This window comes from Actinoplanes sp. NPDC051411 (assembly GCF_040682075.1).
Taxonomy (GTDB): Bacteria; Actinomycetota; Actinomycetes; order Mycobacteriales; family Micromonosporaceae; genus Actinoplanes.
In genome coordinates this window covers 1-97,169 of sequence record NZ_JBFBAD010000025.1, presented here as the reverse complement: position 1 = coordinate 97,169, position 97,169 = coordinate 1, and the positions used below count along the sequence as shown (strand labels likewise).

Annotated in this window: 93 protein-coding genes and 3 pseudogenes; 49 read left to right on the top strand and 47 right to left on the bottom strand. The window is 70.4% G+C overall.

The window, feature by feature from the left end; translation table 11 throughout:
• The first annotated feature begins 176 nt into the window (after positions 1-176).
• The 5 genes from AB0M88_RS16420 (at position 177) to AB0M88_RS16400 (ending at position 4,904) form a co-directional block, all read left to right on the top strand.
• The gene (locus tag AB0M88_RS16420; RefSeq protein WP_364101880.1) at positions 177-1,205 is read left to right on the top strand and encodes a sugar ABC transporter substrate-binding protein; all 1,029 of its coding nucleotides are present in this window, start codon (positions 177-179) and stop codon (positions 1,203-1,205) included.
• 6 nt (positions 1,206-1,211) lie between these two features.
• Positions 1,212-2,225 (top strand): ABC transporter permease, encoded by a 1,014-nt coding sequence (locus AB0M88_RS16415; RefSeq protein WP_364101877.1) that lies wholly within the window; start codon positions 1,212-1,214, stop codon positions 2,223-2,225.
• Positions 2,222-2,998, top strand: a complete 777-nt coding sequence (locus AB0M88_RS16410) for an ATP-binding cassette domain-containing protein (RefSeq protein WP_364101874.1) — start codon at positions 2,222-2,224, stop codon at positions 2,996-2,998. The genes AB0M88_RS16415 and AB0M88_RS16410 overlap by 4 nt, the downstream gene beginning before the upstream one ends.
• A gap of 152 nt (positions 2,999-3,150) precedes the next feature.
• Positions 3,151-3,690 carry a helix-turn-helix domain-containing protein gene (locus tag AB0M88_RS16405; RefSeq protein ID WP_364101871.1) on the top strand — a complete coding sequence of 180 codons (540 nt, stop codon included), beginning with the start codon at positions 3,151-3,153 and terminating at the stop codon, positions 3,688-3,690.
• Complete coding sequence (locus tag AB0M88_RS16400) at positions 3,687-4,904, top strand: MFS transporter (RefSeq protein WP_364101868.1); 1,218 nt, start codon at positions 3,687-3,689, stop codon at positions 4,902-4,904. Before AB0M88_RS16405 ends, AB0M88_RS16400 begins: the two co-directional genes overlap by 4 nt.
• On the opposite strand, the gene AB0M88_RS16395 is transcribed toward AB0M88_RS16400, so the two are convergent.
• The 7 genes from AB0M88_RS16395 to AB0M88_RS16365 all read right to left on the bottom strand — a co-directional run bounded on the left by AB0M88_RS16395 (position 4,905) and on the right by AB0M88_RS16365 (position 11,423).
• Complete coding sequence (locus AB0M88_RS16395) at positions 4,905-5,132, bottom strand: hypothetical protein (RefSeq protein ID WP_364101865.1); 228 nt, start codon at positions 5,130-5,132, stop codon at positions 4,905-4,907.
• A 198-nt stretch (positions 5,133-5,330) separates the two neighbouring features.
• Positions 5,331-6,497: an L-rhamnose isomerase gene (rhaI, locus tag AB0M88_RS16390; protein ID WP_364101862.1), complete on the bottom strand. Its 1,167-nt coding sequence runs from the start codon at positions 6,495-6,497 to the stop codon at positions 5,331-5,333.
• Between the two features lie 26 nt (positions 6,498-6,523).
• Positions 6,524-6,832, bottom strand: coding sequence for an L-rhamnose mutarotase (locus AB0M88_RS16385; protein ID WP_364101859.1), 309 nt, complete (start codon positions 6,830-6,832; stop codon positions 6,524-6,526).
• 8 nt (positions 6,833-6,840) lie between these two features.
• Positions 6,841-7,917 carry a rhamnose ABC transporter substrate-binding protein gene (rhaS, locus tag AB0M88_RS16380; RefSeq protein ID WP_364101856.1) on the bottom strand — a complete coding sequence of 359 codons (1,077 nt, stop codon included), beginning with the start codon at positions 7,915-7,917 and terminating at the stop codon, positions 6,841-6,843.
• Between the two features lie 14 nt (positions 7,918-7,931).
• Entirely contained in the window at positions 7,932-8,924 is a 993-nt protein-coding gene (locus tag AB0M88_RS16375; protein ID WP_364101853.1) for an ABC transporter permease, read from the bottom strand.
• Positions 8,917-9,921, bottom strand: a complete 1,005-nt coding sequence (locus AB0M88_RS16370) for an ABC transporter permease (protein ID WP_364101850.1) — start codon at positions 9,919-9,921, stop codon at positions 8,917-8,919. Before AB0M88_RS16370 ends, AB0M88_RS16375 begins: the two co-directional genes overlap by 8 nt.
• Entirely contained in the window at positions 9,918-11,423 is a 1,506-nt protein-coding gene (locus tag AB0M88_RS16365) for a sugar ABC transporter ATP-binding protein (protein WP_364101846.1), read from the bottom strand. The genes AB0M88_RS16370 and AB0M88_RS16365 overlap by 4 nt, the downstream gene beginning before the upstream one ends.
• A gap of 187 nt (positions 11,424-11,610) precedes the next feature.
• Between AB0M88_RS16365 and AB0M88_RS16360 the strand changes: the two genes are divergently transcribed.
• Complete coding sequence (locus AB0M88_RS16360) at positions 11,611-12,606, top strand: LacI family DNA-binding transcriptional regulator (RefSeq protein WP_364101843.1); 996 nt, start codon at positions 11,611-11,613, stop codon at positions 12,604-12,606.
• Positions 12,607-12,698: 92 nt separating this feature from the next.
• On the opposite strand, the gene AB0M88_RS16355 is transcribed toward AB0M88_RS16360, so the two are convergent.
• Entirely contained in the window at positions 12,699-12,833 is a 135-nt protein-coding gene (locus AB0M88_RS16355) for a hypothetical protein (protein WP_364101840.1), read from the bottom strand.
• 615 nt (positions 12,834-13,448) lie between these two features.
• Between AB0M88_RS16355 and AB0M88_RS16350 the strand changes: the two genes are divergently transcribed.
• Positions 13,449-13,820, top strand: coding sequence for a VOC family protein (locus tag AB0M88_RS16350; RefSeq protein ID WP_364101837.1), 372 nt, complete (start codon positions 13,449-13,451; stop codon positions 13,818-13,820).
• 1 nt (position 13,821) lies between these two features.
• On the opposite strand, the gene AB0M88_RS16345 is transcribed toward AB0M88_RS16350, so the two are convergent.
• Both AB0M88_RS16345 and AB0M88_RS16340 read right to left on the bottom strand, forming a co-directional pair.
• Entirely contained in the window at positions 13,822-14,679 is an 858-nt protein-coding gene (locus tag AB0M88_RS16345) for an LLM class flavin-dependent oxidoreductase (RefSeq protein ID WP_364101834.1), read from the bottom strand.
• Positions 14,676-15,680, bottom strand: coding sequence for an aldo/keto reductase (locus tag AB0M88_RS16340; RefSeq protein ID WP_364101889.1), 1,005 nt, complete (start codon positions 15,678-15,680; stop codon positions 14,676-14,678). Before AB0M88_RS16340 ends, AB0M88_RS16345 begins: the two co-directional genes overlap by 4 nt.
• Positions 15,681-15,778: 98 nt before the next feature.
• On the opposite strand from AB0M88_RS16340, the gene AB0M88_RS16335 reads away from it, so the two are divergent.
• Positions 15,779-16,336: a TetR/AcrR family transcriptional regulator gene (locus AB0M88_RS16335; RefSeq protein WP_364101831.1), complete on the top strand. Its 558-nt coding sequence runs from the start codon at positions 15,779-15,781 to the stop codon at positions 16,334-16,336.
• 14 nt (positions 16,337-16,350) lie between these two features.
• Here AB0M88_RS16335 and AB0M88_RS16330 read toward each other — a convergent pair whose 3' ends face one another.
• On the bottom strand, positions 16,351-17,001 hold the full coding sequence (locus tag AB0M88_RS16330) for a histidine phosphatase family protein (RefSeq protein ID WP_364101829.1): 651 nt from the start codon (positions 16,999-17,001) through the stop codon (positions 16,351-16,353).
• Between the two features lie 166 nt (positions 17,002-17,167).
• Between AB0M88_RS16330 and AB0M88_RS16325 the strand changes: the two genes are divergently transcribed.
• From AB0M88_RS16325 to AB0M88_RS16290, 8 genes are all read left to right on the top strand, one after another.
• Positions 17,168-19,192, top strand: a complete 2,025-nt coding sequence (locus AB0M88_RS16325) for a bifunctional aldolase/short-chain dehydrogenase (RefSeq protein WP_364101826.1) — start codon at positions 17,168-17,170, stop codon at positions 19,190-19,192.
• Positions 19,189-20,592, top strand: coding sequence for a rhamnulokinase family protein (locus AB0M88_RS16320; RefSeq protein WP_364101823.1), 1,404 nt, complete (start codon positions 19,189-19,191; stop codon positions 20,590-20,592). The genes AB0M88_RS16325 and AB0M88_RS16320 overlap by 4 nt, the downstream gene beginning before the upstream one ends.
• A gap of 8 nt (positions 20,593-20,600) precedes the next feature.
• Positions 20,601-21,329 carry a (Fe-S)-binding protein gene (locus tag AB0M88_RS16315; protein WP_364101820.1) on the top strand — a complete coding sequence of 243 codons (729 nt, stop codon included), beginning with the start codon at positions 20,601-20,603 and terminating at the stop codon, positions 21,327-21,329.
• Positions 21,326-22,741, top strand: a complete 1,416-nt coding sequence (locus AB0M88_RS16310) for a LutB/LldF family L-lactate oxidation iron-sulfur protein (RefSeq protein ID WP_364101817.1) — start codon at positions 21,326-21,328, stop codon at positions 22,739-22,741. The genes AB0M88_RS16315 and AB0M88_RS16310 overlap by 4 nt, the downstream gene beginning before the upstream one ends.
• Entirely contained in the window at positions 22,738-23,334 is a 597-nt protein-coding gene (locus AB0M88_RS16305; protein WP_364101814.1) for an LUD domain-containing protein, read from the top strand. Before AB0M88_RS16310 ends, AB0M88_RS16305 begins: the two co-directional genes overlap by 4 nt.
• 78 nt (positions 23,335-23,412) lie before the next feature.
• The gene (locus AB0M88_RS16300; RefSeq protein ID WP_364101811.1) at positions 23,413-25,929 is read left to right on the top strand and encodes a hypothetical protein; all 2,517 of its coding nucleotides are present in this window, start codon (positions 23,413-23,415) and stop codon (positions 25,927-25,929) included.
• Positions 25,930-26,031: 102 nt separating this feature from the next.
• On the top strand, positions 26,032-27,159 hold the full coding sequence (locus tag AB0M88_RS16295; RefSeq protein WP_364101808.1) for a hypothetical protein: 1,128 nt from the start codon (positions 26,032-26,034) through the stop codon (positions 27,157-27,159).
• An 83-nt stretch (positions 27,160-27,242) separates the two neighbouring features.
• Positions 27,243-27,821, top strand: a complete 579-nt coding sequence (locus AB0M88_RS16290; RefSeq protein ID WP_364101805.1) for a DUF1707 domain-containing protein — start codon at positions 27,243-27,245, stop codon at positions 27,819-27,821.
• Here the strand turns inward: AB0M88_RS16290 and AB0M88_RS16285 are convergent.
• Entirely contained in the window at positions 27,818-28,552 is a 735-nt protein-coding gene (locus tag AB0M88_RS16285; RefSeq protein ID WP_364101803.1) for a LamG-like jellyroll fold domain-containing protein, read from the bottom strand. The two genes, AB0M88_RS16290 and AB0M88_RS16285, sit on opposite strands and share 4 nt — an antisense overlap.
• 5 nt (positions 28,553-28,557) lie before the next feature.
• Positions 28,558-29,694: a PQQ-binding-like beta-propeller repeat protein gene (locus AB0M88_RS16280; RefSeq protein ID WP_364101800.1), complete on the bottom strand. Its 1,137-nt coding sequence runs from the start codon at positions 29,692-29,694 to the stop codon at positions 28,558-28,560.
• Between the two features lie 293 nt (positions 29,695-29,987).
• Between AB0M88_RS16280 and AB0M88_RS16275 the strand changes: the two genes are divergently transcribed.
• Positions 29,988-31,958, top strand: a complete 1,971-nt coding sequence (locus tag AB0M88_RS16275; RefSeq protein WP_364101798.1) for a bifunctional diguanylate cyclase/phosphodiesterase — start codon at positions 29,988-29,990, stop codon at positions 31,956-31,958.
• Positions 31,955-32,854, top strand: coding sequence for an ABC transporter substrate-binding protein (locus tag AB0M88_RS16270; RefSeq protein ID WP_364101795.1), 900 nt, complete (start codon positions 31,955-31,957; stop codon positions 32,852-32,854). The genes AB0M88_RS16275 and AB0M88_RS16270 overlap by 4 nt, the downstream gene beginning before the upstream one ends.
• A 2-nt stretch (positions 32,855-32,856) precedes the next feature.
• Here AB0M88_RS16270 and AB0M88_RS16265 read toward each other — a convergent pair whose 3' ends face one another.
• From AB0M88_RS16265 to AB0M88_RS16255, 3 genes are read right to left on the bottom strand one after another with little or no spacing between them, the layout of a single operon-like run.
• Positions 32,857-34,785, bottom strand: coding sequence for a DNA recombination protein RecN (locus AB0M88_RS16265; RefSeq protein ID WP_364101792.1), 1,929 nt, complete (start codon positions 34,783-34,785; stop codon positions 32,857-32,859).
• A complete protein-coding gene (locus AB0M88_RS16260; protein WP_364101789.1) occupies positions 34,782-35,276 on the bottom strand; it encodes a hypothetical protein in 495 nt (164 codons plus the stop codon). Before AB0M88_RS16260 ends, AB0M88_RS16265 begins: the two co-directional genes overlap by 4 nt.
• Positions 35,273-36,220: a hypothetical protein gene (locus AB0M88_RS16255; protein ID WP_364101787.1), complete on the bottom strand. Its 948-nt coding sequence runs from the start codon at positions 36,218-36,220 to the stop codon at positions 35,273-35,275. The genes AB0M88_RS16260 and AB0M88_RS16255 overlap by 4 nt, the downstream gene beginning before the upstream one ends.
• Before the next feature lie 157 nt (positions 36,221-36,377).
• On the opposite strand from AB0M88_RS16255, the gene AB0M88_RS16250 reads away from it, so the two are divergent.
• Positions 36,378-37,490: an endonuclease/exonuclease/phosphatase family protein gene (locus AB0M88_RS16250; protein WP_364101784.1), complete on the top strand. Its 1,113-nt coding sequence runs from the start codon at positions 36,378-36,380 to the stop codon at positions 37,488-37,490.
• On the opposite strand, the gene AB0M88_RS16245 is transcribed toward AB0M88_RS16250, so the two are convergent.
• The gene (locus AB0M88_RS16245) at positions 37,487-38,527 is read right to left on the bottom strand and encodes a HAMP domain-containing protein (protein WP_364101781.1); all 1,041 of its coding nucleotides are present in this window, start codon (positions 38,525-38,527) and stop codon (positions 37,487-37,489) included. The two genes, AB0M88_RS16250 and AB0M88_RS16245, sit on opposite strands and share 4 nt — an antisense overlap.
• Positions 38,524-39,192: a response regulator transcription factor gene (locus tag AB0M88_RS16240; RefSeq protein WP_364101778.1), complete on the bottom strand. Its 669-nt coding sequence runs from the start codon at positions 39,190-39,192 to the stop codon at positions 38,524-38,526. Before AB0M88_RS16240 ends, AB0M88_RS16245 begins: the two co-directional genes overlap by 4 nt.
• A gap of 212 nt (positions 39,193-39,404) precedes the next feature.
• Between AB0M88_RS16240 and ahcY the strand changes: the two genes are divergently transcribed.
• From ahcY to AB0M88_RS16220, 4 genes are all read left to right on the top strand, one after another.
• On the top strand, positions 39,405-40,877 hold the full coding sequence (gene ahcY / locus AB0M88_RS16235) for an adenosylhomocysteinase (RefSeq protein WP_364101775.1): 1,473 nt from the start codon (positions 39,405-39,407) through the stop codon (positions 40,875-40,877).
• Between the two features lie 66 nt (positions 40,878-40,943).
• The gene (locus AB0M88_RS16230) at positions 40,944-42,569 is read left to right on the top strand and encodes a Na+/H+ antiporter (protein ID WP_364101772.1); all 1,626 of its coding nucleotides are present in this window, start codon (positions 40,944-40,946) and stop codon (positions 42,567-42,569) included.
• 57 nt (positions 42,570-42,626) lie between these two features.
• Positions 42,627-42,881 carry a hypothetical protein gene (locus tag AB0M88_RS16225; RefSeq protein WP_364101769.1) on the top strand — a complete coding sequence of 85 codons (255 nt, stop codon included), beginning with the start codon at positions 42,627-42,629 and terminating at the stop codon, positions 42,879-42,881.
• Positions 42,882-42,896: 15 nt separating this feature from the next.
• The gene (locus tag AB0M88_RS16220) at positions 42,897-43,508 is read left to right on the top strand and encodes a hypothetical protein (protein WP_364101766.1); all 612 of its coding nucleotides are present in this window, start codon (positions 42,897-42,899) and stop codon (positions 43,506-43,508) included.
• A gap of 70 nt (positions 43,509-43,578) precedes the next feature.
• On the opposite strand, the gene AB0M88_RS16215 is transcribed toward AB0M88_RS16220, so the two are convergent.
• The 3 genes from AB0M88_RS16215 to AB0M88_RS16205 are packed head-to-tail and all read right to left on the bottom strand — an operon-like array spanning position 43,579 to position 46,675.
• The gene (locus AB0M88_RS16215) at positions 43,579-45,156 is read right to left on the bottom strand and encodes an ABC transporter permease (RefSeq protein ID WP_364101763.1); all 1,578 of its coding nucleotides are present in this window, start codon (positions 45,154-45,156) and stop codon (positions 43,579-43,581) included.
• The gene (locus tag AB0M88_RS16210; protein ID WP_364101760.1) at positions 45,153-46,061 is read right to left on the bottom strand and encodes an ABC transporter ATP-binding protein; all 909 of its coding nucleotides are present in this window, start codon (positions 46,059-46,061) and stop codon (positions 45,153-45,155) included. Before AB0M88_RS16210 ends, AB0M88_RS16215 begins: the two co-directional genes overlap by 4 nt.
• The gene (locus AB0M88_RS16205; RefSeq protein ID WP_364101758.1) at positions 46,058-46,675 is read right to left on the bottom strand and encodes a helix-turn-helix domain-containing protein; all 618 of its coding nucleotides are present in this window, start codon (positions 46,673-46,675) and stop codon (positions 46,058-46,060) included. The genes AB0M88_RS16210 and AB0M88_RS16205 overlap by 4 nt, the downstream gene beginning before the upstream one ends.
• A gap of 91 nt (positions 46,676-46,766) precedes the next feature.
• Here AB0M88_RS16205 and AB0M88_RS16200 point away from each other — a divergent pair, with 91 nt between their 5' ends.
• Positions 46,767-47,585, top strand: coding sequence for a GDSL-type esterase/lipase family protein (locus AB0M88_RS16200; protein WP_364101755.1), 819 nt, complete (start codon positions 46,767-46,769; stop codon positions 47,583-47,585).
• Here the strand turns inward: AB0M88_RS16200 and AB0M88_RS16195 are convergent.
• Positions 47,565-48,680 carry a phytanoyl-CoA dioxygenase family protein gene (locus tag AB0M88_RS16195; protein WP_364101753.1) on the bottom strand — a complete coding sequence of 372 codons (1,116 nt, stop codon included), beginning with the start codon at positions 48,678-48,680 and terminating at the stop codon, positions 47,565-47,567. The two genes, AB0M88_RS16200 and AB0M88_RS16195, sit on opposite strands and share 21 nt — an antisense overlap.
• Before the next feature lie 72 nt (positions 48,681-48,752).
• Here AB0M88_RS16195 and AB0M88_RS16190 point away from each other — a divergent pair, with 72 nt between their 5' ends.
• From AB0M88_RS16190 to AB0M88_RS16180, 3 genes are all read left to right on the top strand, one after another.
• Positions 48,753-49,775: a LacI family DNA-binding transcriptional regulator gene (locus AB0M88_RS16190; RefSeq protein ID WP_364101750.1), complete on the top strand. Its 1,023-nt coding sequence runs from the start codon at positions 48,753-48,755 to the stop codon at positions 49,773-49,775.
• A gap of 74 nt (positions 49,776-49,849) precedes the next feature.
• A complete protein-coding gene (locus AB0M88_RS16185) occupies positions 49,850-50,179 on the top strand; it encodes a YciI family protein (RefSeq protein ID WP_364101747.1) in 330 nt (109 codons plus the stop codon).
• On the top strand, positions 50,169-51,332 hold the full coding sequence (locus AB0M88_RS16180) for a sigma-70 family RNA polymerase sigma factor (RefSeq protein WP_364101744.1): 1,164 nt from the start codon (positions 50,169-50,171) through the stop codon (positions 51,330-51,332). Before AB0M88_RS16185 ends, AB0M88_RS16180 begins: the two co-directional genes overlap by 11 nt.
• A 16-nt stretch (positions 51,333-51,348) precedes the next feature.
• Here the strand turns inward: AB0M88_RS16180 and AB0M88_RS16175 are convergent, their stop codons facing one another.
• The 3 genes from AB0M88_RS16175 to AB0M88_RS16165 are packed head-to-tail and all read right to left on the bottom strand — an operon-like array spanning position 51,349 to position 54,559.
• On the bottom strand, positions 51,349-52,185 hold the full coding sequence (locus AB0M88_RS16175) for a TIM barrel protein (RefSeq protein ID WP_364101741.1): 837 nt from the start codon (positions 52,183-52,185) through the stop codon (positions 51,349-51,351).
• A gap of 60 nt (positions 52,186-52,245) precedes the next feature.
• On the bottom strand, positions 52,246-53,466 hold the full coding sequence (locus AB0M88_RS16170) for an HDOD domain-containing protein (RefSeq protein ID WP_364101739.1): 1,221 nt from the start codon (positions 53,464-53,466) through the stop codon (positions 52,246-52,248).
• A gap of 52 nt (positions 53,467-53,518) precedes the next feature.
• Positions 53,519-54,559 (bottom strand): hypothetical protein, encoded by a 1,041-nt coding sequence (locus tag AB0M88_RS16165; protein WP_364101736.1) that lies wholly within the window; start codon positions 54,557-54,559, stop codon positions 53,519-53,521.
• Between the two features lie 108 nt (positions 54,560-54,667).
• Here AB0M88_RS16165 and AB0M88_RS16160 point away from each other — a divergent pair, with 108 nt between their 5' ends.
• The 8 genes from AB0M88_RS16160 to AB0M88_RS16125 all read left to right on the top strand — a co-directional run bounded on the left by AB0M88_RS16160 (position 54,668) and on the right by AB0M88_RS16125 (position 63,488).
• Positions 54,668-56,665, top strand: coding sequence for a glycosyl hydrolase family 28-related protein (locus AB0M88_RS16160; protein ID WP_364101733.1), 1,998 nt, complete (start codon positions 54,668-54,670; stop codon positions 56,663-56,665).
• 97 nt (positions 56,666-56,762) lie between these two features.
• Positions 56,763-57,662, top strand: coding sequence for an NAD-dependent epimerase/dehydratase family protein (locus AB0M88_RS16155; RefSeq protein ID WP_364101730.1), 900 nt, complete (start codon positions 56,763-56,765; stop codon positions 57,660-57,662).
• A 52-nt stretch (positions 57,663-57,714) separates the two neighbouring features.
• On the top strand, positions 57,715-58,902 hold the full coding sequence (locus AB0M88_RS16150) for an MFS transporter (protein WP_364101727.1): 1,188 nt from the start codon (positions 57,715-57,717) through the stop codon (positions 58,900-58,902).
• Positions 58,903-59,254: 352 nt separating this feature from the next.
• Positions 59,255-61,510 (top strand): ATP-binding protein, encoded by a 2,256-nt coding sequence (locus AB0M88_RS16145; RefSeq protein ID WP_364101724.1) that lies wholly within the window; start codon positions 59,255-59,257, stop codon positions 61,508-61,510.
• Between the two features lie 39 nt (positions 61,511-61,549).
• A complete protein-coding gene (locus AB0M88_RS16140; RefSeq protein ID WP_364101722.1) occupies positions 61,550-61,984 on the top strand; it encodes a roadblock/LC7 domain-containing protein in 435 nt (144 codons plus the stop codon).
• A 2-nt stretch (positions 61,985-61,986) separates the two neighbouring features.
• Positions 61,987-62,373: a DUF742 domain-containing protein gene (locus AB0M88_RS16135; protein WP_364101886.1), complete on the top strand. Its 387-nt coding sequence runs from the start codon at positions 61,987-61,989 to the stop codon at positions 62,371-62,373.
• Positions 62,351-62,926, top strand: a complete 576-nt coding sequence (locus AB0M88_RS16130) for an ATP/GTP-binding protein (RefSeq protein WP_364101720.1) — start codon at positions 62,351-62,353, stop codon at positions 62,924-62,926. The genes AB0M88_RS16135 and AB0M88_RS16130 overlap by 23 nt, the downstream gene beginning before the upstream one ends.
• 13 nt (positions 62,927-62,939) lie before the next feature.
• Entirely contained in the window at positions 62,940-63,488 is a 549-nt protein-coding gene (locus tag AB0M88_RS16125; protein WP_364101717.1) for a GAF domain-containing protein, read from the top strand.
• A 10-nt stretch (positions 63,489-63,498) separates the two neighbouring features.
• On the opposite strand, the gene AB0M88_RS16120 is transcribed toward AB0M88_RS16125, so the two are convergent.
• Complete coding sequence (locus AB0M88_RS16120; RefSeq protein ID WP_364101714.1) at positions 63,499-64,698, bottom strand: acyl-CoA dehydrogenase family protein; 1,200 nt, start codon at positions 64,696-64,698, stop codon at positions 63,499-63,501.
• Between the two features lie 248 nt (positions 64,699-64,946).
• Between AB0M88_RS16120 and AB0M88_RS16115 the strand changes: the two genes are divergently transcribed.
• The 3 genes and pseudogenes from AB0M88_RS16115 to AB0M88_RS16105 all read left to right on the top strand — a co-directional run bounded on the left by AB0M88_RS16115 (position 64,947) and on the right by AB0M88_RS16105 (position 67,044).
• Entirely contained in the window at positions 64,947-65,828 is an 882-nt protein-coding gene (locus AB0M88_RS16115; RefSeq protein WP_364101711.1) for a methyltransferase domain-containing protein, read from the top strand.
• Positions 65,829-65,849: 21 nt separating this feature from the next.
• Positions 65,850-66,413, top strand: a pseudogene (locus AB0M88_RS16110) (Gfo/Idh/MocA family oxidoreductase); the annotation flags it as partial.
• A 169-nt stretch (positions 66,414-66,582) separates the two neighbouring features.
• Positions 66,583-67,044 carry a hypothetical protein gene (locus tag AB0M88_RS16105; protein ID WP_364101892.1) on the top strand — a complete coding sequence of 154 codons (462 nt, stop codon included), beginning with the start codon at positions 66,583-66,585 and terminating at the stop codon, positions 67,042-67,044.
• Between the two features lie 33 nt (positions 67,045-67,077).
• Here the strand turns inward: AB0M88_RS16105 and AB0M88_RS16100 are convergent, their stop codons facing one another.
• On the bottom strand, positions 67,078-67,740 hold the full coding sequence (locus AB0M88_RS16100; protein ID WP_364101708.1) for a hypothetical protein: 663 nt from the start codon (positions 67,738-67,740) through the stop codon (positions 67,078-67,080).
• A 37-nt stretch (positions 67,741-67,777) separates the two neighbouring features.
• Complete coding sequence (locus AB0M88_RS16095) at positions 67,778-68,782, bottom strand: alcohol dehydrogenase catalytic domain-containing protein (RefSeq protein ID WP_364101705.1); 1,005 nt, start codon at positions 68,780-68,782, stop codon at positions 67,778-67,780.
• A gap of 44 nt (positions 68,783-68,826) precedes the next feature.
• Here AB0M88_RS16095 and AB0M88_RS16090 point away from each other — a divergent pair, with 44 nt between their 5' ends.
• Positions 68,827-70,104, top strand: coding sequence for a M48 family metallopeptidase (locus AB0M88_RS16090; protein ID WP_364101702.1), 1,278 nt, complete (start codon positions 68,827-68,829; stop codon positions 70,102-70,104).
• Here AB0M88_RS16090 and AB0M88_RS16085 read toward each other — a convergent pair.
• Positions 70,101-70,568 carry an NUDIX domain-containing protein gene (locus AB0M88_RS16085; RefSeq protein ID WP_364101699.1) on the bottom strand — a complete coding sequence of 156 codons (468 nt, stop codon included), beginning with the start codon at positions 70,566-70,568 and terminating at the stop codon, positions 70,101-70,103. The genes AB0M88_RS16090 and AB0M88_RS16085 overlap by 4 nt on opposite strands.
• 16 nt (positions 70,569-70,584) lie before the next feature.
• On the bottom strand, positions 70,585-71,145 hold the full coding sequence (locus AB0M88_RS16080; RefSeq protein WP_364101696.1) for a TetR/AcrR family transcriptional regulator: 561 nt from the start codon (positions 71,143-71,145) through the stop codon (positions 70,585-70,587).
• 95 nt (positions 71,146-71,240) lie between these two features.
• Between AB0M88_RS16080 and AB0M88_RS16075 the strand changes: the two genes are divergently transcribed.
• Complete coding sequence (locus AB0M88_RS16075; RefSeq protein ID WP_364101693.1) at positions 71,241-71,789, top strand: class I SAM-dependent methyltransferase; 549 nt, start codon at positions 71,241-71,243, stop codon at positions 71,787-71,789.
• A gap of 273 nt (positions 71,790-72,062) precedes the next feature.
• Here the strand turns inward: AB0M88_RS16075 and AB0M88_RS16070 are convergent.
• The 3 genes and pseudogenes from AB0M88_RS16070 to AB0M88_RS16060 form a co-directional block, all read right to left on the bottom strand.
• Positions 72,063-72,917, bottom strand: a pseudogene (locus AB0M88_RS16070) (MFS transporter); the annotation flags it as partial.
• Entirely contained in the window at positions 72,914-73,513 is a 600-nt protein-coding gene (locus AB0M88_RS16065; RefSeq protein WP_364101690.1) for a DsbA family protein, read from the bottom strand. The gene AB0M88_RS16065 and the pseudogene AB0M88_RS16070, both read right to left, overlap by 4 nt.
• A gap of 42 nt (positions 73,514-73,555) precedes the next feature.
• Positions 73,556-74,221: a TetR family transcriptional regulator gene (locus tag AB0M88_RS16060; protein WP_364101687.1), complete on the bottom strand. Its 666-nt coding sequence runs from the start codon at positions 74,219-74,221 to the stop codon at positions 73,556-73,558.
• 106 nt (positions 74,222-74,327) lie between these two features.
• Here AB0M88_RS16060 and AB0M88_RS16055 point away from each other — a divergent pair, with 106 nt between their 5' ends.
• From AB0M88_RS16055 to AB0M88_RS16045, 3 genes and pseudogenes are all read left to right on the top strand, one after another.
• On the top strand, positions 74,328-75,755 hold the full coding sequence (locus AB0M88_RS16055) for an MFS transporter (protein ID WP_364101684.1): 1,428 nt from the start codon (positions 74,328-74,330) through the stop codon (positions 75,753-75,755).
• A 131-nt stretch (positions 75,756-75,886) separates the two neighbouring features.
• A pseudogene (locus AB0M88_RS16050) lies at positions 75,887-76,195 on the top strand (SAM-dependent methyltransferase); the annotation flags it as partial.
• A 13-nt stretch (positions 76,196-76,208) separates the two neighbouring features.
• Entirely contained in the window at positions 76,209-76,466 is a 258-nt protein-coding gene (locus tag AB0M88_RS16045; protein ID WP_364101883.1) for an SAM-dependent methyltransferase, read from the top strand.
• Positions 76,467-76,560: 94 nt separating this feature from the next.
• On the opposite strand, the gene AB0M88_RS16040 is transcribed toward AB0M88_RS16045, so the two are convergent.
• Together AB0M88_RS16040 and AB0M88_RS16035 are read right to left on the bottom strand one after the other, a co-directional pair.
• A complete protein-coding gene (locus AB0M88_RS16040; protein WP_364101681.1) occupies positions 76,561-77,559 on the bottom strand; it encodes a nitronate monooxygenase in 999 nt (332 codons plus the stop codon).
• 17 nt (positions 77,560-77,576) lie between these two features.
• Complete coding sequence (locus AB0M88_RS16035; RefSeq protein ID WP_364101678.1) at positions 77,577-79,151, bottom strand: protein kinase; 1,575 nt, start codon at positions 79,149-79,151, stop codon at positions 77,577-77,579.
• A 234-nt stretch (positions 79,152-79,385) separates the two neighbouring features.
• On the opposite strand from AB0M88_RS16035, the gene AB0M88_RS16030 reads away from it, so the two are divergent.
• The 3 genes from AB0M88_RS16030 to AB0M88_RS16020 are packed head-to-tail and all read left to right on the top strand — an operon-like array spanning position 79,386 to position 81,693.
• The gene (locus AB0M88_RS16030; RefSeq protein ID WP_364101675.1) at positions 79,386-79,967 is read left to right on the top strand and encodes a sigma-70 family RNA polymerase sigma factor; all 582 of its coding nucleotides are present in this window, start codon (positions 79,386-79,388) and stop codon (positions 79,965-79,967) included.
• Positions 79,957-80,457, top strand: a complete 501-nt coding sequence (locus AB0M88_RS16025) for a hypothetical protein (protein ID WP_364101673.1) — start codon at positions 79,957-79,959, stop codon at positions 80,455-80,457. The genes AB0M88_RS16030 and AB0M88_RS16025 overlap by 11 nt, the downstream gene beginning before the upstream one ends.
• A 21-nt stretch (positions 80,458-80,478) precedes the next feature.
• Positions 80,479-81,693, top strand: coding sequence for a S8/S53 family peptidase (locus tag AB0M88_RS16020; protein WP_364101670.1), 1,215 nt, complete (start codon positions 80,479-80,481; stop codon positions 81,691-81,693).
• On the opposite strand, the gene AB0M88_RS16015 is transcribed toward AB0M88_RS16020, so the two are convergent.
• A complete protein-coding gene (locus AB0M88_RS16015) occupies positions 81,690-84,239 on the bottom strand; it encodes a CHAT domain-containing tetratricopeptide repeat protein (RefSeq protein ID WP_364101667.1) in 2,550 nt (849 codons plus the stop codon). The genes AB0M88_RS16020 and AB0M88_RS16015 overlap by 4 nt on opposite strands.
• A 65-nt stretch (positions 84,240-84,304) precedes the next feature.
• Positions 84,305-85,909 carry a chitinase gene (locus tag AB0M88_RS16010; RefSeq protein WP_364101664.1) on the bottom strand — a complete coding sequence of 535 codons (1,605 nt, stop codon included), beginning with the start codon at positions 85,907-85,909 and terminating at the stop codon, positions 84,305-84,307.
• A gap of 189 nt (positions 85,910-86,098) precedes the next feature.
• On the opposite strand from AB0M88_RS16010, the gene AB0M88_RS16005 reads away from it, so the two are divergent.
• Positions 86,099-89,116 carry an EAL domain-containing protein gene (locus tag AB0M88_RS16005; protein ID WP_364101661.1) on the top strand — a complete coding sequence of 1,006 codons (3,018 nt, stop codon included), beginning with the start codon at positions 86,099-86,101 and terminating at the stop codon, positions 89,114-89,116.
• 351 nt (positions 89,117-89,467) lie between these two features.
• On the top strand, positions 89,468-89,992 hold the full coding sequence (locus AB0M88_RS16000; RefSeq protein WP_364101658.1) for a hypothetical protein: 525 nt from the start codon (positions 89,468-89,470) through the stop codon (positions 89,990-89,992).
• A gap of 64 nt (positions 89,993-90,056) precedes the next feature.
• On the opposite strand, the gene AB0M88_RS15995 is transcribed toward AB0M88_RS16000, so the two are convergent.
• Together AB0M88_RS15995 and AB0M88_RS15990 are read right to left on the bottom strand one after the other, a co-directional pair.
• Entirely contained in the window at positions 90,057-90,665 is a 609-nt protein-coding gene (locus AB0M88_RS15995; RefSeq protein ID WP_364101656.1) for a response regulator transcription factor, read from the bottom strand.
• 82 nt (positions 90,666-90,747) lie between these two features.
• The gene (locus AB0M88_RS15990) at positions 90,748-91,794 is read right to left on the bottom strand and encodes a hypothetical protein (RefSeq protein WP_364101653.1); all 1,047 of its coding nucleotides are present in this window, start codon (positions 91,792-91,794) and stop codon (positions 90,748-90,750) included.
• A gap of 430 nt (positions 91,795-92,224) precedes the next feature.
• On the opposite strand from AB0M88_RS15990, the gene AB0M88_RS15985 reads away from it, so the two are divergent.
• On the top strand, positions 92,225-92,383 hold the full coding sequence (locus AB0M88_RS15985; RefSeq protein WP_364101650.1) for a hypothetical protein: 159 nt from the start codon (positions 92,225-92,227) through the stop codon (positions 92,381-92,383).
• A gap of 47 nt (positions 92,384-92,430) precedes the next feature.
• Here AB0M88_RS15985 and AB0M88_RS15980 read toward each other — a convergent pair whose 3' ends face one another.
• The 8 genes from AB0M88_RS15980 to AB0M88_RS15945 all read right to left on the bottom strand — a co-directional run.
• Positions 92,431-92,973, bottom strand: coding sequence for a hypothetical protein (locus tag AB0M88_RS15980; RefSeq protein WP_364101647.1), 543 nt, complete (start codon positions 92,971-92,973; stop codon positions 92,431-92,433).
• Positions 92,974-92,985: 12 nt separating this feature from the next.
• On the bottom strand, positions 92,986-93,822 hold the full coding sequence (locus AB0M88_RS15975; protein WP_364101644.1) for a hypothetical protein: 837 nt from the start codon (positions 93,820-93,822) through the stop codon (positions 92,986-92,988).
• Between the two features lie 33 nt (positions 93,823-93,855).
• Positions 93,856-94,263, bottom strand: coding sequence for a hypothetical protein (locus AB0M88_RS15970; protein ID WP_364101641.1), 408 nt, complete (start codon positions 94,261-94,263; stop codon positions 93,856-93,858).
• Complete coding sequence (locus AB0M88_RS15965) at positions 94,260-94,571, bottom strand: calcium-binding protein (protein WP_364101638.1); 312 nt, start codon at positions 94,569-94,571, stop codon at positions 94,260-94,262. Before AB0M88_RS15965 ends, AB0M88_RS15970 begins: the two co-directional genes overlap by 4 nt.
• 237 nt (positions 94,572-94,808) lie before the next feature.
• Positions 94,809-95,321, bottom strand: coding sequence for a hypothetical protein (locus tag AB0M88_RS15960; RefSeq protein WP_364101635.1), 513 nt, complete (start codon positions 95,319-95,321; stop codon positions 94,809-94,811).
• Positions 95,318-95,839 (bottom strand): polymorphic toxin type 24 domain-containing protein, encoded by a 522-nt coding sequence (locus AB0M88_RS15955; RefSeq protein ID WP_364101632.1) that lies wholly within the window; start codon positions 95,837-95,839, stop codon positions 95,318-95,320. The genes AB0M88_RS15960 and AB0M88_RS15955 overlap by 4 nt, the downstream gene beginning before the upstream one ends.
• Positions 95,839-96,546: a WXG100 family type VII secretion target gene (locus AB0M88_RS15950; RefSeq protein WP_364101630.1), complete on the bottom strand. Its 708-nt coding sequence runs from the start codon at positions 96,544-96,546 to the stop codon at positions 95,839-95,841. The genes AB0M88_RS15955 and AB0M88_RS15950 overlap by 1 nt, the downstream gene beginning before the upstream one ends.
• A 358-nt stretch (positions 96,547-96,904) precedes the next feature.
• Positions 96,905-97,169 (bottom strand): integrase core domain-containing protein (locus AB0M88_RS15945; RefSeq protein ID WP_364101627.1); only part of this gene is annotated, 265 nt, incomplete at its 5' end.

The following is a 97,169-nucleotide window of genomic DNA, read 5'->3' as shown; positions in this document are numbered from 1 at the left end:
CGCGGGGGCATAACCCGCGCCCGCCCCCCCCCGCCGCCTAATGGACAAAAATATTTTTTGGTTGCGCGTACTCCCCCCCACCCCCGGCCCCCGCCCCCCCCCGGCGGCCTCTCCTCTTTTAGCGGATCAAGGATTAGATTGACTTCTAAATCGATTTTGATCGATTTGGAGGGAGCATGCGTGCGCTGGGCAAGTTGATCGCGGCCGGTTGCGTCACCACTCTCGCTCTCGCAACCGCCGCCGCGTGCAGTCGCGGCAACGGGGAGGACGTGGTCGGCCTCATCACCAAGACCGACACCAACCCCTACTTCGTGACCATGAAAAAGGGCGCCCAGGCGGAGGCGAGGACCGCGGGCGTCGATCTCCAGACCTTCGCCGGCAAGGTGGACGGCGACAACGAGTCCCAGGTGCAGGCGATCGAGACGCTCATGTCCTACGGCGCGAAAGGCCTGCTGCTCACCCCGAACGACTCGAAGGCGATCGTGCCGAGCATCGACCGCGCCCACAAGCAGCACATGCTCGTCATCGCGCTGGACACGCCGACCGACCCGGCGAACGCGGCCGACGCGACCTTCGCCACCGACAACTTCGCGGCCGGCAAGCTGATCGGCGAATGGGCCAAGGCGAAGTTCGGCGCTCAGCCGGCCAAAATCGCCTTCCTCGACCTCAACGCCAACCAGGTCTCGGTCGACGTGCAGCGCGACCAGGGCTTCATGCAGGGCTTCGGCATCCCGGTCGGCGACCCGAGCAGGATCGGTGACGAGCACGACCCGCGGATCTCCGGCCACGACGTGACCGACGGCAACGAGGACGGCGGCCGCACCGCCATGGAAAACCTCCTGCAGAAGGACCCGTCGATCAACCTCGTCTACACCATCAACGAGCCCGCGGCGGCCGGCGCCTATCAGGCGCTGAAGGTGGCCGGCAAGGACAAGACCGTCACCATCGTCTCGATCGACGGCGGCTGCCCCGGCGTCGACAACGTCGCCAAGGGCGTCATCGGAGCCACCTCGATGCAGTTCCCGCTGAAGATGGCGCAGATGGGCATCGACGCCATCGCCGCGTACGCGAAGGACGGCACCCGCCCGCAGGACACGCCGGGCAAGAACTTCGTCGACACCGGCGCCCAACTGATCACGAACGATCCGCAGACCGGCGTGGCGTCCAAGGATGCCGCGTGGGGCAAGCAGAACTGCTGGGGGTGACAAACCATGACAACCGCTACCGCCGAATTCGAGGTGCGCCAACGGGATTCGCTCGGCCTGCGCGTGCAGCACGTGCTGCACTCCAACCCGGTGCTCGGGCCGCTGGCCGTGCTGATCGTGGCGATCATCGCGTTCTCGATCGTCAACACCCGGTTCTTCTCGGCCGTCAACCTCTCGCTCGTGCTCGAGCAGGTCACCGTGATCGCCACGCTCGCGCTCGGGCAGACCCTGATCATCCTCACGGCCGGCATCGACCTGTCAGCCGGCGCCGTCGCGGTCTTCTCCTCGATCCTGATGGCGAACTTCTGCGTGAAGGCGGGCATCCCGGGGATCCTCGCGCTGGTGCTCGGCTTCGCCTGCGGCACGGCGATGGGCGCGATCAACGGCATGCTGGTGACCCGGATCAAACTGCCACCGTTCATCGTCACCCTCGGCACGCTGACGATCTTCTTCTCGCTCAACTCGGTGATCAGCGGCAGCCAGACCGTCCGCGGGACCGACATGCCGAGCCTGATGAGCTGGACCGGCAACGCGATCCCGATCGGCGGGTTCCGGCTCACTTACGGGTCGATCATCATGCTGCTGCTCTTCGCGTACTTCTTCTACGCGCTGCGCTCCACCGCCTGGGGCAAACACGTGTACGCCACCGGCGACGACATCGAGGCGGCCCGGCTCGCCGGCATCCGCACCCACCGGGTGCTCTTCTCCGTCTACACCACGGCCGGCCTGCTGTACGCCATCGGCGGCTGGATCCTCATCGGACGGCTCGCCTCGGCCAGCCCGAACGTCGGCACCGACTACAACCTCGACTCGATCACGGCGGTCGTGCTCGGCGGCACCAGCCTCTTCGGCGGCCGCGGCAGCGTGCTCGGCACCCTCATCGGTGCGCTGATCGTCGGCGTCTTCCGCAACGGCCTGCAACTGGCCGGCATCGAAGTGGTCTGGCAGGGTTTCGCGATCGGCCTGCTCGTGCTGGTCGCCGTCTCGCTCGACCAGTGGATCAGGAAGGTGAAGACATGACCGACACCCCGGTCCTCGAGGCGCGCGGACTCACCAAGCGTTACGGCCGGGTGGTCGCGATCGACGGCAGCGACATCTCCCTGCTTCCCGGCGAGATCCTGGCCGTCATCGGCGACAACGGCGCCGGCAAGTCCAGCCTGATCAAGGCCCTCTCGGGGGCCCTGATCCCGGACCGCGGCGAGATCTTTCTGGACGGCAAGCCGGTCCACTTCCGTACGCCCATGGACGCCCGCGCCGCGGGTATCGAAACCGTCTATCAGACCCTCGCCGTCGCCCCCGGCCTCGACATCGCCGACAACCTGTTCCTGGGCCGCGAGGAACGGCGATCAGGCCCGCTCGGCACCATCTTCCGGATGCTCGACCGCAGGCACATGCGCTCCGAGGCCGCCCGCCACATGAGCGAGCTCGGGGTGGCCACCCTGCAGAACATCGGCCAGGCCGTCGAATCCCTCTCCGGCGGTCAGCGCCAGGCGGTCGCGGTCGCCCGCTCGGCCGCCTTCGGCAGCAAGGTCGTCATCCTCGACGAGCCGACGGCGGCGCTCGGCGTCAAGGAGGGCAACCGCGTGCTCCAGCTGATCCGCGACGTCCGCGACCGAGGCCTCCCGGTCATCCTGATCAGCCACAACATGCCCCACGTCTTCGAGGTCGCCGACCGCATCCACATCCAGCGCCTGGGCCGCCGGGCCACGGTCATCACCCCGAAGTCCCACTCGATGTCCGACGCGGTGGCCATCATGACCGGCGCCGCCGAACCCCCACCCGCAACGGCCTGACCCCGGGCGGCCCGCCGCCGGCTTTCCGGATGTACGCCCTACCCGGCGTCGATCCCGGCCCGCCCGAGGCTAGGAACGGCCCCCGACCCGGGGGCCGTTCGGTGTCGGCGACCCGCTTGCAGAGAGGCTATGCAGAGAATACTCTGCACGCCGTGGACGAGCTTCGGTTGTCAGACGTCGGCGCCATGCGCGCGATGGCGCATCCCCTCCGCATGAAAATCCTGGGTTCGCTGCGCATCGACGGCCCGGCGACCTCCGCGATCCTGGCCCGGCGGCTCAACACCGACTCCGGTCAGACCAGCCATCACCTGCGCCAACTGGCCAAATACGGCTTCGTCCTCGAAGCGCCCGACCTGCACCGGGGCGGCCGCGAGCGGTGGTGGCGGGCCGCGCACGCGACGACCTCGTGGGACGACCTGGCCGACCCCGAGGCGGTGCACGCCTTGGAGGACGCGGCCCACCAGGTCTGGGCCCAGGCGCTGGCCCAATACCGGGCCGAGGCGAGCCGCCAGGAGTGGAGCCCCGAATGGACCCGGGCGGCGAGCTCGGGCGACTACCCGGTCCGCACCACGCCCGAGGGCCTGAACGCGCTGATGGACGAGCTGCGGGAGGTCATCGCGCGGCATTCTCAGGATGGTCCCGGCGCGGAGACCGTCACGATTCTCCTGCATGCGTTTCCCCGCCGGCCGTGAACCGCGACTTTCGTCTGCTGTGGATCGGGCAGGGCCTGTCCGGCCTCGGCGCGGAAGTGTCCTCGGTCGCCTATCCGCTGCTGGTGCTGGCGACCACGGGCTCACCGTCGAGGGCAGGCCTGGTCGCGCTGGTCGCCAACGCGCCGTTCGTGGTTCTACAGCTGCCCGCCGGTGCGTACGTCGACCGCTGGAACCGCCGGGCGGTGATGCTCGCCGCCGACATCGGCCGGGCGTTGGCCCTGGGGAGCATCGCGGTCGCTCTTGCCCTGGGCCGTCTGACCTTCGCGCATCTCCTGATCGTCGCGGCCGTCGAGGGATCGCTGTTCGTCCTGTTCCGGCTGGCCGAGGGCGCGGCCCTCCGCCAGGTCGTCCCGGCCTCCCGGCTGCCGTCGGCGATCGCCCTCAATCAGGCCCGCGGCTACGGCGCCACCCTGGCCGGGCAACCGGTCGGCGGCTGGCTGTTCGGCGTGGCCCCGCTGTTCCCGTTCGCCGCCGACGCCGTCTCCTATCTGGCCTCCCTGGTGACCGTGGCGGCGATCCGGACCCCGCTGCCCGCCCCGCCGCCGACCGCCGAGCGGCACCTGGCCCGGGAGATCGCCGAGGGTGTGCGCGCGGCCTGGCAGAACCGTTTCCTCCGCACCACCGCGCTGCTCACCACCGGCAGCGACTTCGTCATCAACGGCCTGTTCCTGGTCTTCGTCGTGATCGCCACCCGGCACGGCGCCTCGTCCACCGGGGTCGGGCTGATGCTGGCCCTCGGCGGCGCCGGTGGGATGCTGGGGGCGGTGGCCGCACCCGCGCTCGCCCGGCGGATCCGTTCGGCCCGGTCGGTCCGCCTGGTCGTGGCCGGCTCGGTCTGGTCCGGCGTGCCGCTGATCGCTCTGGCGTCCCTGACGTCCCAGCCGGTCCGGCTCGGCCTGCTCCTGGGCCTGGTGCTGGCGGTCTGGCCGCTCTACAACGCCGTGGTGACCGCCCGCTGGATGACCCGGTTCCCGGACGCGCTGATGGGCCGGGTCCAGTCCGCCGTGGCGCTGCTCGGCTGGGCCCCGGTCCCGCTCGCCCCCTGGGTCGGCGGCCTCCTGACCGAGCATCTCGGGGGCGCCCGGACCGTCCTGGCCTTCGCCGTGCTCATGCTCGCTATCGCCGTGACGGCAACGGTTGTCCGCCACGACGACCCGGTCGATCGCCGGACGGTCGAGCCCGCCAGCAGGTGATCACTTCTTCTTCTTTTTCTTGCCCTTCTTGCCGCCGCCCTCGCCGGTCATCGCGGCGACCATCGCGGCGTCGCGGTCGGCGGCCGTCTTGCGCTCGGGCAGCAGCACCTTCCAGAACAGGATGAGCACGACGAGACCCCAGGCCCACCACGGGATGCCCGAGTCCGGCCCGAACAACTGGGTCGTGACGTCATAGGCGGTGTCGACGATCTGGTCCACCGGGGGCATGACTTCTCCTAGGGGGTTCGAGATGGTCCCAGAATCGGCTCCGCCCCCGGACCGGCTTAGTGTTTTCGGCGACTTCCTGCGCCGGCGGCCTGCGAAGTGGGACGAACACGTGGTTTCGTCCCGGCACTGCCCGGCCAAGCGGTTCGACCACGCCCAGCTGGTGTCCTGGCCGACCGCGTTGCGATCGACCAGGAACGCTCAAGCTCCCCAGCCCGCCTGGGTGCCGCCGACCCGCTCGGCGACGATCTTCTCCTGGTAGCCGGAGCGGCGATAGGCGGCGATCGGGTCGGGATCGAGGCCGGCGTCGGCGCGGACCTCGGCCAGCAGCGGGCGTACGTCGGTGTTGTACGCGTCCATGAGGATCGAGTTGGCCTCGAGCACGTCGCCGTTGTTCTGCGCCGTGGCCAGGGCGTCACGGTCGACCAGCAGCGCCTTGGCCGACGCCTCCTGGACGTTCATGACCGAGCGGATGATCGCCGGGATCTTGGCCTCGATGTTGTGGCACTGGTCGAGCATGAAGTTGATGCCGTACGCCGGGTCGAGGGCGTCCCCGCGGATGATCTCGTTCATGATGCGGAACAGCTGGAACGGGTCGGCGGCGCCCGCCATCAGGTCGTCGTCGGCGTAGAAGCGGCTGTTGAAGTCGAACGCGCCGAGCTTCTTCTGCCGCAGCAGGAACGCCACGATGAACTCGATGTTGGTGCCCGGCGCGTGGTGGCCGGTGTCGATGCAGACGACGGCCCGCTCGCCGAGTTCGACGCAGTGGGCGTACGACGTGCCCCAGTCGGGCACGTCGGTGGCGTAGAAGGCCGGCTCGAACAGCTTGTATTCGAGGAGCATCCGCTGGTGTGCACCGAGCCGGTCGTACGTCTCCCGCAAGGCCGCCGCGAGGCGGTCCTGCCGGTTGCGCAGATCGTCCTGGCCCGGGTAGTTGAGGCCGTCGGCGAACCAGAGCTTGAGGTCGCGCGACCCGGTCTGGTCCATGATGTCGATCGCCTCGAGGAGGTGATCGGTGGCCTTGCGGCGGATGCCCGGGTCGGGGTTGGTGACCGAGCCCAGCTTGTAGTCGTCGTCCTGGAAGACGTTGGTGTTGATCGCCCCGATGCCGACGCCCTGGTCGGCGGCGTAGCGGGTGAGGGCGGCGTAGTCGCCGACCTTGTCCCACGGGATGTGCAGGGCCACCGTGGGCGCGACGCCGGTGAACCGGTGCACCATCCCTGCGTCGGCGATCTTCTCTTCCGGCGTGCGCGGCACGCCGGCCTGGGCGAACACCTTGAACCGGGTGCCCGAGTTCCCGAACGCCCAGGACGGCGTCTCGATGCGCTGAGCGGCCAACGCCCGCTTGACTGCGGCGAGGTCAGTCATGTCGATCACATACCTTCTTGGATCAGTCAGTCGAGGTGGAAGACCTCGGTGAGCAGCGGGAACCCCTCGGTCGGCGTGGTGCCCTCGAAGAATTCCGCCATCGATGCCTGCCAGCGGGTGTTCACCTCAGTCGCCTCCATCGCCGCCTGAGATGCTGCGAGATCGTCCGCCTCGACGTAGCCGATGAGGAGGCCGTCGGGTCGCAGGAAGAGGGAGTAGTTGCGCCAGCCGGTGGCCCGAAGTGCGTCCTGCATCTCGGGCCACACGGCCTGGTGCCGCTCCGCGTACTCCGCCAGCCGGTCGGGCCGGACCTGGAGTTGGAAGCAGTAGCGCATCGGCGTTCCTAGAAGTGGAACTGGTCGATGTTGGCGGGGGTGAACTCCAGCGGCGGGCCGAGCACGACCTCGCCGTCGGCGCCGATCGTGTACTCGCCGAGCTTGCCGGCCTTGAACTTCTCACCCTGCGCGCCGGTGATCTGCCCGGAGGCGAGCGCGGCACCGGCGTACGCGGCGAGGTAGCCGATGTCGGCCGGGTTCCACAGCGCGAACTTCTTGACCGTGCCGTCCTTGACGTATTCGCGCATCTGGTTGGGCAGGCCGAGACCGGTGATCTGCACCTTGCCCTTGTAACTGGACGAGCTGACGTAGCGGGCGGCGGCCGCGATGCCGACGGTGGTCGGCGAGACGATCACCTTCAGCTTCGGGTACGACTGGAGCAGGCCCTGGGCCTCCTGGAACGACTTCTGGTCGTCGTCGTTCCCGTACGCGATCTTGACGAGCTGAAGCTTGCTGTACTCCGGCTTCTTCAGCTCCGTCTTCATCACGTCGATCCACGCGTTCTGGTTGGTCGCGTTGGGTGTCGCCGAGAGGATCGCGATCTGACCCGAGCCGCCCGCCTGCTCGTTCGCCATCTTGGCCAGCGACTGGCCGATGCCCTCGGTGGTGGCCTGGTTGATGAAGATGTCGCGGCAGGCCTTGCTGGCGTCCGAGTCGAACGTCACCACGTGGATCTTGGCCTGGCGGGCCTGGTTGAGCGACGGGCAGACCGCGTTCGGGTCGTTGGCCGCCACCACGATCACGTTCTCCTGCTGCTGGATCAGCGTGTTGATGTAGCTGACCTGCGAGGAGGCGCTGGCGTCGTTCGGCCCGACCTTCTTGTATTCGCCCTGAAGCTCCTTGACCGCGACCTCGCCGCCACTCGTTTCGACGTCGGAGTAGGGGTTGTTCAGCTGCTTCGGCAGGTACGCGATCTTCAGCCCGGTCTTGAGCTGTGCGTTCGGGTCGGCGGTGGCCGCCGCCTGCCCGCCGGCCGAGCCGGTGTCCGAGGAGTTGTTCTTGGTGGTGCCGCCACAGGCGGCGGATCCGAGCACGAGCGCGGAGGCCGCGGCCGCGGCCAGTAACTGACGGCGGGAACGGAGCATGGTGGACTCCTTCATCAGGCTGGGTTTACAGAACGTGGTGCCTGGCGGAGCTTGCGCCGCTGCCAGGACCCGCGGATCGCGGTGACGATGTTGGGAAGCAGGACGGACAGCACGAGCAGGGCGCCCGTGACGATGTTCAGCGCCTGCCCGGAGACGTCCTCCAGGCGCAGCGCGTTCTGCAGCGCGGCGAGCAGCACCACACCGGCCAGGACGCCGGGCAGACTGCCCTTTCCACCGAAGATCGAGACACCGCCGAGGAGGACGGCCGCGACCACGGCGAGTTCGAGACCCGAGCCGTTGTCGGCCCGGGCACTGGAGTAGCGCAGGGTCCAGAGCACGCCGACCAGGCCGCAGACCGCGCCGCTGACCACGTAGAGCCAGAACTTGGTGCGGGCGACCCGGATGCCGGAGAAGTGCGCGGCCTGCGCGTTGGCGCCGATCGCGTAGAGCGAGCGTCCGACCGGCGTGGCGTGCTGCACGATGCCGAAGATCAGGGCGAGCACGGCGATCAGCAGCAGGACGTGCGGTATCGAGCCACCCCCGAACGTGCCGGTGACCCAACTGCTCCAGTTGTAGGGGAAGTCGGCCACCGCGCCGTCGCCGAGCACCACGAACGCCAGGCCGCGGTAGAGCGCCAGCGTGCCGATGGTGACCGCGAGCGAGGGCAGCCCGAGCCCCGTGACCAGGAAGCCGTTGACCGCGCCGGCCACCGCGCCGAGCACGATGCAGAGCGGGACGATCGTCTGGATCGCCATCCCGTGGTTCCACAGGAAGCCCATGATCGAACTGGTCAGGCCCAGGGTGCTGGCCACCGACAGGTCGATCTCGCCGGTCACGATGATCATCGTCATCGGCAGCGCGACCAGGATGATCGGCAGCGTGTCGAGGGTCAGGAAGGTGAAGTTGCGGCCGGTCCCGAAGTTGTCGACCGTGAGCGACGCGACGATCAGCACCACGACCGTCAGCAGGATGATGACGCTGTCCCAGCTCGCCAGCTTCTTAGACATGCGCGTCCCTCTTCCGCAGCGAGCGGGCGATCCGGACCGCGACCAGGCGGTCGGCGCAGATGGCCAGGATGATCAAAAAGCCGACGATCGCCTGCTGCCAGAACTGGTTGATGTCGAGCACCGCCAGGGCGCTGCCGATCACGGTCAGGAGCAGTGCGCCCAGGCCGGCCCCCCAGACGGTGCCGCTGCCGCCGAAGACGGCCACCCCGCCGACCACGACCGCGGCGACGACGTTCAACTCGTAGTTGGTGCCGGCGGCCGCGTCGACCGTGCCGAACCGGGCCGCGAAGAGCACCCCGGCCAGGCCGGCGAGTGCTCCGCTGAGGATGAACGCGCCGAGCAGGTTGCGGGCGACCTTGATGCCGGCCAGCTCGGCGGCCTGCGGGCTCGAGCCCATCGCGTAGAGCTCGCGGCCGGCCCGGTAGTTGCGCATCAGCAGCGAGATGCCGCCGACCACGACCACCGCGATCAGCACCAGCCACGGGACGCCGAGGACGCTCGCGTTGGCGAAGCCCAGGAAGTGCTGCGGCAGCTTGTCGGCGTTCACCTGCCGGCCGCCGGCCCACGAGTAGGTGATGCCGCGGTACATGTAGAGGGTGCCGAGGGTGACGACCAGGGCCGGCACCCGGCCGTAGCGGACCAGCACGCCGTTGACCAGGCCGCAGACCGCGCCGACCAGCAGGCCGACCACGATCGGGACGATCATCGGCAGGCCCCGGTGGCCGCTGACCAGGGTGGCCGCGGCCCAGGCGCTGAGGCCGAGCACCGAGCCGACCGACAGGTCGATGTTGCGGGTGATAACGACGACCGCCTCGCCGGCCGCCATCACGGCGAGGATGGCGGTGTTGAGCAGGTTGTCGCGGATGCTCTGTCCGGAGAGGAAGCGGTGGTTGTTGGCCGTCGTGTAGATGACCAGAAGCACCAGGGCGAGCAGGATGCCCAGCTCGCGGGTCTTCATCAACGATCTCGCGGGTTTCTGGAAGGCGACCGGGGTCATGCCGTCACCTGCTGTCCCATCGCGGCGTACATAACGGACTCCTCGGTCGCTTCCTCGCGACTCAGAACAGCGGCCACCCGGCCCTCGCGCAGCACCACCACGCGGTCGGCCATGCCGAGCACCTCGGGCAGTTCGGACGAGACCATGACGACCGCGATACCGTCCGCGGCCAGCGACGACATCAGCCGGTGCACCTCGGCCTTGGTGCCGACGTCGATGCCCCGGGTCGGCTCGTCGACGATCAGCAGCCTCGGCCCGGTGGACAACCACTTGGCCAGCACGACCTTCTGCTGGTTGCCGCCGGAGAGCGTGCCGACCGCGTCGGACAGGCTGCCCAGCTTGGTCTGCAGCTTCTCGGTCCAGGTCGCGGCGGCCCGGCGCTCCTCGCCGCCGAAGAGCAGGCCGAGCCGGGCCAGCTTGCGGGCCCGGGGCAGGGTCACGTTGCGCTCGATCGAGAGCTCCATGACCAGGCCCTGCTGGCGGCGGTCCTCCGGAACCAGGGCCATGCCGGCGGCCATCGCGGCCCGCGGCGAGCCCGGCTTGAGCCGCTTGCCTTGTATTTTTACGGTGCCTTGGTCATAGGGATCCACACCGAAGACGGCCTGCATCACCTCGGACCGGCCGGCGCCGACCAGGCCGGCCAGCGCGACGATCTCGCCCGCCCGCACGTCGAAGCTGATGTCGCGGAAGACGCCCTCCCGCGACAGCCCCTGGACTTCGAGCACGACCTCGCCCGGGGTGACCTCCTGCTTGGGGAACAGCGCGCTGAGGTCGCGCCCGACCATCCGGCGGATCATGTCGTCGACGGTCAGGTCGGCGACCATCTCGGTCGCCACGTGCTTGCCGTCGCGCATGATCGTGATCCGCTCGCACAGCTCGGTGATCTCCTCGAACCGGTGCGAGATGAACATGATCGCGGCGCCCTCGTCACGCAGCGACCGCACGACCGCGAACAGCCGCTCGACCTCGACGCCGGAGAGGGCCGCGGTCGGCTCATCCATGATCAGAATGCGGGCCTCGCTGGACAGCGCCTTGGCGATCTCGACCAGCTGCTGGTCGGCGATCGACAGGCCGCGGGCCGGACGGGTCGGGTCGATGTGCACGCCGAGCCGGCGGAACAGCGCCTCCGCGTTGGTGTGCATGGCCTTGCGGTCGATCTGCCGCAGCCGGGTCAGCGGCTGGTTGCCCATCGCTATGTTCTCGGCGACGCTCAGGTCGGGAAACAGCGTCGGTTCCTGATAGATGACCGCGATGCCGGCCGTCTTGGCGTCGGCCGGCCCGGCGAACTCGACGTCGGCCCCGCCGACCCGCAGAGTGCCGGTGTCGGGCCGGTGCACCCCGGCCAGCATCTTGACGATCGTCGACTTGCCGGCGCCGTTCTCACCGACGAGGGCGTGCGCCTCGCCGCCGTAGAGCGGGAAGCTGACGCCCTGGACGGCCGCGACCGCGCCGAAGGACTTGGTCACGTCGTGGACCTCGAGCAGGGCCTCTGCCTCTGCCACGGGCCACCTCCAGCCTGGACGAGTTGAAATGTTTCATTAGCGCGTAGGGAGAACGTAGGTGGCCCCGATCACACGTGTCAAGCGCGGAATGGTAACGCCGCGGAAATGTGGCCGGCGGATGCCGTAGGATGCTGCTTCAACGTTTCAAACCAGGGGGTTCAGCGTGCTGCAAGGCAGGACACCTTCGGTGAAGGACGTGGCCGCGGCGGCCGGAGTTTCCCTGGGCACGGTCTCCAACGTCATGAACCGGCCCGAGGTGGTCAGCGCCCGCACCCGCGAGCGGGTCGAACGCGCCATGGCCGACCTGGGCTTCGTCCGCAACGAATCGGCCCGCCAACTCCGCGCCGGCACCAGCCGCACCCTGGCCTACGTGATGCTCGACGGCAGCAACCCGTTCTTCCACGATGTGGCCCAGGGCATCGAATACGCGGCCGAAGACGCCGACCTGTCACTGTTCATCTGCAACAGCAACAGCCGCCCCGAGCGCGAAGAGGTCCACCTCGACCGCCTGCTCCAGCAGCGGGTCCAAGGCATCCTGATCACCCCGGTCAACCCCGAGGCCCCGCACCTCGACGAGCTGTCGCGCCGAGGCGTCCCGCTGGTCATCGTCGACCGGGTGCGGGTCGGCTCCGACTGCTGCTCGGTCTCCGTCGACGACGTCCTGGGCGGCCGCATCGCGATCGAGCACCTGGCCGAGCAGGGCCACGAGCGGGTCGCGGTCATCGGCGGCCCCGAATCGCTCGGCCAGGTCCGGGAGCGCCTCGAGGGCGCCCGGCAGATCTGGGACGAGCTCGGGCGCTCCCCGGAAGACTTCGTCTATCTGCCGACCGAGGCGATGACGGTGGCCGAGGGCCGGTCGGCCGGCGAACGCCTGGCCGGCCTCCCCGCCCGCCGCCGCCCGACCGCCGCCTTCTGCGCCAACGACCTGCTGGCCCTCGGCCTGCTGCAGCAGAGCATCGGCTCGGGCCGGCACATCCCCGACGACCTGGCGATCGTCGGCTTCGACGACATCGAATTCGCGGCGGCGGCGGCGGTTCCGCTCACTTCCGTACGCCAACCGCGTCAAGAGCTCGGCCGGGCCGCAGCGCAGTTGGTCCTCGACGAGGCGACCAACCCCGACCACCAGCACCAGCAGCTGTCATTCACGCCCGAGCTGGTCGCCCGCGCCTCGTCCCGCCGCTGACCTGGAGCCGGTTGCCGACCGCGTCGATGGCCAGCCGTTGAGGCGCCTTGTCCCCGATCACGGCCAGCGGAGCCAGCTCACCGACCAGATCGTCACCTCGCCGAACGGCCCTGCCCGAGAACGGCGCCGCACGTCCGGCTGATGCCGTGCGCACCGGCCGCGAGGGCGGCGATCTCGTGGGGTTCGGAGCTGGTCAGCGTGTCGTGCAACATCAGCAGACCGTCCACGCCGGGACGGCGCAGCAGCGAACCCACCGGTCGGCCGGCAGGTCGGAGACCTCCGTGGTCCAGCTGGGTGGCTCGCCGCGCCCCCGGCGGGGGAGATCTCCCGGCGGTCCCGGCGGCACGGGCCGAACCAGCACCGGCTGGGCCGGCTCGGGTTGGGCCGACGTCGGCTGGGCTGGCTCGGGTTGGGCCGACGTCGGCTGGGCTGGCTCGGGTTGGGCCGACGCCGGTGGGGCTGGCACGGGCTGAGTCGGCGGAAGCTGTGCCGGGTCATGGCGAGGTTGGCGCCCGTGCGGGCCGGGGTCAGGTGGGCCACGTGGCCCGTGCCGTCGCCGGGCCGCCGGATCACGTGGAAGGGTCGTGCGGAGCTGGTGCCGGGCGCGACCGAGGCCGGCCCGGCTCTTGCTCAGCGACAAATAGAGGAACAGCGCGCCGGCCCCGGATCAGGCGTCGCTGAGGCGGTGTCGTCGGCGGCGGCCACGTTCATGTCCATGGTCGCGCGCCACCACCCATGACACCCAGAGCCAGGCGTCGAAAATTCGCCGGTGGGATGGACAACCGCGATCGGTGCGTAATCATCGGAGGTTTCGCAGCGCGGCGCCATCGTAGGGTGGGGCCATGGACTGGAAGATCGAGCTCATCCCGGTGCCGGTCAGCGACGTCGACCGGGCCAAGGCCTTCTACGTGAGCGTCGGCTTCAACGCCGACCACGACCACCAGGTGCAGCCCGGGCTGCGGTTCGTGCAGTTGACGCCGCCCGGATCCGCGTGCTCGATCGTCATCGGCGAGGGAATCACCGACAAGACGCCGGGCACGCAGGAGATCCAGGTCGTCGTGGCCGACGCGTCGGCCGCCCGGGAGCAGCTGCTGGCCGCCGGGGTCGAGGCGGGCGAGGTCGACTCGCAGCCGTGGGGCAACTTCGTCTACTTCCGTGACCCGGACGGCAACAAGTGGTCGCTCCAGGCGATCGCCGCCCGCCCCAACGGCTGAACTAACTGCTGAACGGGCCGATCAGCTCGTCGGCCGCCCATCGGGCGACCCCCGCCGGATAGGGGAGTGGCAGGCCGAGCACGACGTGGCCGAAGCCGGCGTCGATCGCTTCGCCGATGGCTTGGCGGGTGCGGTCCGGGTGGGCGTAGTCGACGGCCAGGTGGATTGAGCGGACGAGTGTGGCCGGGTCGCGGCCGAGTTCGGTGCAGTAGCGGTCGAGCAGGGCGCTGCGGCTCGCGCAGTCGGCCGGGTCGCCGCCCGGGATGTTCCAGATGTCGGCGTGCTCGGCGGCGATGCGGAGTACGGCGGAGGAGCGGCCGGCGATCAGGAACGGCGGGCTCGACGCCGGTTTCGGGTTGCCGAAGGCGCCGGTGAGCTGCACGTACGTGCCGTTGAAGTCGAACGGCTCGGGCTCGGTCCACAGCCGCTTGATCACGGTGCAGGCTTCGGCGAGGCTGCCCACGGCGTACGCGGTCTCCCGGAAGGGAAGGCCGTGGGCGGCATATTCTCTCAGCGCGAGGGGATGCCCGGGCCGTGATCCGACGCCGATGCCGAAGGCGAGGCGGCCCCCGGAGACGACGTCGACCGTGGTCGCGATTTTGGCGAGCATCGCCGGCGGGCGGAAGCGGTTGCTGGTCACCAGCAGGCCGAGTCGCAGGCGGTGGGTCTGGGCGGCGAGGGCGGCGAGCAGGGTCCAGCCTTCGAGGACCGGGCCGTCCGGGTCGCCGCCGATCGGCAGCAGGTGGTCGAAGAGCCAGGCGTGCTCGATTTCCGCGATCGTGTCGGCCTCGTGCCAGACCCGCTGGATGTCCTCGTAGCCGACCTGCATCTGGGCGGTCGCTATGCCGAAGCTGGTCATCGCCGGCGAAGGGCGGGGTCAAGGAGGGCGGGCGGGGTGTCGTGCTTCTCGTCCGGGGCCAGGTCGCGGCCGGGCGGCACGATCGCCTCGATGGCGTCGAGCACGTCGCCGGTGAGCACGGTGTCGGCGGCGGCCAGTTGGGTGCCGAGGTGGTCCAGGGTGCGGGGGCCGATGATCGCGCTGGTTACGGCCGGGTGGGCGGTGACGAAGCCGAGTGCGAGCTGGCTCAGCGTGAGGCCGGCCTGGTCGGCGACCTTCGTCAGCTGTTCGACGGCGTCGAGGCGGGCCTGGTTTTTCGCCGGGTCGAAGCGGTCGGGCATGACCTCGGCCCGGTTGGTGCTGGGCGCCTGGCCGGCGCGGATCGCCCCGGAGAGCCACCCGCCGGCCAGGGGGCTCCAGACCAGCACGCCCAGGCCGTATTCCTGGGTGACCGGCAGGACGTGGGCCTCCACCCCGCGCTGCAGGATGGAATAGCTGGGCTGCTCGGTGACGTAGCGGCTTGCGCGGGCGGCCCATTGGGCCTGCACGATCCGATAGGCCGGGAAGGTCGACGAGCCGAAGTAGCGGATCTTGCCGGCGCGCTGCAGGTCGGTCAGCGCACTCAGTGTCTCGTCGTCGCTGGTTCGCGGGTCCCAGCGGTGCATCTGGTAGAGGTCGACGTGGTCGACCTTGAGGCGGCGCAGGCTGTCGTCGAGGGCGGTGACCAGCCAGCGGCGGGATCCGCCCTGGTGGTTGCGGTTGTCGCCGATCGGCATGGTCGCCTTGGTGGCGAGGACGATGTCGTCGCGGCGGCCGGCGATCGCCTTGCCGACCATCTCTTCCGACTCGCCCTGGCCGTACATGTCGGCGGTGTCGATCAGGTTGATGCCGGCGTCGAGGGCGCTGCCGACCAGGGTGTCGACGTCGTCCTGGCTCGTGCCGCCGAGGCGGCCGAAGTTCATCGCGCCGAGGACGAGGGTGCTGACCTGGACTCCGGTCCGGCCGAGGGTGCGGTATTGCATCGTGGGCTCCTCTGGCATGCTTGGCTCCATGAAGCGGAACGAGGTTCCGCAATCAAACATACGGAACCGGGTTCCGTTTGCCAAGTCGAGGGAGCGGAATGACGCCGCGGAAGAGGGCCGACGCGGAACGCAACAAGCAGACGCTGCTGGACGCGGCGGCCGCCGCGTTCGTCGCCAACGGGGTCGACGCGCCGGTACGCGACATCGCCGCCCGGGCCGGCGTGGGACTCGGCACGATCTACCGGCATTTCCCGACCCGGGCCGACCTGATCGTCGCGGTCTATCAACACCAGGTCGAGGCGTGCGCCGAAGCCGGCCCGACGCTGCTGGCGGCGTCCTCGTCGCCGCATGTCGCCCTGGGTCGCTGGATCAACCTGTTCGTGGATTTCCTGGTCACGAAGCATGGGCTGGCCGAGGCGCTGCAGTCGGACGAGGCGGCGTTCCACAAGCTGCACGCGTATTTTCTCGACCGGCTGGTGCCGGTGTGTGCGTCGTTGCTGGAGGCGGCGGCTTCGGCCGGCGAGATCCGGGCGGATATCGACGGCTTCGAGCTGATGTTCGCGGTCGGCAATCTGTGCATCGGGGCGGGGGCGAGCCCGCGCTACGACGCCCGGCGGATGGTCGAGATTCTGGTCGCCGGGCTGCGGGCTCCCTAGAAGCGGAACAGCGTTCAGTCTATCGGCTGCCAGAGCTTCTCGTTCCAGCCGGGCGGGGCCGACCACGGCTGCGACACCCACACCCGCCAGCGGTAGCGGTCGACCACCTCGCCGTCCGGGGACAGCCGCGAATAGGCCAGCACGTCGCAGTGGCCGGGCCGCCAGGGCGAGTCGGACTCGAGCACGCTCCGCACGGCCAGCAGCACGTCGAGCGGGCACACCGCGACGACGGCGGCCACCGAAGCGCCCGCCACCTCCGGCCCGGCCAGCCAGGCGGCGACCCGTTCCCGCAGGTCGGCCGGCGTCCACCGGGGCAGGTCGGCGGCCGCCGCGGACGACGGGTAGGCCCCGGCCGCGAAGGACGGTCCGCGGGCCGGGGGCCGGGACAGATCGGCACTGGGCTTCCACGGCCCCAGCCCGAGCAGTTCCGCGGTCTCCTGGGCCTGCCGGGCGGGCGAGCTGACCACCGAGAAGCCACCGGCTGTGAATAACGGCACCGCTACCGAGCGCAACCATCGTCCGCACGCCCGGGCCTGCGCGCGGCCGGCCGGGGTGAGTCCGCCCAGAGATGCACCCAGCGGCCCGCCCGGCGGCGTGCCGGAGGCCGGTGGTGCCGAGGTGCCCGGCCGGATCAGGATGAGGCGTATCGGTGCCTCGGGGTGCATCGGACCATGATGAACCTTCGGTTACCGAGTCTCGAAAACAGGGTCCGATGTGGACTGACCGTCACGAGCCGGCAACGTTTCCGGCCGGCCCGGTGTCTTGACCGGGGTGACGGCCAGCCCGTAATCTGGCGGCATTCTGTGAAACGTTTCATAAGGGAAGGCCACGATGACCAATCCCGCGGTGCGCGACCTGATCGAGCGCAGCAACCGGCTCGGCGCCGATCCGCGCAACACCAACTACGCCGGCGGCAACACGAGCGCCAAGGGCAGCGCCACCGATCCGGTCACCGGCGAGCCGGTCGAGCTGCTCTGGGTCAAGGGCTCGGGCGGCGACCTGGGCACCCTTACCGAGAAGGGCCTGGCCGTCCTCCGCCTCGACCGCCTCCGGGCGCTCACCGGTGTCTACCCGGGCGTCGACCGCGAGGACGAGATGGTCGCCGCGTTCGACTTCTGCCTGCACGGGCGAGGTGGCGCCGCGCCGAGCATCGACACCGCCATGCACGGCCTGGTCGAGGTCGCCCACGTCGATCACCTGCACCCCGACTCGGGCATCGCGATCGCGACCGCGGCCGACGGTCCGGCGCTGACCAAGGAGATCTTCGGCGACCGGGTGCTCTGGGTGCCCTGGCGCCGCCCCGGCTTCCAGCTCGGCCTCGACATCGCCGCCGTGCAGAGGGCCAACCCGCAGGCCATCGGCGTGATCCTGGGCGGGCACGGCATCACCGCCTGGGGCGCGACCAGCGCCGAGAGCGAGGCCAACTCGCGCGAGATCATCGAAACCGCCGCGGCCTATCTGGCATCGCACGGCCGTCCGGCGCCCTTCGGCCCGGCGATTCACCAGACCCTTCCCGTACGCCGGGAGCGCGCCGCCGCCCTCTTCCCCGTGCTCCGCGGCCTCGCCTCGACCGACCGTCCCCAGGTCGGCCACTTCACCGACGCCGAGGTCGTGCTCGACTTCGTCAACAGCGAGCGCCTGGCCGAACTGGCCGCGCTCGGCACGTCCTGCCCCGACCACTTCCTGCGCACCAAGGTGAAGCCGCTGGTCGTCGACACCGCGCCGGACGCCCCGCTCGACGAGGTCGTCGCCCGGGTCAAGGAGCTGCACGCCGCCTACCGCGACGACTACCGCGCCTACTACGAGCGGCATGCGACCCCCGACAGCCCGGCCATGCGCGGGGCCGACCCGGCGATCGTGCTGGTGCCCGGCGTGGGCATGTTCTCGTTCGGGGCCAACAAGCAGACCGCCCGGGTGGCCGGCGAGTTCTACGTCAACGCGATCAACGTGATGCGCGGCGCCGAGTCGGTGTCCCGTTACGCGCCGATCGACGAGTCGGAGAAGTTCCGCATCGAATACTGGGCCCTGGAAGAGGCGAAGCTTCAGCGCATGCCGAAGCCGAAGCCGTTGGCGACCCGCATCGCGTACGTCACCGGAGCCGGAAGCGGCATCGGCCGCGCCATCGCCCTGCGGCTGGCCGCCGAAGGCGCCTGCGTGATCGTCGCCGACCGGGACGGCGACGCCGCGCGCGAGGTCGCGGCCGAGATCGGCGGCACCGACGTCGCCATCGCGACGACGGCCGACGTGACCAGCGCCGACGCGATCGCCGAGTCGTTGCGGGACGCGGTGCTGGCGTTCGGCGGGGTCGACCTGGTCGTCAACAACGCCGGCCTGTCGATCTCCAAGCCGCTGATCGAGACCACCGAGGCCGACTGGGACCTGCAGCACGACGTGATGGCCAAGGGCTCGTTCCTGGTCTCGCGGGAGGCCGCCCGCATCCTGATCGCCCAGGGCATGGGCGGCGACATCGTCTACATCTCCAGCAAGAACTCGCTGTTCGCGGGCCCGAACAACGTCGCCTACGGCGCCACCAAGGCCGACCAGGCCCACCAGGTGCGCCTGCTCGCGGCCGAGCTGGGGGCGTACGGCGTCCGGGTCAACGGCATCAACCCGGACGGTGTGGTCCGCGGCTCCGGCATCTTCGCCGGTGGCTGGGGCGCGAAGCGGGCCGCGGTCTACGGCGTGCCCGAGGAGAAGCTCGGCGAGTACTACGCCCAGCGCACCCTGCTCAAGCGCGAGGTGCTGCCCGAGCACGTGGCCAACGCGGTCTTCGTGCTGACCGGCGGCGACCTGACCCACACGACCGGCCTGCACATCCCGGTGGACGCCGGCGTGGCAGCCGCTTTCCTGCGATGAACAAATTCGCCGCGGTCGACCTCGGCGCGTCCAGTGGGCGCGTCATGGTCGGCCGGGTCGGCCCGTCCACTCTGGACCTGACCGCCGCGCACCGGTTCGCCAACGAGCCGGTGCGGGCCGGCGGCACCCTGCACTGGGACATCCTCGCGCTCTACCGCGGCGTGCTGGCCGGCCTGGCCGAGGCCGGCCCGGTCGACTCGATCGGCATCGACTCGTGGGCGGTCGACTACGGCCTGCTCGACGCGTCGGGGGCGTTGCTGGGCAACCCGGTCCACTATCGCGACGGGCGCACCGACGGCGTGCCCGAGCGGGTGGCCGGTCGGATCGGTGACGACAAGCTCTACGAGATCACCGGTCTGCAGAAGCTGCCCTTCAACACCGCCTATCAGCTGGTCGCGGCGATGACCACCCCGCAGTACGAGGCCGCCCGGCAGATGCTGCTCATCCCCGACCTGCTCGCGTACTGGCTGACCGGGGAGGTCGGGGCGGAATACACCAACGCGTCGACTACTGAGCTGTTGGATGTGCGTACCCGAAACTGGTCTTCGCCGTTGGTGACCGAACTCGGCATCCGGCCGTCGCTGCTGCCCGCGATCCGCCAGCCGGGGTCGCCGATCGGCTCCTTCGAGGGCACCCCGGTCGTGGCCGTCGGCTCGCACGACACCGCGTCGGCCGTGGTCGGAGTGCCGGCTTCGTCGGACCGGTTCGCCTACATCTCCTGCGGCACCTGGTCCCTGGTCGGCCTCGAACTGCCCGGCCCGGTCCTGACGCCGGAGTCGAGAGCCGCCAACTTCACCAACGAGGGCGGGGTCGACGGCACGATCCGGTTCCTGCGCAACGTGATGGGGTTGTGGCCGCTGCAGGAGGCGATGCGGGAGTGGGGGTCGCCGCCGATCGACGACCTGCTGCGCTCCGCCGCCCTTTCGCCTCCGCTGGCCCACCTGGTCGACCTCGACGATCCGGTCTTCCTGCCCCCGGGAGACATGACCGGGCGGGTGGTCCGCGCGGCCGGCGCGGCGGGCGGCGCGCCGATGGAAAGCCCGGCCGTGCTGACCCGCTGCATCCTCGACAGCCTGGCGCTCGCCCACCGGCGTGCGGTGCGCCAGGCCCAGGAGCTGGCCGGCCGCGAGGTTGACGCGGTGCACATCGTGGGCGGGGGAGCGCGCAACGAGCTGCTCTGCCAACTGACCGCCGATGCGTGCGGATTACCTGTGCTCGCCGGGCCTGTGGAGGCCACCGCACTGGGTAATGTTCTCGTGCAGGCGCGGACCGCCGGCGTCGTCGAGGGTGACCTCGCGGCGATGCGGTCGCTGCTGCGCGAGACCCAGTCGGTCGTGCGCTATGCGCCGGCCGGCGACGAGGGTCAGTGGAGGGCCGCCGAGAGGCGGCTCGGTTCTTAGGAGGCTTGGTGCGGATCGCCCTGTTCGTGACCTGCCTGGCCGACACGATGTTCCCGGCCGCGGCCAAGGCGACCGTCCAGCTGCTCGAGCGGCTCGGTCACGAGGTCGTCTTCCCCGAGAGCCAGACGTGCTGCGGGCAGATGCACATCAACACCGGCTATCAGAGCGAGGCCTTGCCGCTGGTGCGCAGGCACGTGAAGGCCTTCGAGCCGTACGACGTGATCGTCGCCCCGAGCGGCAGCTGCGTCGGCTCGGTGCGCCACCAGCACGCGATGGTGGCCGCCGGCGACGCCGGTCTCGCCGCGCGCGCCACCGAGGTCGCGTCGCGCACCTACGAATTGTCCGAGCTGCTGGTCGACGTGCTCGGCGTGGACGACGTGGGCGCCTACTACCCGCACCGCGTCACCTACCACCCGACCTGCCACTCGCTGCGGCTGCTCCGGGTCGGCGACAAGCCGCTGCGGCTGCTGCGCAACGTCCGCGGCCTGACCCTGGTCGACCTGCCCGAGGCCGAACAGTGCTGCGGCTTCGGCGGCACGTTCTCGGTCAAGAACGCCGACACCTCGACCGCGATGCTGGCCGACAAGATGCGCCACGTGCTCGACACCGGCGCCGACGTCTGCACGGCCGGCGACGTGTCCTGCCTGATGCACATCGGTGGCGGCCTCTCCCGGCTGCGGACCGGCACCCGCACGGTCCACCTGGCCGAGATCCTCGCGTCGACGGAGGCTTCATGACTTTCCTCGGCATGCCCGTCACCGCCCCGCGCGGGGTCGGCCACCTGCGCGGCGACGAGCCGTTCCCGGCCGCCGCCCGCAAGGCGCTCGCCGACTCCCAGCTGCGGCTCAACCTGCAGCACGCGACGACCACGATCCGCGGTAAGTCGGGCCGGGTGATCGCCGAGCTGCCGGACTGGCAGGAGCTGCGGGATGCCGGGTCGGCGCTGAAGACCGAGACCATGGCGCGCCTTCCCGAGCTGCTCGAACAGCTGGAGGAGCGGGTCACGGCGGCCGGCGGTGTCGTGCACTGGGCGGCGGACGCGGTCGAGGCCAACGAGATCGTCACGTCGCTCGTAAAACAGACCGGCGAGCAGCGGGTCATCAAGGTCAAGTCGATGGCGACCCAGGAGATCGGGCTCAACGAGGCGCTCGAGGCGGCCGGCATCCAGCCGGTCGAGACCGACCTGGCCGAGCTGATCGTGCAGCTGGGCAACGACAAGCCGAGCCACATCCTGGTGCCGGCCATCCACCGCAACCGGGCCGAGATCCGCGAGATCTTCCTTCGTGAGATGCCGGGCGTCGATCCCGCGCTGACCGACGACCCGCCGGTGCTGGCGGCCGCCGCCCGGCGCTATCTGCGCGAGACGTTCCTCTCGGCCCGGGTCGCCGTCTCGGGCGCCAACTTCGCGATCGCCGAGACCGGCACGCTGGCCGTGGTCGAGTCGGAGGGCAACGGCCGCATGTGCCTGACCCTGCCGGACACCCTGATCACCGTGATGGGCATCGAGAAGATCGTGCCGCAGTGGTCCGACCTCGAGGTCTTCCTCCAGTTGCTGCCCCGGGCGTCGACCGGCGAGCGCATGAACCCGTACACCTCGATGTGGCACGGCGTGACCCCGGGCGACGGTCCTCAGGACTTCCACCTGGTGCTGCTCGACAACGGCCGCAGCGCGGTGCTGTCCGACGAGATCGGACGCCAGGCACTGCACTGCATCCGCTGCTCGGCCTGCCTCAACGTCTGCCCGGTCTACGAGCGCACCGGCGGCCACGCCTACGGCTCGGTCTACCCCGGCCCGATCGGCGCGGTGCTGTCGCCCCAGCTCACCGGCGTCGACGACAACGCCTCGCTGCCCTACGCGTCGTCGCTCTGCGGCGCCTGCTTCGACGCCTGCCCGGTGAAGATCGACATCCCGTCGATCCTGGTCCACCTGCGCGACGAGGCACCCCACCCGCGCACCGAGAAGGCGGCGATGCGCGCGGCGGCCTACACAATGGACCACCCGCGCCTCTACGAGCGCGCCCAGCACGCGGCCAAGCTGGCGAAATACGCCGGCAAGCGCCTGCCGCCGCCCTTGAACGGCTGGACGGCGAGCCGAGACCTGCCGACGCCGCCGGACGAGACCTTCCGCGATTGGTGGCGAGGCCGATGAGCTCCAGAGACGTCATCCTCGGCCGGGTCCGGGCGGCACTGCGCGACCAGCCGACGGTGCCCGAGATCCCGCGCGCCTACCGCCGCGAGTTCGACCCGGCCGACCTCGACCTCTTCGTCGAGCGGCTGCTCGACTACAAGGCGGTGGTCCATCAGGGAGCATCGGTCGCCGACACGATCAAAACCATTTCCGGTACGCGCACGCTGATCATTCCGCCCGGCCTGGACCGTTCCTGGCTCCCGCCCGAGGCCGTCACGCTGGTCGACGAGAACCTCCCGGCCGACCGCATCGCCGCCGCCGACGGCGTGGTCACCGCGGCCGCGGTCGGCATCGCCGAGACCGGCACGATCGTCCTCGACGCGTCCCCCGACCAGGGCCGCCGCATCATCTCGCTCCTGCCCGACCTGCACATCTGCGTGATCCGCCCCGACCAGGTGGTGGCCGCGGTCCCCGAGGCGATCGCCCGCCTCGACCCGACCCGCCCGCTCACCTGGATCAGCGGCCCGTCGGCGACCAGCGACATCGAACTCAACCGGGTCGAGGGCGTTCACGGCCCCCGTAACCTGCATGTCGTTTTCGCCGGTGCCCGTTGACTCGTTGATCTCTTCCGGGCGTGTCGGACATCGACGGTGTTAGAGTCCGAAGCCCTGACCTGGGGGCGGGGAGACGAGATGGGGAGTCCGGGGCGCGGCCTGCGGTGCGCCGCCGCCGTCACGCTCGGCCTGGTGGCCGCGTTCGTCGCGGTGCCCGCCCACGCGATGAACTACGGCCCCGGCACCCCCGTCACCTGGACCGTCACCGACTCCGCCGACCCGGGGAAAGCCCAGGTCGATCCGCTCGGTGACACCCCGCTCGGGTCCTTCGTGGTCGACGGCGTCAAGCACACCCGCCGGGCCTACTTCACCTACGACCTGACGTCCTTCCGCGGACAGGTGCTGCACCGGGCGACGCTCTCGGCGACCGAGACCGCGGTCACCGACTGCGGCACGGCCGGGCCGGTCGAGGTCTGGCGCACCGGCCCGGGGTCGCCGATCAGCTGGAACCGCCCACCGGCCGAGGTGGAACTGGTCGGGCACGCCGACTTCGGCAAGGGCGCGCTCTGCCCCGGGGCCTATCTGGGCGTCGACGTGCTGGCCCAGGTCGACGCCGCGATCTCGCGCGGCGACAAGACGATCAGTTTCGAGGCGCGGATCGCCGCCGGGGCCGAATCGCGGGCGCTGGCCGGCCGCATGATGCAGCCGTTCCGGCTGACGATCTGGGGCAACCACGCGCCGACCTTGAGCGGTCTCGGGCTGCGCGGCCCGGAGCGCGACTGTGGAACGCCGCAGGAGATGCCCACCGCGGGCGGCCGCACCACGCTCACGCTGCACGTCACCGATGCCGACCGGGAGCAGCCGCGGTCGGTGCAGTTCGCGATCTGGCCGGTCGACCATCCGGCCCGGCGCACGCAGATCCGGGGCGGCTACGGTGTCGACCCGACCGCGGTGGCCGACCTGAGCGGCTATCCGGACGGGACGGTCCTCGCCTGGGCCGGGCAGGCACGCGACGGCGACGACGCCTCGCCGTGGAGTTCGCCCTGCTTCCTGACCGTCGACAACACCGCGCCCCGCACACCGCCGACCGTCCGGACGACCGACTGCACCGGGGTGTTCGTCGTCGACGGCGCCGGCGATCCCGACACGGTCGCCTTCCACTGGTCGGCGCGGGGGAGCAGCGGGCAGGCGCGCGGTGACCACGCCCAGATCCGGGTGGGCGGGGACGAGGTCACGGTCAACGCCGTCGACGCGGCCGGCAATCGGGGGCCGGACGTCGCGTACGCCTGCACGCCGCCGGCCGTCGACGCACCCGGTGTCTCGGTTCCGGCCCTGGTGGCCGGGGTGGCCGGCACCATCACGCTGAGCTCGCCCGTGACCGGCGTGGTGGCTTACGAATACGACTTCGGCGACGGCCGCCGCCGCGTCGACGCCGGGCCGGAGGGCACCGCGCAGCTGCCCTGGGCGCCCGGGCACAGCGGCACCTACACGCTGACCGTCTCGGCGGTGACCGCGACCGGCGAACTCTCCGGCTCGCGCGAGCGGTCGTTCGACGTCGTCGACCCGCGGCCGGCACTTCGCTCCGGGCGCACCGTGCCCGGCGCCCCGACCCTGGTGACGATCGCCAGTGCCCTTCCCGACGGCAGCGAATACCGCTACAGCGTCGACGGCGGCGCCGAGCACCCGGTGCGGTTCGCCCCAGAGGTCACCGTGCCGGTGGCGAACGGCGCGACCAGCGTCAGCGCCCGGGTGAAGCGGTCCGACGGCACCCTCACCCCGGCCGGCACGCTCACCCTGCCCGTCTCCTCGGCGCCGGTGATCAAACCGGTGCCGGACCTCGGCGTCCCGGCCGTCGCCGGGCGGATCGGCACGGTCACCCTGGCCCCGGCCCGGCCGGGTGTCGTCGCCTACCGCTATTCGTTCGGCGACGGCGTGCCCGAGCAGACGGTCGCGGCCCGGCCCGACGGCACCGCCGACGCCGACTTCACCCCCGGTCGTCCCGGCTGGCGGGTGCTCACCGCGGTCAGCGTCGACTCCGACGGCCGGGCCTCCGACCGGGCCGACTACCCGATCGTCGTCGCCGACCCGGCGGTGCAGGTCACGGCCAGCTGGCCGGCCTCCGGGGAGGCGCTCGGCATGGGCGTGCCGGGCACGTTCGGCTTCCTAGGCGACCTGACCGACGAGACCACCGGCTACCTCTGGCACGTCGACGACACCCCGGTGCGGACGACGCCCCGCGACGCCGACGAGGCGATCACCTCGGTCGCCTTCACCCCCGACCACACCGGACCGAACACGCTCGCGGTGCAGCGGCGCTTCCGCGACGGCTCGCTGTCACCGGTCACCGAATACCACTTCGACGTCGGCACGATGCCCCGGATCGTCGCCGACCCGGGCCGCGGCGTTCCCGGCAAACCGACCGCGGTCACCTTCGCCGCCGGCATGCCGAACGTCGTCTCCTTCGACTACCAGGTCGTCGGCGACAGCGACGGCGCGGTCGACACCGCGGGCACGGTGCTGGCCGACGAGGACGGGGCGGCCCAGATCACGTTCATCCCCCCGAGCGCCGACAACTACCGCGTGATCGTCACCGGCCACACCGCCGACGGCACCGCGACCGACACCGCGACGCTGAAGATCCCGGCCTATCTCTGAAGGCTTGATAGATCGGTTGCCGATATATGTCGGCTGACGTAGAGTCCTCGGCGTGCAGCAGCCCACGTGCGAGATGCGGCTCGCTCCTTTCGGAGGCGCCGCATGACCACCTCCGACTGGCCCGCCGGCGACCCGCGGCTCGAACGGCACTATCGGCGCCTCCTGCTGGCCCACTCCGGCCGCTACCGGCGCGACCACGGAACCGAGATCGTCACCACGCTGATGGAGATGGCCGAGCCCGGTCGCTCCCGCCCCTCCGCCGGCGAGACCTGGCACCTGATCGCCAGCGGCCTGCGCCAGCGGTTCCGCCTGCCCCAGCGGCCCCTGGTGCTGCTCACCGCCGTGCTGGTCGCGGCGGCGACGGCGGTCCTCGGCGCGGCCGGCGGCAGCTGGGCCGGCGAGCGCACCTTCACCTCGCTGCCGTCGCAGGCCACCGTGCAGCGGCTGCTCACCGCCGCCGTGCCGGACGCCGACCCGAGCCGCAACCTGCCACCCTTCCGGATGAGCGTGGCCGGCAACGCCGACCGGTATTCGATTTTCGCTACCCCGGCCACCCGCCACCCCGGGGCCGACCCGGCCCGGATCGCCACCGCGGTGCGCGACCGCATCACTGCCGCCGGGTGGACGGTCACCTCGTTCACCGTGATACCACCGGCCTACGAGGACCTGAAGAACTCGGACGCCGGGACCGAGTTCACCGCGGCCGACTTCCGGGCGGACCACGACGGCCTGATCCTGCGCGGGTCGGTGTTCTACGACTACGACGGCGGCCAGTTCTATCCGAGCGGCCTCTCGGCCTCACTGTTCGCCCAGCGCGCCGCCGCCTACCTGCCGCTGACCATCGCCGGCGGCATCCTCGGACTCGGGGCCGGATGGCTGCTGGTCGCGGCGCTCGCCTACCGCCTGCGATCAATGCCCACGGGCCGCCGCCGGACGGCGTCGGTGCTGACCGGGGCGGCGCTGGTCATGGCCGGGCCGCCGGTGTTCGCCATCGCCCGGCAGGCGGTCGTGCTGGCGATACATTTCCATGACACCCGCTTCGCGGTGTTCACCCTGCACTCGGTGGTGCGGGAAGGCTCCTCCGTGGACGGTCCGCCCCGGTGGCTGATCCCGGCGTGCACGATCGCCGCCGCGGCATTCGGCGCCCTGGCCACTGCCGTCTGCCTGAGCCGGGACGCGCCCGCACCCGCGACCCCACCCCGCCTCGCCGGTGCGGGCGACGATCGCTGAATTGCTGGTCGAGCCCGTCGAAGGCCGCGTGGCGGGAATCGTGGGGCGGAAAAGGTGGGCGGTGAGGGACTAGGGTCGCGGGGGTGACCAGTCCTGTGCCCCGGCCGCCGTCCGATGTCGAGCGGGAGCGGGCGGCCGAGATGTTGCAGCGGGCGTGCGGCGACGGGCGGCTGACGCTCGAGGAGTTCAGTGCCCGGGTCGGCGCCGTCTGGGCGGCCGAGGACGACACGGCCCTCGAACAGGCGACGGCCGGCCTGGTGACCACGCCGATCGTCGGGTCCTCGCACACGGTCGACCGGATCGTCACGGTGTTCAGCGACAACAAGCGGCGCGGCCGGTGGAAACTGCGGACGGGGCGGCTCAAGCTGCGCAACATCTTCGGGTCGACCGAGATCGACCTGCGGGCGGTGCTGACCGATCAGAGTGTCATCGAGATCAGCGGGGTCTGCGCGTTCGGCGAGCTCAAGGTGATCGTGCCGGAGGGCGTGGAGGTCGACTTCATCGGCGCGACCTACTTCACGTCGCGGCACATCCGGCTGGCCGCGGTGCCGCGGGTGCCGGGCACGCCCGAGATCCGAATCGAGGTGACCGGCTGGTTCAGCTCGATCGAGGTCGACTCCAAGCCCTACGCCCTGCCCCCGCCCTATCAGGCCGGGCCCTAGCCGATCGCGACCCAGATGTCGTCCAGTTCGCCCTGGAACTGGTCGTTGTTGGTGAACGATCCCTTGCCGCCGACACTGAGCGGGATCCGGTTATGCACCGACAGGTCGGCCGGCACCGTCGTCGAGCCGCGCTGCTCCCCGTCGACCAGCACGACCAGCCGGGTGCCGGAGCGGCGGCACTCCAGCGTGTGCCACCGGCCGTCGGCGACGCCGGCGCTGCTCATGGCCACGCGGATCTCTGGTCGCTGGTCGTCGACCATCACGCAGCTCGGGTCGCCGGCCAGCCCGTCGACCTGAAGTTTGTACTGGCTGCCGCTGGCCGAATAGCCCTTCTGCACCACATTCTCGCCCTTGGTCGTCTGGTCGGCGGCCAGTTTCACCGCCGCGCCCCAGCGGATCGGCCGGGTGCCCGGGTCGAGGTCGGCCGCGGTCGGGGCCCGCAACGCGATCCGCGGGCACGGCTCGTCGTGGCACGGCGGCGGGAACACCAGGGCGCTCCCGTCGCCGTGCGCGGCCGTGGCGAGCGCGCCGCCGTGCCGGCTGACCGGGCTCAGGTCGTGCCCGTGCCCGCTGACGTCGGCCAGCGGGCTGCGGCCGTCGAAGGTGAACCGGACGGTGTCGCTCGTCGCCCGCGGCAGCGCCGGCCTGCGGGCCAGCGTGGTCGTCGACGCCCGGGCCGACGGGCCCAGCGTGAGCGTCACCAGGACCAGCGCCAGAATGCGAAGCTTCACCGGGGTCAGCCGAAGAAGGCGTAACGCTTCTGGGCCTTGCCGCCGATCGTGGTGAAGTCGCCCCCGACCGCGACCGTCTTCTGCACCGGGTCGACCACGATCGTGCGGACGCCGACGATGCCGTTGGCCTGCGGCGCCCACGAGTTGAGCGACCCGTCGCCGTTGACCGCCGCCAGCTTGATCCGCGACTGCGAACCCCCGGAGCACGTGCCCTGGGCGCCGTTGCGCGCAAAGGTGCAGGCGTGGTCGAAGTGGCCGCCGACGTACGCCGTCCCGTCGAGCACCGCGATGCCCTGCACGTCGCCGTCGAACACCCGGGTCCAGCGCGCCCGGCCGTCGGTGGAGAACGCGGTGGCCCGCCCGCCCTGGCCGCCCATCGCGGCATAGACGCCGCGGGAGTCGACCGCGATGGAGTGCACCACCGCGGGCGGCGACGGCCGGAAACCGGAGATCAGCGCGCCGGTGGAGGCGTCCACGGCCGACAGGCGCAGGGTCGAGCGGACCCCGTCCGTACGGTGGAAGCTGCCGCCCAGGTAGACCCGGTTGCCGGCGAAGGCGAGCGCGTGCACGGTGTCGTCGGTCGAGGGCGTCCACCGGCCGTCGATCGCGCCGTCGTAGAGGGAGAACGCGGCCAGGCGCGACCGCGGGGACGCGTCGATCCGGCTGAGCGAGCCACCGACGTACAGCTTGCCGTTGCCGACCGCGAGGGCCTGCGGGATGCCGGTGACCCGGTGGGAGAACGAGCCGACGGCTCCGGTGGAGCCGTTGATCTGGGCCAGGCGGTTCCGGCGGTGGCCGGCGATCTCGGTGAAGTCGCCCGCGGCGTAGAGCGAGCCGCCGGAGACGGCGAGCGCGCGGACCGTGTTGTTCGCCTCGGGTGCCCAGGAGAGCAGGTCACCGCTGCGGGTGTCGAAGGCGGCCAGCCGGTCCCGGTGCACCAGTCGCCCGTCGATCACCGCGCTGGTGAACGAGCCGCCCACGTAGACCGTGTCGCCGTGGTAGGCGATCGCGTAGACCGAGCCGTTGAATTGCGGCGACGTGTGGGCCGCTGTGCTCACCACCGCAGCACGGGCCACGCCGGTGCCGGCGAGGGCAAGGGCGGCGACCGCGCCGCCGATCAGGACACGCTTGGAGATACGCACGCCGGGTCAACGCGCGTCCCCCTGATCAGGATGCGTCACCCGGATCGAAGCGGTACCGGGCCGCACCATCTCGCCCTGAGATCAACCGCCCGGGATAGGCTGCCTGGCGACTCAGAACAGCTCACGACGCGCCACCAGCACCGTGCGCTGACGTTGAACTGGAGCGGGGGACGCCCGCGGAGCCGGGCCGACCGACGGATACGAGGCGTTCGCGGTTGCGAGGCGGATGTCGACGGGTTCATTACGGTGGCCGGATTCCTTTATGTCGCGCGTCACTCACCGATAAGACCGGCGTGTGGCGACGACACCGACAGCGGCGGCAGGGAGCGCGGTCCAGCGCTTCCCTGTTCGCGACCTATGCCGTCGCGGGCCTGGTTCCGATCGCCGCGCTGGGCGCCGTGCTGATCCGGGGCGTCCAGCAGGACGCGGCCCGGCAGGGCATCGACCAGGGCCGCTCGCAGGCCGCGGTGATCGCCGAGATGGCGGTCGCCCCGGCGCTCGGCAACGCCGGCCGGCTCGACGAGGGCCTGACCGCCGACCAGCGCCGGCACCTGCAGGAGGCGACCGACCTCGCGCTGTTCCACGGCTCGGTGGTCCGGATGCGCGTACGTACGTTCGCCGGCCAGGTCGTGTACGCCGACGACGGCTCGACGGCCGGCGGCATCTCGACGGCCGATCCGGCGTTCCGGGCCGCCTCGACCGGCGACACCGCGGTGGACGTCGTCGACTACCCGGACGCACCGGGTGGGCGGGCGATCCGGGCGCTCCAGCCGGTGGTGGCCAGTGCGACCGGTGAGTCGGTCGGGGTGCTCGAGCTCTATCTGCCGGACCAGGCGATCGCGGCCCGGCTGCACCGCGAGATCGTGCAGACCTACTGGCGGCTCGGCGGGGTGCTCGGCGGCATCTACCTGGTGCTCGGCCTGATCGCCTGGTCGACGACCCGTTCGCTGCGCCGCTACGCCGCGCAGCAGGAGCACGAGGCCCTGCACGACGGGCTGACCGGCCTGCCCAACCGGGAGGAGTTCCGCAACCGGGCCGCGCACGCGCTGGCGGCCGGCCGGCGCGACGGCACCGGCGGCGCGGTGGTGCTGGTCGACCTGAACCGGTTCAAGGAGGTCAACGACACCCTCGGCCACCACGCCGGCGACGAGTTGCTGCAGGTGGTCGCCCACCGGTTGCTGCCCGGCCTGCGCTCGGGCGACACCCTGGCCCGGCTCGGCGGCGACGAGTTCGCGCTGATCATGCCCGGTCTCGAGGCGGCCGACGTGCTGCCCCGGATGAACCGGCTCCGCGAGGAGCTCACCCGGGAGGCGGTCATCGAGGGGGTGCCGCTCAACGTCGAGGCGAGTTTCGGCGTCGCGCTCTATCCCGAGCACGGCTCCGACGTCGAGGAACTGCTCCAGCGGGCGGACGCCGCGATGTACCAGAGCAAGCGGGGCGCCATCGACGTGGTCCTCTACGACGGAGGCGGGGTCGCGACGCCGACCCAGTGGCTGGTCGTGCAGGCCGAGTTGCGGCACGCCCTGCAGCGCGACGAGTTGTTCCTGGTCTATCAGCCGAAGGTGGACCTGGCCGACGGCGCGATCAACGGCGTCGAGGCGCTGGTCCGCTGGCAGCATCCGGAGCGTGGCCTGCTGCCGCCGTCCGAGTTCCTGCCCGCGGCCGAGTTGTCCGGCGTGATCGAGCCGCTGACCGCCTGGGTGCTCCGGAGGGCGGCCGAGGACCAGGTCCGATGGCTCGCGGAGGGGCGGCCCTGGGTGGTGTCGGTCAACATCTCGGCCCGCAACCTGGAGACGCCGGGCTTCGCCGGCTTCGTGGCCGACCTTCTCGCCGAGCACGGCCTGCCGCCCGAGCTGATGCTGCTCGAGGTCACCGAGACGGCGTTGGCGGGCGACGCGGAGACCGCGGCTCAGGCCGTACGCGATCTGGCCGCACGCGGCATCGGCATCTCGGTCGACGACTTCGGCATGGGCTACACCAGTCTCTCCCAGTTGCGGGGCATGCCGATCGCCGAGATCAAGATCGACCGTGCGTTCGTCTCCGACCTGCTCACCGACTCGGAGAGCCGGGCCATCGTGCGCTCGGTGATCGAGTTGGCGCACGGCCTGGGCAGCAAGGTCACCGCCGAGGGCGTCGAGGTGCCGGAGATGGCGGACTGGCTGACCACGGCCGGCTGTGACAAGGCGCAGGGCTACCTCTACTCCCGGCCGGTGGCCTGGAGGGACATCCAACGGACTTACGTCGCGGAAGGGGTCATTCGATGAAGCGTATGTTCGGCGCCGCCGTCGTGGCGCTCGCTCTCGCCGCCGGCGGCTGCGCCGGCGCGACGGCCACGACCAACGACGCCTCGACGTCGTCCGACGGGGTCCGGTACGACTCGGGTCTCCACGCCAAGCTCCCGGCCTCGGTGCGGGACCGGGGCGAGATCCGGCTGGTCACCGACGCCAGTTACGCCCCGATGGAGCAGTTCGCGGCCGACGGTCAGACGATCATCGGCTTCGAGCCCGATCTGGCCAGCTCGCTCGGCTCGGTGCTCGGCATCAAGATCGAGATGGTGCACGGGAACTTCGACACGGCCCTCGACGACGTCAACAAGGGCGTCTACGACGGGGTGCTGTCCTCGATGAACGACACCCCGGAGCGGGAGAAGAAGGCCGACTTCCTCGACTACTTCCAGGCCGGCACGTCGATCGTGGTGCAGCGGGGCAACCCGCAGGGGATCACCGACCTCAAGGATCTCTGCGGCCAGGTCGTCGCGACCGAGGCGGGCACGGTCCAGGACGACCTGCTGCACCGTTCGCAACACGGCTGCGGCACCAAGATGATCATCAAGGAGTTCAAGACCAACGCCGATGCGTTGCTGCAGTTGCGTACGGGCCGGGCGGTCGCGGTTCTCAACGACTACCCGCCGGCCGCCTACCTGGCCGGCGACGTGAAGACCCGGGCGTACTACCAGCTGTCGTCGACCGTGCAGTACGAGCCGGGGCTGTTCGGCATCGCCCTCGCCAAGTCCGACGGCGGGCTGCGGGACGCGCTGCGGCAGGCCCTCGACCGGCTGATCCGCTCGGGCGCCTACAACGAGCTGCTCCAGCGCTGGAACCTCATCGGCGGCGGTCTCGCGGCGTCCTCGGTCAACGCCGGAAGCGGGACTGCCCCCTGAAGCTAGTCGATCAACCCGGCCTGCCGGGAGAAGCGCGTCACGACGTCGGCCGCGGCGGTCTTGGGGGGCGCGTTGTCGGCCACAATGATCTGGGCGCCCTGGCCCGGCCCGGCCAGCCAGCGCTCCAGGTGCCGGTAGACGCGCTCGACCACGGGGCCCTCGGTGCGGCCCAGGTTTTTCTGGGGGCTGTCCAGCAGCAGGAAACCCGGGTGCGAGGAGCGCGTCTCCCACGCCGTCTCGAAGATCGCCAGCTGCCAGGCCAGCGCGATCAGCGTGCGGCCGCCCGGCGACGCCGAGGTGTAGGGCTCACCCCGGGTGCACGGGGTCAGGTCTTCCCGTACGAAGGCGTCGCCCGGCCGCGGATAGCGCCACTCGCCGAGCAGGTCCCGGTAGCGGTCGCCGACCCGCCGCAGCACCTCGGCCCGCCGCCCGGCCGGCGCCAGTCGCCGGGCCGCCCGCAGTTCCTCGCGCAGTCCGGCCAGCTGACCCCGGCCCGCTTCCAGGGCGGCCGCCCGCCGCTGCAGGCTGTCGGTGAGCCGTTGCCCGTCGACCGCCCGCTGCAGGTCCGACGTCGCCGCCTCGCGCCGCCGGGCCACGCTGTCCCGCTCGGCCAGATAGGGGCTGACGACGTGCGCGGTCGCGGTGTCGACCTCGGCCGCCGCCCGGGTCTCCGCCTCCTGGGCCTGCTCGGCCGCCGCCCGCAGCCGGGGCACCTCGGCCTGAAGGTCGTCGAGGTAGCGGGTCAGCTCGGCCAGCCGCGCCCGGGCCGCGCGCAGTTCGCCGGTCACGTCGACTCCGGCGGTCGGGTCGGCGCCCGGCAGATGGTGTTCGAGGACGGCCTGGCAGGTCGCGCAGCGCCGGTCGCCGGGCAGCACCGGGGTCAGGCAGGACGGACAGATCTCGAGCCGCATCGGCGGGAACAGCCGGCCGGCCTCGGTCAGCATCACCAGCTTGCTGACGTCCTCGGCGTACGTCGCCCGCAGCGACGTCATCCGCACCAGCTGGGTCTCGCGGTCGCGCAGCAGTTCGGCCGCCTTGTGCGCCGCCGCGGCCGCCGCGTGGTGCCGGGACCGCAGCCCCTCGGCGAACGTCGTGCCCGCCCGGGCCCGGGCGTCGAGCGCGGCGAGCGCCAGCGCGCACTCGGCCAGCTCGGCCTTGGCCGCCCGCTCGTGCTCGGCCAGCTCGTCGTGGTCGCCGAGGCGCTGCTCGTCGACGATCGACCGGGCCATCAGATAGGCGTCCCGGGCCGCCGACAGATCGGCCTCGAGGGTGCGGATGCGCCGCCCGAGCTCGACCGACCGGTCGTCGTGCACGTCGAAGACGACGTCGACGACCTGGCGGAGCTTGAGGTTCTTCATCGGCACGTTCTCGAACAGCAGATTGCGGTCGTCGAGCCGGTCGCTGGTCAGGAAGCACAGCCACATCAGGTCGCGGAAGCTGAGCGGGTCGGTCGCCAGTTCGTCGTGCAGGCGTACGCCCTCGAGCTTGCAGTGCGCGAGCAGCAGGCTGGACAGGCTGCCGGGGTTGCCGGCCGGCCGCAGCGGACGCCTCTGCGGGCTGGCCGGCGTCGGGTCGTCGAGCCGGCCCGCGCCCACGTAGGCGAAGGTCGACGGCTCGCCGACCGCCCGCTCGATGAGGTGCGGCGTGCCGGACAGCTCGACCTCGAGGGTGGCCGCCCGCACCTTCGGCATGATCTCCGGGTGCCGCGGGTGGTCGGACGCGCCCAGGCAGTAGTCGACGAACTCGAGGATGGTCGTCTTGCCGGTGCCGAACTCGCCCGCGATCACCGACATGGGGCGGGGCCCTCTTGAAGCACTTCGGGTTGTGGCCAGAGGGTCGGACTCCCGGAAGTCGACGTCGTATTCGCGGTCGCCGGCGCGCAGCCGCAACCTTCGGATCCGGATCCCGTGCACCTGTCGCTCACCGCTCATGGCAGGTCCCTCGTCCATTGGTGCAAGGACTCCCTCAGCCTACGGCCGGAGAGGCGGCGCAATCGACGGATGACGAAACGTGCCGCCAACCGGTAAGCCTCCGCATAGCCCGCGTTCAGCCGCTCGACAGCGGTGTGGCCCTGAAGGGTCAGCCGGTAGCGGATCCGGCCGTCCGCACGCATCTCGACCAGGCCCTCTTTGATCAAGAGGGCCAGGTCGCGGTTGAGCCGGGTCAGGCCGGTCGCTAACCGCTGACCGGCGCTTCCGTACGCCAGCGCCCGGTCATCGAACCCGGCGAGCCGCAGGGTCAGCCGGTCCGGGTCGTCCGGTTCCCGGGCGAGCAGCAGCGGGTGGGCGGCCAGGAAGTCGTAGATGCCGAGCCGTTCCGCGTCCAGCCCGTCCGGCGTCTCCTCGGCCGCTACCTCGTACGCCACCGAGAGCAGCAGGAGCAGCCGGGCGCCCCGGAACACCGCCAGGTCGTCGGCGTTCACTGCTCGGCCACCCGTCGCCAGTGCCGGGTCCAGCCCGCCCGCCGGTCCTGCACCACGCGGTGCATCAGCCCGCAGTGGTGCACCGGGCCGGCCCGCAGCCCGGCCGGGAACGCCCGGGACTCCCGGATCTCGCCCATCACCGCCGCGTGCAGGCCGGGCAGCCGGTCGCCCGGGTGGGTCCCGGTGCCGGCGTTGAACCGGGCCTCCCAGATGCCGTTCACGATGCTGTCGGCCTCGCCGAGCGCGTCGATCTCGCCCTGGACGCCCTTGTCCAGGGTCTCCCGGGCGAGCAGGTCGGCGTTGAAGTACTCGTGCTTGGCCGACTCGACCTCGACGTGCCCGGCCGCCCGCAGCTGCCGGACGAACAGGGCGTCCTCGAAGCTCCCGGCCGGCGCCTGGGTCAGCGGCCGGGGCCGTTCGGCCGGTGCGAACGGGTCGTAGTAGTGGCGCCGCACGTGGGCCGCGTCCGGACGGGCGAGCAGCCCCCGCAGCACCGTCTCGTGCCACAGCTCGATGACCACGCCGGTCTCCCGCTGCCGCCGCGCCCGCCAGCGGTCCCACCACTGCGCCGTGGCCGGTTCCATGCTCGACGGCACGCAGAGCACCCACTGCCGGATGGCATATCCGTTGCGCTCGGCCGCCGTCAGCGCCGACTCGAACGACTCGCGGATCTGGGCCTGGGCCGACCGGGTCACGACCGGCCAGAAGTACTTGGACTGCCAGATCACGACCAGCCCGGAGAGGTCACCCAGCAGGACGTCGATGCCCCAGTCGCCGGGGTGGGCGGCGATCGCCCGGGCACCCGGGAAGACGGCCGCGATGAGCATGGCCAGCATCTGCTCGAAGTCGTCCCGAGCCCCGGCCATGTTGCCCGCCCGGAACTGGTGGGCCGCGAAGTTGATCGGCGGCTCGCCCGCGGCGAGCCTCGCGGTGGCAGCCGTCATCACCCCTCCCAGCTGCGATGAATGAATGGGCGACCCCCGATGATCACTATGGCGCGGCCTTTTGACGATCGGCAATCATCCGACTACGGAAAGCGAAGAGTTCTCTCGACCGTCAACCGATGTTGGTCGCCCAAACGACTGTCGTACGTTCGTCCGCATGAGCCTTCGCCACGTGCGGATCGCCGGATTCAACGTCGAGAACCTGTTCAACCGGGCCCGCGCGCTGGATCAGCGCACGTGGGCCGCCGGACGCCCGGTGCTGGAGTCCTACCAGCGCATCTGTGCTCTGCTCGAAGAGATCGAATACACCGCGGAGATCCAGCAGGAGATCCGGCGCGAACTCACCCGGCTCGGGCTGCTGCGCGGCGACACGGCGAAGTTCGCCCGCCTGCGGCAAAATCGCGGCCGGCTGCTGCGCCGCAAGCGCGACGGCCACGTCGAGGTGGTCGCGGGCGGTCGCGGCGACTGGATCGGCTGGGTCGAGCTCACCACCGACCGGGTCGACGAACTGGCCCTGTTCAACACCGCCCGGGTGCTGCAGGACGTAGGCGCCGACATCGTCGGGGTGGTCGAGGCGGAGAGCCGCATCGCGCTGAAACGGTTCGCCGACGCGGCCCTCGGGCCCCGCTACCCGCATGTGATGGTCGTCGACGGCAACGACGAGCGCGGCATCGACGTCGGCGTGCTCTCCGGCCGCGACTTTCCGCTGGTCACGCAGCGGACCCACGTCGATGACGCCGACGCCACCGGCCGCGTCTTCAGCCGCGACTGCGCCGAATACCACTTCGGCTCGCCCGGCGGCCCGACGATCGCGGTGCTCGTCAATCACTTCAAGAGCAAGGGGTACGGGGACAAGATCGCCTCGGACGCGACCAGGAAGCGCCAGGCCACCCGCGTGGCCGAGATCTACCGCGACCTGGTCGGTGCCGGCATCGATCACGTGGTGGTGCTCGGCGACCTCAACGACACCCCCGAGAGCGAGCCCCTGGCGCCCCTGCTCGGCGGATCCGACCTCCGCGACATCTCCGAACACGCCAACTTCGACGACGGCGGGCGCCCGGGGACGTACGGGAGTTGCACCGCGCGCAACAAGCTCGACTACGTCCTGCTCTCACCGCCGCTGTGGGCGCGCGCGACCGGCGGCGGCATCTCCCGCCGCGGCGTCTGGGGCGGGCGCAACGGCACCCTGTGGTCGATCTACGACACGATGACCCGCCCGGTCCACGCCGGCTCCGACCACGCCGCCATCTACGCCGACATCGACCTTTAGGGTGCCTGGGTCAGCAGGACGATCCGGCGGTACTCGTTCTGGATGCTGGCCAGCATCAGGTGGCGCTGGGTGGTCGACAGCTCGGGGTTGTCCAGAAGGGTGTCGAGGTCGTCGCCGAGCTTCTCCAGGGCCGCCCGGAGCTCCTCGTCGTCGCGCTCCTTCTCGACGGTGGGCGTCGTCGGCCGGCCCGCGGTCGGCTCGGAGGCCACCGGCCGGGCCGCGACCGGGGCCGGGCGGGGCGGGAACGTGTCCGGCTCGGCCGGGGGCGGCGTGATCGTCGAGGTCGTCGGCTCCGGCAGATTCGGCGGCCTGGAGACCTTCGGGGCGGCGGCCGGGGCCGGGGCGGTCGGCGGGGCGAAGGGCGGGCCGGACGGGCTCGCCGACTCCGCCGGGCGGATCGTCCCTGACTCGGCGGCGGCTTGCATGCGGTCGAGCAGCGCGTTGACCGAGGCGGCGATCTCCGCCACCTCGCGCGGCTCCTTCACGCTCGGCAGCCGCCCGCTCAGATCGTCGGGCCGCAGCTCGCGGGCGCCCTCCTCGAGGCGGCGGAGCGGTCGCAGCACGATGCCGCTCGCGAACCAGCTGGCCAGGCCGCCGAGCAGGATCGCGACCAGCACCGACAGGTCGACCAGCCGGACCGCCTGGCTGTGGCGGCCCTGCTGGTCCGAGTAGTCGGTGAGCACCTGCAACTGGACGCCGGTCTTCAGGGTCTCGGCCCACGAGCGGTAGTCGTGGCCGTCGGCGGCCGCGACCGTCGAGAAACCGTCCCTCACCGGGGCCGAGAACTGGGTGGTGGAGCCGCTCTGGGCGCGAACCTGGGTGCCTGACATCAGGCGTACGGAATAGACGCCGTCGGCCGGCAGTTTGCCGGTCTTCGTCGCATCGGTCTGGATCTGCGCCGCTCGCGCGGCGAGCGCGTGATCGATGTCGTCCCGGTCGCGCTGGTCGGTGCGATAGACGATGAACTGGCCGGTGAGCGCGACCAGCAGCGCCACCACGGCGGTGGCGGCGACGGTGATCTGGGTGCGGGCCTTCATGCGGTCACGACGAACCGGTCGCCGGAAACATGGTTGAGGATCCTCGGCTCGCCGGCCGCCTCCAGCTTGCGCCGCAGGCCACCGACGAAGACGTCGACGACGTCACCGTCCACCTCCCAGGTGTATCCCCAGACCTGTGCCAGCAGTTGGCCGCGGCTGAGCGCCCGGCCGCCGTGCCGGGCCAGAGCCGCCAGCACCTCCAGCTCCCGGGTCGTGAGATCGAGGTCACGCCCGCGCCGGGTGGCGACCCGGCGGACCGGTTCGATCGTCAGGTCGCCCAGGTGCAGCGGCCGGTGATCGCCGGTCTCGAGCCGGACCATCGCCTGCAGGCGCGCCGCGAGCTCGCCCGCCGCGAACGGCTTGACCAGGCAGTCGTCGGCGCCGGCCGCCAGCGCGGCCAGCCGGTCGGCCGCCTCGTCGCGGCCGGCCAGCACACAGACCGGGAGCGTACGCCGCTGGGCCCGGATGGTCCGCACCACCTCGGCACCTCCGAGGCCGGCAACGCCCACGTCGAGCACCACGGCGTCCGGCGGATCGGCGGTGACCGCGTCGAGGGCGCTCAGCCCGTCGGCCGCCTCACGCACCTCGAAGCCCTCCTTCACCAGGGCACGCCCCAGTGATTCGCGGGCGGCCCGATCGTCGTCCACGACAAGCACATCTGGCACGGACCTCACCTTGCCAGCCGAATCGCACCGGTTGACTCGGAATCCCAGCCTGCGCTCGGTCGGCCGTTCGGGTTAAGGTGGAAACGGCCCCGGTCGAGAGGCGCTGCGACGGACCAGTTGCCCTGGGAAATTGTTCAGGTCGCTGGATCCGCCACGCTCGGCCCGGGTTTCTGACCGCAAGGGCGCCTCCTGATGAGGGAGGAGCCCTCTTCATGAGCGACCACGCTCATTCAGATCGGTACCAGACAATCAACGGCCTCGAGTTCGCGGTCGCCGATCTGTCTCTGGCCGAGGCGGGCCGGCACCAGCTGCGTCTGGCCGAGCACGAGATGCCGGGCCTGATGTCGCTGCGCAAGGAGTTCGGCGGGTCCAAGCCGCTGCGCGGCGCGCGCATCGCCGGCTCGCTGCACATGACGGTGCAGACCGCGGTGCTGATCGAGACACTGGTCGAGCTCGGCGCCGACGTGCGCTGGGTCTCGTGCAACATCTTCTCGACCCAGGACGAGGCGGCCGCCGCGGTCGTCGTCGGCCGGGGCACCGCCGACGCGCCCCAGGGCACCCCGGTCTTCGCCTGGAAGGGCGAGTCGCTGGAGGAGTACTGGTGGTGCACGATGCGCCTGTTCGACTTCGGCGACGGCGCCGGCCCCAACATGATCCTCGACGACGGCGGTGACGCCACCCTGCTCGTGCACAAGGGCGTCGAGTTCGAGGCGGCCGGCGCGGTCCCGCAGGCGACCGAGGACGACAGCCACGAATACACGATCATCCTCGAGACGCTGCGCGAGTCGCTCGCGTCGTCGTCCGACCGCTTCACCAGGATCGCGGCCGAGATCCGGGGCGTGACCGAGGAGACCACCACCGGCGTGGCCCGCCTCTACAAGCTCGCCAAGGAGGGCACCCTGCTCTTCCCGGCGATCAACGTCAACGACGCGGTCACCAAGAGCAAGTTCGACAACAAGTACGGCATCCGCCACTCGCTGGTCGACGGCCTCAACCGGGCGACCGACGTGATGCTGGGCGGCAAGCTGGCCGTGGTCTGCGGCTACGGCGACGTCGGCAAGGGCTCGGCGGAGACGCTGCGCGGCCAGGGCGCCCGCGTCGTCGTCACCGAGATCGACCCGATCTGCGCGCTGCAGGCGTCGATGGACGGCATGCAGGTCGTGCGGCTCGAGGACGTCGTCGGCGTGGCCGACATCTTCATCACGACCACCGGCGGCACCGACATCATCACCGCCGATGACCTGTCGAAGATGAAGCACAACGCGATCGTCGGCAACGTCGGCCACTTCGACGACGAGATCGACATGGCCGGGCTGGCCAAGATCCCGGGCATCGAGAAGGTCGAGATCAAGCCGCAGGTGCACGAGTGGCGCTTCCCGGACGGCCACTCCGTGATCGTCCTGTCCGAGGGCCGGCTGATGAACCTGGGCAACGCCACCGGGCACCCCAGCTTCGTCATGTCGAACTCGTTCACCAACCAGACGATGGCCCAGATCGAGCTCTGGACCAAGCCGGGTGAATACGAGAAGCAGGTCTACGTGCTGCCCAAGCACCTCGACGAGAAGGTCGCGCGGCTGCACCTCGACGCCCTCGGCGTACGCCTGACCACCCTCACCAAGAAGCAGGCCGAATACCTGGGTGTCGACGTGAACGGGCCGTTCAAACCCGACCACTACCGTTACTGACACTGAGGTCCATTTCTCGTCGCCGGCCGCGCCCCGTGCGCGGCCGGCTACGGAAAGATGGACCCCATGAATGTCGAGGGAATCCTGCTGTTCGTGCTGTGCGCGGCAGCCGTGATCGTGGCCGTGCGCTGGGTGGCGAACAGGACCGGCCTCCCCTCGGCGGCGCTGCTGACCATCGTCGGCATCGCGTACGCGCTTCTTCCCGGGCCGAACGTGCATCTCGAAGCCCAGATCATCCTGACGTTCGTCATCCCGCCCCTGCTCTACAGCGCCGCGCTCGACTCCTCGCTGCTCGACATCCGGCGCCACCTGCGCACGGTCATCAGCCTGTCGGTGCTGCTCGTGCTGGCCACCGCGATGCTGGTCGGGGTCGGTTTCGACCTGTTCGTGGGCGGCGCGACGCTGGCCGCGGGCGTGGCCCTGGGCGCCGCGATCGCCCCGCCCGACCCGGTCGCCGCGCTGGCCGTCGGCCGCCGGGCCGGCCTGCCCGGCAATCTGATCACCCTGATCCAGGGCGAGGGCCTGCTCAACGACGCGACCGCGCTGACCATCCTGACCGTGGCCGCGTCCGCGGCCACCGGCGACGGCTTCTCGTTCACCCACGCGGTCGGCAAGTTCTTCCTCGCCGCGATCGGTGGCCTGGTCGCCGGGGTGGTGGTCGCCTACGCCGTGCGCGCGTTGCGCCACTTCCGCCACGACCCGCTCAGCGCGAACGTCATTTCGCTGGCCACGCCGTTCGCGGCCTACCTGCTCGGCGAGTCCGTGCACGTGTCCGGTGTCCTCGCCGTCGTGGTGGCCGGCCTGATCATCGGCCACGACGCCCCGCGGTACGGCTCGGGCGCCAGCCGCCTGCAGACCGGCGCCGTCTGGCGGCTGATCGACTTCGTGCTCGAGGGCGTGGTCTTCCTGCTGATCGGCCAGCAGCTGCCCGAGGTCGTGAAGGGCCTGGCCGACTACTCAGCGGGCACGATCGCGGCCGCGCTGGCCATCGCGGTCGGCGTCACGTTGCTGCTGCGCCCGCTCTGGCTGGTGCTCACCCAGTCGCTGCCCCGCTCGCTGCACACCCGGCTGGGCGGCGACGACGACTCGCCGGTCCACGACAAGCGGTTGAACGCCAAGGAGGTGACCGCGCTCAGCTGGGCCGGCACCCGCGGCGTGATCAGCCTGGCCGCGATCTTCATCATCCCGGCGGATGTGCCCGACCTCGACCTGCTGCGGTTCTGCACGTTCGTGGTCGTGCTGGTCACGCTGATCGGGCAGGGCCTGACGTTCGCTCCGCTGGTGCGGCGGCTCGGGCTGCGGGCCAACCACGCCGACCTGGCCCGCGAACGCAACGAGGCCCGGTCGGCGTCGGTGCAGGCCGCCCTCGACCAGCTCGACGAGATCAAGCAGGAGCGGCACGACAACGTCGAGGACCAGGCGATCGACAACATGCGCAAGCAGCTGGAGGTACGCCTCGAGCGCTACCGCCGCCGGCTCGACCTGCTCGAGAAGGCGGACTCCGACGAGATGCCGACGTCGCCGAAATACGAGGCGGCGCTGAGGGTTCGCAAGCAGGTCATCGAGGCGCAACGGGAAGAGCTGCTGCGCTGGCGCGACGCGGGCAACCTGACCGACGAGGGGCTACGGGTGCTCGAGCGCGAGCTCGACCACGAGGAACTGCTGCTGCCCGACCGGCACGCGCGGGCTTGACGCAACCCTTACAAACTCCGGGCCGTTCCCTGACCGGCGATCTCCATGATCGTCGACATGAAACGAGTTCTCGCCCTCGCGCTGGTCGGTGGCGCGCTGCTGCTCGGCGGTTGCGACCGCTCGCCGGCGGCATCGCCGGCCGGCAGCGACCGGCCCGCGGCAACTGTTTCGCCCGCCGCCCCTGTCTCGGATATATCCGAGTCTTCCCCCGCCGCTGCCTCGTCCTCCTCCTCGGACGACGTCGACTCCCTCCTCAACGACATCGACAAGCAGCTGAGCAGCGACGACCAGCCTCCCGCCGACCAGGACTGAGAAGGAAGACACCCCATGAACCGCATCGTGCGCACCTCCCTCGTCGCGACGACTGTCCTCGGCGTCGCTCTCGGCGTGGCCGGACCGGCGGCAGCCGCCGCACCGGCCGCCGCGCCGGTCGGCGGCCGCCAGGCCGCCAAGCCGCTGGACGTGGCCAAGAAGGCCGTAACCGACCGCATCGACCTGCGGCTGGCCGCCCTCAAGAAGTTCTCGGACGCGCTGGCCGGCGCCAAAGAGGTCCAGTCGGGTCACCGCTCGACGCTCACGTCGCTGATCGGTCAGCAGACCACCGACCTCACCACGCTGAAGGGCAAGGTCGGCACCGAGACCACCGCGGCCGCGGTCAGGACCGACGCGAAGGCGATGGTCGACGACTTCCGCGTCTTCATCCTGACCGGCCCGAAGGTGCGCCTGACCGCGGCCATCGACACCGAGCAGGTGGCCGCCGGCAAGCTGGGCACCAAGGCCACCCCGGTCAAGGCCGGCCTGGACGGTAAGGTCGACACCCTGCTGGCCATCAAGCCGGGCCCGGACGGCAACGCCATCCGAGCCCAGGTCAAGACCATCCGCGACGCCGCCAAGACCGCCCGCACTTCGCTGAAGGCAGTCCGCAAGCAGTCAAAATAAGCTGATCGGCTCCGCTCCCGCCCAAACCGCCCCCACCCCGGAACCGGGTGGGGGCGAGCAGAGCCGCCGGTCAGTCCGGCAGGTTGCGGCGGCGGAGGCCGGCCGCGCCCAATACGGCCAGCACCGCGGCCAGAACGGTGAGCGTGACCAGCGGCGTCGCCGGGACGCTGCCGCCCGGCAGGTGCGGGATGTGGGTGAACGGGCTGATGTCGAGCAGATAGTGGTTGAGCTGGAGCGTCTCGCCGACCAGCAGGATCAGCAGGCAGATTGCCGGGGCGGCCCAGGCGACCAGCGACCAGCGTGGCAGCACGCCGAAGACGAGGACCGCGATGGCGGCCAGCACCCAGACCGCGGGCAGCTGCAGGAGCGTGCCGGCGATGATGCCGCCGATCTCGCCCTGGCCGTAGGTGACGCCCGCGACCACACCCTCGGCGAGCAGGGCGACCGCCGGGCCGAGCAGTGAGAACACCAGGTGGCTGCCGAGCAGGGCGTTGCGGCTCACCGCGGTGCTGAGCACTGTCTCGGCGTGGCCGGTCTGTTCCTCGTCGCGCAGGCGCAGGGTGGCCTGGACGGCGTAGCAGGCGGCGATCAGCCCGACGATGCCCGCGATGCTGGCGAAGTAGCTGGCGATCAGGCCGCTCCGGCCGCCGAGGTGGGCGAACAGGTCGGTGACCGCCTGGTTGCCGTCGGCCAGGTCGTCGACGCTGCTGCCGACCCCGCCGAAGACGAGGCCGAGCACCGCGAAGCCGAACGTCCAGGCGATCAGCAGGCCGCGGTGCAGGCGCCAGGCCAGAGCGAGCGGCGTGCGCAGGCCGGCCGAGGCGCCCGGCCGGCCCAGGCGCGGGGCGATCAGGCCGGCACCCAGGTCGCGGCGGCCCAGCAGCAGCACCCCGGCGGCCACGGTGACCAGGCTGAACAGGAGCGCGAGCAGCATCGGCCAGGCCGCGTTGTGCTCGTACGGGAAGACGTGGGTCAGCCAGCCGATCGGCGACAGCCAGGACAGGAACGACAGCTTCCCGTCGCCGAGTGCCGAGATGTCCCCTCCGACGCGCAGGACGAATGCGATGCCGAGCGCGATGATGCCGATCGTGCGGGCCCCACGGGCACTTCCGGAGAGTTGGACCGCGATCGCGGCGACCCCGGCGAAGGCCCAGCCGCCCAGCGTGAACTCGGCGCCGAACGCGAACGATCCGGCCGCGTCGAAGCCGTTACCGATCATCGCCGCCGCCACCACCAGGCCGCAGACCAGGCTGGCCGCCATCGTGGCGATCAGTGCCGCCGCGAGCTGGGCCGAGCGGCCGACGACCGTCGCGCCGATCAGTTCGGTGCGGCCGGCCTCCTCGTCGGTGCGGGTGTGCCGCACGACTGTGAGCAGCGCGAACAGTCCGATCATGATCGGGATGAAGCCGGACCGCCAGGCCACCATCACGGGCAGGCTGTCGCCGTGCAGCGGGCCGTAGAGGGCGATGAAACCGGCGTTGTTCTGGCTGGTCTTCGCGTAGGCGAGCCGCTCGGCGTCGGTCGTGAAGATGCTGTTGAACGTCTTGATGTAGCTGGCCGGGATGAGGCCGATCACGAGCGCCCAGAGCGGCAGCAGGATCCGGTCGCGGCGCAGGATGAGTCGCAGGAGCTTGAGGGTGCCGGTCATCGCTGGTCGTCCCCCCGCTGGTACTGCCGGAGGAACAGCTCCTCGAGCGACGGCGGTTGGCTGACCAGGCTCTTGACCCCGACCTCGACCAGGGTTCGCAGGGCCGGTTCGAGCGATTCGGCGTCGACGTCGAAGACGACCCGGCCGTTGTCGGTGCGCAGGCCGTGAATGCCCGGAATTTCGGACAGTCCGGCTGTGCCATTGAACGAGCCGGCCAGCTCGGCCTGGATGGTGGTCCGGGTGAGGTGCCGCAGTTCGGCCAGGGTGCCGGTTTCGACCGTACGGCCGTCGCGAATGATCGTCAGCCGGTCGCAGAGGGCCTCGACCTCGCTCAGGATGTGGCTGGAGAGCAGGACCGTACGGTCGCCGCGCGCCTTCTCCTGCAGGATGACCTCGCGGAAGACCTCTTCCATCAGCGGGTCGAGACCGCTGGTCGGCTCGTCGAGGATCAGCAGCTCGACATCCGACGCGAGGGCGGCGACCAGGGCGACCTTCTGCCGGTTGCCCTTGGAATAGGTGCGGCCCTTTTTGCGTGGGTCGAGTTGGAAGCGTTCGAGCAGTTCGGCCCGCCGCTTCGGGTCGAGCCCGCCGCGCAGCCGGCCGAGCAGGTCGATCACCTCGCCGCCGGTGAGGCTCGGCCACAGCGTCACGTCACCCGGCACGTACGCCAGGCGCTTGTGCAGCTTCGTCGCGTCGGACCACGGGTCGCCGCCGAGCAGGCTCGCCCGGCCGCCGTCGGCCCGCATCAGGCCGAGCAGGACGCGGATGGTGGTGGTCTTGCCGGCGCCGTTCGGGCCGAGGAAGCCGTGCACCTCGCCGGTTCGGACGTGCAGGTCGAGCCCGTCCAGGGCGGTGACCTTGCCGAACCGTTTGATCAGTCCCTCGGCATCGATGGCCTCGGTCATGGTTGTTCCTCCGGGGTTGAGGCGGTGAATTCGGCCAGGGCCTTACGGGCCTGTTCGACCAGATCCGGCGTGACCAACGGTTGGGAAAAGATCTCGATCGACGCGGAGATCACCCGCGCCCACCCGGCGGGTTCGTCGACGCTCTGCCCGAGGGCGTGCGACAGCAGGTCCCGCATCGCGAACATCGACATCTTCATGACGGCGATGACGGCCAGGTAGGCCCGCGGGTCGGAGACCTCGATACCGGAGTGCTCCAGCCAGTACTCGCCGTATTCGAGGGCCCGGTCGAACGTCGCCAGGGCGTTGGGCGAGCCGTCCATCACCGACTGGATGGCGTACTGCTGGAGACGCATGATCTCGGGGGTGACCCGGCCGAGCAGGTTGGTCTCGGTGAACTGGATGCCGAGCGACGTGACCTTGTTGAACGCGTATTCGTCGCAGGCGTCGCGCAGCCCCTCCTTCGACCCGAAGTGGTGCCGCAGCAGCCCGGACGAGACGCCCGCCGCCTGGGCGATCTCGCGGATCGTCGCCGCCTCGATGCCTTTCTCGGCGAACAGGGTGATCGCCGCGTCCCGGATGCGGGCGCGGGCGGTCAGGTCGCTCTGACTATTCACGCGTGTAGCCTACTGCACGCTTGTATAGCCGCAAGTGCCAATTCCGGGTAAGCGCTTGCCTATGCCATGGACAGGTATCAATATAACGAGCATGAGAGCACTACGCTGGCTTGCCGTTGTGATTCTGGCCCTACCGTTCGTGGTGGCCGCGGCCGATCCGGCCGCCGCCGTTTGTGGCGTCGCCCGGACCGAAAAAGCCGCCGCGCCGGTCACCGTGTGGATGTCCGGCGACTCGACGATGGCCAACCCGAGCGGGAGCTGCCCGGTCGGATGGGGGAGCCAGTTCGGCGCGTTGTTCACCAGCGGCGCGACGGTCAAGAACCTGGCGGTGGCCGGCCGGAGCATCCAGACGTGGCTCTACGAGGGCAACGTGACCGGCACGAAGGGCTCGGATGGCGAGTGCGTGCTCAGCTCGACGGCCTACTCGACCCGCTGGAACCAGATGCTCACCGGCATGAAGCCGGGCGACTACCTGGTCGTGCAGTTCGGGATCAACGACGGCGACACGGCGTGCCCGCGGCATGTCGGGACCGCCCGCTACCAGCAGCTGATGACGATGATGGCGCAGGCGGCGCTGGCCCGGGGTGCCCACCCGATCCTGCTCACCGCGGTCGCGGCGATCACCTGCTCGGGCAGCACCGCGACCAGTAACCGCGGCTTCGTCACGCAGACCCGGGCGGCTGCGGCGGCGACCGGTGCGCCCGTGATCGACCTGCAGACGTTGAGCGTCGCGCTCTACAACCGACTGCGGTTCTGCCCGAACAACGGCGACTACACCGCGGGCGCCCTCGGTGCGTTCTTCTGCAACGACCACACGCATTTCGAGGCGTACGGCGCGCAGCAGATCGCCGGCCTCGTCGCCGGCGCCCTGCGCAGCCAGGGCATTCCGCTAGCGAGCTACCTCCGGTAGGCGCCGGGCCGCCTGCGACTCCAGCGCCGCGGCGAACCGGGGCTCGTCCCACTTCTCCGACAAGGCCTGGCGCACCAGTTCGGCCTGCGTCGGCGGGGCCAGTCCGTCGACCGGCTGGTCGCGGTCGAGGTTGGTGGGGAAGGCGTAGCCCTCGGCGCTGGCCGCGATCACGTTGTCCACATCGCCCTCGAACGAGAGCAGGGCCGGATAGAGAGCGCGGCACATCGCGAGGCGGTCGACGCTCTCCATCGCCCGGCCGAACGCCGACGAGATCTGGAGCAGGTTGGCCATGCGGCGTACGCCGGTGGTGCGGTTGGTGCCGGCGCCGTGGAACAGGGCCGGGTTGAAGAACGCGGCGTCGCCCTTGGCCAGCGGCAGCTGCACGTAATGCTCGTTGAAATAGTCCGTGAATTCGGGCTGGTGGAAAGCGAGATAGCCGGGCGCGTACTTCTGCGAGTGCGGCAGATAGAGCGTCGGGCCGGTCTCGACCGGCATGTCGACGTGGGCGATCGCACCCTGCAGCGTCAGCCCGGGGGAGAGCCGGTGCGCGTGCGCCGGATAGGCCAGCGCCTGCGGTAGAGACATGAAGCCCAGGTGATAGTCGCGGTGCGCGACCTGCGCCTGGCCGCCCGGGTTGACCACGTTGATCTGCGAGGTGACCTGGTAGCCGTCGCCCAGCCACGCTCGGCTGATCAGCGTCAGGGCGGAATTCGCGTAGTACGAAGCGAATCCCATGGGATCGCGTACGGCGAACTTGTCCAGCGCACCCCAGACCCGGTCGTTCGCGCCCGGCTTGGCGAAGTGGTCGCCGCCGACGACGCCGGCCGCCTTCTGCTCCTCGATCATCGCGAAGAAGACCGCGCTCGCCCGGTCGACGACGGTAGGGTCGACGGCGTTCTTGAACACCACGATGCCCGGCCCGTCGAGCAGGGCGGAAGTGAGTTCCGGCAAGGCCGAGGCGGGCGGGTTGTCGTAGATCAGGACGTTCTGTTCGACGGCGACGGCGTGCGGATAGGACGCCGTCGAGGTGGTCTGCTCGACTACGGCCCGGAAGTCCGAGAGTCGGCAGTCATCGGGGGAAAACCAGGTAGTCATGAGGTCACGCTAAGGGCCGCCGAATATCAAGGGCCATTGATAAGACCTCAAAAACTCCTCATTCTGTACGGCGTGAAGCACCCCTACCGGATCCGCGAGATCGCCGCCCAGGCCGGACTCAGCGAGGCCACGGTCGACCGGGTCCTGCACGAGCGCGGTGGGGTACGCGACAGCACGGTCCGCGAGGTGCGGCAGGCCATCGCCGATCTCGACCGGCAGCAGTCCCAGGTCCGTCTGGGCGGCCGCACCTTCATGGTCGACGTGGTCATGCAGGCCCCGGCCCGGTTCACCGCCGCGATCAAGGGCGCGCTCGAGGCCGAGCTGCCCGCCCTGCGCCCGGCCGTGATCCGCTCCCGCTTCCACCTGTTCGACGGCCCGGCCGACCTGCCCGGCGTGCTGGCCAAGGTGGGCCGGTCCCGCTCCCAGGGCGTGATCCTCAAGGCGCCCGACACGCCCGAGGTGGTCGAGGCCGTCGGTCACCTCGGCGTCCCGGTGGTCACGCTGGTCACCGACCTGCCGACGAGCAAGCGGGTGGCCTACGTCGGCATCGACAACGCGGATGCCGGGGCGACCGCGGCCTACCTGGTCGAACAGTGGCTGGCCGAGCGGGCCGGGGACGTGCTGGTGGTCCGCGGGCGGGGATCGTTCCGCGGCGAGGACGAGCGGCTGGGCGGGTTCCGGGCCGAGATGGGCCGCCGGGCACCCAACCGGCGACTGCTCGAAGTCGTCGACGAGGAGGATCGCTCGGTCGCGGTGCACGAGCGTACGCGGGCGGTGCTGGACCGAAACCCCAGCGTGAGGGCGGTCTATTCGATGTACGCCGGAGCCGGCGGCAACGCCGCCGTGGTCGGCGCGTTCGCGGCGGCCGGCCGGAACTACGACGTCTTCGTCGCCCATGACCTCGACGACGAGAACACCGCCCTGCTGCGCACCCACGCGATCTCCGCGGTGCTGCACCACGACCTGCGGGCCGACGTGCGGCACGCCTGCCTGGCCGTGATGCGGGCGCAGGGCGCCCTGCCCGGGCGGCTGCGGTCCAACCCGTCGGCGATCCAGGTGATCACGCCGTTCAACACGCCGCCGGTCGAATTCTGAACTTTCTCGCCCGACCGGTCCGGATCCGGTCCGGCCGTTCGTCACCCTGGCAAACGACACCGAGGGAGAACGCGATGAAGTACATGATGTTCGTCTGCACCGACACCGAGCCGGAGACCGATATGTCCGGCGCGCCGGACATCGAGGTGTGGGTGGCGGAGAACGACGCGGCCGGGCGCCGGGTCACCGGCAGCGTGCTCGGCCAGCCGTCGAGCGCGACCACGGTCCGGGTGCGCGGCGGCGAGACGCTGCTCAGCGACGGCCCGTTCGCCGAGACCAAGGAGGTGATCGTGGGCTTCGACATCCTCGAGTGCGCCGACCTCGACGAGGCGATCAAGGTCGCGGCCGCGCACCCGATGGCCTGGACCGGCCGACTCGAGATCCGGCCGCTCGTTGATCTCTGACGCGGTCTCGGAGGCCGGCCGGGCCTCCTTCGCGCGGATCGTCGCCACGCTCATCCGGATCACCGGGGATTGGACGCTGGCCGAGGACTGCGCGCAGGAGGCGCTGGCCGCCGCCCTCGAGAAGTGGCCCCGAGACGGCATTCCGGGCAATCCGGGCGGGTGGCTGATGACCGTCGCCCGTAACCGGGCGATCGACACCTTGAGACGTACGGCGGTGGAGAGCCGCAAACTCCGGGAGCTGGCAGTCATGTCCGACTTTTCTCCTGAGACGCCGGAGATCGAGGACGACCGACTGCGGCTGATCTTCACCTGCTGCCATCCGGCGCTGGCGCTCGAGGCCCGGGTGGCGCTGACCCTGCGCACGATCGCCGGAGTGCCGACCGCGGACATCGCCCGCACTTTCCTGGTCACCGAGTCGACCATGACGCGGCGCATCACACGGGCCAAAACGAAGATCGCGGAGGCTCGCATCCCGTACCGCGTGCCTTCGGGCGCCGAGCTGCTCGACCGGCTGGCCGGCGTGCTCGGGGTCCTTTACCTGCTCTTCACGCGGGGGTACGACGCCGACGGTGAGCCGGCGTTCGCCGAGGAGGCGATCCGGCTGACCCGGTTGCTGGCCTCGCTGATGCCCGACGAGCCGGAGGTGTGGGGGCTGCTGGCGCTGTGCCTGTTGCAGCACTCGCGGCGGGGCGCCCGGCGGGATGCGGACGGCCGGCTGGTGACGCTGGAGCGCCAGGATCGCGCGCGGTGGGACCGGGCGATGATCGAGGAGGGGCTGGCGATTGTAGGGCGGACGCGGGTGACCGGGCCGTACACGGTGCAGGCCCGGATCGCGGCCGAGCACGTGGCCGACTCGACCGACTGGGTGGCCGTGGCCGGGTGGTACGACGCGCTGGCCGAGGCCCAGCCGACCCCGGCGGTCCGGCTCAACCGGGCGGTGGCACACGGCTATGCGTTCGGCCCGGCGGCCGGCCTCGAGCTGTTGAGCGACATTTCGGATATGCCGGAGAGTTACGTGCTCGCGGTCGAGGCCGATCTCCTTGCCCGTAGCGGCGACCGGACCCGCGCGGCGCAGTTGTTCCGCCGCGCGGCCGAAACCGCACCGTCCGAAGTGGAGCGGCTCGCGCTGCTGGCCCGGGCCGGCGAGTGGTAGCCGCCCCGCTGACCGTCTACAGCGACCGCAAGTGCCCCACGCTGCGGCGAACGTCGGCCACCGGGCCCTCTCCGACCGGCTCACTCGCCAGGATCGTGTCCTGCTCGAGCACCCACCACCCCTGGTAAGAGTGCTTGTCCAAGGCTTCCGCCACCGCCCCGAAGTCGATGTCGCCGTCGCCGAGCGGCCGGTACATCCCCTCCCGCACCGCGTCGGTGTAGGTCAGATCGCCCGCCCGCACCTTCGCTGCCAAGGCGTTGTCGACGTCCTTGGCGTGCACGTGGGCGATCCGGTCCCCGGCCTGCCGGGCCAGGGAAACCGGATCGGTCCCGCCGATCAGCAGGTGGCCGGTGTCGAGGCAGAGCGCGACGCCCGACCCCGCCAGCACCCGCTCGACCTCGGGCCCGGTCTCGACCATGGTCCCGACGTGCGGATGCAGTACCGCGATGATCCCGCGCCGCGCCGCCTCGGCACTCAACTGGTCGAGATTGGTCAGCAGTCGTCGCCAGCCGGCGTCATCCAGAGCCGGCCGCTCGTCGTAACCGTCCACTCCGGTCGCCGCGGCCAGCACCAGCACGTCCCCGGCCGCGAAGCCGTCGAAGGCGCGTTCCAGCCAGGGCCCGTCCTCGTGCAGCACGACCGGCACGAAGCCGCCGAGCGCGGTCAGCCCGTATCCGGCCAGCAGCGGGCCCGGGTCGGGCGGCAGGAATCCGGCCGGCCCGAGCTCGGTCGCGGTCAGGCCGACCTCGGCCATCTCGCGCAGCACCCGCTCGACCGGCAGCTGGTAGCCCCAGCCGGGGACCTCACACACGCCCCACGAGATCGGGGCTCCGGCGATGGCGATGTTTCCCATGGTGCGAGCGTGCAATTCGGCACGCCATGGTCGCCAGCGGGCCGGTCCATCAAAAAGACCTCAGGCGGGCGCGCCCTGCTTGTTGGCCGACTCGAGCGCGCGGGTCGACCAGCGGACCGCGTCCATATACTGCCCGGCCAGGTCGAATGTCCCGAATTCGCCGCGCTCGTAGGCGTCGACCGCCTGCAGCACCCGGCCCAGCCGGCCGGCCCCGTCGACCAGCGCGGCGACGATCTGCGGGGCGAGCGGGAACTGCTCGGTCATCGTCCGCGGCGGGGCGGCCAGGACCGCCGCGACGCCGCTGATGATGCCGGCCATGAACGCCTCGTCGCTCGGCGCGCCGAACCAGGGGGCCACGTTCTCGCACAGCCGGGCCCGGGTGAGCACGCCCAGCATGTGCTCCTCGGTCGCCCCGGCCACGTCGTCGAGCACCATCAGCACCGCCCACTGCCGGATGTGCATGAGGCCGACCATGACCACGGCCTGGCGCACCGAGGAGACCCGGTTGGCGTTGCCGACGGCGGCCGAGTTGCTGGCCCGCAGCACGCGCAGGGACAGGGCCGGGTCGCTGGCGATGATGTCGACGATCTTCTTGAGGTCGGGGTCGGGCGAGGTCAGGGCGCCGACCAGTTCGAGACGGCGCAGGCGGGAGGGGGAGAGGCTGGCCACGGTGAGCACCTGGGGGCGGCTCAGGGCGTACCCCTGGCGCAGCTCCAGGCCGTACTTGTCGGCGATGGCGATCTGCTCGGCGGTCTCGAGGCGTTCCGCCACGATCTTGATTTTGGGGAACTCGCGGCAGGCGGCGACGATCTCGTCGAGCCGGCTCAGGTCGCCGTCGAGCAGGTCCAGCTTCACGTACGAAGCGAGGCCGAACAGGCGCTCGTGCCCGGAGCCCCAGACGAAGTCGTCGAGCGCGATCGGGTAGCCCTTGGCGGCCAGTGCGGTGATCCCGTTGATCACCTCGTCGTCGATCTCGACCGTCTCCAGCACCTCGAGCACCACCTGCTCCGGCCCGAAGGGCAGCGGCAGGTTCCCGGACAGGAACTCGCGGGTCAGGTTGATGAAGCACAGCCGATCACCGGCGACCTCTTGGATGCCGAACTCGGTGAACGCGTTGATCATGACGGTGCTGGTTGCGAAGGTGTCCTGGCGGCCGGCCGCGACCGCGTCCATGCTTCCGCGGAACAGCAGCTCGAAGGCCACGACGTCGCCGTGGACGTCGAAGATCGGCTGCCGCCCGACGTGGATCAGCTGGGTGCCGTCCGAGGACACAGGTTTCACGATCCTCTTCATCGGCCGCTCGTGCCCGGACTTGACGAATTGCCTCCGCCGGTCAGACCGCTGTGCTCCAGAGCCCGTCGGCCGAGGCCAGGAGCAGGGTGTTTCCGCGGCCGGCGACCGCGACGGGGGCGGCCGGAGCCGATTTCGAGGACCCGTCGACCCAAAGGCCACCCCCGGCGACGACCGGCTTTCCGCCGGCCAGGGTCAGCGACCGTACGCCGGAAGGATCGCCCCCGAACGCATCCCCGGCCGTCCACCTCCCGGCATGCCATCGCCACACCTCGAACCGGTCGCCGCGCACCCCGGCCGCCACCAGGTCACCTCCGTCCCGCACCACCCGCTGGATCTCGTTGTAGCCGGTGGCGGCCGGTGGATCGTCGCGCGTCCAGGTCGTCCCGTCCGTGGTCAGCCACACCGCAGCCCGCTCGTCGAGGCTGTTCTTCACTGCCGCCCCGCCGACGAACGCCCACCGTCCGTCCAGAAAAACGGCGTCCCGCGCCATCGTCTGGTGCCCGGCGTCGTCGGCGAGTCCGGGCGCGTCCTCGACCAGGCGGAACGTGCGCCCGTCGCCCGAGAACCAGGCCGCGGCCCCGCTGACCCGGTCGCCGGCGATCGCGAAGCCCTCGGGACCGGCCGCGATCCGGCCGACGCCACCGGCTCGTTCCCCGCCGTACGTCTCGAAGGGTGCCGAATTCTCGGCCATGACCCCTTTATCCCACCGCCAGGTGCTGACCCGGGGGTTTCCGTGTGCGCCGCCGGGGATCGCGCCGACCATCGCGACCTTGCCGCCCGAGCAGGCCACGCTCTGGATCACCTGGTTGGGTCCGTAGTAGCTGGTCGGCAGGGGCCGGAAGGTCACCGGCGTCCAGGTCCGGCCGTCGGTGCTCGTCCAGGCGGCCGGATGCGTGGCGCCGTCCTTGGTCGCGCCGGCCGCATACCAATGGCCGTCGCAGTCGGCCAGGTCGTGCAGTTCGAGTGTGCCGCGGACCGGCAGGTCGAGGCGGGTCCAGCGGGTGTGCGCGGGCTTGCTGCAAGCGCTGACCGCCAGCGCCGCCACGAGGACGGCGATTGCGCAAGAAAGCGATTGCTTCATGTAATCACCGAGCAGACGGCCGAAAATAGCCGACAAGGCCTTGTGGACTTCATCACAGGAATTCTATGGTCACCAGCACGTCCTCCCATCGATGAAAAGAGCGCGTCGATGTTCCTTGAATTCCGTCGGCCGCGGCTGGCCGCCGCGGCCACGGCCTCGATAGTCGGCCTCGGCCTGGTGGTCAGCGCGGCCGGTTCCGCGTACGCATCGGGCCCGGCACCCACCACGACCCGCGCCGCCCTCGATCCGTCCCTGGTCTCGGGTCGCGGAGCGACCGTCCCGTTCGTCGAGCAGGAGGCCGAGAAGGCCGTCACCACCGGCTCCGTCATCGGCCCCGGCCGCAGCGCCTACACCCTGCCCGCCGAGGCGTCGGGCCGCTCGGCGGTCCAGCTCGCCCCGGGGCAGTACGTCGAGTTCACCCTGCCCAGGACCGCCAACGCGATCACCGTGCGCTACAGCATCCCGGACGCGCCGAACGGCGGCGGCCGCACCGCGCCGCTGTCGGTCAAGGCCGGCAAGGACTCCCGCACGATGTCCCTGACCTCGCAGTACGCGTGGCTCTACAACCTCTACCCGTTCACCAACGACCCGAACGCGGACGTGCTCCACCCGGACTGGTGGATCACCGAGTGCAGCTGTGTGCCCAACTCGACCACCCCGCCGTTCACGGTCACCAAGCCGTTCCGGCCCAACCACTTCTACGACGAACAGCGCCTGCTGCTCGGCAAGACGTACGCGGCCGGCACCAAGATCCGGCTGACCGCCTCGTCGGCCGCCGCGTCGACCGTGATCGACCTGATGGACTCCGAGCTCGTCGGGCCGCCCCGAATCGACCTGCTGGCGGCCAACGTGCTGCTGTTCGGGGCCGACCCGACCGGCCGCCGCGACTCGGCCGACGCCTTCGACAAGGCGATCGCCTTCGCCCGCAAGGCCAGGCTCAAGGTGTACGTGCCGCCGGGCACCTACCAGGTCAACCGGCACATCATCGTCGACAACGTGACGATCGAGGGCGCCGGCAACTGGTACACGATCGTCAAGGGCCACGAGGTCGCGCTCTCGACCCCGGCCCCGGACGGCTCGGTGCACACCGGCGTCGGCTTCTACGGCAAGGACGCCTCGGCCGGGGGCAGCCACAACGTGCACCTGTCCGGGTTCGCGATCGAGGGTGACGTGCGCGAACGCATCGACACCGACCAGGTCAACGGCATCGGCGGCGCCATGAGCGACTCGACGATCGACGGCCTCTACATCCATCACACCAAGGTCGGCCTGTGGTTCGACGGTCCGATGTCGAATCTCGAGATCACCAACAACGTGATCGCCGACCAGATCGCCGACGGGCTCAACTTCCACACCGGCGTCACCGACTCGCTGGTGCGCAACAACTTCATCCGCAACACCGGCGACGACGCGCTGGCGATGTGGTCGGAGAAGGTTTCCGACGCCCGCGATGTCTTCGACCACAACACCGTGCAGACGCCGGTGCTGGCCAACGGCATCGCGATCTACGGGGGCACCGACAACACGGTGTCGAACAACCTGGTCGCCGACCCGATCCGCGAGGGCAGCGGGCTGCACGCGGGCTCCCGGTTCGGGGCCGAGGCGTTCACCGGCTATCTCAAGTTCACCGGCAACACCACGGTGCGGGCCGGCACGTACGAGCTGAACTGGAACATCGGGCTCGGCGCGATCTGGCTCTACGCGCTGGAGAAGAACATGAGCGCCGACATCGAGGTGACCGGGGACGACTTCCTCGACAACACCTACAACGCGATCATGGAGGTCGCCGACTTCCCGGTGAAGGACCTCTACTCGATCACCAACGTCCACTACAAGGACATCAAGGTCGACGGCACCGGTACGAGCGTGCTCAGCGCCCGGGTGGCCGGCGGTGCCACGTTCGAGAACGTCGACGCCCGCAACGTCGGGGCGGTCGGCATCAACAACTGCGGCTCGTTCAACTTCACGCCGGCCGGCTCCGAGTTCACGGTGACCGACCTGGGTGGGAACGACGGAGGATGGCTCTCTCCGTGGGAGCTGCCCAACACGATCACGTGTGACGACCGGCCGCCGGTCGTCGCGCCTCCCGCCCCTTCGGCCTGGTGAAAGGCCGCGCGGCCTCGTTCCGACATTTCGGGCGGGGCCGCGCGGCTGCTAGCCTGATCAGCCGGAGACTCAGGGCGCGGAAAATGTGGGGCGAAAAGTGAGCCAGACGCTGTTGGTGACCGGTGGCGCCGGATTTGTCGGAGCCAACCTGATCAAGGCGTTGCTCGCCGACTTCCCGACCGCGACGATCGTCTCGCTCGACAACTACTTCACCGGCTCGCCGGAAAACCACAGCAACGACCCGAGGGTGACCTACCTCGACGGATCGACGGTCGACATCGCCAAGATCTGGGCCGGTCGCGGGCTGCCCAGCCCCGAGATCGTCTTTCACCTGGGCGAATACTCGCGGATCGTGCAGTCGTTCGACGACCACGACCTGACCTGGGACTTCAACCTCCACGGCACCAAGGAGGTGGTCAAGTTCGCGTCGGCCAACGGGTCGAAGCTGATCTACGCGGGCTCGTCGTCGAAGTTCGGCAACGACGGGGAGGACGAAAACCTCAACCCGTACGCCTGGACCAAGGCGAAGAACATCGAATACATCCGTAACTACGCGAACTGGTACGGACTCGACTACGCGATCACCTACTTCTACAACGTCTACGGCCCCGGGCAGATCGGCCAGGGCAAGTACGCGACCGTGATCGGCATCTTCGAAAACCAGTACCTGACCGGTGAGCCGCTGACCGTGGTCTCGCCCGGCACCCAGACCCGCGACTTCACCCACGTCGACGACATCGTCCGCGGGATCGTGCTGGTCGCCCAGAAGGGCTCGGGCGACGGCTACCTGCTGGGCACCGGTCACGAGTGGCCGCTGCTCGAGGTCGCGAAGCTCTTCAAGACGGCATATGTGCTGGTGCCGCCCCTGCGCGGGGAACGCGTGCGGGGTCAGGCCGACACCACCCAGGCGGGCGAACTGGGCTGGGCCCCGCGGCGCCGGCTCGACGAATACATCGCGTCGTTCGTGGCCGCCAACCCGCGGCCGGCCGGTTCATGACCTCAGTCACTTGGCCCGGCGACGGGCGCGGGGGCGGAGTTGACTGGGGTGTGTGCGCCGCGCCCTGACCCTCGTGCTCGCGACCGCCTGCGGGCTGACCGTCGCCAACCTCTACTACTCGCAGCCGCTGCTCGACCTGATCGCCCACACGTTCGGCGTGAGCCAGGGCGCGGCCGCGATCATCGTGACGTTCACCCAGGCCGGGTACGCACTGGGCCTGCTGTTCCTGCTGCCGCTCGGTGACCTGGTCGAAAATCGCAAGCTGACCACGCGCCTGCTCGCCGGAACGGCCGGTTCCCTGCTTCTGGCGGCGGTCTGCCCGGCGTACCCGATCTTTTTGGTCATCTCGGTTCTGGTCGGCCTGACCTCGGTGGTGGCCCAGATCCTGGTGCCGCTCGCGGCCCACCTGGCGCCGCCCGAGCAGCGCGGAGCGTTCGTCGGCAAGGTGATGAGCGGGCTGATCCTCGGCATCCTGCTCGCCCGCACGGTGTCCAGCTTCGTGGCCGACCTGTGGGGCTGGCGGACGATCTACTTCATCTCGGCCGGGCTGATGGTGGTGCTGGCCGTGGTGCTGCGCCGGATGCTGCCGGAACGCGCGCCCGACCACACCGCGGGGTACGCCTCGCTGCTGTTTTCGGTGGTGAAACTGGCTCGCGAGGAGCCGGTGCTGCGGCGCCGGGCGTTGTGCCAGGCGACGATGTTCGCCGCTTTCAGCGCCTTCTGGACCGCGATCGCCTACGAACTGATCGGCGAGCACGGCTTCAGCCAGGCCCAGATCGCGATCTTCGCGCTGGTCGGCGCGGGCGGCGCGGCGGCGGCCCCCCTCGGGGGCAAGCTCGCCGACCGAGGGTACGGGGTGGTGGGCGCGGGGGTCGCCCTGCTGTTGGGGACCCTGACCATGGTGCTGGCCGCCGTGGGGCACCGCAGTGTAGTGCTCCTGGCCGTGGCCGCCGTGCTGCTCGACTTCGCCGTGCAGATCCACCAGGTCTCGTCCCAGCAGGAGATCTACGCCCTGCGGGCGGACGCGCGGGCGCGCGTCAACACCGTCTTCATGACCACGGTCTTCACCGGCGGGGCGATCTCGTCGGCGCTCACCGGCGCGCTTCACCACCGGTACGGCTGGACCGGCACCTGTGTGATCGGAGCCGTGTTCCCCCTGATCGGGCTGGCGATCTGGGCCTTCGGGCGCCGTGCGGTGGGGTCCCCGGCCGTCGAGCCCGAGCGGGTCTCCGTGCCGTGAGACGCCGCTCACCAATGTGCACGGGGCATGCGTTTATCTCGTCCGTTTCCGTTCCACTTCGGGAATGGCCATCAGGTCCCTAATTTGGGCCACCCGAGAATCCCCTAATCCCCCAACGGTGCCCGTTCGGCGCCGATGTGCTGCCCGGCAAACTTGCTGGTAGAAGCTTTTTCGGTGGCGCTCCGTGACTAGGGCAGAGCTTTCTGTTAGTCACTCGTTCGGTGCGTTCTGTCGGCATCGAGACTTGGGCATGTCTCGCACGTTTCTCTGCATTGGAAAGGGCGACCGGGCCACATTAGAGTGAGCATGAACTCCACTCCGGACATCGCGTCCCGTCGACCGAAGGATGCTCATGCCCGACACGCCTTCCGTTCCTGACGAGAGCTCCCGGCTAGCTCAGCTGACCTGGCTCATCGCCCTGCCGGCGACAATTTCCGCCGCGCTGCTGGCGGCGACCGCCGGCTATCTGGCCAACGGTGATCACACCGTTCTCCAGATGCTCCTCGCGGCCGCGATCGTGATCGTCCTCGGCACCGCGGTCTATGCGATCGGCAAGGTCCGCCGCGGGGGCGAGCGGTCGGCCGAGCTGCGCGCGATGGCCGTCGAGTCACGGTCCGGGCTGCTCCAGAGCCGCTCCGAGTTGACCGAGAGCCGCTCCGAGCTCGTCGAGACGCGCGCTCAACTGGGCGACACCCGCAACGAGCTGGCCGGCGCGCGGGCCGAGATCGAGCGGCTCGCCGAGCGGCTCCGGCAGGCCGAGGCCGCGCCCGCGCCGATGCCGCCGCCCGGTCACCCGAGCGGCCGGCAGGTCGAGGTCTTCGTCAACCTCTCCCGGCGGCTCCAGTCGCTGGTGCACCGCGAGATCAAGCTGCTCGACGCCCTGGAAAACGAGGTCGAAGACCCTGACCTGCTCAAGGGCCTGTTCCAGGTCGACCACCTGGCGACCCGCATCCGGCGGCACGCCGAAAACCTGGCCGTGCTCGGCGGATCGGTCTCCCGCCGGCAGTGGAGCCGGCCGGTCGCCCTCACCGAGGTGCTGCGCTCGGCGATCGCCGAGGTCGAGCACTACTCGCGGGTCAAGCTGGTGCCGCCGATCGAGGGCACGCTGCCCGGCCACGCGGTCGCCAGCGTCGTCCACCTCATCGCCGAGCTGATCGAAAACGCGACGATGTTCGCGCCGCCGCAGACCCAGGTGATGCTGCGGGCCCAGCGGGTGGCGGCCGGCGTCGCCGTCGAGGTGGAGGACCGCGGCCTCGGCATGCAGCGCGGCGACCAGGAGCGCATCAACCAGCTGCTGGTCAACCCCGACCACATCAACCTCGACGACCTGCTGCGCGACGGCCGCATCGGGCTCTACGTGGTCTCGGTGATCGCGCGCCAGCACGGCGTCGTGGTCCAGCTGCAGACCAACATCTACGGCGGCACCCAGGCCATCATCATCCTGCCGCAGCCGCTGCTCGACTCGCAGACCACGGCCGGTCACCTCCGGCCCGGGGCCGCGCGACCCGAGAGCCTCACCGAGCTGACCACCGAGATCCCCCAGCAGTCGTCCTGGCCAGTCTCCCCGCCACCGGCCGCCCAGCCTCTCGCCGCCCAGCCCTTCGCGGCCCAGCCGCTCGCCGCCCAGCCCTCCGCCGCTCAGCCTCTCGCGGCCCAGCCTTTCGCGGCCCAGCCTCTCGCCGCCCAGCCTTTCGCGGCGCAGTCCTCCCCTGCCCAGTCCCTGCCCACCCGGCCCTCTGCTGCCCAGCCCTCTGCTGCCCAGCCCTCTGCTGCCCAGCCCTCCGCTGCCCAGCCCCTGCCTGGCCGGCCTTCTGCTGCCCAGCCCTCCGCTGCGGCCCAGCCCTTTGCCGATCGCTACGCCGCCCAACCGTTCGCCGAGCCCTATGCCGCTCCGGCCACGGGCGCACCACAGACGGCGACCGACCTTCCGACTGGACCTTTCGCCGGATCACCCGCCCGCCTTTCCTCCGGCCTGTCCGCCGGGTCGTTCGGCGATCCCGGGGCGGGTCCGTCCGCCGGGCCTTTCGGTGAGCCGCCGGCCGGTTCATCGGCGGGGGCATTCGGCGAGTCCGCGGCTGGCCCGTCCAACGGGTCGTTCGGTGAGTCGGCGGCCCGCTCGTCCAACGGGTCGTTCGGTGAGTCGGGGGGCCGCTCTGCCGGGTCGTTCGGTGAGCGGGCGGCGGGCCGCTCCGCCGGGTCGTTCGGTGAGCCCGCCGCCGGTTCGCCTACCGGGCCGCTCGGGGAGCCGACGGCCGGGCTGTCCACCGGTTCGTTCGGTGAGCCGGCGCCGGGTTCCTCCGCCAGTCCGTCCGCCGCTTCTTTCGCCGGCACTTTGGCCGAGCCGACTGCCGGGTCCTCTGCTCAGTCTTCCAACGGGTCGTCCTCCGGACCTTCCGCCGGGTCTTCGTCCGGCGGGCCGGAGCGACCGTCCACGCTGCCCCCGCTTCCGCGGCGGCGCAGCCAGACCCACATGGTGCCGCAGCTGCAGCTCGGTCCGCCCGCGCCGGCGCCCGAGCCGACCGGCGAACACAACCCGGCGCTGATGGCCTCGTTCATGCACGGCGTCTCCCAGGGTGAGGCCGACCCGGCCGGCCCCGACCGTCTTTAGTTTTATCTCCCACCCCTCCCCGAGGAAGGTTCGGCTCACATGTCGAGCACCGATCCCGTACGCCCCGCCCAGGACCTCGTCTGGCTCCTGTCCGGCCTGGCCGACCGTGTCCCGGACACCCGAAGCGCCCTGCTCCTGTCGTCCGACGGGCTGCGTAAGGCCGCGCACGGGCTCGACGACGACGGCGCCGATCACCTCGCCGCGGTCGCATCGGGCCTCTTCTCGCTGGCCCGCAGCGCCGGCTCCCGGTTCGGGGCGACCGACGGGGTGCGGCAGGTCGTCTGCGAACTCGACGACTCGCTGCTGTTCGTCTCGGCGGCCGGCTCCGGGGCGGTGCTCGCGGTGATCGCCGGGAGGGCCGCCGACCCCGGGGTGCTGGGCTACGAGATGGCCCAGTTGGTCAAGTCCGTCCGTCCGTACCTGTCCACACCGAGCCGGCACGAGTTTGAGACCCCCGGTGTTCTCGGACGGTGACCATGGCGGGCATCGACGAGCGTTGGTTCGACGACGAGCACTGGTACGACGACGCCGCGGGCCGGCTGGTCCGGCCCTACACGGTGAGCAACGGCCGCACCGAGCCGAGCACCCGGCTGGAGCTGCTGTCGATGGTCGTCGCGACCGGCCAGCAGCCACACGGCCAGCTGGGCCCCGACCATGCGCAGGCGCTCGGCCTGTGCGGGAGCTTCACCACGGTCGCCGAGGTCGCCGCGCGGTTGCGGCTGCCCGCGGTGGTCACCAAGATTCTGCTTTCCGATCTCGTCGGGTGGGGCGCGGTCGACACCCGCTCGCCCGACCCGTTGGCCGATTCCTCTAACCCAGCGGTACTGGAGACCATCCTCAATGCCCTACAACGACGGCTCTGAAGCGTTCCCGTCCGCCCTCAAGCTCCTGATCGCGGGCGGTTTCGGCGTCGGCAAGACCACGTTCGTGGGTGCGGTCAGCGAGATCGAGCCGCTGCGCACCGAGGAACTACTCACCACCGCGAGCGTCGGCACCGACAAGCTGACGGGGGTCGAGGGCAAGTCGACGACCACCGTGGCGATGGACTTCGGCCGCATCACGATCAGCCGCGATCACGTGCTCTACCTGTTCGGCACGCCGGGGCAGGAGCGCTTCTGGTTCATGTGGGACGAGTTGTCGCTCGGGGCGATGGGCGCGGTCGTCATGGCCGACACCCGGCGTCTTGAGGACTGCTTCGCGGCGGTCGACTTCTTCGAGTCGCGGGGCATCGAGTTCCTGATCGCGGTCAACGAGTTCGACGACGCGCTGCGCTACCAGGTCGACGACGTCCGCAGCGCGCTCGACCTCAAGCCGGACACGCCGGTGATCTTCTGCGACGCGCGGGACCGCAGCTCGGCCACCGGCGTACTGATCGACCTGATCAAGCACCTCCTGCAGACCCGAACCCGCCCATGAACGGAGTCCTGGCATGATCTACGACCTTTCCGCCCACCAGCCGTTGACGCCCACCGACCCCGAGGTGGGCATCCGCATGCGCCGGCTCAGCGAGCTGGGCCTGGGCGACCAGCCGGACCCGGAGTTCGACGACTTCGCCCGCAAGCTCACCGAGGTCACCCAGGCGCCGTACGCGATGGTCAACTTCATCGGCGAGCACCGGCAATACTTCGCCGGCCTGGCCGTCGCGCCGTCCGCTCCGGGTGCCGCGGCCTCGGCCCAGCCCGGCCGGGTGATGGACCGCGACCACGGCTACTGCCCGCACGTCGTGGTGCGGAAGAAGGCGCTCGTGCTCGACGACGTCTGCGACTATCCCCGGTTCGCCGGCAACCCGGTCGTCGATGAGATCGGCATCCGGTCGTACCTGGGTGCGCCACTGATCGACCGCACCGGCACCGCGCTGGGCACGATCTGTGTGGTCGACATCGAGCCGCGCCCGTGGGGGAGGGCCGGCCTGGAGACGATCAAGTCGCTGGCCGCCGAGCTGATCGAGAAGATCCACGCTCGGGAGGCCCGGGGTTAGGTCGTGGGTTCTACGAGGTGACGAGGCCGGCGGTGATGCGGGGGGCGAGGCGTTGCGACCACTGTCCCTTGTCGGTTCCCATCGCCACCTCGGCCAGCCGCAGCAGTTGGATGTCGGAGGTGCCGGCGGGCGCGAAGATGTGGTGCGCGTCGCGGAGGTAGCGCTCGACCGGGCGATCCGGGTAGAGCCCGATCGCGCCGTGCACCTCCATCGCGTTGCGCGCCGAGTCCAGCGCGTATTCCACATTGATCAGCTTGGCGTTCATCAGCTCGGCGTCGCACGGCATGCCCTGATCGAGCAGGTAGACGGCGTGATAGGCGGCGAGCCGGGCGGTCATCAGCCGCGACTGCAGCTGCCCGATCTTGAGCTTGATCGGCAGCAGGTCGGCCAGCGGCTTGCCGTAGCGGTTGCGGTCGGCCGCGAAGCGGGTGGTCTCCTCGACCAGCGCCTGGTGGATGCCGAGCGCGACGGCGGTCAGGTTGGGCCGTCCGTAGAGAATGCTCGACGAATAGGCGACCGCCAGGCCGTCGCCCTCGGCGCCGAGCCGGCTGGTCGCCGGCACCCGGCAGTTCTCGAAGATCAGTTCGCCGAAGCTGAAGCCGTGCAGGCCCATCGACGGCTTGTGCTCGCCGAGCGAGAAGCCGGGCCGGTCGGATTCGACCAGAAACGCCGACAGTCCGGTCGAGCCCGGTCCGGTACGCACCACCACCCCGTGGACGTCCCCGACATGGCTGTTCCCGACGAAGACCTTCCGCCCGTTGAGCACGTAGTCGTCGCCGTCGCGGACCGCGGTCGCGGTCATGCCCAGCACGTGACCGCCGGACTGCTCCTCGGTCACCGCGATGGTCGGCAGGCAGTCGCCGCGCGAGACCGCGGGCAGCCAGGTCGCCTTCTGCTGCTCGTTGCCGAAGTGAAGGATCTTGGCCACGCCGAGCTGGGAGGCCTGCACCATCGCGCCCATGGCGCCGCTGACCCGGGCGAGCTCCTCGATGATGATGGTCTTGGCGAGATGGCCGAGGCCCATGCCGCCGTATTCGCGGCCGATGGTCACCCCGATCCAGCCCTGACGGGCGATCAGCCGGGAGAGTTCCAGTTGGACCTCCCGCGACTCCTCCATCTCGTCGAGGCGTAAACGGACTTCCGTCTCCGCGAACGTCCGTACTTCCTGGCGCAGTTTTTCATGGCGTTCGGTCATGAAGTACGCGTCCACGTGAACTCCTATCGGCGGGTGGGGGATAGCCCGTGCGACGACTCGGAGGCGGCCCGGCAACACTGCCGGTGACCATCCGTATGTGGCTGTGTCCACTCAGTACAGATCATCGTGAGGTGATCTCACAATAAGTTCCCGATGTTGTAAACATCCCACTATGGATGCAGTCCATAGTCGCATGCCCAGTAGGCACTGGTCTATCTAGTGGATCTGCCCAGGTGGGACGGCGAATGGGCTAGTTTGAGGCGGTGACGACCGATCGTTGGGCGCAGTGGTTGTTGACACGGCGCGACGGGGACAGCGAGGCCCTCCGGGCGCGCGACCGGGTCAGCCTGGCCGCGTTCCGTGACGGCGTGCTCGCCCGGGCCGACCTGCGACCGGGCGACGTGGTGCTCGACGTCGGCTGCGGCACCGGCCTGATCGGCCTCGCGGCCCTCGAGCGGCTCGGCCCGTCCGGCCAGGTGATCTTCAGCGACATCTCGGACGACCTGCTCGACGAGTGCCGGCGCGCGGCCGGCGACGATCCGCGGGCCACGTTCGTGAATGCCTCGGCCGACGACCTGACCGGCATCGACGACTCATCGGTCGACGTGGTCACGATGCGCTCGGTCCTGATCTACTCGGACCGCAAGGAGGCCGCGTTCCGCGAGTTCTTCCGCGTCCTGCGCCCCGGCGGCCGCCTTTCGATCTTCGAACCGATCAACCGCTTCCTGGTCGACCACGGCCCGCACCGCCTGTTCGGCCTGCCCGAGTCCGAGATCGACGACCTGCTCCGCAAGATTTCCCTGGTCTACTTCGATGCCGGTTCCGCACCGGCCTCCCAGACGATGGTCGACTTCGACGAGCGCGACCTGCTGGCCTGGGCCGACGCCGCCGGCTTCGAGTCGGTCGAGCTCGACTACCGGGCCGAGCTGCGCGCCCCGTCCGACCCGATCGTCGACTGGGAGGGCCTCAAGCGCAGCGCCCCCAACCCGTTGGCGCCCACCTACGGCGACGCCATCGCCGGAGTCCTGACGCCGGAGGAGCAGCGGCGCCTCGACATCCACATGCGGGGTCTGGTCGAGGCCGCGACCCCGGGCCGCCGCACGATGGCGATGGTCTTCCTCCGCGCCGACCGGCCCACGGCCTGACCCGCTCTTACGATCACGGGCATGGAGACGCTGGGGATCGGTGTGGTCGGGTTCGGATGGATGGGGCGGGTGCACACACAGGCGTACGCCCGGGTGCGCCACCACTATTCGCAGGTGGTGCGGCCGGTGCTGGTGGCGGTGGCCGACGACGTGCCGGGGCGGGCCGACGCGGCGGCCGGCCGGTTCGGGTTCGAGACGGCCACACTCGACTGGCGTTCGCTGCTTGCAGACCCGCGGATCGAGGCGGTCAGCATCACCGCGCCCAACTTTCTGCACCGCGAAATGGGGGCGGCGTTCGCGGCGGCGGGCAAGCACATCTGGATCGAGAAGCCGGTCGGGCTGAACGCGGACGACGCCCGCGCGATCGTCGGCGACGTCCAGGTGTCGGTCGGCTTCAACTACCGCAACGCGCCCGCCGTCGAGAAGGCCCGCGAGCTGATCGCGGCCGGCGCGATCGGCCGGGTCACGCACGCCCGGGTACGCCTGTTCAGCGACTACGCGGCCCACCCGGAGGGCGCGCTGAGCTGGCGCTTCGAACGGGCCCGCGGCGGCAACGGGGTGCTCGGCGACCTCGGCGCGCACGGCGTCGACCTGACCCGCTACCTGCTCGGCGAGATCGACGCGCTGGTCGCCGACACCGCCATCTTCGTGCCTTCGCGGCCGCGCCCGTCGGGGGCGACCGCCGGTCACCAGCGGGGGGAGTGGCGAGCCCGGCCCGGTCGAGAACGAGGACTTCTTCTCCAGCCTGCTCCGCATGGCCTCGGGCGCCCGCGTGGTGCTGGAGGCGAGCCGGGTCGCGGTCGGCGAGCAGAACAGCTACGGCTTCGAGGTGCACGGTACTTCCGGCGCCCTCGCCTGGGATTTCCGCCGCATGGGCGAACTCAGCCTCGCCGCCGACGGCGCAGCCGCCGGGGAAGGCGGCGGCGAGGGCGATTCGGGCGGGAGCGCGGCTGGCATCCCCCGCTATCAGGACGAGCCGGTGCGCACGGTCTTTGCCGGCCCGCGGGACGGCGACTATGCGGCGTTTCAGCCGGGCGCCGGCACGGCGATGAGCTACGACGATCTGAAGGTCATCGAGGCCTACCGCTTCCTGCGCTCGGTCGAGACCGGCACCCCGCACGGCGCCACCCTCGCCGACGCCATCGCCAGTGCCGAAGCCCTCGACGCGATGACCCGCTCGGCCGAAAGCGGCGTCTGGGTCAAGCTTCCGCGCTAGCCTCCGCCGAGGCGAGCCACGGCGCGCCGACGGTCAGGGGCGGTCGTCGGGGCCCTTGACCGTGCGCTGGTGGAGGCGGCTGATGGCGGCGTCCCAGGCGTCGTCGGCGGGCTGGGACTTGCCGCGGCCGAAGAACCAGTCGCCGTGCCAGATGACCGCCACCGCGAGGGCGCCGATCGCCGCCACCGCGGCCAGGGCCTGCAGGCCCTGGGCGATGTCTTCGACCCACGAATACCACCCCGGGTACAGCGCGGCCTTGACGTCGGGGATGCGGTCGACGGCGATGCCCTGATGCATGTTGGCGAAGTAGGTCTGGAGGGTGACCGGCTCGGTGGCGTCGGAGCCGATGAAGGCGACGCCGATCGCGAGCGTGGCGATGGCCAGCACGAACACCCAGGTGCGGGCGGTGCGGTGGCCGCTGCGCACGCCGAGGGCCAGGAAGGCCGGCACCATCGTGAGCAGGCCGAGCACGATCAGCTCGATCGCGCCGGTGTGGCCGCGGAGCAGCACCGGGGGTTCGACGCCGAACTCCCGCTTGATGTCGGTCAGCAGGGCCACCAGGTGATCGGCCGAGGGGCTGGCCCACCAGCGCAGCTCCCACAATCCGTCGATCACCAGCAGCAGCCCCGCCGGCGCGAGCAGCATGATTATCGTTGTGGCGACGCGCACGCGCCGCGGAATCTCAGCCCCCGACATGCCCCGCACTGTAGCGAGACCGGTTCATGGTCACAGGCTATTTTCGAGGGTCGATGTGGATCTTCGGCGCCACGCCGCGGAGGGCACCGGAGAGCACGTCGGCGGCCGACGACAGGCCGACCGTGGCTTCGACGAGGGGGCGCGGGTCGACGGCTCCCGACGCGTACGCCTCAATTGTCTCCGAAAGAATCGGCGAACCGCTCAGAACGCCCACGACGGTGATGTCTTTGAGGACCACGCGCCGGGTGTCGATCAATGACGGCTCGCCGGAGATGCCGATGTAGACGATGCGTCCGCCCGGCTCGACGCGCTCGACCGCGAAGGCCGGCAGGCCGGGTGCGTTGCTGGCGTCAAGGATTGCGTCAAACGCCATTTCGGGCAGCGTTTCCCGGGTCCAGGCCTCGGTGAACCCGAGCGAGGCGGCGAACTTCAGCGACGATTCCGTCGCCCCGAGCAGATGTACGCGGGCCCCTCGCGCCCGCGCGAACATGGCCGCCAGCAGCCCGATCGTCCCCGGCCCCATGATCAGCAGATCCCGGTCCGGGCCGGCACCGGTCGCCTGGACCGCCCGCAGGGCGTTGCCACCCGGCTCGACCAGCGCGCCGAGTGTGGCGTCGACCGTGTCGGGCAGCCGGCGCAGCGCCTTGACCGGCACCGGCAGCTGGGCCGCGAGCGCGCCCGGCCACCCGTTGCGGATGCCGATCTCGTGGCGGTCGGCGCACAGGTGCTGGCGGCCGCCCGCGCACCGCGCGCAGTGCCCGCAGCCGAGCATGGTGTCGCCGGTGACCCGGGCGCCCAGCCAGGACGGGTCGGTGAGCGGGCCGATGTGCGACACGACGCCGCTCCACTCGTGCCCGATCCGCACCGGGTAGGCGGCCTCGCCGGTGGCCAGATAGCTCATGTCGCCGGTGAAGAACTCCATGTCGGTGCCGCACACCCCGGCCCGCTCGACGTCGACCACGACCTCGCCCGGCCCGGCGACCGGCGGATCGACCTCGATCACCTCGGCCCGACCCGGTCCGTTGATCACAAAGGCCCGCATTCGTCACCCTCCAGCCCCTTGACACGTACCTCATGATTACCGCCGTGCAGACGATCATGGGGGATGGTTGCCCGACCTGTCGCGGGTCGCTCACCAGCGTGGGCGACGCCGTGCCCTGGTGCGGGTCGTGCGAGTGGAACTTGGACACTTTTCCGGACAACCGCTCCGACACCTGGTTCTGGCGCCGGGCGCGCCGGGCCGAGCGGCGGGCCGGTTTCCGGTCCGACCGGCATCTGGCCGGTTCGGCCGAGCCGCTGCCGATCGGCGGGCACGCGTACGCCGTGCTACTCGCCCTCTCCATGCTGCTTCTGCTGGCCGACGTCGCGCTGGCCGTGTCCGGGGCCTGGCTGATCCTCTCCGATCCGTGGTTCTGGCCGATCGCCGGCGGCCTGATCCTGATCGGCATCGCCGCGCTGCTGCGCCCGCGGCTGGGCCGGCTCAAGCCGCTGCTCGCCCACGGCTACGTGGTCGAGCGCAGGAACGCGCCCACCCTGCATCGCATGATCGACCGTCTGGTGACCGACCTCGGCGCGCCCCGCCCTGACCTGGTCGTCTTCGACTTCGACTGGAACGCCGGGGTGACCCGGGTCGGGCTGCGGCAGACCCGGGTGCTCGTCCTGGGCGTGCCGCTGCTGCTCGCGCTCACCCCGCAGCAGGTGGTCGCGCTGGTCGGGCACGAGCTGGGCCACCTGAGGTACGAGGACAACCGCCGTCGTCTGGTACTTCAGCCGGCGGCCACCGTCTTCGGCCGGCTGGCCCGTGCGGTCAAGCCACCGCACCGGGCGGTCCAAGTGGCTCAGAACAACCATCCGCTTGTCGCCTACGCCCTGCTGATCTGGCAGTTGGTGGGCGGGAGCGCCTATCTGCTGCTGTCCACCGTGCACCTCGCGGTCAACGGGGTGATCGCGGCCCAGAACCGGGCGATGGAGCTGCGGGCCGACCAGATGGCGGCGCGGGCGGCCGGCACCGCCGCGGCGCTCGAGGCGCTCGACACGATGACTCTACTGCCGATCCTCTCCGGCTATCTGCAGCACCACGTCGAGAAGGGTGAGGCCGCCGCCCGGTGGCGGCGGTACATGGGCTCGGTGCGGGGCCGGCACATCGACTCGCTGCCGGCCCGGCGGCAGCTCTCCATGCGTACGGCCGCGTCCGTGCTGGCCGACCACCCGGCCGCCGGGCGGCGACACCAGTGGTTGTCGTCGCAGCCCGCCCAGGCGCCGGGCCTGCTGATCGAGGAGGCGGCGGGCGTACGGCTCGAGAAGGAGATCGCGCCGTACGCCGAGATCCTGCACCGCGAGATGCTCGACCGCGTGATCGTCTAGATCGCGAACCAGGCCGGCTCGTCGGCCCGGGCGAGGGCCAGCGCGCGGGCCTGGTGGGGCGGCAGCTTCGGGATGTCGGCGATCTCGAACCAGCCGGCGTCGATCGACTCGTCGTCGTTGACCCGCGCCTCCCCGCTGACGTGCCGGCACCGGAACAGGATCGAGGTCCACCAGACCTGATCGCCGTTGGGCAGGGTGGCGAGGTCGCGCGCGGTGACCCCGAGGAGGCGCTCGACCTCGGCCGTCACGCCGGTCTCCTCCTCGATCTCGCGCAGCGCGCCCACGGCCGGCTCCTCACCGGGTTCGATGATGCCGGTGACCAGCGTCCACTGCTGGTCGTCGGCCCGCCGCACCATCAGCACCCGGTCGCGGGCATCGAAGACGACGGCGATCGCGCCGACCAGCGGCAGCGGGTCATGCCCGATCTTTTCTCGGAGGGTCAGAACGAATTCCGGAGTCGGCATGGCTCGGAACCCTAGATCAGAACGTGGCCATGACGCCGGGGGTGATCATCTTCTGGCACATCTGGGCGATCTCACCCGGCGGCTGCGGGAACCCCTGCCGCACCCACCAGATGAGCACCGCGACCAGGGCGCCGGCGTGATATTCGGCCACCATGTCGACCGGCAGCTTCAGGCCCACCGGTGTCAGGTGGTCGCGCAGCGAGTCGAGGATCAGGCGGTGCAGCATGCGGGTTCCGGAGGTGGCGCCCGAGCGTCCGCACAGGGCCTGATAGACGCGCTGGTTGGCGTACGCGTGCTCGAACACCACCCCGACCGGCCGGGTCGGGTCGTCGTGGGAGGGGCCTTCGACGGTGGCCGCGAGTTCGCGTTCGAGCTCGGCTCGCAGGTCGTCGAAGCAGGCCTCGAAGAGCGCGTCCTTGTCGCGGTAGTGGGCGTAGAAGGTGGACCGGCCGATGTCGGCCCGGTCGAGGACGTCCTGCACGGTCACCTTCTCGTAGCCGCGTTCGACGATCAGCCCGACCAGCGCGTCGCGCAGTGCCCGCCGGGTGCGGCGCACCCGCCGGTCGTTTCCGGTCATAACCCGCTCCGGTGTTCGTTTCCGCACGTCGGGCCCGACCCGCGCGTTGACCCTCGAACTGTAACCGAACAGAGTGTTCGGAAAAGGAGGGTGCCATGCACAAGATCAGCCTTCGCAACCCGCGGATGGCCGGCCCGTTCAACGACCCGGCCGGCTACGACAAGCACACCCGCCCGTTCCGCAAGCTGCACGACCGGGTGGTCGCCGACGCGGTCGCGGCCGGGCTGCCCGACGAGGCCCGCGTGCTCGACGTCGGGACCGGGCCGGGGCGCATTCCGCGCGCGATCGCCGACCGGCGTCCGGAGTGGACCGTCGACGGGGTCGATCTCGATCCGCGGATGATCGCGTACGCCCAGGAGCGCGACCTCGCGCGAAGAGTGGGTTTCTCGGTCGGCGACGTCGCCGACCTGCCCTATCCCGACGACAGCTTCGACCTGATCGTCAGCTCGATGAGCCAGCACCACTGGACCGACGTCGAGGGCGCGATGACCAGCCTGAAGCGGGTGCTACGCCCGGGCGGGCGACTCTGGATCTATGACGTCCGGTTCGTCCTCCGGCGGGCGACCCGAGCGGCCCGGATCTCCTTCCAGGATGTCCGGACGCAGCGAATCAGAGCGATTTATGCCCGACTGGAGGCGTGCTAGCAAAGGCTCGGCCGCCACGACCGCGAAGCCGAGCACCCCGATCAGGGCACCCACGAGAACCGTGCTGCGCACCCCGGGGCCGTCGATCAGCGCGGCCCCGATCAGCGCCCCGGCCGTGATGCCGACGTTGAACGCGGTCGACGTGCCGGCGTTGGCCGTGTCGGTGTCGCCGGGCGCGACCTCGAGCACCCGGGCCCCGAGCGCGGTCACCATCCCCGACAGCGCGAAGCTGGTCAGCGCCGACACGACCACCCCGAGCACGGTGATCGTGCCGAAGGCGTAGAGCACCCCGAGCGCCACCGCCTGCAGTCCGATCGCGGAGAGCATGGTCAGCCAGCCGAACCGCGACACGACCAGCCCGGCCACGAAGACGCCGGTCATCCCGGCCACGCCGCGCAGCACCAGCGCCGGGCCGACCGCCGACTCGGCGAGGCCGCTGACCTCGGTGAGGAACGGGTTGACGTAGGTGTAGGCGGTGAACGCGGCGGTCACGGCCAGGACGACGGTCACCACCAGAATCCGGTAACGGACCGCGTCGGGGGCCGTGCCGCGGTCGGTGCCGCTCGCGCCGGGCGCCACGTCGGGCAGGATCACCTGCAGGGCGGCCAGGACCAGGATGCCGAGCACGCACAGCACGACGAACGGGACGCGCCACGACGACACCTGGCCGAGCCAGGTGCCGGCGGGCACGCCCACGAGGGTGGCGGCGCTGCTCCCCACGTACAGCATGGAGACGGCGCGCCCGCGCGCCGCCGGCGGAAAGAGCGCCGCCGCGGCCGGCGAGACGATCGCCCAGAAGACCGCCTGACTGAGCGCGGTCACCACCCGGGCGGCCAGCAGGGTGGCATAGCTGGGTGCCGCCGCCGACAGCGCCGTCGACAGGACGAAAACCCCGAGGAGTACGCCCAGGAGCCTTTTCCGAGGCCATCGTCGGGTCAGCCGGGTCAGCGGCAGCGTGGCGATCACCACGATCAGCCCGTACGCCGTGACCAGCAGCCCGACCGACGACGCCCGCGCGTGCAGCCCGCCGGCGATCTGCGGAAGCAGCCCGATCGGGATCGTCTCGGTCGTGACGTAGGTGAAGGTCGACAGCGCCAGGGCGGCCAGTGCGAGGCGCGCGCGTGTCACTCGAAGTCGAGGCCGCCGGTGCGGGTGCGCTTGAGCTCGAAGAAGTGCGGATAGTTGGCCAGGGCCACCGTGCCGTCGAAGATCTTCGCCGCCTCCTCGCCGCGCGGGATCTTGTTGAGCACCGGCCCGAAGAACGCCACCCCGTCGATGTGGATGGTCGGCGTGCCGACGTCGTCGCCGACCGGGTCCATCCCCTCGTGGTGGCTCTTGCGCAGGGCCTCGTCGTACTGCTCGCTGGTCGCCGCCTCGATCAGCGACGTGGGCAGGCCGACCTCGGCCAGCGCGGCCGGGAGCACCTCGTCGAAGTTCTTGTTGCCCTGGTTGTGGATGCGGGTGCCGAGCGCGGTGTAGAGGTCGCGCAGCACCCCGTCGCCGTGCTGCTGGGCGGCCGCGGTCACCACGCGGACCGTGCCGAGCGAGCGGTCGACGAGATCGCGGTACCACTCGGGGAGGTCGCGGCCCTCGTTGAGCACGAACAGGCTCATGACGTGGAAGCGGAGGTCGAGGTCGCGCTGCTGCTCGACCTCGAGCATCCAGCGGGAGGTGATCCAGGCGAAGGGGCAGGCCGGGTCAAAGTAAAAGTCGACTTGTGTCACGGGCTCCACGCTACGGCCGAAAGTGCTTGCGCGGTGAACCAATTAGGCGTGAATTGACTGTGCCACTGCCGACACCCCGGCCATCAGCAGGTCGATGCCGAACGCGAAGTAGCGCTCCGGGTCGGGTTCCTCGGTGTAGGTCGCGGCGAACGCGACGAGCATCGGAAACTTGTCGGCCGGCAGCCGCTCCATCTTCAGCCGCTTCTGCCGGCGCCATTCCGCGGCCTGTTCCGACGGGATCGTCGTCGGGCAGTCGGGCTGGGCGGCGACCAGGCCGATCGCGCCGTGCAGCAGATAGCTGGCGACCCAGAACGCCTCGCGCACGTCGAAGCCGGCCCGGGTGAGCAGGGTGAGCGCGTCGTCGGTGGCCCGGCTGAAGCTGGCCGCCTCGTCCTTCTCCACCGAGTGCAGCAGGTCGGCCAGGATCGGGTGCTCCCGCATGACTGTGACGAGCGCCTCGACCATCGCGCGGAGCTGGGCCGGCCACGGATCGGTGGCGGCCCGGTCGGCGCGGACGCCGTCGAGAACGTGGTCGACGATGCCCAGCATCAGCTCGTCCTTGTTCTTGAAATGCCAGTACAGCGCCATCGGGGTGACCCCGAGCGCCTGGGCGAGCCGGCGGATGGTCACCGCCTCCAGACCCTCCTCGTCGCCGAGGCGCAGGGCCCGCTCGGCAACTGCCGACTTGCTGAGTTTTTCGGTCGCCACTTGACAACCATACAACGTACAGGTCTGATGTACGAGGTACATGTACAACGTATATGGACGTTGTATAGGGACATTGTTTAGGGACTCTGCACAGGGGGCTTCTGAGATGGGAAAGAACCGACGTTGGTGGGCGCTCGTCGCGGTAGCGCTCGGCACCTTCATGACGTATCTCGACAACAACGTGGTCAACGTGGCGCTGCCGTCGATCCAACGCGACCTGCACCTGAGCATCTCCGGGCTCGAGTGGATCGTCAGCGCGTACATCCTGGTCTTCGCCAGCCTGCTGCTGGCCGGAGGCCGCCTGGCCGACGTGGTCGGCCGGCGCACCGCCTTCCTCGGCGGCCTGGTCGTCTTCACGCTCGCGTCGGTCGCGGCCGGCCTGGCCCAGAACCAGGAGATGCTGATCGGCGCCCGGGCCGTCCAGGGTCTCGGCGCGGCTCTGCTCACCCCGGCCTCCCTGGCCCTGCTGCCCCAGCTGTTCCCGGACCCGCGGGAGCGCGGCGCCGCGATCGGCGTCTGGGGCGGCGTCGGCGCCCTGGCCCTCGCGGTCGGCCCGCTGCTCGGCGGCCTGTTCAGCCAGCACACCGACTGGAGCTGGATCTTCCTGATCAACGCCCCGATCGGCGTCGTCACCGTGCTGCTGTCGTTGTTCGCGATCCCGGCCGGCAACCGCGGCACCTCGCGCGGCCTCGACCTGCCCGGCCTGATCACCTCGTCGGCGTCGCTGTTCGCCCTCACCTACGCCCTGATCGAGGGCGAGTCGAAGGGCTGGACCTCGGCCGGCATCCTGACCGCGTTCGGCCTCGCCGCGGCGGCCGCGATCGCCTTCATCGTCATCGAGATGCGCTCCGCCAACCCGATGATGAACCTGGGCTTCCTGCGCATGCCGGTGTTCAGCGGCGGCCTGATCTCGATGGGCCTGTGGGCGTTCGGGGTCTTCGGCATCTACTTCTACACCGCGATCTACCTGCAGAACGTGCTCGGCTTCTCGCCCACCGAAGCGGGCGCCGCATTCGTGCCGATGGCCCTGGTCATGGCCGTGACGGCGACCCTGGCGCCGCGCCTGGAGGCCCGCCTGGGCGCCGGCCGGACGGTCGCGGCCGGCCTGCTGATCATGGCGGTCGCGCTCGGCATCATCGCCACCTTCGGCGAGGGCACGACCTACACTGACCTGCTGCCCTGGTTCGTCCTCTACGGACTCGGCGGCGGCCTGCTGGTGCCGCTCAACAACGTCATCCTCGGCGCGCTGCCGACCGAGCGGGCCGGCATCGCCTCGGGCATGCTCAACGTCTCCCGCGAGGTGTTCGGCCTGCTCGGCGTCACCATCCTCGGCGCGGTCCTCTCCAACCGCTCGGCCGCGGCGACCGGCACCGAACTTCACCGGTACCTCGCGGGCTACCAGTTCTCGCTGATGGTCGCCGCGATCCTGGTCGCCGTGGGCGCTCCCATCGCGTACCTCTCGATGCGCAAGGTCCGCCCGCCGGAGCCGGCCTCCGAGGCCGCCCTCGAACCGCCGATCCTCGAAACAGTCTGAACCGCCATCAATAGACGGCCCGGTGCTTCGGCGCCGGGCCACCGCCTTTCTCCGGTACGCGTCCCCATCGCGACGGCTTCCGGGCGCCGGTCACCGCTGCTTCGATATCGGGCACGCTGTTTGATGTGGGCATGGAGAGCGCGCACCCGGCTCGGCGCTACAACTACTGGCTCGGCGGCACCGACCATTTCGCGGCCGATCGCGAGTCGGGTGACCTGATCGCGCGGGCGTTCCCGGCCGCGCGGCTGGCGGCCCGCGAAAACCGCGATTTCCTTCGGCGAAGCGTGCATTTCCTGGCTTCCTCGGGGGTACGGCAGTTCCTCGATATCGGCACGGGCCTGCCGGTGCCCGACAACACGCATGAGATCGCGCGGCGGGTCGATCCGTCGTCGCTGGTCCTCTACGTCGACAACGACCCGATCGTGAAGACCCGGATGCCGGTGGAGGCCGACTATCTCGAGGCCGACCTGCGCGATCCCGAACGCATCCTCGGGCACGCCGCCCGAGCAGGCCGCCAAGCACGAGGAACTGCGGGCGTCCGGGCGGACCGATGCCCATCCGCGCGATCGGGCCGGGTTCGGCCGGTTCTTCGACGGGCTCGAACTCGTCGAGCCGGGCATCGTGGCGGTCAGCGACTGGCGGCGTACCGGAAAACAGCGGCCGACCGCCGGAGATGTCGCCATCTATGGCGCGGTCGGCCGTCTTCTCTGAATTTCAGGCCAGCAGGCGCGCCTTGATGGCGGTGATGTCGGCAGGTAGGCGTCGAAGCTGCCGGTGAGTGACGGCGTCGATCGGCCGGACTGCGTCACGGCATCAAATGCCCGACCAGGTCGGCGACCGTTCCGGTGCGTGCCTGGGCGTGTCCGGTTCCGGCCCAGAGGTTGAGCGAACCGGCGTCGCCGGCCCGGGCCGCGGCCGCCCGGATCGGTGCCGTGAGGTGATGAACAGCCGGGTAACCGATCGGCGCCGCGGCCGAATAGGTCTCGGTGAAACGGTTGGCCAGCCCGCGGGCCGGTTGGCCGGTGAAGGCGCGGGTGATGACGGTTTTCCGGTAGGTGCCGTGGAGCATGGCGTCGCGCTGGGCTTTCCGGGTGCCGGCCTCGTCGGCGAGAAGAAAAGCGGTGCCGCACTGGACCGCGCTGGCGCCCTTTTCCAGGAGTTGGGAAACGCCGGCCGCCGACATCACGCCACCGGCGACGACGACCGGCTTGCCGGTCAGCGCGCGCACTTCGGCCAGCACCGCTTCGGCGGTGCTGTCGCCGCGGAAACGCGCCGGGTCGGTGGTCGAGGAATGCGCGCCGGCTGCGCCGGCTTGCGCGATCAGCCCGTCCGGATCGACGGCCAGGGCACGGCGGGCCTCGTCGGCCTCGGTCACGGTTACGAGTACGCGGCAGCCGGCGCGTTGCAGCCTCTCCACAATGGCGCGCTCCGGGACACCGAACGTGAAACTGACGAGCGGGACGGCGTACGTCTCGGCCAGCGCGACCTTCGCGCCGAAGCTGTCGTCGTCGTCGAGCCGCAGTGGCGGCAGGTCGACCTGGAACCGTTCGGCCTCGGGCCGCAGGAGCCGGCGATATCGCTCGAGCGCCTCGACGTCGGGCGCCGGCGGCATGGGGACGAAAATGTTCAGCCCGAACGGGATCCCGCTCATCTCGCGCAGTTCCGCTTCGACGTCGTCCGGCTTCTTGTATCCGGCGGCGAGAAACCCGACTGCGCCCGCGCCGGCCGCACCTTTGACCAGCGCGGTCGTCGTGGGGCCGCCGGCCATGGGCGCGACCACGACGGGCCGGAGGAGGTCGTCCATACCCCGACCCTACGTGGCTAGTAGTGCCATTTCTGGTTTCCGGCCCCGGTGCACGACCAGATCTGGGCCGCGGTGCCGTTGGCCGCGCCGCCGTCGGGAACGTCGACGCATTTGTCGGCCTCGCCGCTGACCAGGTCGTAGGACGCGTTGTAGGAGAACTGCTGCGAGGCGTCGCCGTCGCAGTTCGCGAGCCTCAGGTGGGCGCCGTCGTCGGTGGACTCGGCGGCGACGCACTTGCCCCGCACCCGCATGGTGCCGTCGGGGGCGAACGAGAAGAGCTGCGGTTCGATCGGCTGGCAGGCCCAGAGCTTGAGCTCGCCGGTCGTCCCGGGGGCGTAGAGGCAGGTGCCGCTCTGGAAGTTCTGGATCTGCCGGCCGGTCGGGGTGGTGGCCGGCTTGGTCGGGACCGCCGTGGCGGCCAGCGGCTTCACCGGCGGTGTGGTGGTGTGGCTCGGTTGGCGGGACGGCGACCGGGAATGCTTCGGGGCGGTGGTGGTGGGGGAGGTGCTCGGGGCCGGGTCGATGAAGGCCGCCGCCGAGGCCGAGGGGGTGGGGACCTCGTCGGCCGACGCGCTGTCGAGGGCCGGGCGGACGGCGATGACGATGGCGGCCAGGATCGCGATCGCGGCGGCCGCGATCAGCAGGCGGGTCCTGGTCGCGCGTTTCGCCGGTGGGACAGTCGCCGGGATGATCACCTCCGCGCGGGTCTCCTCGGCGGGGGCCTGGATGCGCGGCGTGATGTACGCGTATTGACGCGTCGGCGCCGTCGACGCCTCCTCGGCCGCCTCGCGGAGAAGGCGTTCGGCCGTAACGGCGTCGGCTCGACGGGCCGGATTCTTCTCCAGGAGGGCGGCCAGCGCCGGGCCCATCGCCCCGGCCTGCTCGGGCGGCGTCGGCGGCTCGGTGGCGAGCGCGGCCAGGGTGGCCATCGGCGAGGACCTCGTGTACGGGGGTTTGCCCTCGACCGCCGCGTACAGCGTCGCTCCGAGTGACCACAGGTCGGCGGCCGGACCGATCTCGCCGTCGAGGGCCCGTTCCGGGGCGAGGTAGGACGGCGAGCCGAGCACGATCCCGGTGCTCGTCATGCTGCTGTCCCCGGCCGCCGTCGCGAGGCCGAAGTCGGTCAGCACCACCCGTCCGTCCAGGCCGAGCAGCACGTTGGCCGGCTTCACGTCGCGGTGCAGGATGCCCGCCCGGTGGGCCGCGGTCAGCGCCGCGAGAACGTCGAGCCCGATCCGCGCGACCTGCTCGGGCGGCATCGGCCCGTCCGTGCTGACGACTTCGTAGAGTGACCGCGATCGCACCAGCTCCATGACGATCCAGGGCCGGCCGTCGGTGAAGACGACGTCGAAGATCCGAACCACGTTGCGGTGGTCGAGCCGGGCGATCGCCCGGGCCTCCCGGATCGTACGTTCGGCGAGGTCACGTACGTCCTCGGGCGCCATGCCGGCCGGCAGCACCAGTTCCTTGACCGCCACGTCCCGCCCCAGCAGCTCATCGCGGGCCGCCCACACCCGCCCCATGCCGCCCCGCCCCAGCTCACCTACCAGCCGGTAACGTTCCGCAACCACCCGAGCCCCGATTTCCGACACGACGGCACGGTACCGGCCCAGTTGCAACCCGACCCCTGCAACCCACCCTGTGACATCAGTCATAGTCAATTCAAGGCTGCTAACTGTCTACAGTGGACGACCGTCGTCCGGGCGGCCGGACCTGCCCAGATGTCCCTTGTCCGCTGTAGTGTTTCGATCGCGAAGTGGTGGAAGTAATTCCCTGGCTTCGCCCGGTCAGGACGGTTATGCGGAGACGACCGAAGGAGGGCCGAGGTGGAGCCGGAGGAGACGGCCACCCTGGTGCGCCGGGCGGCGGCGGGCGACGAAAGCGCATGGGGGGCGCTGGTCACCGCGTACGCCGGCCTGGTCTGGGCGGTAGCCCGGGCCCATCGTCTCGGCGCGGCCGACGCCGAAGATGTCGCCCAGACGACCTGGGAGAAGTTCGCCCGCTCGATGGGCAAGGGCGACATCAACCAGCCGGAGCGGGCCGGGGCCTGGCTGTCCACGACCGCCCGGCGGGAGTCACTGCGGGTGCTGGCGACCCGCAACCGGGCCGTGCCGACCGGCGATCTCGGCTGGATCGGGGCCTCGCCGACCGACGAGACCCCGGAGGAGGTCGCGCTGGCCCGCGAACAGAGCGCGGTGGCCGCGCGGGTCTGGCAGGCGCTCAACCAGCTCGGCGAGAACTGCCGGCGGGTGCTGCGGGTCCTGATGGCCGACCCGCCGCCGTCGTACGCGGACGCCGCCGCCGCGCTCGGCGTGACCGTCGGCTATCTCGGCCCGACCCGCAAACGTTGCCTGGAGAAACTGCGCCGGCTCGTATCAGAACCGGTGGAGAGCGGTCATGACAGGTGACAGGGGTGGCCCGCCGCCCCGCGAGGAGGACACCACCGCCATGGACCTCGACGCCGTGCTCCGCAGAGTCGTCTCCCGCGTGGACCCGGTTCCGCCGGCGGTCGAACGGTACGCGCGTGCCGCGTTCGCGTTCCGCACCGTCGACGAGGACTTCGCCGACCTGGAGTGGGACTCGTGGAACGACGACGCCGGGGAGCTGACCCGGGGACCGGAGGCTGCGCGCATGCTCGTCTTCGGACCGGCCGGTGACACGGGCACCCGCATTCACCTGGGAGTGACCCGGACACCGTCCGGGCTCGACCTGGACGGTCTGGTGGAGCCGTCCGGGCCGACCGAGGCCGAGGTGCAGTTCCGCGGGGGTGTCATCCGGCGGCCGGTCGACAGCGGGGGCCGGTTCGACGCCGACCTGCCCGTGGTGGGTTCGATCCGGTTGCGGCTGCGGGGGCCCGATTCGCCGCCGACCGTCACCGGATGGGTGGCGCTCGGCTGACGCCCGGAAAGCGAGACAGCGATGCCCGAACCGACCAGCTTCCCCAACCCGTGGGCCTTCGATCCCCGCATCCGCCACGACACCCGCAACCCCAGCGTCTATTACCTGGCCGACGAGGTCCTCGTCGAGGTCGACCCCAAGGGGCCCCGGGTCGTCGACAACCGTCTGCGCGAGATCGGCGCGGCGCAGATCAACGAGGACAGTCCGGTCTCGCGATATGTGACCCGCTGGGTTATGCCTCCCGGTCGCAACATGACGCGCACCCTGGCCGAGTTGCGGAAGCTTGCGGGAGAGGGGCGGGTCGGGGTCAATCACGCGTACGCCGCGAACGCCGAGTCGATCCCGGTCATCGGCCAGCCGAAGCTGCACGGCGGCGCGGGCGAGGATCCGGCTCCCGCGCCCGCGGTCGGCGACTCCAGTGGGGACGGCCGGGTGGTGCGGGTCGCGGTGGTCGACACCGGCCTCGACCCGGCCGCCATGACGCTGCCCCTGTTCCGCGATCACCAGCGGCATGGCCTGCACGAGCCGGATCCGGTCTACGAGAACCCGGCCGCCGGGCAGATCGGCCTGATGGGCGGGCACGGCACCGTCGTGGCCGGCATCATCGCCCGCTACGCCCGGCAGGTCCACCTGTCGTCGATCCAGGTGTTGAGCGTCGCCGGGGTCACCGACGACCACACGCTGGCCGACGCGGTCCAGCGGGCGTTCGACGGCGGTGCCGAGCTCGTCAACCTGTCCCTGGGCTGCGTCTACGACGGTTCGCAGGGCCCGCTCGCGCTCGACGCGATCCTGACCAACCGGCCGGCCGGGACGGTCGTGGTCGCGGCGGCCGGCAACGTCGAGAAGCCGGAGCCGAACTTCTATCCGGCCGACCGGCCGGACGTCATCGCGGTCGCGGCGATGAACTCGCTCGCGGTGCCGGAGTCCCCGGCCGGCTTCAGCAACCAGGCGACCTGGATCAACGCCTGCGCGCCCGGGGTGGCGGTGCACTCGGCGTACGTCTTCGGCACCTGGTTGTACGGCGCGGCCCCGACGTCCTTTCAGAGCTATGTCGCCGGGAGCGGCACGTCGTTCGCGACGCCCTACGTGGTGGCGCGCATCGCGTCGACGACCGGGGAGGGCGAGACCGTGCAGACGGCCGCCAACCGCCTGCTGACCACGCCCCTGGCCAGCGTTCCCGGCTACGGCGTCTACCTCGAAGGCCCGCGCGACCTCACCTGGCCGCACCACCCCTAACCCGCGCCGTAACAGACGAAAGCGGCCGCCGCCGGCTGCACCGCCGCGAGTGCGGCCGCCGGCGACCGCCCGGCCCGCAGTTCGGCGTGCAGGCGCAGCATCACGCCGCGGGTCGCGCCGTCGCGCACCGGCGCCACCGCGGCGATCACCGAACGGGTGCCCAGCGCGAGCAACGCGGCCGCGAACCCCATGATCTCGTCGCCCCGGTGCACGGTGAACATGCCCAGGTCGCAGGCGGAGAGCACGACCAGGCCGGGCGGCCGGCGCAGGGTCTCCAGGTCATAGACGGTGAGCGGCCCGTCGCTCAGCCGCAGCGCCGAGAACTGCGGGTTGTCGGCCCGGAAACTGCCGTGCGCGGCGACGTGGGCGCATCGCGCGCCGTCGATCGCGTCGAGCGCCTCGGCCACGCCGCCGGTCAGCATCCGCGCCCCCGAGTATTGCCCGGCCAGCGTTTCCACCTCGTCGGCCGCCGCCGGGAGGCCGGGCCCGGCGATCAGCACCGTCTCTCCGCCGGGCGGCTCCGCGGTGGTTGCGCGGAGCCAGCCGGTCGCGCTGGGCGCGACCGAGACCGTACGGCCGTGGCAGCTCACCAGCAGATGCCACGGCACGCCGTGCAGCCGTCCCGACGGCACGACCACCAGTTCGCGGTCGCCGATCCGCCGGCGCAGCGGCCCGAGCAGCATCCGGTCGAGCCGTTCGGCCCCGGTCACCACCGGCCGGTCGCGCACCGCCGACCTCTGCAGCGCGAACCGCAAGACCCGCACCTCCGCGTTCATCGCACCGACCGGCCCCAGCTCGTGCCGGCTGAACCGGCCCCCGGCCAGCACGACCGCGTGCAGCGTCTCCTCGACCGCGATCAGCTCGACGAGCGCGCGTCCGTCCAGACCGGAGGCCAGCGCCCGCAGGTCGGGGCCGCCGGCCGGCGGAATCCCGTCGCCCGGCCCGATCTGCCGCACCCGGTCGCGGATCGAGCGTTCGAGCTGGGCCTGCCGGTGTCCGTAGCGCCGCGCATCGCGTCCCTCGGCCACCGCCTCCTCCCGGTCCGCGGCGACCGCCCGCAGCTCGGCGATGTCGGCCGCGAACCGCGCGTCCTCCGGCGGCCGGGCGGGCCGGCGCTGCTGGGCCGCGGCGCGACCCCGTTCGGCCCAGACGAGCAGCTTCCTCGCCGGTCCGGCCACGGTCAGGGCGGTGCTTATCAGGTCCAGGCCGTGCTCGGCCGCGCGGACCCGCAGTTCGGTCGCGCCGAGCGTGAGCCGGTGCTCGTCGAGGGCCCGCAGTCCGGCCCGCAGCGCCGCCTCGGCACCCCGCCGGTTTCCGCCCGCGATCCGCAGCAGGGCCTCGGCGTGCCAGGCGCTGACCCGCTGGGCGGCCGGCGCGTCGTTCCTGCGGGCGCGGCCCGCCTGCCGCAGCAGGCCGGTCGCCTCCTCCGGCCGTCCGGCGGCGAGGGCACAACGGGCGGCGATCAGCGTGGCGTCGGCGGCCGGAACGGCCCAGCCGGCCGCCCGCAGTTCGAGCACGTTCGACGTCGCCGCCTGCTGGACCCGCCGGTCACGGCGGCCGGCGGCCCAGTCCGTACGCAATCGGGTGTAGCGGGCGACGGCGGCCCAACCCGGACGGCCCTGCCGGTCGAAGGCCCGCCCGGCCAGCCGGGCGGCCTCACCCGCCGCTTCGAGATCACGACAGGCCAGGGCCGCGGCGGCGAGCAGCAGGCGGGCCTCGGCCAGGTCGGCGCCCATCCGGCGCCGCGTCATTTCCCGTACGGCCGCGGCCGCGACCTCCCGCGCCTCGTCGTGCAACCCGGCCGCGAGCAGCACGTCGCACCGGTCCATGAGGATCATCGCGGGTGGCAGCCGGTTGGCGACGTAGTAGTCCTCGGCCGCCCCGAGGTGGGTCAGCGCGACGACGACCCGGCCGGCCCGTCCGGCCGCGAAGCCCCGGTTCCAGCGCACGTCGGCGACCGCGAGATCCTGGCCGAGTTTCTGGTAGAGCTCCTCGGCCCGTTCCAGATCGGACTCGGCCGCGTCCGAGCGCCCGCGGTAGGCCTGCAGGACGCCGCGGTTGTTGAGCAGCTTCGCCTCCCACAGCCGGTCGCCCTCGCGGCGGAAGACCGCCAGGGCCCGGCCGTATTCGGCGAACGCCTCGCTGAACAGCCCCTGCCGCTGTGCGACGACCGCGAGCTGCATGCGGAGGCGGGCCGCCTCGAGCCCTTCGAGCACCGGCGCCGCGGCCCGGCCGAGCCGGATCGCCTCGGCGATGTCACCCTGGTCGGCCCGCACCAGGGCCAGGCTCATCCGCGCCCGGGCGGCGAGAACCGCGAGCCCGGCCTCCTCGGCGACGACGACCGCGCGGCGCAGGTGCGCCGCCGCCGACCGCATGCTGTTGGTCTCGCGGCCGGCCAGCCCGAGCACCCGTTCGGCCGCCGACTCGGCAGCCCGGTCACCGGACCGCCGGGCCCGGGCCCGCACCCGCAGAGCTTCGGCGCGCGCCCGCCGCGGATCGGTCGGCACCAGGCGCATCGCTCTCTCGGCGAGCTCGTCATCGGCCATCGTCTGTTGTCTCTACCGCACTCCTCCCAAGAGCACGAACGGCTTTTCAGCTCGTCGACCGGCCGTCAGTTGGCGGCCGGCTCGCCGGGGACCGTGAACAGCGGCTGCCACGGGTCGTCGGCGTCGGTCGGGAACTCGGTCGACGGCGACTGGTCCTTGGTCGACCACTTCGCCTCGTAGGGCAGGTCGTTGAAGAGCACCCGGTCGCCCCGCTGATAGACCGTCTCCGGCGTCCAGTCCTTGGTGACGTCGGTGACCGTCGGGTGCGGCTTGGGGGCCTTCTCGACCGGGCTGACCGGGCCGATCACCGACCACGCGGTCGGGGTGCCGGCGGCCGGTGCCGATGACGGGTCGGCGCCCGAGTTGGCCCACTTGGCCTCGTAGACCACACCGTGCCAGACGACCTTGTAGCCGGCGACGTACTGCGCGGTGAGACGCCAGACCGGGTACGGGCTGCTCTTCGGGTCATCGACCGTGGCCGCCTGGTTGGGGATGTCGACCGAGTCGTGGTTGTCGCTGCCCGCGGCCTTGCCGGGCAGGCCCGCGAAGACCTTGGAGAACGCCAGCGCGTCCTGGTCGGTGCCGCTGCACGTGTTGGAGTGCACGACGACGTTGGCGAAGGTGCCACGGCAGGCCGCGTCCCGGTTCACCGACCACATGGAGACGCGGCCGAGACCGTTGTCGATGGCGAAGGTAGCGAGGCCCCGGGCGTCGTCGAGCGTGAATCGCTCGGTGTCGACGTCGTTCTGGCCGATCATCGGAGTGGCACCGATCTTGGCCCACACCTGCGGCGACGTGAGTTTCTGACCGAGGCGCAGGTAGAGGTCGGAGAGCTGCTTGTGCGTACCGTTGAGCGCGCTGGTGCTCAGCGCCAGCATGTCCGGATGGGCGTCGCCGTTGTTGAAGTCCATCGTCATGACGTTGACGCCGCGCAGGGCGACACCGCCCTCGAGCATGCCGCGGACGACCGCGACGCCGTCATCGGTGAGGCCGTCCGGCGTCACCGGCAGGGTCAGCCACACCGCGAGAGCCTTTCCGGCTTTCTGCCGCTCCTTCTGTACGGCGCCGACCGCCGCGACCCGCCGGCGCAGTGACGCCTGGTCGGCCACGGCCGTGCCCTCGATGTCGAGGTCGAGCGTGTTCACCTCGTACCGCTTGACCAGCTGACGGTAGGCGTCGGTGAGCCGGCCCTGGTCGGCGCAGGCGACCGCGAGCTCCTTGTTGGCCTGCCCGCCGAGGCTGAGCGTGACGTCGCCCCCGGTCTGCCGCAGCTGGTCGATCCGCCGGTCGAGCTCGAGCGACGAGGCCGCCTGGCCGAGCGTGTACGCGCCGCCCCAACTCGGGGTGCACGGGCTCTTCGGGTCGGCGACGACGAAGCCCAGCGCGACGTCGTTGGCCGGGTTCGCCGTCGGGTCCTGGAACTGAAACGTCGGGGTCAGCGTCACGTCGACGTACGGCACCGCCCACGACTTCGCGGTCGGCCCGGCCGTGTTCCGCAGGTGCAGCACCTCGAGGGTGCCGCCGGCGCCGATCAGGCCCAGCACGATCACCAGAATGCCCAGCCGGGTCCACGACAGCCGGGTGGGCGGCTGCTCGGGCTCCTGCCAGTCCGGATCGGCGAGCGGATCGTATTCGGGCCGCACGGCTACGGGTGTGGCGCGGTCCGTCATCAAAACCCTTTCGTTGTCCGAGTCGGCCCACACGCTGGCCTACCCCGGCGACTTACACGATCGGGTGAAAGGACGAGGGCAGTTCCAACCGGTTTCCGGAGCGCCAAATTGAGGACCCGCAACGACAATTCCGCCGGGCGCGACCGCGCGGTGGCGGCCCTAAAACCGGATCGAAGGACCCCAAAACGCATGCCACGCACATCGGCGCACCAGCGCAAGCGGGACGCCCAGCGCCAGTGGGGCGCCGACCGTAGGACCGAACCTCATCCGATCGTCCCGCCCCCGATCTCCGAAGGAAGGATCACCCGGGGCCGGTTGGCGATCGTGGTGACGATCACGGTCTGGGCCTGTTACATCACATACACGATCATCCAGCAGTTCATCGCGGGCCACGCGTACAGCGTCCGGCTCGCGATCGAGGCGATCGTCTACATGCTGGTGATCACCGGCCTGGCCGCCTCGGCGATCGCCTACCTCATCACGCGGATCGGCTACTTCTACCGCGGGCGCGGCCACCAGCGGGCGCCCCGCGTCATGCTCGACGAGTTCATCGGCGGGAAGACGCCGTCCCTGCACGTTCTGGTGCCGTCATACCAGGAGGACGAGCGGACCAACCGCACGACGCTGCTGTCAGCGGCCCTGCAGGAGTACCCCGGCCTGAACGTGACGCTGCTGATCGACGACCCGCGGGCGCCGAAGACACGCGTCGCCCGCGACATGCTGCTCGCGGCCCGCGCGCTCCCCGGCAAGATCGAGGCCGAGCTGAAGGTGCCCTACTACCGGGTCTCCGCCGCGTACGCCGCCTTCGACGAGCAGGTCCGCTTCCGCGGCGGCTACCTGGTCGTGCTCGAGGACATGCACCGGCTGGCCGACGAATACCGGTTCGCCTCCGACTGGCTGTACGACCTCGGTGCCCGCCAGGAGATCATCGACCACACCGACACGTTCTTCGTCGAGCACATCCTGCAGCCGCTCGCCGTCGAACTCGGTCAGATCTCGGGCGCGCTCAGCAAAGGCGCCGACGAACAGGTCGCGCTGCCGCTGGCCCGGATGAACCAGTTCTACAAGCGGCTGGTCGGCATCTTCGACGCGCAGATCACCAGCTTCGAGCGCAAGAAGTACGTGTCGCTGTCGCACGAGCCCAACAAGGCGATGAACCTCAACAGCTACATCGGGCTGATGGGCGGCGCGTACCGGGAGATCAGCACCCCGCTCGGCACCGCACTGGTGACGGCCGGCCCGAACCGGGCCGACCTGGTCGTCGCCGACCCCGACTATGTGCTCACCCTCGACGCCGACAGCGTGCTGCTCCCCGAATACGCGCTGCGCCTCGTCCACCTGCTCGAGCAGGGCGCCTACGCAGGGCACGCGGTGGCCCAGACGCCGTACAGCGCCTACCCCGGCTCGGCGACCCGCATCGAACGCATCTCGGGCGCCACCACCGACATCCAGTACATCGTCCACCAGGGCATGACCCACTACGGCGCCACGTTCTGGGTCGGCGCCAACGCGGTGCTGCGCAAGAAGGCCCTGGACGAGATCCGCGAGGTCTCCTACGACGGCGACTGGGAGATCAAGCGCTACATCCAGGACCGTACGGTCATCGAGGACACCGAATCGACGATCGACCTCGGCGTACGCGGCTGGACCCTGCACAACTACCCGGAGCGGCTCGCCTACAGCGCGACCCCGCCCGACTTCGGCTCGCTGGCCATCCAGCGCCAGCGCTGGGCCAACGGCGGCCTGCTGATCCTGTCCCGCCTCAAGGACCAGTTCCGCGCCAAGTCGAAGCGCGAGGACAAGAACCGCTTCGGCGAGTACTTCCTTCGGATCAACTACATGGCCTCCATCTTCTGGAGCTCCGTGTGCCTGGTGATCATGCTGGCGTACCCGTTCAACAACGAACTGCTCAACCCGATCCTGCTGCTCGTCTCGGTGCCGTACTTCCTGATGATGGCCGCCGACCTGAAACACCTCGGCTACAAACGCTCGGACATGCTGCGGATCTACGGCTTCAACCTGATCCTGCTGCCGGTCAACCTGTCCGGCAGCATCGCCTCCCTGCTGCAGCTGCTGACCGGCGAGAAGAGCAACTTCAAACGCACGCCCAAGGTCCGCAACCGCACGACCACGGCCACCAGCTACCTGATCCTGCCGCTGGCCCTGATCGTCCTCTGCGCCTACACCACGTGGCACGACATCCAGCTGCACCAGTGGAACAACCTGGTCTTCGCCGGCCTCAACCTGATGCTCTCGCTGTACGCGATGATCGCCTTCGTCGGCCTCGGCAACACGGTCGTCGACCTGTTCGCCCACCTGCGCGGCTGGCTGATCCGCCCGGTCGTGCCCCGGGTCAAGAAGAAGAAAAAGTCGGCCGCCCCATCCGACGCCAAACCCGCCGCCATCGGCGACTGGGCCCAGGTGCTGCACTACCGGCACGAGACCGGCGCCGCCGCCGGCACGGTGACCGTACGCCTGCAGCGCTCCGAAGCAGGCACCTGGCAGGCCGACCGGTCGTCGTCCTCGTCGAGCCGCGCCCACTCGTTCGAGGAGTTCAGCTTCTTCACCGTCTTCCAGCCCATCTACAACATGATCAACGGCCACGTGGTCGGCTACGAGGCCCTGACCCGCTTCGCCGACGGCAGCAGCCCCCGCGACGGCCTGGCGGCGGCCTTCGAACGCGGCGCCCACATCGCCCTCGACGCGGCCCTGGTCCAGGCCGCCATCACCTCCTCGGCCGCCCTGCCGAACGGCACCTGGCTGTCCATCAACGTGACCGAGGACCTGCTGCGCCGCCCCCACGACCTGGCCCCGCTGCTGGCCGCGTCGAACCGCCCACTGGTCCTCGAAACCGGACCGGCGGCCCCACCCTCCCTGGCCCAGCTGGGCGGCATCGCACGGGTGGCCGTCGACGACCGCGGCGCCGGCTACGAAACCCTGTCCCTGATCGAGTCGCTCCGGCCGGCCTTCCTGAAACTCGGCCTGGACTCCATCGAGGGCGTCGAACACGAGACCGCCCGCCAGGCGGCCATCCGCGCCCTGATCGACTTCGCCGACCAGCACGGCTGCACAGTCATCGCCGAGGGCATCGAAACGCCGGCCCAGCGCGATGCTCTGGTGGCGTGCGGGGTGCAGCTGGGCCAGGGCTTCTACCTGGGCAAACCAGTCCCGGTAGAGCGCCTGCTGGCCGGCGTCGGCGGCTGGTAGCCGCCTTCGAGCGTGGCCGCCTCGGCACTTCGAGGCGGCCATTTCTCGGCAGGCCCGCACGCCGTCTACAACGTGCCGCCCAGGCGACCTGCCGGCTGCCTGGTTGCTCGTCGCTTCCGGCGGCGGCTACGGCCACGTGCGGACCGACCCCGGCACGGTCCACTGTCCTGTCGGTCCTGTTGACCTGGTCAAAAGCAAGCCTCGGGCGCCAAACGTGACAATTGTCAGCGATCCCGCTGACTCCACTCACTGGGTTGAGGCCCCATCGGCAACGAGGCTTATCGATGACAAACCGAAGCCAGACGGATGATTTCAGCAGGAGGAACGATGACCCATCGGCAACGGCTATCGATGATCGTCGTAACAGTGCTCGCGGCGTTGGGCCTGAGCTTCGCGGGTGCGGGTGTGGCCAGCGCCGCTCCGAGCGCCCAGGCAGCCGCGCCCCCCGTAACCGCCCTCGCCACACCGATCACCGGCACGGCCGCCAACGGCGGCTCCTTCGCCGGTAGCTTCACCCCGACGAAGTTCTCGACGCAGAACGGCAACGTGCTGGCCGCCGGCGTCCTCACCGGTACGGTCACCGACGCGTCCGGCGCCACCGTCGGCACCGTCACCCGTACCGTCAGCATGCCGGTGACCGTCGCCGCAGCGACGTGCCAGGTTTTGAACCTCGTTCTCGGGCCGCTGCACCTCGACCTGCTCGGCCTGGTGGTCGACCTGAACCAGGTGCACCTGGTGATCACCGCGGTGCAAGGGGCCGGCAACCTGCTCGGCAACCTGCTGTGCGCGATCACCCACCTGCTCGACGGCACCCCCACCGCGGGTGGACTGACCGCACTCCTCAACGCCATCCTGGCTCTGCTCGGCCAGCTCTGACCCGTTCAGCTCTGACCGGTACGTCCGACGCAGTCGCACCCCGCCAGGTGCGGCTGCGTCGCCGTCAGTGAAACCAGCCGGCCCCCTCGGCGAGACGGATCGCCTCCAGACGGTTGCGGGCACCGGTCTTGCGAAGGATCGCCGAGATGTAATTGCGTACGGTCCCGGTGCTCAAATGCAGCTCGGCGGCGACCTCCGTGGACGGCACCCCGGACGCGGCCACGCTCAGCACGTTGAGCTCCCGAGGCGACAGCGGACTACGCGGCGCCGCCACCATCGCCACAGCCAGGCTCGCGTCGATGACCCGCTCACCCCGCACCAGCCGGCGGATGCCCCGGACCAGCTCACAAGGAGCGGCCTGGGTGCCGACGACACCGTCGACGCGCAGGTCGAGCGCCCGGCTGAGCAGCCCCGACTCATCCGGGCCGGCCAGCACCAAGGTGGCGCAACCGGGCTGCTCCGCGGCCAGCCCGGCCATCGTGGCCAGGCCGTCACCGGCCAGAAGCGCGATGTTGACCACGGCCACGTCCGGCGGCACCGCGCGGGCCATATCCAGCGCCTGATCGAGGGCGCCCAGATCGGCCACCACCTCGAGGTCTTCCTCCAGCGACAACATCGCCGCCAAGGCGCCGCGGAGCAGATTCATGGGTTCGACGAGCAGAATGCGAGTCACGATTGGCCTCCCAGCCAGGGTCAAAGCTTCGGTACGGCCGAACTGGTGCCGGCCGGTTTCCGGATCCCCTGCGGGAGTCGGTTCAGCTGGGAGGGCCCGCATAGCGGACGGTGCGTCCGCGGGCAACAACATAGACAGGCAGGCGACGGCCGGCGGCCGCGATCTCAGGCCGCCAGGACGCCAGGACGGTGCCCATCGCGGGTGCATTGCTGCCACCGGAGTCACGTGCCTGCCCGGCGGGAGTCGAGCGGTCGGCCGGCTGCCGCGGGGGAGCCGGAGGCGGCGCTGTTCGCGGCTGAGCCCCTGCTGCCGGCGCCTTGGTCACCGAGGAGAGCCCATTTGCCGGCGGCTGCGGGAGCAGGAACACCTGCGGCATGAGCGACTGGAACGGGTCAAGAGCGCTGGCCAAGGCGGTAGTTCGGGTCGAAGCCCGCGGTAGGCCGGACGGCAGCTGCGGCAATGACGGCAGTTTCGGCCGGGAGTGGAGCTGCGGCAACGACGGCAGTTGAGGCGAGGAGTGCAGCTGCGGCAACGACGGCAGCTTGGGCAAAGCGGGCATTCCCGACGGCGGCAGATCGGGCAGCCGCGTCCCACCGGCGAGTGCTGCCTGCGGCAGATTGCCCAGCGCGGGCAGCCGGGCGCCGTTCGACAATGTCTGCCCGACGATCGCCTTCCGAGTCGCGATCATCTTCGCTCGGCCAACGTCCCGGACGGCATCGGACACCGGCCGGCTGACCTTCGACGCCCGGACCTGCACCCGCCGGACCGTCTTGCCCGCCCGCACTCTCGGCGCCTGGATCTTCCTCGGTGCCTGGATCTTCGGGGCGTGAATGTTCTTCGCCACCTGGACTTTCGGCAGGTGGGCCTCGGTCTTCTTGATCGTCGACCGGTGGATCTTCTGGGGGTGGGCCTTCGGAGCGGTCGACCTCGATTTTGCCGGGATGCCCTTCTTGGCGCCGGCAGCCACGACCTTGACCGAGGCGACCGGCTTCGTTGAGCCACTTTGACTAGTCGACCGACCAACCGATCCCACATCGGCCCGCGCCGCATGATCGAAAAGGCTCAGCACGAGGTAAGCCCCAACCACCACGCCAAGCAGCACAAACAGCCGAACAACGCGCCGAGTCACCCCGGGCGCACCGTTCTCTCCTTGCGCAGCTCCGCCTCGCATTCAGACGTGGTTACCCATTCCGGGCAAGCTGACACCCATCCGCACCAGCCGGACCGGCTGGGTAGCCCGCCGGGCGGAACGCGGCAGGTGGAGCGTTGGAACTCATGCACCACGTTCAGCCCGGCATAAAGCCATCTGGCTGCGACACGTTGAACCGCGGTTTCGTTGATCAGAACGGGTGTGGGCCGATGATGCGATGTAGGTACCGGCCATCAGGGAGGACCTCGACCGCAGGATGCTTATCGATCAGCAGCGCGGTCAAACGGGCGGCCACTTCGTTCAACTCGGTCTAGTGAGCATCTGCCTTCCATCTTGTTGCGGTCGAGCAGGACGGTTTCACCCGTACGACGTAAACATCCTCGGAATCCGACCAGACTTTGTTGTCGAGATGCGTGCCGACATCCTGACCGAGGTCGACGGACCGATGCTGCGTTGCGGCCTGCACGCAATGCATGGTGCTCAGATCGCGCTGCCGCGATCGCTTCCAGATCGTCCAGACCCGGACCGGCTGGCAGAACGTTACGTCGGGTTTCAAGACGCGGCCTAGCTCGTGCTAGTTCTTGCCTCGGCGAACGCAGGGTCAGCAAGGTTCGCTCATGTCTGGACGAAGCCGAGCGCGCGGTATCCCGGCATCCGGCGCTGCAACGAGGCGGCGATGAGCGGCACCGCGGGATCGTGGTAGTCGTGAACTTCCGCGGTGTCCTTTCCGGGCGCTGCTCGTACTACTCGGCCGGCGCACTGGATCAGCAGTCCGTCGAAGGAGATAGGAGCAGCTGGGAAGAGCGTGTCGAGGGCAGGTGCGGCCACCACCTCCGCGGTCAGGGGTAGGTAATTCACCGAGCGCCGATCAATGCCCTTACGCCATCCTCCCGCAACTGCTGGCATCCAGCCGCCGGTTCCGGTTCTGGCGTTCTCCCATCGCACCGCATATCCGTCGGTCCGCGCTCGAAAGAGACTCGCATAGAGCGCGAGCTTGTCGCTGACCGGCGAAGACATCGTCACTGTACGGCCAGCGGCGAGTTGCTCGGGTGACGGAGTCGTGTCCTGTCCGCGGAGATCAAGAAGTCGTACAAGACGCACGTTCTCCGCGCGGACGCGTTCAAGCTGGTGGCGGACCTGACTCAGCTCGTCGTCCACACCACTCCATCGTCAGTAGTAGTAAGCGTGGGCCGTGGTCACGTCGTCGGTCAGGCCACCTTGCGCCCATATTCCAATCGAGGCAGTCACTTCCCGTCCCTTCGCTGGCGGCCGAACCCCTCGCGAGCTAACAGATCCGCAGTAGCTCTGATCACGGAGCTTTACGCGGTCGAATCGATCTATCAGGCTCGTCTTGCGCGCGTTCAACTCTCGCAGCTCCGTCATTCGTTCGCTGAATGCGGCAAGGTCGTCGTTCTGGGCGGCCAGCGCATGGAGGTCGTCGAGGAGTGCGGTGGCGGCGTCGTATTCTCTCGGCCGCTTTTTCTCGATCAACGTGTCCACCTGTTCCCAAGCCGACTCCGGATCGCGCGCCAGCAGGTCCAGCCGCTGCGATTGGGCAGCGGCGGCTGCCTTCTCGCGACGGAGACGTTCTTTCGTTTCTCGCCTCCTTGCCTCCTCCTGTCCTTCCGCCCACGCCGTCTCTCCACCAGCCAACAGTTCACCGACGGTTCGGCTGCCTTCGGCCGCTCGTGCGCTGCTTCCGCCGTGAAGCCGGCGCAGCATTTCCGAACGCAGCAGTGCGCCCTCACCCTGCAAAATCCGCAAGAGGAGCGTGTCCTTGTCCGCCTCCGGCAGGCCCTTCACCCAACGCCGCAAAATTGCGGTCGACGGCGTCTTCACGATCAGCGGGTCGCTCGCCGCTGCGGCGGCGGCCAAGAGGTCGGGATCCAGCCGGACGAAATCGGCCAATGCCCGCTGTGCGCCGGACAAGCTGTTCAAGCCAGGTGGCACCGATGGCTCCACCTCGTCCTCGTCCAACTCCCGGTCCTGCACGACCAGCAGCCACATCAGGTAGAGCGGCCGAAGATCACCTTGGGCCAGCTAGGCCCGGATCGGGGTGATCGCGGCCAGCCGTCCTTGCGGATCGACCCAGTCTTCGGTGCCTTCTTCGTCATTGCTGTAGAGGTCGAAGATCAGGTGGGTACGTGTCGTCCAGCACTGAATCTGGTTGCCGCAGCAGTAGCGGGCTGCCGTAGCCGGATCGAGCGCTGCCAAGGGGAGCCGCAAGGCGATCCGGTAGGTGCCCCAGTTCGTGAGATACAGGTGGGCGTCGAAGTACCGTTCCATCCAGGCGCGAGGATCAGCCTTCAGCTCACCCCACTGGTACTCGTTGACGAAGCTTGTGGACGAGATTTGACCGCGGGTCGACACGGCCCGCAGTTCGTCTTGCTCGGCTTCGGTCAAGGATCGGTCGATCGCGACAAATTCGTAGTACTGGTATTCGCTCATCGACCATCCCATCGCCGGTACGCGGCGATCCACTGGGCGCCTTCCGGCGGAGGATCGGGCAGCGGAAGGTCGAGGATTTTGATCGCCTGCCGGTCTCGGCCGCGCTCACAGATCGCCACTATCCCGTCGTCGCGCAGGTCGACCTTCCATACGGTCACTTCGACGCCGAGGACTACGGTGCCGAACGGCATCGCAAGGTCGTCCTCGATCATCGTGTAGAGCCCGGTGAGCTGTTCGCTTTCGTTGTAGGCGTCCACAGTCGCCTCGGCGACCAACTCGTCGAGCTCGGCCCGGCTGAGCTGCTCCACGGCGGCAGCGTATCGGACAGCCCGGCACGGACATCAGTACACGGACGAGGTGGCAGCGGCCGGCAGGTTCCCTTTCACGGCACTTTGGGATCGAGACGACCTGCGAGGAACCGATCGGCCGCGTCGTCGGCCACGAGCATGTCGTCAGTCCGGTTCGGCCAGCGCGGTGGTGATTTCGCCCAGGTCGTACTTCTCAAGATCGAGCTGAGCGGACAGTGACGGCGTTCTCGTGGACCTTCAGATTCGGGGGGCGACCCCGTCGTGTCTGGTCCAGAAGGTCACTGATGGGCCGTACTCGGCATCATCGGTACCATCGGCGACCTCGACGTGAATGGCCAGCTTGGGGTATCGCAGCGTGAGAATGCCCTGCCAGCACGCGCCGATGTCGGCTGCAAGACCGGGAAGCGCGTCCTCATAGGGATCGGTGTCGCTGTTGACGAAGTAGTCGTAGAGAACGACGGCGTTGACCACGGACTCGATGCGCGAGGGCTCGTTGGGGTACCGCTCGAACCATTCGTCCACGTTCGGCGCGGAGAAGCGCTCGGCGAGGAAGACCCCGCCCCGGTATTCGACGGTTGCGGGGTTGAACAGCCAGCCGGCCGCGATTGTCGGTCCGATGGATGACTGCTGGTTGAGGTAGTCGGTCGGCGTCCAGTCGGCCGCCTGGTCGCCCCACTCCGAACGCCATTGCACAAAGAATCGGGGCAGCGGCCGTTCGCCGGCTCCACTCGTCATCGACGGCTCCATCATGGGATCTCATCCGGTGTCGCCGGGCGCACGTGACGCTGTTGCTGCACGAAGACTTGCCCAGTATTCGGATTGACGTTCGTATCGTATTCAACGACGTGTGGGGTGGGCACGCCACCGTGCGGGCGCCCGGCCAGGTCCACCCGTTTGATCGCGTTCCCATCCGCGTCGTAGGTGGTGTAGTTCGTGATCTGACCGGTTTGTGGATCTTGCTTGTAGAGCGTACCGCCGGGTGGGCCGCCCTGCTGCGGCAACTTCCGCCCGGTGTAACGCTGGCCGTTCCTGATCTGCTCGGCGGCCGTGGCCGGCTGAGCGGACGAGGCGGGTCGGCCGGTTGCCGCGCCGTGCAGCCGGTCGCGGACGTTGGCGTCGTTGGCCTGATGTTCCGCGACGCTGTTGGCGATCTTGTCGGCGGCTTCCGTCGTCACCTTCTCGGTGGCTGCGGTGGAGTCCTCCATCGCCTTCGCCACGTCGTCGGCGATACCTTTGGCCACGGCACGGATTTCGCCACCTTCAGCCATCAGAAGTTCAGTGCCCGGACTTTGGCGGCGAACTGGGTGCCGTGTTGCCCGATCTGGGTGGCCTGCTGCCGTAGCACCGCGACGTGCTGGGCGACCGCGGCCGGGTCGATGGAGAACTGGTCGGCCGGGTCGGCTTGGGCGCCGGACTTCGACCAGTCCAGCCCACTGACCGCGTCCTCGATCTTGGCCAGCAACGGTTTCGCCGCTGCCTCGACCACCTTGGCCAGGATGTACTGCTCCAGATCGGCGGCCAGCGACTGGACGAGTTTCTCCGCGCCCACGATGATCAGCGGCGCGGCGGCCTCGGCGATGCCGAACGTGGCGACCGCCGCGGCCTGGTCGGCGATGAACGCGGCGGCCATGTCGATCAGGATTACGGTGGCCTCGGCTTTCTGGGCCATTACGTAGCCGGCGGCCACGTCGAGGGCGTCGGCGAGTACATGGCAGGCGGTCAGCAGTTCATCGACGTGCCGGGCCGACAGCTTCGCCCACCCGGAGGTCATCGCGTCGGTCGCCGACCCCTGGTACGCCGCGGCGATGTTCTTGACGGTCTGCGTAGCTTCGTCGTGCGTGGTCTGTACGGCGGTGGCGAAGTCGCGGGTGAGCGACGCGAACGCCTGCAGCGTGTCCTCGTCGAGGTAGGGCCACGGCACACCGATGACATTGAGCAGGTTCACCACCGGCAGCGGCAAGTCATCGATCGCCATAAACGCCACTCTAGAACGGCAGCCCCAAGAGGCGCCCCGGCGAGGCTGCCGTAGGAACCGCGCCCAGCGGTGCCCCTGCACGAGCAGTCGCGTCGTCTCCGTTTGGAGGGGTCAAGTCACCTACATTGCTGCTCCGCGAGTCGTTGGCACCCGGCGGCACCGGGCGGGGCTTGTCCGGAACAGCCCTGCACCGCGACCAGAATGCCCGGATTTGCTTCGCGCGTCCTTCGACCAGCGTCGGGACCGCTGCCGGCGCACCCTATGGCATCGGTCGGGCCCCCGGCACGCCCGGGCGGGACGGGGAACGCGCTGGTAAGTGCGATATATGCCGCAGGCCCTCGTAGCTCAGAGGAAAGTGTCAAGCCCCGGGTTTGATGGAGAGTTTGTTAGTTGGTTTTGGGGTTGCGGTGACCGGTTGGGTCATCGCGTGTAGGGCTTCGTGTTCGGCGGGCGGGACGTGTCCGAGTTCGCCGTGTAGCCGGCGGTTGTTGTACCAGTCGATGTACTCGACGGTGGCCATCTCGAGGTCGTCGAGGCCGCGCCAGGGGCCTTTGTTGCGGACGAGTTCGGCCTTGTAGAGCGAGTTGAACGCTTCGGCCATGGCGTTGTCGTAGGAGTCGCCT

Excerpts from the sequence above, each read along its gene's own strand:
- AB0M88_RS16015 (WP_364101667.1), bottom strand. The coding sequence starts at position 84,239 with ATGGCCGATGACGAGCTCGCCGAGAGAGCGATGCGCCTGGTGCCGACC.
- AB0M88_RS16010 (WP_364101664.1), bottom strand. The coding sequence starts at position 85,909 with ATGACGGACCGCGCCACACCCGTAGCCGTGCGGCCCGAATACGATCCG.
- AB0M88_RS16225 (WP_364101769.1), top strand. The coding sequence starts at position 42,627 with ATGAAACGAGTTCTCGCCCTCGCGCTGGTCGGTGGCGCGCTGCTGCTC.
- AB0M88_RS16020 (WP_364101670.1), top strand. The coding sequence starts at position 80,479 with ATGCCCGAACCGACCAGCTTCCCCAACCCGTGGGCCTTCGATCCCCGC.
- AB0M88_RS16085 (WP_364101699.1), bottom strand. The coding sequence starts at position 70,568 with ATGCCGACTCCGGAATTCGTTCTGACCCTCCGAGAAAAGATCGGGCAT.
- AB0M88_RS16125 (WP_364101717.1), top strand. The coding sequence starts at position 62,940 with ATGATCTACGACCTTTCCGCCCACCAGCCGTTGACGCCCACCGACCCC.
- AB0M88_RS16340 (WP_364101889.1), bottom strand. The coding sequence starts at position 15,680 with ATGCAATACCGCACCCTCGGCCGGACCGGAGTCCAGGTCAGCACCCTC.
- AB0M88_RS16200 (WP_364101755.1), top strand. The coding sequence starts at position 46,767 with ATGAGAGCACTACGCTGGCTTGCCGTTGTGATTCTGGCCCTACCGTTC.
- AB0M88_RS16220 (WP_364101766.1), top strand. The coding sequence starts at position 42,897 with ATGAACCGCATCGTGCGCACCTCCCTCGTCGCGACGACTGTCCTCGGC.
- AB0M88_RS16295 (WP_364101808.1), top strand. The coding sequence starts at position 26,032 with ATGACCACCTCCGACTGGCCCGCCGGCGACCCGCGGCTCGAACGGCAC.
- AB0M88_RS16000 (WP_364101658.1), top strand. The coding sequence starts at position 89,468 with ATGATCGTCGTAACAGTGCTCGCGGCGTTGGGCCTGAGCTTCGCGGGT.
- AB0M88_RS16175 (WP_364101741.1), bottom strand. The coding sequence starts at position 52,185 with ATGGGAAACATCGCCATCGCCGGAGCCCCGATCTCGTGGGGCGTGTGT.
- AB0M88_RS16330 (WP_364101829.1), bottom strand. The coding sequence starts at position 17,001 with ATGCACCCCGAGGCACCGATACGCCTCATCCTGATCCGGCCGGGCACC.
- AB0M88_RS16265 (WP_364101792.1), bottom strand. The coding sequence starts at position 34,785 with ATGAGCGGTGAGCGACAGGTGCACGGGATCCGGATCCGAAGGTTGCGG.
- AB0M88_RS16075 (WP_364101693.1), top strand. The coding sequence starts at position 71,241 with ATGCACAAGATCAGCCTTCGCAACCCGCGGATGGCCGGCCCGTTCAAC.
- AB0M88_RS16250 (WP_364101784.1), top strand. The coding sequence starts at position 36,378 with ATGAGCCTTCGCCACGTGCGGATCGCCGGATTCAACGTCGAGAACCTG.
- AB0M88_RS16305 (WP_364101814.1), top strand. The coding sequence starts at position 22,738 with ATGAGCTCCAGAGACGTCATCCTCGGCCGGGTCCGGGCGGCACTGCGC.
- AB0M88_RS16310 (WP_364101817.1), top strand. The coding sequence starts at position 21,326 with ATGACTTTCCTCGGCATGCCCGTCACCGCCCCGCGCGGGGTCGGCCAC.
- AB0M88_RS16230 (WP_364101772.1), top strand. The coding sequence starts at position 40,944 with ATGAATGTCGAGGGAATCCTGCTGTTCGTGCTGTGCGCGGCAGCCGTG.
- AB0M88_RS16210 (WP_364101760.1), bottom strand. The coding sequence starts at position 46,061 with ATGACCGAGGCCATCGATGCCGAGGGACTGATCAAACGGTTCGGCAAG.
- AB0M88_RS16195 (WP_364101753.1), bottom strand. The coding sequence starts at position 48,680 with ATGACTACCTGGTTTTCCCCCGATGACTGCCGACTCTCGGACTTCCGG.
- AB0M88_RS16140 (WP_364101722.1), top strand. The coding sequence starts at position 61,550 with ATGTCGAGCACCGATCCCGTACGCCCCGCCCAGGACCTCGTCTGGCTC.
- AB0M88_RS16270 (WP_364101795.1), top strand. The coding sequence starts at position 31,955 with ATGAAGCGTATGTTCGGCGCCGCCGTCGTGGCGCTCGCTCTCGCCGCC.
- AB0M88_RS16395 (WP_364101865.1), bottom strand. The coding sequence starts at position 5,132 with ATGCCCCCGGTGGACCAGATCGTCGACACCGCCTATGACGTCACGACC.
- AB0M88_RS16025 (WP_364101673.1), top strand. The coding sequence starts at position 79,957 with ATGACAGGTGACAGGGGTGGCCCGCCGCCCCGCGAGGAGGACACCACC.
- AB0M88_RS16130 (WP_364101720.1), top strand. The coding sequence starts at position 62,351 with ATGCCCTACAACGACGGCTCTGAAGCGTTCCCGTCCGCCCTCAAGCTC.
- ahcY (WP_364101775.1), top strand. The coding sequence starts at position 39,405 with ATGAGCGACCACGCTCATTCAGATCGGTACCAGACAATCAACGGCCTC.
- AB0M88_RS16215 (WP_364101763.1), bottom strand. The coding sequence starts at position 45,156 with ATGACCGGCACCCTCAAGCTCCTGCGACTCATCCTGCGCCGCGACCGG.
- AB0M88_RS16420 (WP_364101880.1), top strand. The coding sequence starts at position 177 with ATGCGTGCGCTGGGCAAGTTGATCGCGGCCGGTTGCGTCACCACTCTC.
- AB0M88_RS15955 (WP_364101632.1), bottom strand. The coding sequence starts at position 95,839 with ATGGCTGAAGGTGGCGAAATCCGTGCCGTGGCCAAAGGTATCGCCGAC.
- AB0M88_RS16335 (WP_364101831.1), top strand. The coding sequence starts at position 15,779 with ATGACGCCGCGGAAGAGGGCCGACGCGGAACGCAACAAGCAGACGCTG.
- AB0M88_RS16095 (WP_364101705.1), bottom strand. The coding sequence starts at position 68,782 with ATGCGGGCCTTTGTGATCAACGGACCGGGTCGGGCCGAGGTGATCGAG.
- AB0M88_RS16040 (WP_364101681.1), bottom strand. The coding sequence starts at position 77,559 with ATGGACGACCTCCTCCGGCCCGTCGTGGTCGCGCCCATGGCCGGCGGC.
- AB0M88_RS16325 (WP_364101826.1), top strand. The coding sequence starts at position 17,168 with ATGACCAATCCCGCGGTGCGCGACCTGATCGAGCGCAGCAACCGGCTC.
- AB0M88_RS16320 (WP_364101823.1), top strand. The coding sequence starts at position 19,189 with ATGAACAAATTCGCCGCGGTCGACCTCGGCGCGTCCAGTGGGCGCGTC.
- AB0M88_RS16105 (WP_364101892.1), top strand. The coding sequence starts at position 66,583 with ATGGCCTCGGGCGCCCGCGTGGTGCTGGAGGCGAGCCGGGTCGCGGTC.
- AB0M88_RS15975 (WP_364101644.1), bottom strand. The coding sequence starts at position 93,822 with ATGTGGCTGCTGGTCGTGCAGGACCGGGAGTTGGACGAGGACGAGGTG.
- rhaS (WP_364101856.1), bottom strand. The coding sequence starts at position 7,917 with ATGCTCCGTTCCCGCCGTCAGTTACTGGCCGCGGCCGCGGCCTCCGCG.
- AB0M88_RS16005 (WP_364101661.1), top strand. The coding sequence starts at position 86,099 with ATGCCACGCACATCGGCGCACCAGCGCAAGCGGGACGCCCAGCGCCAG.
- AB0M88_RS16165 (WP_364101736.1), bottom strand. The coding sequence starts at position 54,559 with ATGAAGCAATCGCTTTCTTGCGCAATCGCCGTCCTCGTGGCGGCGCTG.
- AB0M88_RS16100 (WP_364101708.1), bottom strand. The coding sequence starts at position 67,740 with ATGTCGGGGGCTGAGATTCCGCGGCGCGTGCGCGTCGCCACAACGATA.
- AB0M88_RS15970 (WP_364101641.1), bottom strand. The coding sequence starts at position 94,263 with ATGAGCGAATACCAGTACTACGAATTTGTCGCGATCGACCGATCCTTG.
- AB0M88_RS16415 (WP_364101877.1), top strand. The coding sequence starts at position 1,212 with ATGACAACCGCTACCGCCGAATTCGAGGTGCGCCAACGGGATTCGCTC.
- AB0M88_RS15985 (WP_364101650.1), top strand. The coding sequence starts at position 92,225 with ATGCGTGCCGACATCCTGACCGAGGTCGACGGACCGATGCTGCGTTGC.
- AB0M88_RS16135 (WP_364101886.1), top strand. The coding sequence starts at position 61,987 with ATGGCGGGCATCGACGAGCGTTGGTTCGACGACGAGCACTGGTACGAC.
- AB0M88_RS15960 (WP_364101635.1), bottom strand. The coding sequence starts at position 95,321 with ATGATGGAGCCGTCGATGACGAGTGGAGCCGGCGAACGGCCGCTGCCC.
- AB0M88_RS16080 (WP_364101696.1), bottom strand. The coding sequence starts at position 71,145 with ATGACCGGAAACGACCGGCGGGTGCGCCGCACCCGGCGGGCACTGCGC.
- AB0M88_RS16375 (WP_364101853.1), bottom strand. The coding sequence starts at position 8,924 with ATGTCTAAGAAGCTGGCGAGCTGGGACAGCGTCATCATCCTGCTGACG.
- rhaI (WP_364101862.1), bottom strand. The coding sequence starts at position 6,497 with ATGACTGACCTCGCCGCAGTCAAGCGGGCGTTGGCCGCTCAGCGCATC.
- AB0M88_RS16185 (WP_364101747.1), top strand. The coding sequence starts at position 49,850 with ATGAAGTACATGATGTTCGTCTGCACCGACACCGAGCCGGAGACCGAT.
- AB0M88_RS16370 (WP_364101850.1), bottom strand. The coding sequence starts at position 9,921 with ATGACCCCGGTCGCCTTCCAGAAACCCGCGAGATCGTTGATGAAGACC.
- AB0M88_RS16245 (WP_364101781.1), bottom strand. The coding sequence starts at position 38,527 with ATGAAGGCCCGCACCCAGATCACCGTCGCCGCCACCGCCGTGGTGGCG.
- AB0M88_RS16055 (WP_364101684.1), top strand. The coding sequence starts at position 74,328 with ATGGGAAAGAACCGACGTTGGTGGGCGCTCGTCGCGGTAGCGCTCGGC.
- AB0M88_RS16160 (WP_364101733.1), top strand. The coding sequence starts at position 54,668 with ATGTTCCTTGAATTCCGTCGGCCGCGGCTGGCCGCCGCGGCCACGGCC.
- AB0M88_RS16385 (WP_364101859.1), bottom strand. The coding sequence starts at position 6,832 with ATGCGCTACTGCTTCCAACTCCAGGTCCGGCCCGACCGGCTGGCGGAG.
- AB0M88_RS16255 (WP_364101787.1), bottom strand. The coding sequence starts at position 36,220 with ATGACGGCTGCCACCGCGAGGCTCGCCGCGGGCGAGCCGCCGATCAAC.
- AB0M88_RS16350 (WP_364101837.1), top strand. The coding sequence starts at position 13,449 with ATGGACTGGAAGATCGAGCTCATCCCGGTGCCGGTCAGCGACGTCGAC.
- AB0M88_RS15950 (WP_364101630.1), bottom strand. The coding sequence starts at position 96,546 with ATGGCGATCGATGACTTGCCGCTGCCGGTGGTGAACCTGCTCAATGTC.
- AB0M88_RS16300 (WP_364101811.1), top strand. The coding sequence starts at position 23,413 with ATGGGGAGTCCGGGGCGCGGCCTGCGGTGCGCCGCCGCCGTCACGCTC.
- AB0M88_RS16145 (WP_364101724.1), top strand. The coding sequence starts at position 59,255 with ATGCCCGACACGCCTTCCGTTCCTGACGAGAGCTCCCGGCTAGCTCAG.
- AB0M88_RS16345 (WP_364101834.1), bottom strand. The coding sequence starts at position 14,679 with ATGACCAGCTTCGGCATAGCGACCGCCCAGATGCAGGTCGGCTACGAG.
- AB0M88_RS16410 (WP_364101874.1), top strand. The coding sequence starts at position 2,222 with ATGACCGACACCCCGGTCCTCGAGGCGCGCGGACTCACCAAGCGTTAC.